Origin of the sequence: Kushneria aurantia DSM 21353 (assembly GCF_000382245.1) — a bacterium.
Lineage (GTDB): Bacteria > Pseudomonadota > Gammaproteobacteria > Pseudomonadales > Halomonadaceae > Kushneria > Kushneria aurantia.
This window is the reverse complement of record NZ_KB907864.1, coordinates 8424-123766: the sequence shown is the minus strand read 5'-3', so window position 1 is coordinate 123766 and position 115343 is coordinate 8424. Positions and strand designations below refer to the sequence as shown.

The 115343-nt window shown below is 64.5% G+C and carries 104 protein-coding genes and 1 other RNA gene (1 of these 105 only partly in view); 44 read left to right on the top strand and 61 right to left on the bottom strand.

From position 1 onward, the window contains the following. From nuoG to H146_RS18335, 6 genes are all read right to left on the bottom strand, one after another. On the bottom strand, positions 1 to 2546 hold the 5' portion of the coding sequence (nuoG, locus tag H146_RS0103545; protein ID WP_019950475.1) for an NADH-quinone oxidoreductase subunit NuoG. The gene continues 199 nt to the left of window position 1, outside the view; 2546 of the gene's 2745 nt are visible here — the first part of the coding sequence; it begins with the start codon at positions 2544 to 2546; its stop codon lies off the left edge, out of view. A 68-nt stretch (positions 2547 to 2614) separates the two neighbouring features. Then, the gene (nuoF, locus tag H146_RS0103540; RefSeq protein WP_019950474.1) at positions 2615 to 3952 is read right to left on the bottom strand and encodes an NADH-quinone oxidoreductase subunit NuoF; all 1338 of its coding nucleotides are present in this window, start codon (positions 3950 to 3952) and stop codon (positions 2615 to 2617) included. Continuing rightward, complete coding sequence (nuoE, locus tag H146_RS0103535) at positions 3949 to 4509, bottom strand: NADH-quinone oxidoreductase subunit NuoE (protein ID WP_019950473.1); 561 nt, start codon at positions 4507 to 4509, stop codon at positions 3949 to 3951. The genes nuoF and nuoE overlap by 4 nt, the downstream gene beginning before the upstream one ends. 2 nt (positions 4510 to 4511) lie before the next feature. Further along, the gene (gene nuoC, locus H146_RS0103530) at positions 4512 to 6281 is read right to left on the bottom strand and encodes an NADH-quinone oxidoreductase subunit C/D (RefSeq protein WP_019950472.1); all 1770 of its coding nucleotides are present in this window, start codon (positions 6279 to 6281) and stop codon (positions 4512 to 4514) included. Positions 6282 to 6338: 57 nt separating this feature from the next. Further along, positions 6339 to 7016, bottom strand: coding sequence for a NuoB/complex I 20 kDa subunit family protein (locus tag H146_RS0103525; protein WP_019950471.1), 678 nt, complete (start codon positions 7014 to 7016; stop codon positions 6339 to 6341). A 93-nt stretch (positions 7017 to 7109) separates the two neighbouring features. After that, on the bottom strand, positions 7110 to 7583 hold the full coding sequence (locus H146_RS18335) for an NADH-quinone oxidoreductase subunit A (RefSeq protein ID WP_019950470.1): 474 nt from the start codon (positions 7581 to 7583) through the stop codon (positions 7110 to 7112). 347 nt (positions 7584 to 7930) lie between these two features. On the opposite strand from H146_RS18335, the gene thiD reads away from it, so the two are divergent. From thiD to H146_RS0103500, 4 genes are all read left to right on the top strand, one after another. Continuing rightward, positions 7931 to 8734, top strand: coding sequence for a bifunctional hydroxymethylpyrimidine kinase/phosphomethylpyrimidine kinase (thiD, locus tag H146_RS0103515; protein ID WP_019950469.1), 804 nt, complete (start codon positions 7931 to 7933; stop codon positions 8732 to 8734). Between the two features lie 67 nt (positions 8735 to 8801). Further along, complete coding sequence (locus tag H146_RS0103510) at positions 8802 to 9656, top strand: universal stress protein (RefSeq protein ID WP_019950468.1); 855 nt, start codon at positions 8802 to 8804, stop codon at positions 9654 to 9656. 46 nt (positions 9657 to 9702) lie between these two features. Further along, complete coding sequence (gene dtd, locus H146_RS0103505; protein ID WP_019950467.1) at positions 9703 to 10140, top strand: D-aminoacyl-tRNA deacylase; 438 nt, start codon at positions 9703 to 9705, stop codon at positions 10138 to 10140. Between the two features lie 185 nt (positions 10141 to 10325). Next, positions 10326 to 10727, top strand: a complete 402-nt coding sequence (locus tag H146_RS0103500; RefSeq protein WP_019950466.1) for a hypothetical protein — start codon at positions 10326 to 10328, stop codon at positions 10725 to 10727. Positions 10728 to 10761: 34 nt separating this feature from the next. On the opposite strand, the gene H146_RS0103495 is transcribed toward H146_RS0103500, so the two are convergent. The 3 genes from H146_RS0103495 to H146_RS0103485 all read right to left on the bottom strand — a co-directional run bounded on the left by H146_RS0103495 (position 10762) and on the right by H146_RS0103485 (position 13458). Beyond that, positions 10762 to 11094, bottom strand: a complete 333-nt coding sequence (locus H146_RS0103495) for a type II toxin-antitoxin system PemK/MazF family toxin (protein WP_019950465.1) — start codon at positions 11092 to 11094, stop codon at positions 10762 to 10764. Continuing rightward, positions 11094 to 11345: an AbrB/MazE/SpoVT family DNA-binding domain-containing protein gene (locus H146_RS0103490; RefSeq protein ID WP_019950464.1), complete on the bottom strand. Its 252-nt coding sequence runs from the start codon at positions 11343 to 11345 to the stop codon at positions 11094 to 11096. Before H146_RS0103490 ends, H146_RS0103495 begins: the two co-directional genes overlap by 1 nt. 184 nt (positions 11346 to 11529) lie before the next feature. Then, complete coding sequence (locus H146_RS0103485) at positions 11530 to 13458, bottom strand: ABC-F family ATP-binding cassette domain-containing protein (RefSeq protein WP_019950463.1); 1929 nt, start codon at positions 13456 to 13458, stop codon at positions 11530 to 11532. Positions 13459 to 13483: 25 nt separating this feature from the next. On the opposite strand from H146_RS0103485, the gene H146_RS18330 reads away from it, so the two are divergent. After that, positions 13484 to 13966, top strand: a complete 483-nt coding sequence (locus H146_RS18330) for a TIGR02444 family protein (RefSeq protein ID WP_019950462.1) — start codon at positions 13484 to 13486, stop codon at positions 13964 to 13966. 42 nt (positions 13967 to 14008) lie between these two features. On the opposite strand, the gene H146_RS18325 is transcribed toward H146_RS18330, so the two are convergent. Beyond that, positions 14009 to 15688, bottom strand: a complete 1680-nt coding sequence (locus tag H146_RS18325) for a methyl-accepting chemotaxis protein (protein WP_019950461.1) — start codon at positions 15686 to 15688, stop codon at positions 14009 to 14011. Positions 15689 to 15963: 275 nt separating this feature from the next. Here H146_RS18325 and bamJ point away from each other — a divergent pair, with 275 nt between their 5' ends. Further along, the gene (gene bamJ / locus H146_RS20160) at positions 15964 to 16995 is read left to right on the top strand and encodes a BamJ family beta-barrel-assembly machinery protein (RefSeq protein ID WP_019950460.1); all 1032 of its coding nucleotides are present in this window, start codon (positions 15964 to 15966) and stop codon (positions 16993 to 16995) included. A 358-nt stretch (positions 16996 to 17353) separates the two neighbouring features. Here bamJ and H146_RS0103465 read toward each other — a convergent pair whose 3' ends face one another. The 5 genes from H146_RS0103465 to H146_RS0103445 form a co-directional block, all read right to left on the bottom strand. Next, positions 17354 to 17863 carry a hypothetical protein gene (locus H146_RS0103465; RefSeq protein WP_019950459.1) on the bottom strand — a complete coding sequence of 170 codons (510 nt, stop codon included), beginning with the start codon at positions 17861 to 17863 and terminating at the stop codon, positions 17354 to 17356. 246 nt (positions 17864 to 18109) lie between these two features. After that, entirely contained in the window at positions 18110 to 18829 is a 720-nt protein-coding gene (gene trmB, locus H146_RS0103460; protein WP_026351721.1) for a tRNA (guanosine(46)-N7)-methyltransferase TrmB, read from the bottom strand. A 49-nt stretch (positions 18830 to 18878) separates the two neighbouring features. After that, complete coding sequence (locus H146_RS0103455; protein ID WP_019950457.1) at positions 18879 to 19697, bottom strand: thiazole synthase; 819 nt, start codon at positions 19695 to 19697, stop codon at positions 18879 to 18881. Positions 19698 to 19777: 80 nt separating this feature from the next. Continuing rightward, on the bottom strand, positions 19778 to 19978 hold the full coding sequence (thiS, locus tag H146_RS0103450; RefSeq protein WP_019950456.1) for a sulfur carrier protein ThiS: 201 nt from the start codon (positions 19976 to 19978) through the stop codon (positions 19778 to 19780). A 103-nt stretch (positions 19979 to 20081) separates the two neighbouring features. After that, on the bottom strand, positions 20082 to 21566 hold the full coding sequence (locus tag H146_RS0103445; RefSeq protein ID WP_019950455.1) for an alanine/glycine:cation symporter family protein: 1485 nt from the start codon (positions 21564 to 21566) through the stop codon (positions 20082 to 20084). 179 nt (positions 21567 to 21745) lie between these two features. Between H146_RS0103445 and H146_RS0103440 the strand changes: the two genes are divergently transcribed. Genes H146_RS0103440 through H146_RS0103420 form a run of 5 tightly spaced genes read left to right on the top strand, consistent with a single transcriptional unit; the run spans position 21746 to position 25690 of the window. Then, positions 21746 to 22129, top strand: coding sequence for a DUF423 domain-containing protein (locus tag H146_RS0103440; RefSeq protein WP_019950454.1), 384 nt, complete (start codon positions 21746 to 21748; stop codon positions 22127 to 22129). A 31-nt stretch (positions 22130 to 22160) separates the two neighbouring features. After that, entirely contained in the window at positions 22161 to 23156 is a 996-nt protein-coding gene (locus H146_RS0103435) for an alpha/beta hydrolase (protein ID WP_019950453.1), read from the top strand. Continuing rightward, positions 23132 to 23662: a hypothetical protein gene (locus H146_RS18310; protein ID WP_019950452.1), complete on the top strand. Its 531-nt coding sequence runs from the start codon at positions 23132 to 23134 to the stop codon at positions 23660 to 23662. Before H146_RS0103435 ends, H146_RS18310 begins: the two co-directional genes overlap by 25 nt. A 10-nt stretch (positions 23663 to 23672) precedes the next feature. Continuing rightward, the gene (locus H146_RS0103425; protein WP_019950451.1) at positions 23673 to 24797 is read left to right on the top strand and encodes a pyridoxal phosphate-dependent aminotransferase; all 1125 of its coding nucleotides are present in this window, start codon (positions 23673 to 23675) and stop codon (positions 24795 to 24797) included. A gap of 2 nt (positions 24798 to 24799) precedes the next feature. Next, on the top strand, positions 24800 to 25690 hold the full coding sequence (locus tag H146_RS0103420) for a LysR substrate-binding domain-containing protein (protein WP_019950450.1): 891 nt from the start codon (positions 24800 to 24802) through the stop codon (positions 25688 to 25690). Positions 25691 to 25754: 64 nt separating this feature from the next. Here the strand turns inward: H146_RS0103420 and H146_RS0103415 are convergent, their stop codons facing one another. From H146_RS0103415 to H146_RS0103400, 4 genes are all read right to left on the bottom strand, one after another. Then, entirely contained in the window at positions 25755 to 26348 is a 594-nt protein-coding gene (locus H146_RS0103415) for a hypothetical protein (protein WP_019950449.1), read from the bottom strand. Positions 26349 to 26605: 257 nt separating this feature from the next. After that, positions 26606 to 27640 (bottom strand): sodium:calcium antiporter, encoded by a 1035-nt coding sequence (locus tag H146_RS0103410; RefSeq protein WP_019950448.1) that lies wholly within the window; start codon positions 27638 to 27640, stop codon positions 26606 to 26608. An 80-nt stretch (positions 27641 to 27720) separates the two neighbouring features. Then, complete coding sequence (locus tag H146_RS0103405; protein ID WP_019950447.1) at positions 27721 to 28614, bottom strand: carbon-nitrogen hydrolase family protein; 894 nt, start codon at positions 28612 to 28614, stop codon at positions 27721 to 27723. A gap of 45 nt (positions 28615 to 28659) precedes the next feature. Further along, positions 28660 to 29247, bottom strand: coding sequence for a GNAT family N-acetyltransferase (locus tag H146_RS0103400; RefSeq protein WP_019950446.1), 588 nt, complete (start codon positions 29245 to 29247; stop codon positions 28660 to 28662). Positions 29248 to 29375: 128 nt separating this feature from the next. On the opposite strand from H146_RS0103400, the gene H146_RS0103395 reads away from it, so the two are divergent. Further along, the gene (locus tag H146_RS0103395; RefSeq protein WP_019950445.1) at positions 29376 to 32543 is read left to right on the top strand and encodes a bifunctional cytochrome P450/NADPH--P450 reductase; all 3168 of its coding nucleotides are present in this window, start codon (positions 29376 to 29378) and stop codon (positions 32541 to 32543) included. A gap of 20 nt (positions 32544 to 32563) precedes the next feature. Here the strand turns inward: H146_RS0103395 and H146_RS0103390 are convergent, their stop codons facing one another. Both H146_RS0103390 and H146_RS20155 read right to left on the bottom strand, forming a co-directional pair. Beyond that, positions 32564 to 34072 carry a YifB family Mg chelatase-like AAA ATPase gene (locus tag H146_RS0103390; RefSeq protein ID WP_019950444.1) on the bottom strand — a complete coding sequence of 503 codons (1509 nt, stop codon included), beginning with the start codon at positions 34070 to 34072 and terminating at the stop codon, positions 32564 to 32566. A 402-nt stretch (positions 34073 to 34474) separates the two neighbouring features. Next, positions 34475 to 34876 carry an accessory factor UbiK family protein gene (locus tag H146_RS20155; protein ID WP_019950443.1) on the bottom strand — a complete coding sequence of 134 codons (402 nt, stop codon included), beginning with the start codon at positions 34874 to 34876 and terminating at the stop codon, positions 34475 to 34477. 524 nt (positions 34877 to 35400) lie between these two features. On the opposite strand from H146_RS20155, the gene H146_RS0103380 reads away from it, so the two are divergent. From H146_RS0103380 to H146_RS0103370, 3 genes are all read left to right on the top strand, one after another. Continuing rightward, positions 35401 to 35739 carry a P-II family nitrogen regulator gene (locus H146_RS0103380; protein WP_019950442.1) on the top strand — a complete coding sequence of 113 codons (339 nt, stop codon included), beginning with the start codon at positions 35401 to 35403 and terminating at the stop codon, positions 35737 to 35739. 27 nt (positions 35740 to 35766) lie between these two features. Beyond that, positions 35767 to 37011, top strand: coding sequence for an ammonium transporter (locus tag H146_RS0103375; RefSeq protein WP_019950441.1), 1245 nt, complete (start codon positions 35767 to 35769; stop codon positions 37009 to 37011). Between the two features lie 400 nt (positions 37012 to 37411). Beyond that, positions 37412 to 37750 carry a P-II family nitrogen regulator gene (locus tag H146_RS0103370; protein ID WP_019950440.1) on the top strand — a complete coding sequence of 113 codons (339 nt, stop codon included), beginning with the start codon at positions 37412 to 37414 and terminating at the stop codon, positions 37748 to 37750. Between the two features lie 93 nt (positions 37751 to 37843). Here H146_RS0103370 and H146_RS0103365 read toward each other — a convergent pair whose 3' ends face one another. From H146_RS0103365 to hemE, 8 genes are all read right to left on the bottom strand, one after another. After that, complete coding sequence (locus tag H146_RS0103365) at positions 37844 to 38623, bottom strand: ferredoxin--NADP reductase (protein WP_019950439.1); 780 nt, start codon at positions 38621 to 38623, stop codon at positions 37844 to 37846. A gap of 142 nt (positions 38624 to 38765) precedes the next feature. Then, positions 38766 to 40862 carry a methyl-accepting chemotaxis protein gene (locus tag H146_RS0103360; RefSeq protein ID WP_033195404.1) on the bottom strand — a complete coding sequence of 699 codons (2097 nt, stop codon included), beginning with the start codon at positions 40860 to 40862 and terminating at the stop codon, positions 38766 to 38768. Positions 40863 to 41019: 157 nt separating this feature from the next. After that, entirely contained in the window at positions 41020 to 41409 is a 390-nt protein-coding gene (locus H146_RS0103355; protein WP_019950437.1) for a RidA family protein, read from the bottom strand. A gap of 63 nt (positions 41410 to 41472) precedes the next feature. Then, positions 41473 to 42234, bottom strand: a complete 762-nt coding sequence (locus tag H146_RS0103350) for an amino acid ABC transporter ATP-binding protein (RefSeq protein ID WP_019950436.1) — start codon at positions 42232 to 42234, stop codon at positions 41473 to 41475. Between the two features lie 84 nt (positions 42235 to 42318). After that, positions 42319 to 43422, bottom strand: coding sequence for an amino acid ABC transporter permease (locus tag H146_RS0103345; RefSeq protein ID WP_019950435.1), 1104 nt, complete (start codon positions 43420 to 43422; stop codon positions 42319 to 42321). Between the two features lies 1 nt (position 43423). Continuing rightward, positions 43424 to 44614: an amino acid ABC transporter permease gene (locus tag H146_RS0103340; RefSeq protein WP_019950434.1), complete on the bottom strand. Its 1191-nt coding sequence runs from the start codon at positions 44612 to 44614 to the stop codon at positions 43424 to 43426. A gap of 98 nt (positions 44615 to 44712) precedes the next feature. After that, positions 44713 to 45747 (bottom strand): amino acid ABC transporter substrate-binding protein, encoded by a 1035-nt coding sequence (locus H146_RS0103335; RefSeq protein WP_019950433.1) that lies wholly within the window; start codon positions 45745 to 45747, stop codon positions 44713 to 44715. 489 nt (positions 45748 to 46236) lie between these two features. Next, the gene (gene hemE, locus H146_RS0103330) at positions 46237 to 47298 is read right to left on the bottom strand and encodes a uroporphyrinogen decarboxylase (protein ID WP_019950432.1); all 1062 of its coding nucleotides are present in this window, start codon (positions 47296 to 47298) and stop codon (positions 46237 to 46239) included. 229 nt (positions 47299 to 47527) lie between these two features. Between hemE and ribA the strand changes: the two genes are divergently transcribed. Beyond that, positions 47528 to 48166, top strand: a complete 639-nt coding sequence (gene ribA, locus H146_RS0103325; protein ID WP_019950431.1) for a GTP cyclohydrolase II — start codon at positions 47528 to 47530, stop codon at positions 48164 to 48166. A gap of 6 nt (positions 48167 to 48172) precedes the next feature. Here the strand turns inward: ribA and H146_RS0103320 are convergent, their stop codons facing one another. Further along, complete coding sequence (locus H146_RS0103320; protein WP_026351719.1) at positions 48173 to 49183, bottom strand: sodium:calcium antiporter; 1011 nt, start codon at positions 49181 to 49183, stop codon at positions 48173 to 48175. A gap of 304 nt (positions 49184 to 49487) precedes the next feature. Here H146_RS0103320 and H146_RS0103315 point away from each other — a divergent pair, with 304 nt between their 5' ends. Both H146_RS0103315 and H146_RS0103310 read left to right on the top strand, forming a co-directional pair. Beyond that, positions 49488 to 50006 carry an acyl-CoA thioesterase gene (locus tag H146_RS0103315; protein ID WP_019950429.1) on the top strand — a complete coding sequence of 173 codons (519 nt, stop codon included), beginning with the start codon at positions 49488 to 49490 and terminating at the stop codon, positions 50004 to 50006. Between the two features lie 253 nt (positions 50007 to 50259). Beyond that, a complete protein-coding gene (locus tag H146_RS0103310) occupies positions 50260 to 51546 on the top strand; it encodes a GGDEF domain-containing protein (protein WP_019950428.1) in 1287 nt (428 codons plus the stop codon). Positions 51547 to 51553: 7 nt separating this feature from the next. Here the strand turns inward: H146_RS0103310 and H146_RS18300 are convergent, their stop codons facing one another. The 5 genes from H146_RS18300 to H146_RS0103285 form a co-directional block, all read right to left on the bottom strand. After that, entirely contained in the window at positions 51554 to 52195 is a 642-nt protein-coding gene (locus tag H146_RS18300; RefSeq protein WP_019950427.1) for a class I SAM-dependent DNA methyltransferase, read from the bottom strand. Beyond that, on the bottom strand, positions 52182 to 52949 hold the full coding sequence (djlA, locus tag H146_RS0103300; protein WP_019950426.1) for a co-chaperone DjlA: 768 nt from the start codon (positions 52947 to 52949) through the stop codon (positions 52182 to 52184). Before djlA ends, H146_RS18300 begins: the two co-directional genes overlap by 14 nt. Positions 52950 to 53009: 60 nt before the next feature. Further along, positions 53010 to 54902 (bottom strand): 1-deoxy-D-xylulose-5-phosphate synthase, encoded by a 1893-nt coding sequence (dxs, locus tag H146_RS0103295; protein ID WP_019950425.1) that lies wholly within the window; start codon positions 54900 to 54902, stop codon positions 53010 to 53012. Positions 54903 to 54973: 71 nt separating this feature from the next. Next, complete coding sequence (gene ispA / locus H146_RS0103290; RefSeq protein WP_019950424.1) at positions 54974 to 55867, bottom strand: (2E,6E)-farnesyl diphosphate synthase; 894 nt, start codon at positions 55865 to 55867, stop codon at positions 54974 to 54976. Next, positions 55864 to 56154, bottom strand: a complete 291-nt coding sequence (locus H146_RS0103285) for an exodeoxyribonuclease VII small subunit (RefSeq protein ID WP_019950423.1) — start codon at positions 56152 to 56154, stop codon at positions 55864 to 55866. The genes ispA and H146_RS0103285 overlap by 4 nt, the downstream gene beginning before the upstream one ends. Positions 56155 to 56468: 314 nt before the next feature. Between H146_RS0103285 and serA the strand changes: the two genes are divergently transcribed. Beyond that, on the top strand, positions 56469 to 57716 hold the full coding sequence (gene serA / locus H146_RS0103280; RefSeq protein WP_019950422.1) for a phosphoglycerate dehydrogenase: 1248 nt from the start codon (positions 56469 to 56471) through the stop codon (positions 57714 to 57716). An 82-nt stretch (positions 57717 to 57798) separates the two neighbouring features. Here the strand turns inward: serA and H146_RS0103275 are convergent, their stop codons facing one another. Further along, positions 57799 to 59571, bottom strand: a complete 1773-nt coding sequence (locus tag H146_RS0103275; protein ID WP_169433457.1) for a putative bifunctional diguanylate cyclase/phosphodiesterase — start codon at positions 59569 to 59571, stop codon at positions 57799 to 57801. A 260-nt stretch (positions 59572 to 59831) separates the two neighbouring features. On the opposite strand from H146_RS0103275, the gene H146_RS0103270 reads away from it, so the two are divergent. Continuing rightward, positions 59832 to 60713 carry an NAD(P)-dependent oxidoreductase gene (locus H146_RS0103270; protein WP_019950420.1) on the top strand — a complete coding sequence of 294 codons (882 nt, stop codon included), beginning with the start codon at positions 59832 to 59834 and terminating at the stop codon, positions 60711 to 60713. 736 nt (positions 60714 to 61449) lie between these two features. Continuing rightward, positions 61450 to 62484: an aspartate carbamoyltransferase gene (gene pyrB, locus H146_RS0103265; RefSeq protein ID WP_019950419.1), complete on the top strand. Its 1035-nt coding sequence runs from the start codon at positions 61450 to 61452 to the stop codon at positions 62482 to 62484. Between the two features lie 18 nt (positions 62485 to 62502). Here pyrB and H146_RS0103260 read toward each other — a convergent pair whose 3' ends face one another. From H146_RS0103260 to poxB, 5 genes are all read right to left on the bottom strand, one after another. Then, positions 62503 to 63630, bottom strand: a complete 1128-nt coding sequence (locus H146_RS0103260) for an ATP-dependent 6-phosphofructokinase (protein ID WP_019950418.1) — start codon at positions 63628 to 63630, stop codon at positions 62503 to 62505. A gap of 155 nt (positions 63631 to 63785) precedes the next feature. Then, complete coding sequence (gene ruvX / locus H146_RS0103255) at positions 63786 to 64250, bottom strand: Holliday junction resolvase RuvX (protein ID WP_019950417.1); 465 nt, start codon at positions 64248 to 64250, stop codon at positions 63786 to 63788. Then, a complete protein-coding gene (locus H146_RS0103250) occupies positions 64243 to 64800 on the bottom strand; it encodes a YqgE/AlgH family protein (RefSeq protein WP_019950416.1) in 558 nt (185 codons plus the stop codon). The genes ruvX and H146_RS0103250 overlap by 8 nt, the downstream gene beginning before the upstream one ends. A gap of 184 nt (positions 64801 to 64984) precedes the next feature. Further along, a complete protein-coding gene (gene gshB / locus H146_RS0103245) occupies positions 64985 to 65941 on the bottom strand; it encodes a glutathione synthase (protein ID WP_019950415.1) in 957 nt (318 codons plus the stop codon). A gap of 204 nt (positions 65942 to 66145) precedes the next feature. Then, the gene (poxB, locus tag H146_RS0103240; RefSeq protein WP_019950414.1) at positions 66146 to 67885 is read right to left on the bottom strand and encodes a ubiquinone-dependent pyruvate dehydrogenase; all 1740 of its coding nucleotides are present in this window, start codon (positions 67883 to 67885) and stop codon (positions 66146 to 66148) included. 194 nt (positions 67886 to 68079) lie between these two features. On the opposite strand from poxB, the gene H146_RS0103235 reads away from it, so the two are divergent. Then, positions 68080 to 70587: an EAL domain-containing protein gene (locus H146_RS0103235; protein WP_019950413.1), complete on the top strand. Its 2508-nt coding sequence runs from the start codon at positions 68080 to 68082 to the stop codon at positions 70585 to 70587. A 20-nt stretch (positions 70588 to 70607) separates the two neighbouring features. Here the strand turns inward: H146_RS0103235 and H146_RS0103230 are convergent, their stop codons facing one another. The 3 genes from H146_RS0103230 to H146_RS0103220 all read right to left on the bottom strand — a co-directional run bounded on the left by H146_RS0103230 (position 70608) and on the right by H146_RS0103220 (position 72362). Further along, positions 70608 to 71324 (bottom strand): 16S rRNA (uracil(1498)-N(3))-methyltransferase, encoded by a 717-nt coding sequence (locus H146_RS0103230; protein ID WP_019950412.1) that lies wholly within the window; start codon positions 71322 to 71324, stop codon positions 70608 to 70610. Between the two features lie 28 nt (positions 71325 to 71352). Further along, the gene (gene secB, locus H146_RS0103225) at positions 71353 to 71877 is read right to left on the bottom strand and encodes a protein-export chaperone SecB (protein ID WP_019950411.1); all 525 of its coding nucleotides are present in this window, start codon (positions 71875 to 71877) and stop codon (positions 71353 to 71355) included. A gap of 62 nt (positions 71878 to 71939) precedes the next feature. Beyond that, the gene (locus H146_RS0103220) at positions 71940 to 72362 is read right to left on the bottom strand and encodes a rhodanese-like domain-containing protein (RefSeq protein ID WP_019950410.1); all 423 of its coding nucleotides are present in this window, start codon (positions 72360 to 72362) and stop codon (positions 71940 to 71942) included. Between the two features lie 237 nt (positions 72363 to 72599). Here H146_RS0103220 and gpmI point away from each other — a divergent pair, with 237 nt between their 5' ends. Genes gpmI through H146_RS18290 form a run of 3 tightly spaced genes read left to right on the top strand, consistent with a single transcriptional unit; the run spans position 72600 to position 76963 of the window. Continuing rightward, positions 72600 to 74147 (top strand): 2,3-bisphosphoglycerate-independent phosphoglycerate mutase, encoded by a 1548-nt coding sequence (gene gpmI, locus H146_RS0103215; RefSeq protein ID WP_019950409.1) that lies wholly within the window; start codon positions 72600 to 72602, stop codon positions 74145 to 74147. A gap of 12 nt (positions 74148 to 74159) precedes the next feature. Further along, positions 74160 to 75530, top strand: coding sequence for a murein hydrolase activator EnvC family protein (locus H146_RS20150; protein WP_019950408.1), 1371 nt, complete (start codon positions 74160 to 74162; stop codon positions 75528 to 75530). A 38-nt stretch (positions 75531 to 75568) separates the two neighbouring features. Beyond that, a complete protein-coding gene (locus tag H146_RS18290) occupies positions 75569 to 76963 on the top strand; it encodes a S41 family peptidase (RefSeq protein WP_019950407.1) in 1395 nt (464 codons plus the stop codon). A gap of 49 nt (positions 76964 to 77012) precedes the next feature. On the opposite strand, the gene H146_RS0103200 is transcribed toward H146_RS18290, so the two are convergent. From H146_RS0103200 to H146_RS0103185, 4 genes are read right to left on the bottom strand one after another with little or no spacing between them, the layout of a single operon-like run. After that, complete coding sequence (locus H146_RS0103200; RefSeq protein WP_019950406.1) at positions 77013 to 78239, bottom strand: UbiH/UbiF/VisC/COQ6 family ubiquinone biosynthesis hydroxylase; 1227 nt, start codon at positions 78237 to 78239, stop codon at positions 77013 to 77015. A gap of 18 nt (positions 78240 to 78257) precedes the next feature. After that, positions 78258 to 79484: a 2-octaprenyl-6-methoxyphenyl hydroxylase gene (gene ubiH, locus H146_RS0103195; RefSeq protein WP_019950405.1), complete on the bottom strand. Its 1227-nt coding sequence runs from the start codon at positions 79482 to 79484 to the stop codon at positions 78258 to 78260. Next, entirely contained in the window at positions 79481 to 80827 is a 1347-nt protein-coding gene (gene pepP, locus H146_RS0103190) for a Xaa-Pro aminopeptidase (protein WP_019950404.1), read from the bottom strand. The genes ubiH and pepP overlap by 4 nt, the downstream gene beginning before the upstream one ends. Positions 80828 to 80876: 49 nt before the next feature. Then, complete coding sequence (locus H146_RS0103185; RefSeq protein ID WP_019950403.1) at positions 80877 to 81497, bottom strand: UPF0149 family protein; 621 nt, start codon at positions 81495 to 81497, stop codon at positions 80877 to 80879. 250 nt (positions 81498 to 81747) lie between these two features. Here H146_RS0103185 and H146_RS0103180 point away from each other — a divergent pair, with 250 nt between their 5' ends. The 3 genes from H146_RS0103180 (at position 81748) to H146_RS0103175 (ending at position 83192) form a co-directional block, all read left to right on the top strand. Beyond that, the gene (locus H146_RS0103180; RefSeq protein WP_019950402.1) at positions 81748 to 82053 is read left to right on the top strand and encodes a cell division protein ZapA; all 306 of its coding nucleotides are present in this window, start codon (positions 81748 to 81750) and stop codon (positions 82051 to 82053) included. Positions 82054 to 82257: 204 nt separating this feature from the next. Next, positions 82258 to 82440: non-coding RNA, 6S RNA (gene ssrS / locus H146_RS20545), on the top strand. A gap of 2 nt (positions 82441 to 82442) precedes the next feature. Further along, positions 82443 to 83192, top strand: a complete 750-nt coding sequence (locus H146_RS0103175) for a 5-formyltetrahydrofolate cyclo-ligase (RefSeq protein WP_019950401.1) — start codon at positions 82443 to 82445, stop codon at positions 83190 to 83192. Between the two features lie 412 nt (positions 83193 to 83604). Here the strand turns inward: H146_RS0103175 and ilvA are convergent, their stop codons facing one another. Next, positions 83605 to 85137 (bottom strand): threonine ammonia-lyase, biosynthetic, encoded by a 1533-nt coding sequence (gene ilvA, locus H146_RS0103165; protein ID WP_211213283.1) that lies wholly within the window; start codon positions 85135 to 85137, stop codon positions 83605 to 83607. Positions 85138 to 85339: 202 nt separating this feature from the next. On the opposite strand from ilvA, the gene rpiA reads away from it, so the two are divergent. Continuing rightward, entirely contained in the window at positions 85340 to 86029 is a 690-nt protein-coding gene (gene rpiA, locus H146_RS0103160; protein ID WP_019950398.1) for a ribose-5-phosphate isomerase RpiA, read from the top strand. 18 nt (positions 86030 to 86047) lie between these two features. Here rpiA and waaA read toward each other — a convergent pair whose 3' ends face one another. From waaA to H146_RS18280, 3 genes are read right to left on the bottom strand one after another with little or no spacing between them, the layout of a single operon-like run. Next, the gene (gene waaA / locus H146_RS18285; protein ID WP_033195403.1) at positions 86048 to 87331 is read right to left on the bottom strand and encodes a lipid IV(A) 3-deoxy-D-manno-octulosonic acid transferase; all 1284 of its coding nucleotides are present in this window, start codon (positions 87329 to 87331) and stop codon (positions 86048 to 86050) included. 8 nt (positions 87332 to 87339) lie between these two features. Continuing rightward, complete coding sequence (hldE, locus tag H146_RS0103150) at positions 87340 to 88791, bottom strand: bifunctional D-glycero-beta-D-manno-heptose-7-phosphate kinase/D-glycero-beta-D-manno-heptose 1-phosphate adenylyltransferase HldE (RefSeq protein WP_019950396.1); 1452 nt, start codon at positions 88789 to 88791, stop codon at positions 87340 to 87342. Beyond that, the gene (locus tag H146_RS18280) at positions 88784 to 89914 is read right to left on the bottom strand and encodes a glycosyltransferase family 9 protein (protein WP_019950395.1); all 1131 of its coding nucleotides are present in this window, start codon (positions 89912 to 89914) and stop codon (positions 88784 to 88786) included. The genes hldE and H146_RS18280 overlap by 8 nt, the downstream gene beginning before the upstream one ends. A 52-nt stretch (positions 89915 to 89966) precedes the next feature. On the opposite strand from H146_RS18280, the gene H146_RS0103140 reads away from it, so the two are divergent. The 5 genes from H146_RS0103140 to ddlA all read left to right on the top strand — a co-directional run bounded on the left by H146_RS0103140 (position 89967) and on the right by ddlA (position 94591). After that, positions 89967 to 90668 (top strand): 3-deoxy-D-manno-octulosonic acid kinase, encoded by a 702-nt coding sequence (locus tag H146_RS0103140; protein WP_019950394.1) that lies wholly within the window; start codon positions 89967 to 89969, stop codon positions 90666 to 90668. 3 nt (positions 90669 to 90671) lie between these two features. Then, a complete protein-coding gene (locus tag H146_RS0103135) occupies positions 90672 to 91496 on the top strand; it encodes a DUF3413 domain-containing protein (RefSeq protein WP_020647658.1) in 825 nt (274 codons plus the stop codon). Then, positions 91493 to 92302, top strand: a complete 810-nt coding sequence (locus tag H146_RS0103130) for a glycosyltransferase family 2 protein (protein WP_019950393.1) — start codon at positions 91493 to 91495, stop codon at positions 92300 to 92302. Before H146_RS0103135 ends, H146_RS0103130 begins: the two co-directional genes overlap by 4 nt. Positions 92303 to 92368: 66 nt before the next feature. Further along, positions 92369 to 93406 carry a glycosyltransferase family 4 protein gene (locus H146_RS0103125; protein ID WP_019950392.1) on the top strand — a complete coding sequence of 346 codons (1038 nt, stop codon included), beginning with the start codon at positions 92369 to 92371 and terminating at the stop codon, positions 93404 to 93406. Positions 93407 to 93484: 78 nt separating this feature from the next. After that, positions 93485 to 94591, top strand: a complete 1107-nt coding sequence (ddlA, locus tag H146_RS0103120; protein WP_019950391.1) for a D-alanine--D-alanine ligase — start codon at positions 93485 to 93487, stop codon at positions 94589 to 94591. A gap of 76 nt (positions 94592 to 94667) precedes the next feature. Here ddlA and H146_RS18275 read toward each other — a convergent pair whose 3' ends face one another. The 3 genes from H146_RS18275 to rfaD all read right to left on the bottom strand — a co-directional run bounded on the left by H146_RS18275 (position 94668) and on the right by rfaD (position 97810). After that, the gene (locus H146_RS18275; protein WP_019950390.1) at positions 94668 to 95768 is read right to left on the bottom strand and encodes a glycosyl transferase family 90; all 1101 of its coding nucleotides are present in this window, start codon (positions 95766 to 95768) and stop codon (positions 94668 to 94670) included. Between the two features lie 93 nt (positions 95769 to 95861). Continuing rightward, positions 95862 to 96866 (bottom strand): lipopolysaccharide heptosyltransferase II, encoded by a 1005-nt coding sequence (gene waaF, locus H146_RS0103110; RefSeq protein ID WP_019950389.1) that lies wholly within the window; start codon positions 96864 to 96866, stop codon positions 95862 to 95864. Further along, positions 96863 to 97810 (bottom strand): ADP-glyceromanno-heptose 6-epimerase, encoded by a 948-nt coding sequence (gene rfaD, locus H146_RS0103105; RefSeq protein WP_019950388.1) that lies wholly within the window; start codon positions 97808 to 97810, stop codon positions 96863 to 96865. The genes waaF and rfaD overlap by 4 nt, the downstream gene beginning before the upstream one ends. 128 nt (positions 97811 to 97938) lie before the next feature. Here rfaD and glyQ point away from each other — a divergent pair, with 128 nt between their 5' ends. From glyQ to H146_RS0103090, 3 genes are read left to right on the top strand one after another with little or no spacing between them, the layout of a single operon-like run. Next, complete coding sequence (glyQ, locus tag H146_RS0103100; RefSeq protein WP_019950387.1) at positions 97939 to 98901, top strand: glycine--tRNA ligase subunit alpha; 963 nt, start codon at positions 97939 to 97941, stop codon at positions 98899 to 98901. Then, entirely contained in the window at positions 98901 to 100994 is a 2094-nt protein-coding gene (glyS, locus tag H146_RS0103095) for a glycine--tRNA ligase subunit beta (RefSeq protein WP_019950386.1), read from the top strand. The genes glyQ and glyS overlap by 1 nt, the downstream gene beginning before the upstream one ends. Continuing rightward, positions 100991 to 101536, top strand: coding sequence for a GNAT family N-acetyltransferase (locus H146_RS0103090; protein WP_019950385.1), 546 nt, complete (start codon positions 100991 to 100993; stop codon positions 101534 to 101536). The genes glyS and H146_RS0103090 overlap by 4 nt, the downstream gene beginning before the upstream one ends. Positions 101537 to 101593: 57 nt before the next feature. Here the strand turns inward: H146_RS0103090 and H146_RS21825 are convergent, their stop codons facing one another. Next, positions 101594 to 102040 (bottom strand): EamA family transporter, encoded by a 447-nt coding sequence (locus tag H146_RS21825; RefSeq protein ID WP_211213280.1) that lies wholly within the window; start codon positions 102038 to 102040, stop codon positions 101594 to 101596. A 412-nt stretch (positions 102041 to 102452) separates the two neighbouring features. After that, entirely contained in the window at positions 102453 to 103340 is an 888-nt protein-coding gene (locus H146_RS0103080; RefSeq protein WP_019950384.1) for a LysR substrate-binding domain-containing protein, read from the bottom strand. A gap of 103 nt (positions 103341 to 103443) precedes the next feature. On the opposite strand from H146_RS0103080, the gene H146_RS0103075 reads away from it, so the two are divergent. Next, entirely contained in the window at positions 103444 to 104019 is a 576-nt protein-coding gene (locus H146_RS0103075; RefSeq protein ID WP_019950383.1) for a nuclear transport factor 2 family protein, read from the top strand. Positions 104020 to 104713: 694 nt separating this feature from the next. On the opposite strand, the gene H146_RS0103070 is transcribed toward H146_RS0103075, so the two are convergent. From H146_RS0103070 to H146_RS0103060, 3 genes are all read right to left on the bottom strand, one after another. Continuing rightward, complete coding sequence (locus H146_RS0103070; protein ID WP_019950382.1) at positions 104714 to 106231, bottom strand: sodium:solute symporter family protein; 1518 nt, start codon at positions 106229 to 106231, stop codon at positions 104714 to 104716. A 3-nt stretch (positions 106232 to 106234) separates the two neighbouring features. Further along, positions 106235 to 106501 carry a hypothetical protein gene (locus H146_RS0103065; RefSeq protein WP_019950381.1) on the bottom strand — a complete coding sequence of 89 codons (267 nt, stop codon included), beginning with the start codon at positions 106499 to 106501 and terminating at the stop codon, positions 106235 to 106237. 174 nt (positions 106502 to 106675) lie between these two features. Then, on the bottom strand, positions 106676 to 107587 hold the full coding sequence (locus H146_RS0103060) for a LysR family transcriptional regulator (RefSeq protein ID WP_019950380.1): 912 nt from the start codon (positions 107585 to 107587) through the stop codon (positions 106676 to 106678). Positions 107588 to 107760: 173 nt separating this feature from the next. Between H146_RS0103060 and H146_RS0103055 the strand changes: the two genes are divergently transcribed. From H146_RS0103055 to H146_RS0103045, 3 genes are all read left to right on the top strand, one after another. Continuing rightward, complete coding sequence (locus tag H146_RS0103055; protein ID WP_019950379.1) at positions 107761 to 108990, top strand: CaiB/BaiF CoA transferase family protein; 1230 nt, start codon at positions 107761 to 107763, stop codon at positions 108988 to 108990. After that, a complete protein-coding gene (locus H146_RS0103050; protein ID WP_019950378.1) occupies positions 108987 to 109913 on the top strand; it encodes a hydroxymethylglutaryl-CoA lyase in 927 nt (308 codons plus the stop codon). Before H146_RS0103055 ends, H146_RS0103050 begins: the two co-directional genes overlap by 4 nt. 300 nt (positions 109914 to 110213) lie before the next feature. Then, entirely contained in the window at positions 110214 to 112217 is a 2004-nt protein-coding gene (locus H146_RS0103045) for a ligand-gated channel protein (protein ID WP_019950377.1), read from the top strand. A 136-nt stretch (positions 112218 to 112353) separates the two neighbouring features. On the opposite strand, the gene H146_RS0103040 is transcribed toward H146_RS0103045, so the two are convergent. Further along, positions 112354 to 112815, bottom strand: coding sequence for a DUF4168 domain-containing protein (locus tag H146_RS0103040; RefSeq protein WP_019950376.1), 462 nt, complete (start codon positions 112813 to 112815; stop codon positions 112354 to 112356). Positions 112816 to 112927: 112 nt separating this feature from the next. Here H146_RS0103040 and gmhB point away from each other — a divergent pair, with 112 nt between their 5' ends. Genes gmhB through H146_RS0103025 form a run of 3 tightly spaced genes read left to right on the top strand, consistent with a single transcriptional unit; the run spans position 112928 to position 115282 of the window. Next, positions 112928 to 113515 (top strand): D-glycero-beta-D-manno-heptose 1,7-bisphosphate 7-phosphatase, encoded by a 588-nt coding sequence (gmhB, locus tag H146_RS0103035; RefSeq protein WP_019950375.1) that lies wholly within the window; start codon positions 112928 to 112930, stop codon positions 113513 to 113515. A 34-nt stretch (positions 113516 to 113549) separates the two neighbouring features. Beyond that, positions 113550 to 114740: an FAD-dependent monooxygenase gene (locus H146_RS0103030; protein ID WP_019950374.1), complete on the top strand. Its 1191-nt coding sequence runs from the start codon at positions 113550 to 113552 to the stop codon at positions 114738 to 114740. Then, positions 114737 to 115282: a DUF924 family protein gene (locus tag H146_RS0103025; RefSeq protein ID WP_019950373.1), complete on the top strand. Its 546-nt coding sequence runs from the start codon at positions 114737 to 114739 to the stop codon at positions 115280 to 115282. Before H146_RS0103030 ends, H146_RS0103025 begins: the two co-directional genes overlap by 4 nt. Positions 115283 to 115343: the final 61 nt, after the last annotated feature.

Here is a 115343-nt window from a genome sequence, read left to right as displayed (position 1 = left end):
AGCACCACGAAGGGCTCGCTCATGCGCTCGCGAATCGGCTCGGCACGCGCCGACATCTCCTCACCGCCAAACAGCTGCGGCAGGCGCACTACCTGCCAGCTCTCGGAACGCGGTGCGAAGGCCTCCGGCACGCTGTCGAAATAGCCATCGCCACGCGCCTCGCCGCGCTGCTGGTCGAACAGCCGCACGCCCGGGTCGCCGGCACGCAGGTGACCGCCCACCTCGTCCTGGAACTTGTTCCACGCCTGCGGCGAGTTCCAGCCCGGCGCCCAGGCGAAGGCCACCTGCGAGCGCGGCTCGCTGTAGCCGCTGTAGCCTTCCATCGAGAAGGCGAACGCCGTATCGCCGTCCTGCGGCGCACGCGGTTCGCTGACGCTGAGGTTGGCGCGCATGGCGGTACGGCCGCTGTAGCGGTGCGGCGAACGCGCCAGCTTCTGGCCGTGAATACGAAAGGAGGCGCTGGGCGCGGCGTCGCGGATGCCGGCCATCTCCGGATGCGCGCGGGCGCAGTCGGCGGTAACGTCATCGAGCTGCGTCCAGTCGATGCCGCGTTTTTCCATGGTGGTGTGCAGGGCGTGCAGCCAGCGCCAACTCTCGTGGGTCAGATCGTTGGGACGGTAGTAGCTCGGGTCGTAGACCTGGAAGAAACGCTGCGCCCGCCCCTCGTGGCTTACCAGGGTGCCATCGCCCTCGGCGAAGGTTGCCGCCGGCAGCGCCAGATGAGCACGCTCCAGCGTCGGCGTGCGCTGATGATCGATCACCACCAGGGTGTCGAGCGCCGCCAGCGCCGGGTCGACGACGTTCGCGCCGAGACGCTGATAGAGATCGTTTTCCAGCACCACGGCGGCATCGGCGCGCTCACTGTCGGCCTGCATCCTCTCCAGTGCCCACTCCAGCGAGTGACCACCCAGCATGGTCAGGCCGGTACTGTTGGCTTCGCCGCTTATCAGCGACAGCGAAGGCGTGACGCCGCCGGCACTCAGGGCGCGGGCGATGTTGGCGGCAGCCTGCAGCACCGCGGTGCTGGCGAGACTGGTGCCGGAGATGATCAGCGGCCGTTTGGCGTCCTTGAGCGCCGCTGCGATCGCCGTCACCAGATCGGTTGTCGCCTCATCCAGACCGCTGACCGCCGGCGCGCTGTCGTCCAGCTTATGGGCCAGCGCAAAGCCCAGCCGGGCAATGTCTTCAGGGGCACCGTGCCAACTATCGCGAGCAATGTCATCGAGGCGGGTTTCGGTCAACGAGGCGATGAATACCGGCCGGGTGCGCTCCTGGCGCAGGGTATTGACGGCATTGGCGTTCCACGCCGGAATGCCGTTGGCCTCGGCCATCTCCTCGCCGCGACCATTGGCTGCCTGGCGCACCGCCAGCGCCACCCGTGCAGCGCTCTGGATCAGGTCCTCGCCCAGCACGATCACCGCGTCGTGCTCCTCGATCTCGCGCATCGAGGGAATGTGCCAGCTGTTTTCGCGCTGTAGCTGCTGGATCAGTTCGAGGCACTCGAGTTCGCGTGCGGCAATGCCGGTAGAGAAGTTGTCGGCTCCCACCAGCTCGCGCAGCAGGTGATTGCTCTCGAGACTCGCCCGCGGCGAGCCGATGCCGATCACTCGGCGGCTGGCATTAAGCCGCTCGGCGCTGCGATCCAGTGCGCTGTCGACATCGAGCAGCTCGGGTTCGGCGTTGTCATTTGGCCGCGAGGTGGGCTGCGTGGGGCGGTCATCGCGATTGACGTAGCCGTAGCCGAAGCGACCGCGGTCGCACAGGAAGTAGTGGTTCACATCGCCGTTAAAGCGGTTCTCGATGCGACGTACTTCGCCATAGCGCTCGCCCGGGCTGGTATTACAGCCGCTGGAGCACTGGTGGCAGATGCTGGGGGCGAACTGCATGTCCCACTTGCGCGTGTAGTGCTCCGAGTGGGTGCGGTCGGTGAACACGCCGGTGGGACATACCTCGGTGAGGTTGCCGGAAAATTCGTTCTCCAGCGTGCCGTCGACGGTGCGGCCGAAATAGATATTCTCGTGCGCGCCAAAAGCCCCCAGGTCCTCGCCGCCGGCATAGTCCTTGTAAAAGCGCACGCAGCGGTAGCAGGTGATGCAGCGGTTCATTTCGTGGCCGATGAAGGGGCCAAGATACTGATTTTTGTGAGTACGCTTGCGGAAACGATAGCGCCGGCGGTCGTGGCCGGTCATCACCGTCATGTCCTGCAGATGACAGTGGCCGCCCTCCTCGCACACCGGGCAGTCGTGCGGGTGATTGGTCATCAGCCACTCGATGACGCTGGCGCGAAAGGCCTTCGCCTCCTCGTCGTCGATAGAGATGTACGCATCGTCCTTCACCGGCGCCATGCAGGACATCACCAGCATGCCGCGCTCGTCGTCGGCATCCTTGTACTGCTTGACGGCGCACTGCCGGCACGCCCCCACGCTGCCCAGCGCCGGATGCCAGCAGAAGTAGGGGATATCGAGGCCCAGCGACAGGCAGGCGTGCAGCAGGTTATCGCTGCCGTCGACCTCGTAATCGTTGCCATCTACATGAATCGTTGCCATGAGGCTCGCCTTTCATCTGTCACGGCCCGAACGCTGCCGGGCGCTTGGAAACTGCCTGCGCCGCAGCGCTATACCGATCCCACCGGAATCGGCTCGGCGTGCGCTTCACGCTGTCTGTGGCGAATGCCCGCCTCGAATTCGTGGCGGAAGTGCTTGATCGCGGTCTCCAGCGGCATTGCCGCGCCCGGCGCATGGGCGCAGAAGGTCTTGCCGGGACCGATGTTGCTGGCCAGCGATTCGAGCAGCTCGATATCGCCCTCTTCGCCTTCGCCATTCTCCAGCGCGTGCAGGATACGCGCCGCCCAGGGCAGGCCATCGCGGCAGGGGGTGCACCAGCCGCAGGACTCGCGGGCGAAAAAATCTTCCAGGTTGCGGGTCAGCGACACCACGCTCTGATTGTGTGCCACCACTGCCAGCAGCCCGGTGCCCAGCCGGCTTCCGGCGCCGCCGATAGTGTCGAAATCGAGCGCCAGGTCGAGGTGCTCGGGGAGCAGAAAGCCGGTACTGCCGCCGCCCGGCAGCCATGTCTTGAGCTCTAGACCATCGCGCATGCCACCGGCCAGCTCCAACAGCTCACCGGCCGTGGTCCCCATCGGCATCTCCACCAGCCCGGGCCGTTTGACCCGCCCGGAGACGCCGTAGAGCTTGGTGCCACCGTCATCGCTGCGTCCGCCGGAGAGCGACTGATACCAGTCGCCGCCACGCAGGGCGATAGCGGGCACATTACACAGCGTCTCGACGTTGTTGACTACCGTGGGCCTGCCCCAGGCGCCGCTCTGGCCCGGGAAGGGCGGTTTGGAACGCGGATTGGCGCGTCGCCCCTCGAGGGAGTTGATCAGCGCCGTCTCCTCGCCACAGATGTAGCGTCCGGCGCCGGTGTGCAGAAAGATGTCGAAGTCGAAGTCGCTGTCGCACACCCGGCTGCCGAGAATGCCCGCCTTGCGCGCCTCGGCCAGCGCCCGCTCGATGCGCTGCGCCGCCAGCACGTACTCGCTGCGCAAAAAGATGTAGCCCCTGTAGGCATTGTTGGCGTAGCCGGCGAGGATCATGCCCTCGATCAGCAGATGGGGCGTCTCCTCCAGCAGCAGGCGATCCTTGAAGGTGCCCGGCTCCATCTCGTCGGCATTGCAGGCGATATAGCCGCGCGGATGGTCGTCGCCACGCGCCGTCAGGCTCCACTTGACGCCGGCGGAGAAGCCGGCGCCGCCGCGACCGCGCAGATTGGCGGTCTTCATGTTGTCGATCAGCTCATCCGGCGAGAGCTCGCGCAGGGTGGTACGCAGCGCCTCGTAGCCGTCCTTTTGCTCGAATTCGTCGAGGTCGACGTAGCCGCGATCCTCGCGCAGGCGATAGGTCAGCGGATGCGTCTCGCCGTTGGTGCTGGTAGAAAAAAGATGGCTGCTCATGAGTAGCGCTCCAGCAGTGCCGCAACTTCATTGGGTTCGACCGGGCCGTGCAGGTCGTCGTCGATCATCAGTGCCGGCCCGCGATCGCAGGCGCCCAGGCAGCAGACCGGCAGCAAGGTGAAACGGTCGTCCTCGGTGGTCTGGCCAGGGCCGATGCCCAGCTCGCCGCTGATGGCATCGCGCAGTTCGTCATGGCCGGTCAGGTGGCATGAACTGCTGTCGCATACCAGCACCACATGGCGCCCCACCGGCTGGCGGAAGATAAGGCTGTAGAAGGTTGCCACTCCCTCGACATCGCTGGCGGGAATGCCCAGCACGTCGCTGATGGCGATCACCGCACCGTCGCTGACCCAACCGCGGCGGCGCTGCACAGTCTTGAGCGCACCGATGGAAGCGGCGCGGGGATTTTCGTAGTGCGTCATCTCGTGCTCGATCTCGTGACGCTCCTCGTCGGAGAGCACGAAGTCATGCATACGGTTGTCGCTGGAGGCGATCAGGTTGCTCTGACTCGCCTTGCTGACGCGGGTATTACCGGTTGCGGGAGTATTCATATCCATGGTCAGCGGTCCACGTCGGCCATCACGAAGTCGATACTGCCCAGGTGGGCGATCAGATCGGGGACGAAGCCACCGTTGATGACCGCCGGAATCTGCTGCAGATGCGCGAAGCTGGGCGTGCGAATACGGGTGCGATAGCTCATGGTGTTGCCATCGCTGGTCAGGTAGTAACTGTTGAGCCCCTTGGTCGCCTCGATCATCTGGAATGATTCGTTGGGCTTGAGCACCGGCCCCCAGGAGACCTGCAGGAAGTGGGTAATCAGGGTCTCGATGTGCTGCAGCATCTTCTCGCGGGGCGGCGGCGTGGTGAGCGGATGATCCGCCTTGTAGTCGCCGTCGGGCATGTGCTTCAGGCACTGCTCGATGATGCGCAGGCTCTGACGCATCTCCTCGATACGCAGCATGCCGCGATCGAAGACGTCGCCGTTGGTGCCGACCGGAATATCGAAATCGAAGCGCTCGTAGCCCGAATAGGGGCGCGCCTTGCGGCGATCGTACTTGAGTCCGGTGGCGCGCAGGTTGGGGCCGGTGATCCCCCAGGTGAGCGCCTCGGCGGTGGTGTGGGTGGCGATATGACGGGTACGCTCGCGCACCAGGCTGTTATCCATCATGGCGCGCTCGTACTCGTCGAGGCGCGGCGGCATCCAGTCGAGGAAGTCACGCACCAGCTGCTCCCAGCCGCGCGGCAGATCGTGCGCCGTGCCGCCGATGCGGAACCAGGCCGGGTGCATGCGAAAGCCGGTGATCGCCTCGATGACATGATAGGCGCGCTGGCGGTCGCTGAAGGTGTAGAACACCGGCGACATCGCCCCCAGATCCTGCAAAAAGGTGCCCAGAAACAGCAGGTGGGAGTTGATGCGGAACATCTCCGCCATCATCACCCGGATCGTTTCGGCGCGTTCGGGCACCGTGATACCGGCCAGCTTCTCGACCGCCAGTACATAGGGCAGGTTGTTCATCACCCCGCCGGTATAGTCGATGCGGTCGGTGTAGGGGATGTAGCTGTGCCACGACTGGCGCTCGGCCATCTTCTCGGCGCCGCGGTGGTGGTAACCGATATCCGGCACGCAGTCGACCACTTCCTCACCGTCGAGCTGCAGCGCGATACGGAAGGCGCCGTGTGCCGAAGGGTGGTTGGGACCGAGGTTGAGGAACATATAGTCGGTATCCCGCGACTGACGCTTCATTCCCCAGGACTCGGGATCGAAGCGCAGCGCCGCCTGCTCGCGATCCTGCCCCTCCATGGTCAGGGTGTAGGGGTCGAACTCGGTGGCACGCGCGGGATAGTCCTTGCGCAGCGGGTGGCCGTTCCAGGTGGGCGGCATCAACAGGCGCGACAGGTGCGGATGACCAACGAAGTCGATGCCGAACATGTCGAAGGTTTCACGCTCGTACCAGTTGGCATTGAGATAGACATTGCACAGCGTCGGGATGCGCAGGTCATCCTCGTGCAGCGCTACCTTGATCATCAGCTCGACGTTACGCTCCAGCGACATCAGCTGATAGAAGACGGTGAAATCGGCAGGCGGCAAACCACGGCGGTGCATACGCAGGCGTTCGTCAACACCGTGCAGGTCATAGAGCAGCGCATAGGGCTTATCCACCTGCTGCACGAACTGCATAACCTCGACGAGTCGCTCACGCGCGACCCAGAGTACCGGCATGTCGGTCAGGGTAGGCTGCTGCGTCAACACCTCGCTGCCGAAGCGATCCATCAGCTCATCGACAATGGCGTGGGCGATATCGGTCGATCGTGAAGTTTCGGTCGTCATGCGCGCTGATCCATGGCCGATTGCAGAACGAGCCTGCCGAAAACTGTCATCAGAAGGTTATACCTCATCCGGGGAGCGCAGCTCGGTTACCGCAATACGCTCGGCGCGCTTTTTTTCGCGCTGCGAGGGCATCTCGGCGCGATAAACGCCCTGATCGCCCACCACCCAGCTCAGCGGCCGGCGCTCTTCCTGAATGGAGTCCTGCAGTAGCTGCAACCCCTGTAGAAAAGCCTCGGGACGCGGCGGGCAGCCGGGCACGTAGACATCGACCGGCAGGAACTTGTCGACGCCCTGGACTACCGAGTAGATATCGTACATACCGCCTGAGTTGGCGCAGGAGCCCATCGAGATCACCCATTTGGGCTCCAGCATCTGATCGTAGAGCTGCTGAATGACCGGCGCCATCTTGATAAAGCAGGTGCCCGCAATCACCATCAGGTCGGCCTGGCGCGGCGAGGCGCGTAGCACCTCGGAGCCGAAACGGGCGATATCATGGGGAGCGGTAAAGGCGGTGGTCATCTCCACATAGCAGCAGGAGAGGCCGAAGTTGTAGGGCCAGATGGAGTTCTTGCGACCCCAGTTGACCATGCTGTGCATGATATTTTCGAGCCTGCCGGTGAAGACGCTGCGGTGCACCTGCTCGTTCATGGGTTCATCGACCACGCGCCGCTCACCGACCGGATAGGGCACATCGGTAGGGGTTTGTGGATCGATGCGAGTAAGCTTCCAGGACATCAACGGTCCTCCTGAAAAGACATCCGGGGCCGGCTTGACCGGCCAGAATCCTGCTGATGCCCGCCATAACGGGCACCCATCCGAGGCGCAGTATCAGCCGACGCGCTCTGTGGCCTCCCCGGCACCGGGCTGCCCGCTCCGATCATCGTCGCGCAGAGCAGGCTGGTGGATACGTTCCGGCTGACGGCGTCGACGCGGCACCCAGTCGAGGGCGCCGACGCGACTGTCATAAACGAGACCGGCAAGCAGAATGAGAATAAAGATGGTGGCGCCGATAAAACCCGCCCAGCCGGTTTCGCGTATCGCCACAGCCCAGCCGAACAGATAAAGCGCTTCGACATCGAAGATGACGAACAGCATCGCCACCATATAGAACTTGACCGAGAAGCGCTGCTGCGCACTGCCCACAGGGACGATACCGGACTCGTAGGGGGTATCCTTGCGATGCCCCCAGGCGCGACCGCCAAGTAGCGAGGAGGCCACCACCATGAAGGTGCAAAGCCCCAGTGATGCCACGATGAAAACGCCAACGGCCCAGTTCTGAGCCAGCTGCTCTGCCAGATTCATGAGTTCTCGCTCATCATTATCGGGCAACGGTCATTGCGCCACCCTGTATTTCGTACGCTTTCCCTGTCAGGTCAGGCGGTTGATAACAGCCCAAAATGATACACCCTGTTGCGAGCAGAGCGCAGGGTAACGATCAGGCGCTTTCAAAAACCTGAAGGTCGCTGCCACGAATGCATTAGTCACCTTCAAATCCTGGCAGTCGCCAGCGGAGTTCGCCAGGATGTTATCGAGCTGCTTCACTGTCCGGCAGCTTCTGCTATATGCCCAATGATGGGGCAAGATAATATGTAGTCAAGCTACAAAACGCACTACCCGTGCTCCTGCACCCCCGACCTTCGGATAATGATATGCCTGCACCCGCGCGTTTTCTGTCTATTGCCGGTACGGATCCCAGCGGTGGCGCCGGGCAATCTGCAGACATCAAGACAGCCAGTGCGCTGGGCGCCTTCGCCACCAGCGTGGTGACCGCCGTGGTGGCCCAGAACACCTGCGGGGTGCGCGACATTATGCCGCTCCCGCACAGTATCCTGCGTGCCCAGCTCGACGCCGTGTTCGAGGACATTGCACCCGACAGCGTCAAGATCGGCATGGTGGCGGACTCCGCCACGGCGCGTCTTGTCCGCGAATACCTGGAACGCTATCGGCCAAAGCACGTGGTACTTGACCCGGTCATGGTCGCCAAGAGCGGCGATCGACTGGTCGACGACGACGGTTTTCATGCCGTGCGCGACATTCTAATCCCGGTCGCCGATATCATCACCCCCAACCTGCCGGAAGCCGCCATGCTGCTGGACCGGCCAGTGCCCGCCGACCGCGCCGCCATGCAGGCACTGGCGTCCGGCCTGTCCACCCTGGGCGCGACCATGGTAGTGCTCAAGGGCGGCTATCTGAGCGGCGCCCATAGCGACGATCTGGTCATCATGCCGAACCAGCAGCAGTGGCTCGAAGCGCCGCGTATCGACACGCGCTCGCTGCACGGTTCGGGCTGCACCCTCTCCTCGGCGATTGCCGCCCTGCTGCCGGTCAGCGATTCGCCGCTGACTGCCATGCGCGAGGCAAAGGCGTACATGAGCGGCGCCCTGAAGAGGGCCGACAGCCTGAAGGTGGGCCACGGTCAGGGGCCGGCGCATCACTTTTTCCGCTGGTGGTAGCCGCCGGGTAGTCCAGCCACTATGCTTTGACTCAGGCCCTCAAACTTCATCGCCCAGAGACTTCGACATGACCTCGACGCTGCTTCTGGCCACCGATCTTTCCGGAGAATGTCACGCCGCCCTCGTCAGGGCACTGCACCTGACCCAGCATGACGCCGTACAGCTGGATATTCTGTACGTCGTCGACCCCTGGCTACCGGAGAGCATTCTGCCGCAGTTGGTACACGCGGTGCGCGACAGCATCGATCAACAGCTCGAGCAGGCCTGCCATCATCACGAACTCGAACGCCCCGAGACCGAGATTCACGTGGTCAGCGGCGTGCCCTATGCCGAAATTATTCGCGAGGCCTACGAGCGCAGCGCCTCGATGATCCTGATGGGCACGCACCGCAAGCTGGGCCAGCCGGATCTGATCGGCGGCACGACACTGTCGCGGGTCATGCGCCGTGCCCCCTGTCCGGTGGTCAGCGTTCCTCACGATGGTGAACCGGACTGGCAGGACGTTCTGGTGCCGGTCGACTTCTCGCTCGCCTCGCGCCACACTCTCAAGGAAGTGCTCACCCGCTTTCCCCATGTCCGTCTGACGCTGCTGCATGCCTGGGATATGCCGGTCGCTCAGGAACTGGCCGAAGGTACCGACTACCGACGCTGGCGTGACGGTGAGCGTCAGCGACTGCGCCAACAGCTCGAGCGCGAAACCGAGCGGCTGATGAGTGAGCTGGGCGCCCATCCGGATCTTGAACTGGTGCTGCAGCAGGGCGACCCCGGCGAGGTACTGCTCAGCCGACTGCGCCAGCAGCCACCCGACCTGCTGGCACTGGGCAGTCACATTCGGGTGGGTATCGGTCGTACCACCGAGAGCCTGCTGGAGCGGCTATTGAGCGACGTGCGTGGCGATCTGATGCTGTGTCGCACCTGGTGATGCTCGCTTGCAATCGACTCGACCGGAAAGCTGCCCGGGAGGATTTGTGCGCGCCCTGATACAACGCGTCAGCCGTGCCAGCGTCGCTGTTGAAGGAGAGTGCGTTGGCGCTATCGACGCCGGCCTGCTGGCCCTGATCGGCGTCGAACGTGACGACAGCCGCGAGCGCGCTGACAAACTGCTGCGCAAGCTGCTGGGGTACCGCATCTTCGCCGATACCGAGGGGCGTATGAACCTCGGCCTTGGCGACAGCGGCGGCGGCCTGCTGCTGGTGTCGCAGTTCACCCTGGTGGCCGATACCCGCAAGGGCATGCGCCCCGGCTTTTCCAGCGCCGCGCCGCCGCAGCTCGGTCGTGAACTGTTCGATTATCTGGTGGCGGCGGCGCACGACGCCCACGCGCCAGTGGCAACCGGTCGCTTCGGCGCGGATATGCAGGTGTCGCTGGTCAACGACGGACCGGTGACCTTCATGCTCGAAAGCTGACGCCACCCCACCTGCGAACGTTATGGCAACAAGACGCGAAGCTGGCACTCGACAAGGACGGCGCGCTTGACCCGAATCGCTCGATATCCTTTAATCAACGCCCGAATCAACCCGAGTTAAACTATGCCCCCGGGGTATAAAAAATCGGGCTGAAGCCAGCTTTGCCGCTAACGAGAGGGTGAGCCATGAACGACCGCGTTCTCTTTATCCGCCATCACTGCTCGCGCTCCGAGCAGCGCCTGATGCGTGCTCTGCGCGTGCTGGGTCAGCAGCACAGCGACGCTGCTTCGCTGAGCAACGAACGGCTCGAGATCAGCATGGCCGAGCGCTGCTCGCTGCTTCTGATGATTCGCCGGGCCTACGCCGACAAGCCCGAATTCGAGCTGCTGGGCCCCAACTCACCCTGTGTTTCCCGCGATGAGCTGCGGCTGCTGGCCACACTGCGCCACTTCGGCATGGAGCACGACGCAGCGCAAGCGGACGACAGCACCGCCCCGTTGATGCAACGCCTGTTTCGCGAAAACGGTCGCACCGTGCAACGCGCCGGCTTTGCCCTGCGCTCACGGCCGGACGTGGGGCGCATGTAGGGGCCGCCAGCAGGACAAATGGAGACGCCCGATATCAGGTGATGAGGGTGGACAGCCTGGCGAGGACGTCATCCATGACGTCCTCGGGGATCCGTTCCAGGTACTGTCCCTGGCGCGCAGCGATATCCAGCGTTCTGAGCTGACTGCACAGCACGAAGCCCCGGGTGCGGGTTGCTGCCGCTTCAAGTGAAACAGCAAAGCCTCGCGAGCGAGCAAAACCACCGCCGGTCGTGATCGGCATGACCAGCGCCGTGTTCATGGCGCTATTAAAGGCTTCGGGCGACACGATCAACACCGGTCGCCTGCCACGCTGTTCGTGCCCATGGGTCGGATCCAGCGACACCAGGTAGATGTCACCACGACGCATCAGAGCTCCTCGCGACCGACAGGTTGATCGTCCAGCCACTGCTGTTCGTCGTCAGCGCGCGCGCTGGCGCCGCACTCAGCCAGCAGTTCTTCGAGACTATATCTCGGTCGGGCCGGCTCGACGATCAGGCGCCCCTGATCAACCGTCATCTCGACGCTGCCACCCGCGTCGAGATTCATCTGTCGAAGCAATGCGGGCGACACTGAAAGCATCACGGAGCCGCCGACGCGGCGAAGTCTGGTCATACTCATGGCATGCCTCCAGGGCCACTGAAACTAAAAGTTATACTTCAATATAACTTGCCACCCCTGTTGCGACAACTACCAACATGGGTGGCGCAGCCCCTCGGGTGACCCGCAGCGGGCTACGACGCCTCTCTACAACCGGCGCGCGCATCCGGTCGGGAAAGCGGCGGGCGCCGGCCTTCCATGCCGCTCAGCCGGCAAGCTGCGCTTCCATCTCCTCCAGCGCCTCCTCGGCCTCCATCCACGCCTGCTCCTGCTGCGCCTGCTGTGCCTTCAATTCACCCTGACGGCGCAGCAGTTCGGTCAACCTCTCCTTGTGGGCATCGTCGTAGAGCTCGGCGTCACCGAGCTGCTGCTCGACGTCAGCGAGCGTTTGCTGGGTTTTCTCCAGCGCCTTTTCGGCGGCATCGCGGCGTTTTTTCAGCGGCTTGAGCTGCTCGCGCAGTTCGGCGGCGGCGCGGCGTTCGGCGCGACGGTCGCGCTGGCTGTCGCCACCGGCCGCGGCGGCTGACGCCTTCTGATCGCCTTCGGACTCGCGCCGCCCAGCCTGCTGGCGGTTTTTCAACCAGGCACGGTAGTCATCGAGGGTGCCGTCGAAGGGGGACACCCGGCCGTCGGCCACGCACCAGAACTCGTCGACGCTCGAACGGAGCAGATGGCGGTCGTGAGAGACGATCATCACAGCCCCCTCGAAGTTGCCCAGCGCCTCGCTGAGGGCGTCGCGCATATCCAGATCGAGGTGGTTGGTGGGCTCGTCGAGCAGCAGCAGGTTGGGCTTTTGCCAGGCGATCAACGCCAGCGCCAGACGCGCCTTCTCGCCACCGGAGAAACGCGCGATCACCTCGAAGGCATCATCACCGCGAAAACCGAAACCGCCCAGAAAGTCGCGTATGCGCTGATCGGCGGCCTGCGGCGAGAGGCGCTGCACGTGCGTAAACGGACTGGCGTCGAGATCCAGCGCATCGAGCTGATGCTGGGCGAAATAGCCCACCGCCAGGTGCTCGCCCTCGGTGCGACTGCCCGCCAGCAGTGGCAGCGCGCCGGTCAGCGCCTTGATCAGGGTCGACTTGCCGGCGCCGTTGGGGCCCAGCAGGCCAATGCGACTGCCCGGCGCCAGCGACAGACGCACGCCCTGCAAAAGTGGCGTACCACCGTGACCGATGTCGGCGCGTTCGAGTGCCAGCAGCGGATGGGAGATCTTCTCCGCGCAGGGCAGTGCGAAACGAAACGGTGACTCGGCGCGCAGCGGCGCGATCTCCTCCATGCGCTCGAGCATTTTCAGCCGGCTCTGGGCCTGTTTGGCCTTGGTCGCCTTGGCCCGGAAACGGTCGACGAATGACTGAATCTCGGCGCGCCGCGCCTCCTGCTTCTCGCGCTCGGCCTCACGCTGGGCCAGCCGCTCGGCACGGGTGCGCTCGAAGGTGGTGAAGTTACCGCGGTAGAGCACCACCTGGCGCTGATCGAAGTGCACCACGTGATCGCACACCGCATCGAGAAAATCGCGATCATGCGAGATCAGCAGCAGCGTGCCCGGGTAGCGCACCAGCCACTGCTCGAGCCAGATCAGGGCATCCAGATCGAGGTGGTTGGTGGGCTCGTCGAGCAGCATCAGATCGGAGGGCTTGAACAGCGTGCGCGCGAGGCTGGCGCGCATTCGCCAGCCGCCGGAGAAAGCCGACAGCGGGACGTCGAGATCGCCCTGGGCAAAGCCCAGCCCCACCAGCAGCTGTTCGGCGCGAGCCCGGGCGCTGTAGCCATCGAGCGCCTCGATGGCGCCATGCAGCTCCGCCTCGCGGTGGTGCTCGCCGGCCTCATGGGCACGCGCCAGCGCCGCTTCGGTATCGCGCAGCTGATGGTCACCATCGAGCACGAAGTCGGTGATGCCCTGCGACAGCGCGGTGATCTCCTGATCCATGTGGGCGATGCGCACGCCGCCGTTGAGCGCTACCTCGCCGCTGTCCGGCGTAATATGGCCCAGAATCAGTTCGAACAGGCTCGACTTGCCGGCGCCGTTGGCGCCCACGATGCCGGCGTGATGACCCATCGACAGCGTAAAATCGGCGGACTCGATCAGCGGCGCGCCGCCGCGTTGCAGCGCAAGTTGGCGCAGTGCAATCATGCCTTTCTCTACCCCCGGAGGCACCATGACAAATGCCGAGCATTGTAACCGATACAGCGCCGATCTTTGGCGCTTTGCGCTCGATCTTTACGCCGCCGAGGGAGTAGCAGCGGCCTGTCTGCGGCTGCAGGACGATGCCGGCATCGACGTTTGCGAACTGCTGTGGCGCTGCTGGCTGGCCCATGGCGGTCTGCAACCGGCGGCCGCAGCGCAGTCGGCGCTCGATGAGGTGCGACGCTGGCAGCAGCAGATGACCGCGCCCCTTCGCGACCGGCGCCGTCGGCTGAAGCCGCTGGCCGCCGACAATCCGCAGCTTGAACCGCTGCGCGAGCATCTCAAACGGGCCGAGCTGGAAAGCGAAAAACAGGCGCTGACGATGCTGCAGGCGCTGGCCGGCGCGCCGGTGGCGGGCGCGGCGTTCGACATCGTGCGACACCACTACGGCCTGACAGACAACGCGCCGCGCCAGGCGCTCGATACTCTGATCGCCCGCGCCACGGCGCTCTGACTCAGCAGTCACAAACGTAGCGCCAAAGCAGCGGTATAGGTTTCAGGACGGCATCGCCAACTCGCGCGGCGACGGCTCGGTGTCCCGCCACTCATCCTCTTCGACAAACACATCGTTACCCTGCCGGTCGAGGGCGGGCTGCACGGGCGCTTCGAGACGATCGCCCTCGGCCATGGTGAAGCTTGCCACGCCTTCGCGCAGGCGCTGCGCCTCGGTACTGAGCCACTCGGCCACGTCGCTCGCCTCGCGGGCGCGCTCACGATTGTGTGTGGTGACCTGCGCCATCTCGCCCATCGCCGTACCGACCTGGTCGATGCCCTCGCGCTGCTCGCCGGAGGCCGAGGCGATATCGCTCATGAACACGTTGATCTCACCGATCGAGGTGGCGATATGGGTCATGCTCGCCTCGGCCTGCGATACCAGTTGCACTCCCTCGGCGACCTGCGCATCGCAGCTTTCGATCAGCTTGCGAACGTCATCGGCGGCACCGGCACTGCGCTCGGCCAGCGAACGCACCTCACTGGCCACCACCGAGAAGCCGCGACCGTGCTGACCGGCCCGGGCCGCCTCGACCGAGGCGTTGAGGGCGAGAATATTGGTCTGGAAGGCGATATGGTCGATCATGCCGATCACTTCCGCCACCTGGCGGCTGCTGCTTTCGATACCGCCCATATTGGCGGTCATGCGCTGCATGACATCGCCGCCGCGCTGCGCCTGGTGGCTCGCGTCGTCGGTCAGTTCGCTGGCGCGCCGGGCATGATCGGCGTTGGCGCTGACCGTACGGCTCAGCTCCTCGAGGCTCGCCGAGGTCTGCTCCAGCGCGCTCGACTGCCGATCGGTATCGAAGGCCAGCTCGCGGTTGCCGGCGGACATGCGGTCGACGTGCGCGACAACGCTGTCGCTGCTGCCGCGAACGCGCAGCACGGTGTCGGCAAGACTCTGGCGCAGCTCGCCAAGGCCTTCGAAGAGCCGGCCGATTTCATTGCGTCCGCGTGTCTCGACGGGGGTCGAGAGATCGCCATCGCCCATGCTGCGAAAGCGCCTGAGCAGTCCGTGAATGGGCCGGGTCAAATAGCGCGTCACCCACCACAGCATAAAGCCGACCAGCAGCAGACAGGCCAGGATGGCACCGCCAATCGCGATATCGAAGGCACGGCTGAGCGCATTGGAGCGGTCGGTCAGGGCCTCGCCCTGAGCGCGCGAAGTCACGAAAAACTGATCGGCACTCTGCATGAAGGTCTCGCTCATCTCGCTCACCCGCGAGCGGAAAGCGCGCCAGCCTTCGACGTCCTCATCGCGCAGTGAGGTCAGCTGCAGCTGTAATCCCGTATTGAAAAGCGACTGGAAACTGCGCGACAGCGCCTCGATGGCTTCCTGCTGCTCGGGCAGAGCATTGATCGCGCGAAACTCCTCGAATGACTCGGCGGCGCTGGCCATCAGCGCCTCGGCACTGTCGATCACCGGACCGGGGCGGTCGAAGGAGGGGCGTTCGATCAGCTGCGCGGCGCGGCTCATCTCCACCCGAGCGCGCAGCATATCGACATAGGCACGGTTGAGGGCGCTGGACTGCTGGACGTGAATACGATCGAAGATATCGAAACTTTGTCGGCTGCTATGGTTGCCATACACGCCCAGCGCCCCCACTCCCATAACCAGCAGGGTAAAAATGGCAAGAATTGCCATCCAGGTGGTGCGTATGGAGATATCGGCAAGGCCCTTCATGTACAACTCCTGCAAGCCCTTTGGTGGACGATGTTGGCGAACACCCACAGTCGGCGGCGATGAGCGCACCGGAGCGGCGTCGGGCTTTTATTCAACAGGCTTAATGTTTCAGTTTGTGTTCATGCCATCGCCCTGCCTGCTACAGGTTCACGCCATCCATGCCGCCGAACCGACAGGGATGACACCGACTCACCGGTTTTCACAGCGAAATGCCGTGAGCGTTTTCACTTTGACGCTGTCAAAGTGACCCGACCATCAAGCAACCAGGAGCTTTCATGAACAAAGTGTTGAGCGCCGTTACGCTGAGTACCCTGATCATCCTGACGGGCTGCTCCGGCGGCTCCGATGACGACAGCCAGAACAGTGCGAATGAGCAGAACAGCCAGTCGCAGCAGAGCGAGCAGTCGCAGCAGAGCGAGCAGTCGCAGAGCAACGCTCAGAGCGAGCAGCAGAGTGCCGATAGTGGTAACACGGCGCAGCAGGATGACTTCGAATCCGACCAGGCACGGCTGGCCTACGCCGTGGGCGTGACGCTGGCGCGCAATCTGCAAACGGATATGCCCGATCTCGACGTCAATGCCTTCACCGGCGCAATACAGGATGTGTACGGCGACGGCGAAATGCGTCTCAACGATCAACAGATCAGCCAGGTGCTGCAGAACTATCAGCAGCAGATGATCGCCGAACAGCAACAGCAGCAGGAACAGACCGCCGAGGATAACGCCACTGCCGGTCAGAACTTCCTTGAAGAGAATGCCGCACGCGACGGTGTTCAGACGACCGATTCCGGGCTGCAGTACCGGATAGTCGAAGAGGGCGATCAGAGCGTGGCATCGCCTTCGGCCAATGATCGGGTCAGGGTCAACTACGAAGGTCGCACCATCGATGGTGAGGTATTCGACAGCTCCTACGAGCGCGGCGAGCCGGTCACCTTCCGCGTCAGTCAGGTGATCCCGGGCTGGCAGGAAGCACTGGAAATGATGCACCCCGGCGCCGAATGGGAGATTTTTGTTCCCTCCGATCTCGCCTATGGTGAAGCAGGAACCGGCCCCATCGGCCCCAACCAGACACTGATCTTTACCGTCGAACTGCTGGGCGTGCTGGACGACAACGCTCAGGCCAGCGACGGCAGCCAAAGCGGCGGCGGCAGCCAAAGCGGCAGCGGCAGCCAAAGCGGCAGCGGCAGCGGCAGCGGCAGCCAAAGCGGCAGCGGCAGCGGCAGCCAGAGCGGCGCTAGTGGTCAGGCCAGCGGCAGTGATCAGAGCAGCAGCCAGAGCGGCGCCAGCGGTCAGGCCAGCGGCAGCTGATTCGGGCCACACCACCCGCGGATAAAGCCACCGGCAGACCGCCGGTGGCTTTATTTGTGCCGGCCTCCAGGCCGTCACCAGCCTGTGGACAGTTTTGTGGGAAAGCTTTTGGCACGCCTCCAGCGGGCTGTGGAAAAACATGGCAAAGCGCTATTCACGCCCCTTCAGGCGCAAGCAGGCACTTACTTCATAATACTCTCTTAAAGCCCAACCCACTGTTTCTATAGCGTTTTTATAAAACGAGCGATGGACCGACTGCCGCGACAGCTGAAAAGCGCCCTTGTGGTAATGTCAAGCGGATAATATAAAAGCGTTGTGGATAATTAATTGAGAGAATTATATTTACACTGCCCAATCTTTAACGCATCGCTGAGCAGGCCAGCGAAAAATCGTACCAGCTTCCCAATCGACCTCTGTCGGTATTCAGCATTATTCGACCTCGTAGCGGCATGCTCTCTCCTCGGCAGCGTGCCAGCGGCACCTCGCCGCGATAGCTACCGTCAGCCAGAGGCGTCAGCGCGGCACTGCGCACGCGATCATTTTCGAGAGTATGAGAGACCGTCAGCACACCGCTTTGCACCGCCAGTCCGCTGACGTTCACCCGCACCTCGATACCGTCGCGCCCGATCGCTCGCCGCCAGGTGGCCTTCATGTGCCCCGACCGTCCCAAAAAGGTTTCACAGGGCGCCAGCAGCGGCCGACACAGCAATCCGGGTGCAAACCATGTCGCCGTACGCTGATTGGCGGCCCCCACGTAGTAGTAGCCCAGATAGGCCAGCGCCAGGGTCACCGTCACCAGGGTCAATACCACCAGAGCATTGAGCGTTCGCACGGGACCGCGCTGCTGGCGACGTCGTCCGGTTGTCATGGGCCTCCCCGGCTGTATGCGCTCATTCAGAACAGCGCAATTAAAAAATATTCTCATTTGCCTTGACCAGCCAAATGAGAATCGTTATCTTTAAACCGTGGTGATCGCCAGTCACCACATGAACAACTCGATATGTCAGGTGTCGAGTGGTTCATCTCCTCATCAAGCTAGTCACGGTCCTTTAGCCGCCCTCCCGGGCGGCTTTTTTCATTATCTGCCCCGCGTGACGTCAGTCCCGCGCAAGCTTCAAGCTTCCGGCACCCGCCGATAGATCAGATCATAAACGCCATGTCCCAGCCGCTCGCCGCGGGTTTCGAACCGGGTCTGTGGACGAAAATCGGGGCGCGGCACATAGTCACCCTGCACGGAGAGATTTTCAAAGCCACGGGCCTCGCTCATCACCTCGCGCATATGTTCGGCGTAGGGCTGCCAGTCGGTCGCCATGTGGAACTGCCCGCCGGGACGCAGCAGCCGATATACCCGCTCGATAAAGGCGGGCTGCACGATCCGCCGCTTGTGGTGACGCTTCTTGGGCCAGGGGTCGGGAAAGAACAGCTGCAGGGTGTCGATCGAAGCCGCCGGCAGGGCCTCGTCCATGACCTTCAGGGCATCTTCGTGAAAAACACGCAGGTTGGTCAAACCGGCCTTGTCGGCCTCATCGAGCAGCTTGCCCACTCCCGGCGGATGCACCTCGATGCCGATGAAATCGACCTCGGGGTGATGAGTCGCCTGGGCCAGCAGCGAACCGCCCATGCCGAAACCGATCTCCAGCACGCTATGGGCGCGGCGGCCAAAAATCGCCTCGGGGGAGCGACAGCCCTCCTCCAGTCGCAGCCCCAGCCGCGGCAGCACCTCGTCGAGGCCGCGCTGCTGCGCGCGCGTCATACGACCGCCGCGTACGACATAGCTCTTGATGCCGCGCTGCGGAGGGGTCACGTCTGACGGCGTCGAAGCGTTCTGATTCATGAAAATGAGCCACTATCGAGGGTGTTGAAGGTCATCAAGGTCCTGAAGATCAGCTGCCAATGATGCCCTCGGCAGGCGACGACGGACTGGCAGCGTAGGTTTTGCGTGGCATGCGTTCGGCAAGCCAGGCCTCGCGCCCGGCCTCCACCGCCTTGCGCATGGCGCGGGCCATCAGCGCCGGCTGACGCGCATGGGCGATAGCCGAGTTGATCAGTACCCCATCGCAGCCCAGTTCCATCGCGGTGGCGGCATCGGAGGGCGTGCCGATGCCGGCGTCGACCAGAATCGGTACCTGCGCCGCTTCGATAATCAGCGACAGCGCGTGAGGATTGAGCAGGCCGTGGCCGGAGCCGATCAGCGAGCCCAGCGGCATCACCGCACAGCAGCCCATCGACGCCAGCTCGGCGGCGACGATGGGATCGTCGCTGGTATAGACCATCACATCGAAGCCGTCGTCGATCAGCGTGCGGGCCGCGGCGAGGGTCTCCACCACATTGGGATAGAGCGTCTGCGCATTGCCCAGCACCTCCAGCTTGACCAGATTATGGCCGTCGAGCAGCTCGCGGGCGAGCTGGCAGGTACGCGCCGCATCGCGGGCGCTGTAGCAGCCGGCGGTGTTGGGCAAAATGGTGTAGCGCTCGGGTGAGATAACATCGAGCAGATTGGGCTCATCGGGGTTCTGCCCCAGGTTGGAGCGGCGCACCGCCACCGTGACGATCTCGGCAGCGCTGGCCTCGGTGGCAGCGCGGGTCTCGTCGAAGTCGCGATACTTGCCGGTGCCCACCAGCAAACGCGAGGTAAAACTGCGACCGGCAATGACAAGCGGCTTGTCAAAGCGCGGGGTACTCTCGGTGGCACTTCCCGTCATGACACTCTCCTGTTCTCATGCACTACCGGAATCGGCAGCGCTCGGCTGAACGATGCGTATCGGCAGGGCCATAAGCGGGATCAGCCGCCGCCGATGGCGTGCACGATCTCGATACGGTCGCCGTCGCTCAGCGGCGTCTCGGCATGGCGCGTGCGCGGCACGATATGGTCATTGAGCTCCACGGCAATGCGCCGGCCGCCCAGGCCCAGCCGATCGATCAGCTCGCTTATCGTGTTGACACGCTCCAGGGCGCGCGTTTCGCCGTTGATGACAAGCTTCATGGCGGCCTCGCAAAAGCCGGTTCGACAATCAAACGAGCATTATAACGTCACGCAGCGGGAGAGGTTGAACCACCCGCGGTGGCCTTACCACCGCGGGCGAACGTCACGACGCATCCTGCGATGACGCCTTCCCGGGCCATACCGAACTATCGACCTGGTCGGGACGTTTGAGTATCGACGGATTGAAGATCGGCTCACGGGTCCCTTCGCGGCGCTGGCGCTCATAGTCCCCGAGCACCCGTTGAGCTATGGGGAAGAGCAGTACGATGGCGATCAGGTTGACGGTCGCCATCAGCCCCATGGCGAGATCGGCAAAGTGCCAGATAAAGTTCAGCGATGCCACCGAGCCGATCATCACCATCGCCAGCACCGCGAGGCGTACCACCTGGTCGGCCACTCTGGCATGGCGCGGAAAAAGATATTCGGCGTTGATCGACGAGTAGGCGTAGTCGGCCAGAATCGAGGTGAAGGCGAACAGCAGGATGGACAGGGCGATGAACCAGCTGCCGAAGGTGCCCAGATGGTCGCTCATGGCATCCTGAGTGAGCTGAATGCCGACGATATCGGCGCCCGGCGAGCTGCTCATCAACTGCTGATAGACCCCGGAGAGCAGAATCACCACCGCCGTGCAGGTGCAGATGATCAGCGTATCGCACACCACCCCGAAGGACTGCACCAGCCCCTGGGCCGCGGGATGTTTGACCGTGGCGGTGGCGGCAGCGTTGGGCGCCGAGCCCATGCCGGCCTCGTTGGAGAAGAGCCCGCGCTTCACACCGTTTTCCAGCGCCACCATGATGGCGTAGCCGGCCGCGCCGCCCGCCGCCGGGCCAAAGCCGAAAGCACTCTGCACGATCAGTGACAGCATCGACGGCACTTCACCGATATGGGTCACCAGGATATAGATCGCCACCAGAAAGTAGGCGATCGCCATGAAGGGCACGATTTTCTCGGCCGCCCGTGCCACCGACTTGACCCCGCCGTAAATAATCAGCGCCGTCAGGATTACCAGCACGACGCCGGTCAGCCAGGCGGGAATGCTGAAGGCGTTATCCAGCGCCTGTGAAATGGTATTGGCCTGGGCCCCGGCAAAGGCCAACCCGAAGGCGATGATCAGAAAAACGGCAAACACACAGCCCAGCCAGCGCTGGCCGAGGGCACGTTCGATGTAGTAGGCCGGTCCGCCGCGGAAGGCGCCGTCCTCATGGCGCGACTTGTAGACCTGCGCCAGGGTCGACTCGACGAAGGCGGTCGCCAGCCCTACCAGCGCCGTCATCCACATCCAGAAGATGGCCCCGGGACCGCCGATCCACAGCGCCAGCGCCACCCCGGCCAGATTGCCGGTCCCCACGCGGCCGGCCAGTGAAGTAGCAAAGGCCTGAAAGGCGCTGACGCCCTCGCCACTACCGCGACTGGTCACGGTGATGCGCGCCATGTGGCCCAGCAGACGAAACTGCATGAACTTCGTCATGATGGTGAAGATCAGCCCCACGCCGAGCAGCAGGTAGACCAGCACGAAAGACCAGATAAAATTGCTGATGGGATCGGTAACGGCATTGACCGCGCCCTGAATCGCTTGCAGCCACTCCATGTGACGCCTCCTTGCTCCCTGCCGGGCAATGCTGGCCGCGGCGGGGAGAAACATTGTTATCGTCGGTGTGATACGCCCCTGGCGCGTTGGCCGCAAACCCCTGATCCACCAGCGGGATCGGCGGGCGCTTTTGCCAGGCCGATTCAAATATCGTTCAGCGGAGGGAAGTTTACATCATCATGACACAACGTCACGGTTGGCTTTTGGTCGCGCTGTCGGGCATTACGCTGGTCATCATGGGCGCCCTTGGCGCTCATGCGCTGGCGGATCGCCTCGACCCCGAGCGCCTCAATGGCTGGCATACCGCGGTGCGCTACCAGGCCTGGCATACGCTGGCCGCCATGGTCGTGCTGGTATGGCGCGAACGCACGCCGCTGCCCGGCCAGCGCGCCGTACTGTGGCTGTGGGGGCTGGGCACACTGGCCTTTTGCGGCTCGATCTATGCGCTGTCGCTGGGCGCGCCGGCGCTGTTCGGACCGGTGACGCCGCTGGGCGGTCTGGCGCTGATCGCCGGCTGGGCGGCGCTGGCCGTCATGGCACTGCGCAGGCCAGGCGCTCAATGAGCGCTGGCCGCCTTTACCCGGCGCGATTAGCATGAGTCTCATGACACTACCGCTCCCCGATTTTTCAAGGCTGGCCGACGGCGAGGCCCTGGCGAGTATCGAACTGCCGCCCGGCGAGCCGCTGGGAGCGTATTTTCGCCATTACGGGCTGGACGCTCATGTGGTCCACGCCGGGGCGATTCACAGCGGCCACATCGAAGCCGGCGGCTTTCTCCTGTGGGTCCAGGTGTGGACGCCGCAGTGCCCTCCGCGCGGCACCGTGGTGGTGGTACATGGCTACTTCGACCATCTCGGCCTTTACGGCCACCTGCTCGAACGGCTGCTGCTACAGGGGTTTCGCGTCGTGCTGTGGGACCTGCCCGGCCATGGGCTGTCCAGCGGCGAGCGCGCCTCGATCGACAGTTTCGACACCTATGTCGGCTGCCTGCGCGACCTGCTGAGCACTCTTGATGACCGCCAGCTCCTGGCCGCACCGCTGATCGGTATCGGCCAGAGCACCGGCGCAGCAATACTGGCCACCGACGCCCTCGAGCGCCGGCAGGACGCCCCCTGGCAGTCGCTGGTACTGCTGGCGCCGCTGGTGCGCCCCTGCCACTGGCCGCGCTCGCGGCTCATTCACGGCGCAACCGCGCCCTTTTTGCATCACATACCGCGCTACTACTCGTCCAACACCACCGACCAGGCCTTCAGCACTTTCCTGCGCTGGCGCGACCCGCTACAGGCGCGCACCCTGCCGCTGGCCTGGGTGAGTGCGATGCGCCGCTGGATGGCACGGTTGCGTCATTTGTCGCCCGCTTCGCTGCCGGTACTGATCCTGCAGGGCGAGCAGGACGCTACCGTCGACTGGCGCTGGAACCTGCCGGTGCTGACTCGCCTGCTACCGACAGCGCAGGTGGTCTATCATCCTCAGGCGCGCCACCATCTGGTCAACGAAGCGGCGGCGGTTCGTCAGCCGCTGTTCGACGCGCTGGAACACTTTCTTGACGAGCAGATCGATTCGCCATGCGACGTTCCCCGCACACCCTGATGCCACTGATCGCGATAATGTTGCTGGCAGCGTTGCTGAGCGGCTGCGCCGGCATGTCCGGCAGCAGCGACAGCCAGCGCCCGCCGCTGGAGCGGTTGGGCGCCCGCGCCGCCCGGGCCGTGATCGAGGGCGCCGGCAGCGAACAGCCGATGACCCTGCAAATGGCGCCGCTCGAAGCCGACGCGGCGTTCGGCGCCGACGCCGCCCGACGCCTGGATAATGCCCTGACCCGCGCCCTGCTGGCTCTACCCAACGGCCCTCAACTGATTCCCGCTTTCGTTGGACCCGACGACCTGGCGCAGCTGCCCGCCGATCAGTGGTTGCTCACTTCAACACTGCGGGCGCCCTCGCAAGCGCTACAGCTTACAGACCGGCAGCTACAGCCCTACCGGCTGCTGCTGTCACTCTATCGCGGCGGCAGCGCAACGCCCTTCTGGCAGCGAACGCTCGAGGGCGTGCTGGAGCACCGCGATCTGCCACCCTCGAACGCCGACACCTCCCCATGACGGAGAGCCCATGACCGCTTCCCATCTACACCGCGACGGCCCCGACAACCCCTTCCCCGGCCACAGGGCGCTGGAGCGGCGCCTTGGCCGCACACTGCCCCATCAGTTGGGCTCCAACGAGGGGCTCGACATGCCGCATCGAGCGCTGGCCGCCCATCTCGGCGAGCCGCTGGCGGCCCTGGCAAGGCGCTACGGCGACGCCGAGAGTCATGAACTGCGTCGTCTGCTGGCCGCGCGGCTCGGCGTCGACATGGCCGAGTTGACCGTCGATGCCGGCGCCGACAGCCTTATCGCACTGGCGCTGCGCGCCTTCTGCGACAGCGGCAGCACCGTCATTACCAGCGCCGGCACCTACCCCACCTTCCGCTATTTCGCCGAAGGCCACGGCTGCCGGCTGGTCAAAATCGGCTACCGTCGCGACAATCATCAGTTGGCGCCCGATCTCGACGCCCTGCGCGACGCCGCCCACCAGCACCACGCGCGGCTGGTCTATCTCGCCAACCCCGACAACCCCGGTGGCCACCTGCACGATGACGCGGCAATCGCACAGCTGCGCCAAGAACTGCCCGCCGACTGTCGGCTGCTGCTCGACGAGGCCTACCACGAGTTCCGCCCCGATAGCGGCGACAGCCAACAACCGCTGCCCGGCGTGCTGCGACTGCGCACCTTCTCCAAGGCGTATGGGCTGGCCGGGCTGCGGGTCGGCTACGCCATCGCCCCCGCCGACGACATCGCCCTGCTGCAGAAAGTGCGTATTCACTACGCCGTCTCCTCGGTAGCGCTGGAGGCGGCGCGCATCGTGCTCGAACACGACGACGAGATGGCCGAACACGTGCGCGCCGTCATCGAGCGCCGCGAACGGCTGGCGCAGCAGCTCGGCGAGGCCGGCGGGCGGGTCTACCCCTCGGCCACCAACTTCGTGACGGTGGCGCTGGGCAGCGCCGAGCGCGCCGCCCGGGTGCAGCGGGCGCTGTTGACGGACGGCGTGATCGTGCATCGCCCGGCGAACTCCGAGCTGGACGATGTATTGCGCATCACCGCGGTCGAGGAGGCACTGGTGCCGGGACGCCTCAGGGCGCTGGAGGAGGCGCTGGAGGAGGACAGGGCGGGCGATAATACGCTCGGTGAGCGCTGAACGTGGCGATCACCCTGCGCCAGCTGCGCGTGCTGACCAGCATCGTTCACGCCGGTACCCTGACCGCCGCCGCCGAGCGCCTGCACCTGACCAAGCCGGCGGTCAGCCTGGCGCTGGCCGAGCTGGAGAAGCAGTGCGGCCGGCAGCTGTTCGATCGCTACCACAACCGGCTCTACCTCAACGATGAGGGGCGCCGCCTGCTGCCGTTGGCCGACGAGCTGCTGAGCCGCAGCGACGAGCTGGAGACCCTGTTCGAACGCCACGACCGCCTTGCCGGCCAGCTGCGGCTGGGGGCCAGCTACACTATCGGCCACCAGCTGCTGCCCTGGCTGCTGCGCGACTTTCGCGACGCCACCGGCCATCGCGACCAGCGCGTGTCGATTGCCAACAGCAGTAATGTGCAGAGCCGTGTGGCCGCCTTCGAGCTGGACCTTGCGATGGTGGAGGGCGACATCTACCGCCCCGAGCTGACCGTGCTGGCGTGGCGTCGCGACCGTATGCTGATCGCCGCCGGCGTCGACCATCCGCTGGCCGGTCAGCGTCTGGCGGGGTTGTCACAGCTCGATGGCGAGGAGTGGATACTGCGCGAGCCGGGCTCCGGCACCCGCGAGCAGTTCATGCGCCAGGTGGCGCCGCAGCTGGCGCGCTGGCGGCCGGGACTGGAGCTCAACTCGGCGGAGGCGATCGTCAACGCCACCGCCGCCGGGCTGGGCATCACCTGCCTCTCAGAACTGGAAGCGCGCCACGCCCTCGACGACGGCCGGCTGGTGGAGATCACCCTGCCGCTACGGCTGGAGCGCCGGCTGCGGCTGGTGCTGCACCGCGACAAGTACCGCAGCCCGCTGATTCGCCACTTTCTGGCGTTTTGCCGCGAGTGGCGGCGAACCAACTGAGGCAGCTGCGAAAATGCAACGCGGATCTGCCGACCATTTTCCACAAGGTACCAGGCGACAGCCTTCAATCGGACATCACGGCATCAAGATAAAATGGCAGTATCAAAATAATGCCAGCCGTCGTCATCACGGCATCCGCGGCGACCGTCGCGGGAGTCGCCATGACCTTTCCTGCCGACATCAGATAGGAGTCCGGCACGGCAACCCTGACAGGATATTCACGGTCGAGTCGCGCCATCGGGAATTCACCCTTGATCGTATAGCGCCAGCCCTGCAGCGGCTGTTCGAAACGCCATCCTCCTCTGACGTTTCGAAAACCGTTCTCTTCAAGTCTTTGCAGCATGTCGGCGGAGAGATCGTCACGGCGAGGGGAGAGGTGCAGAGTGCCGGAAATTCGATTTGTCCTGTCGATCGCAAAGCCTTGAAACTGTGGATCGAGGGCAATGTCGTAAGTCATCTCCAGCACTCTGGCGAAGGAGGCATCCATATCGAATACGAAAGCGTCGTCGCGGGCCGTAACATAGAGCTGCCCGCTCTCCCGGTTGATATAGAAGCCGTCGACCCAGAAAATTTTGTGCTGTTGATGAGACCACATCATCGATGTACAGCCGGACAGTGCCAGTAAAGCGATAATTGCCACCCGGATCGAACGCCACATTGCACACCCCTTGATTATCATTCTTGTCAGGCGCGGGTCGGATGTCAGGCTTCTGTATGGCCTTCCGCCCCCCTGTCAACCACTGCCGCCTGCCGGCAGGTTTGGCCACGACCCTACATTCCCGCTTCTCGAAGCGCAAATCGCGGGAGCTCCCGGGTCGAGGACCAGAACGACGAGCATGCCTGGCACCGTCCGGTATCGAGGGTAGGGAAGCTGTCCGGTCCCGAGCCGGGCTATCCGGCATCAGATAGCAGCAATCAGGTCATCACGGTCAATACCCCGCCCAGCACATAAAGCAGCAGTATGCTGACGCTTTCGAAGCCGATACCGCCCCAGTTCTGACGCTCGCGGCGAATCAGGCCCATCAGCAGAACGCCCGTCATCAGCAGGGTAATGGCGATCCACAGCAGCACCTGCTGAGGAATGGCGTGATAGATCGAGCCATCGCGATAGGCGATATCGGAGGCGGCGGCAAAGAGAGTGTCGAAGGCGTTGCCACCGATGATACCGGCCACCGCCAGCGTCAGCGCACCGCGCCGTACCGCAGCGATCGAGGTCACCAGCTCCGGCAGCGAGGTCGCCACTGCGGTCAACAGCGCCCCCACGGCGGTGGCCGAAAGGCCGGTCTGGGTGGCGATGGCGGTGGCGGAACGCTCCAGCACCAGCCCGGTCAGACCCAGCGCCGCCGCCAGCAGAAAAAACTGTAGCCACATGACGCTCAGACTGCGCCGGCCGCTGTCCTCGTCCGGCGCGTCCTCGAAGGTCTCGCGGGTACGTTTGGGCTGCCACATGGGATCCTGCTGCGCCTCGCGTACCTTGAGCAGGCCATAGAAGTAGCCACAGAACATCAGCACGGTGACCGGGTGGACGCCGAAAACAGTGAAAGGCGGCGTCCAGGTACCGAGCAGCAGCAGTGACAGCAGGCAGATCAGCAGGGTGGCCTGCATCAGGTTGCCGATCGAGGGGGCGGCATGTTCGAGGTTGGCACGTCGGTAGACCAGATCGGCCACCGCCAGAAAGGCCGTCTGCACCGCAATACCACCAAGGGCATTACTCATCGACAGCTCGGCGTTGCCGGAGGCGGCCGCAGCGATCGACACCGTAATGCCGGAGAGCGAGGTGGCCGCCCCCAGCATCACCGAACCGGCGATCGCCTCGCCCAGCCCGGTACGATCAGCCAGCCGGTCGACGACGCCGGTCAGATAAGTGCCCACGGTGGCGATAATCAGCGCACAGAGGACAAAAACCCCTATCGCGACCGGTAGCGACAGCGACCCCAGAAAAGACAGCACCTTGAACTCCCCTGCCAGAGGACGCCTCCGGCGTCCGAAGCCACAAGGTTAGTCATCGATACAGTAGCGCGCCAATGGCACTATTCGCTGTCGTCAAGAATCTTTAGCCGCCCGGCGTCGAACTGCTCCGGCCAGTCGCGGCGCAGCAGCACCTGGCCGTCATCGCGCAGCCGCGCCACCTCGGCAAGGTTCAACTCGACGTGCAGCCAGCTGCTGTGGGGCGCGCTGATCTGCTCGCTCTGGGCCAGAATGCCGCTGGCCGGCATACCGAGATCGGCCGGCACATAGACGCCGGCGCGGCCGTAGTTATAGTCCAGCGCCGGCGACCAGGGCGCCTCGCCCACGGTGGGCGATACCGCCACCACCAGCTGGTTTTCGAGCGCCCGGGCACGGGCGCCGGTGCGCACCCGATAAAAACCCGACTCGGTATCGGTACAGCTGGGCGAAAGAATCAGATCGACGCCCTGCTCCGCCAGTGCGCGGGCCGCCATGGGAAATTCGTTGTCGTAACAGATCAGAATACCCAGCCGCCCCAGGTGGGTATCGAACACCCTGAGCCCGCGGCCACCGCTGATGCCCCAGTGCTCGCGCTCGAAGCGGGTCATGATCAGCTTGTCCTGGCTGCCGATCAGCCCCTCGGGGCCGAAAAGCCAGGCGCGGTTGCGGTAGTGGCCGTCGTCGTCCAGTACCGGCGCGGTGCCGGGCAGCAGATGGATGCCCAGCCGCCGCGCCAGCGCCTCGCACTGCGCCAGCCAACCGGGCAGGCGCGGCTGCAACGCCTCGATCGAGGCGTGCAGATCGCCGCGCACTCCGGGTGCCATCTGGCCGGTCATCACCAGCGCGGCGTACTCCGGCAGCACCAGCAGTTCGGCGCCGCGATGGGCCGCCTGCTCGATCAGCCACGCCAGGTGCTCACGGTATTCCGATTCGCCGTCGAACAGCTCGATGGCGTACTGACACAGTGCCAGATGCATGGGCGATCCTCGTCGGGGAAGGGAAAAGGCGTTACCGCAGCGCCCTCAGTCGAGCGCCTTGAGCCAGAAGCTCAGCGTCTTGTGGGTGGGCTGCGAGGCGTCGATGTCCTGCCACGCAAAGCGGGCGCGCAGCTCCGGGCGGGCATGATAGCCGCGCCGCTGCCAGAACGCATCCAGTGGCCGATAGTCGGCCGGACGCAAGGGGTGATCCGGTGGGCGCTCCACCGCACAGAAGGCGGCGAGACGCACGTTGGGCAGCGCTCGGGCGTGGGCCTCGCGCTCGTCGAAAAAGCGCACACCCAGGCCGCGACCGCGATAGTCGGGCAGTAGAATCGACTCACCGAAGTAGCAGACAGTATCGATATCCAGGCCCTGCGCCCTGAAGGGGGCGATAAAGGCCTCATCCTCGTGGGCCAGCGGCAGTGCAGTACTCATGCCCACCGCCCGCTTGCCGTCGCGCACCAGCACGCAGAGACTGTTATCGCTTGTTGCGTAGGACTCAAGATAATCGTGCTCGTAGCCGATTGAACCATCGTAAAGATAGGGAAATTCGCGAAAGATACGGATACGCAACTCGGCCAGCTCGTCGAGCCGGGAACGGATCTGTGCGCCGTAAAGATGTACAAGCTCCATTGGACTCTCCTGCGGCATGGGAAAAAGTTACCATGTGCCGGCTTTGGCAAGGACTGCAGGCGGCCGGCGGCGTTTTTATATCAGCTCGCTCCCGTGCAGGTCGCGCGCCACGAACGGAACGCCTTTTAATGTCGTCAGCACCCCCAACCATTCCGCAACCCCGGCCGCTCCCTCTGCTCGGTAACCTGCGCGATATCGACCCCGTCGCGCCACTACAGGGTTTGATGCGTCTCGCCGAGCGTTTCGGGCCGATCTTCGCCATCGAGATCAACGGCGAACGCATCGTCGTGCTTGGCTCGCAGGCACTGGTGGACGAGGTGACGAACGAGCAGCGCTTTGTCAAAAAACTGAGCCGCCCACTGGAGATGCTGCGCGATCTGTCGGGCGACGGTCTTTTTACCGCCTATAACGACGAACCCAACTGGGCATTGGCACACCGGCTGCTGATGCCGGCCTTCGGCCCGCTGGGCGTGCGCGACATGTTCGACGGCATGCTCGACGTCGCCGAGCAGATGCTGCTGCGCTGGGAGCGCTTCGGCCCCGGGGCGACCATCGATGTCGCCGACGACATGACCCGGCTGACGCTGGATACCATCGCCCTGTGCGCCTTCGATTACCGCTTCAACAGCTTCTACCGTGATCGCCTGCACCCTTTCGTCGGTGCCATGGTGCGCACCCTGGCAGAGAGCGACGACCGCGCCCGGCGCCCGCCGTTCGTATCCAGAATGATGCTGCGCACGCGCAGGCGACACAGCGCCGACCTGCAGCTGCTGCACGACACCGCCGACGCCATTATTGCCGGGCGCCGCCGGCAGCCGCGCCGCGACGGGCGCGACGACCTGCTCGACCATATGCTCAACGGCCGCGACCCGGACAGCGGCGAGGGGCTCTGCGACGACAATATCCGCTATCAGATGGTCACCTTTCTGATCGCCGGCCACGAAACCACCAGCGGCCTGCTCTCCTTCGCACTCCACTTTCTGCTCAAGCATCCGGCGATAATGACCCGCGCTCGCGAACGGGTCGATGCGGTACTCGGCGATGAACGTCCGCGCGTCGATCATCTCGCCAGGCTCGACTATATCGACTGGATTCTCAAGGAGGCACTGCGCCTGTGGCCCACTGCCCCCGCCTTCGCGCTGGCGCCGCATGTCGCCACCACGCTCGGCGAGGGCTACCGAATCAATCCGCAGGACACCCTGGTGGTATTGCTGCCCACCCTGCATCGCGACCCGACAGTGTGGGATGAGCCCGAAGCGTTTCGTCCCGAGCGCTTCGCGCCGCAGGCCGAAGCCGCGCTGCCGCCCAATGCCTGGAAGCCCTTCGGCAACGGCGCCCGCGCCTGCATCGGCCGCACCTTTGCGCTGCAGGAGGCGACGCTGGTGCTGGCGGCCATTTTGCAGCGCTTCGAGCTGAGCGCCGTCGATCCCGACTACACCCTGAAGGTTGTCGAGACCCTGACCCTCAAGCCCGAGGGACTGCGTATCCGGGTCAAGCGGCGCGAGGCGGGCCGCCGGCCATCGCGTCACGACACGCCGACCGCAGCTGCGGCGCAGCACTCACCGCCAACGGCCGACGGCGCGGGCACCCCACTGCTGGTACTCTACGGCAGCCAGACCGGCAGCGCCCGCGCCTTTGCCGAGCGCATCGCCGAACAGGGCGCAACGCGGGGCTACCGGAGCGAAGCGGCGGCGCTCGACGAGCGCGCCGGAGGTCTGCCCTGCGAAGGCCCGGTCGTGATTGTCAGCGCCTCCTACGAGGGGGAGCCACCGGACAACGCGCGGCGCTTTATCGCCTGGCTCGAGGCGCTGGCACCGGAGGCACTGGCGGGGGTGCGCTTTACCGTCTTCGGCGTCGGCGACCGCCAGTGGAGCCGCACCTGGCAGGCGATACCACGCCGGCTCGACGCTGCCATGGCACAGGCCGGCGCCCACCGCCTGAAAACGCGCGGCGAGACCGATGCCTCGGGAGACTTTGTCGGCGGCTTCGAGCGCTGGTACGCCGATCTGTGGCAGGCCCTGGAGCGCGGCGACAGTGACCGGGGCGATAACGGCACGCCGATCACCGAGGTAAATCGGCTCAGCGTGGAGGTACTGACCCCGGAGCGCGAGGCAATCCTCGGGATCGGCGAACTGCACCGGGCAAGGGTGGTCGATAACCGCGAGCTGGTCGATCTTTCCGCCGCCGGGGCGCGCTCCCGACGCCATATCGAGATCGCTCTGCCCACGCCGCTCGACTGGCAGGCCGGCGACTACCTGGCAGTGCTGCCACACAACCCCGGGCGCGACGTGCAGCGCGCCCTGCGCCGCTTCGCGCTGGCCGCCGACAGCCGGCTGGCGATCCGCGCCAGCGACGCACCGCTGCCCGCCGGCGAGCACAGCGCCGAGGAGGTACTGGCCAGCTATGTGGAGCTGGGGCAGTCGGCGAGTATCGAGCAGATCGAACAGCTGGCCGCCGCGACCGCCTGCCCGCCGGAGCGTGCGGCACTACAGGCGCTGACAGTCCCGGCAACGCACGAGACCGAGGTGCTCGGCAGACGACTCAGCCTGCTCGATCTGCTGGAGCGCTTCCCGGCCTGCGCGCTGTCGCTGGCAGATTTTCTCGCTGCCCTGCCGCCGCTGCGCATGCGCCAGTACTCGATCGCCTCCTCACCGCGGCACGATCCGCAGCGCTGTGCGCTGACCGTCAGTGTGGTCAACGACGAGGCGCTGGCCGGCGGGCGACGCCACCACGGCGTTGCCTCCAGCTGGCTGGCCGGGCTGGAGACGGGCATGCCGCTATCGGTAGCGCTGCGTCACGCGCCGCCGGCCTTCCACCTGCCGCAGGAGCGCAGCACACCGCTGATCATGATCGCCGCCGGCAGCGGCATTGCGCCCTTTCGCGGCTTTATTCAGGAGCGCGCCCTGCAGTTGGCGGCCGGTGAGACGCCGGGCCCGGCGCTGCTCTTTTTCGGCGCCCGTCATCCCGATGCCGACGATCTCTATCGCGACGAACTCAGCGTCTGGCAGGCACAGGGCGCCGTCGAGGTGCAGCGCGCCTTTTCGCAGGCGCCGGCGGGAGAGATTCGCTATGTACAGCAGCGCCTGTGGCAGGAGCGTCGGCGAGTGATCGAACTGCTCGAGCGCGGCGCCATTGTCTATGTATGCGGCGACGGCCAGCGCATGGCGCCCGCCGTACGCACCACTTTCGTGACGATACTCGCCGAGGCGGAGGCGCTCGATACGGCAGACGCCGAAGCGCGCATGATGCAGTTCGAAGACGAGGAAAAACGCTATCGGGTAGAGATTTTTGGCTGACCGGCCCCCGCGGCGCCCTCTTACGCGCCGCCGCGCCCCATCATACGATCAAGCTGGCGATAGCCGATCGCCTCCATCAGGGCGGCGCGCTCCACTTTCGACTCGCCGTTGAGATCCGCCACGGTGCGCGCCACCTTCAGCACCCGGTGCCAGGCGCGCGCCGACAGGTTAAGACGCTCGAGCACGCCGGAGAGCCAGTCGCGCTCGGCACTTCCCAGCGCACAGACCGCCTCCAGTTCGGTGGTACCCAGCTCGGCATTGAGGCCGCCGCGGGCGTACTGAATCTCGCGGGCAGCCATCACCCGGGCGCGTACGCTGGCGGAATCTTCGCCGCGGGTATCGGCCACCAGCTCACCGGCGGGCAGCGCCGGCACCTCGATCTGCAGGTCGATGCGATCGAGCAGCGGCCCCGAAATACGTGCCTGATAACGCTGAATCTGGTTGGGTGTGCAGCTGCACTGCTGACGCGGGTCGCCCAGGTGACCGCAGGGGCAGGGATTGAGCGCCGCCACCAGTTGGAAGCGACTGGGGTATTCGCGCCGGTGGTTGGCACGCGAGATATGCGCCCGCCCCGACTCCAGCGGCTCGCGCAGCGCCTCCAGCACGCGGCGGTCGAACTCCGGCAGCTCATCGAGAAAGAGCACGCCGCGGTGCGCCAGCGAGATCTCACCCGGTCGCGGCTTCGAGCCGCCGCCCACCAGCGCCGCGGCGCTGGCGCCATGGTGTGGCGCCCGAAAGGGGCGCTGCCCCCAGCGCTCGAGAATATCCATGCCACACACCGAGCGGATCGCCGCCACTTCAAGGCATTCGGCCTCGGTCAGCGGCGGCAGAATCCCCGCCAGCCGGCTCGCCAGCATGGTCTTGCCGGTGCCGGGCGGACCGGCGAACAGCAGGTTATGACCGCCGCTGGCGGCAACCTCCAGCGCCCGCCGCGCCTGATGCTGGCCGCGCACCTCGGCGAGGTCGGCCACTGCAGCCGCCGCCAGCGGGGGTGAGTCGAGACGGTGCGCGTCGATATGCTCACGACCGGTGAGATGCGCCACCACCTCGAGCAGATGGGTAGCCGGCAGCACCGCCAGCTCGCCGGCCAGTGCCGCCTCGTCGGCGTTGGCCGCGGGCAAAAGCAGCGAGCGTTCACTGCTGCACGCCGCCAGCGCCGCCGGCAGCACGCCAGTTACCGCGCGCAGGCCACCGTCGAGGGCCAGCTCTCCCAGGCATTCGAGCTTCTCCACCGCCTGCTGTGGAATCTGCCCGGAGGCGACCAGAATGCCCAGCGCGATCGGCAGGTCGAAGCGTCCGCCCTCCTTGGGTAGATCCGCGGGTGCCAGATTGAGAGTGATGCGTTTGGCGGGAAACTCGAAACCCGAGTTGATCAACGCGCTGCGCACTCTTTCGCGGCTCTCCTTCACCGCCGCCTCGGGCAGCCCCACGATCGCCAGCCCCGGCAGGCCGTTGGAGAGATGCACCTCCACCACTACCTCGGGTGCCGCCAGGCCAACGCTGGCACGGGTGGGAATGATGGCAAGCATGACGGGCTCCTGTGCAGAGACAACCCCCTGCCACAGGCAGGCCGATGATGACCTATCGGCAACCGCGATAATGGCTTGAGCTTACGCCGGGGAAGCTTGAGCCCATCAACACACTGGATTCGGAAAATACAGCACCGCCGGACGGCGGTGCTGAAAGAGGGGCGGCGCCGAGCAGGGGCATGACAGCGGTGAGCCGAACATGCACAGGCATGCCAGATTGATGACAAAGCCCGTAAAAGCCTTGTGAAGACTTTGCGGAGAGAGTCGGAAGCAGCCTGCAACGAGGGTTATTCGCCAGGGATGGCGAATTTAGCGTCCATGGAAGGATTTATAACGCCCTCGTGAAAGGCTTTTCCGATCCGATAGCAACTTTGTCAGTAGCCTCACATGCACAGGCATGCTTTACTTCGTGGCGCCGCGTCCCTTGCCGGTGCTGGCTCCCCCACCGGAGGCGCGCTTGCCGGTAGCGGATTCAGAGCTTTCACCACTGCTCTCGGCCTTTTTCTCGGCAGCGGCGGTGGTCGTCGCCGCCTTGCCTGCAGTGCTACTGCTGCCATCGCGATGGCCCAGTTCAGCCTCCAACTGCTCGACCCGCTTCTCCAGCGTTTCGACGCGCGAGCGGGTGCGCTGCAGCACCTCCATCATGACATCGAAATCTTCCCGCGAGACCAGCTCCATTCGATCAAAAGCGCTGCGCATGGCGCTGTGCACCGCACGCTGCACCTCTTCCGGGCCGCGTGAGGCGTTCTGCAATCGCTCTCCCACCTGCTGCGCCAGTCGTCCGAACATATCCTGTTTTGCCATGGTCTTTTTTCCTTTTGCGCTCGATCCCTGAAAGTTGCCACGCCGAGTTCTGCGGGCGCAATCCGAAGCTCTCAAGGGAAACGCTGCATAAATGCCTGCGCTAGCGAATCGCTGCGTTGCGTGGTACTGGCGCGCCAGCCCGGTCGAACACTCGCCTAACCCCATGTTATGTCTCGTGTTCTGCGTTCCATGCGCCTTGCGCTTCATCTCGCTCGTCGATTTATTCAGCGTTTCCCAAGCTCTCATGATAAGTCACCAGTGACGATAACGCCCGGATCGACTCACTCTGCTGCCCCGGGCATCAATGGAACGAAATGTAATGCATCAAAAAGGTGCATAATTGCTCTCTAAGCGTCTCTAAATAGTGCAGCTAGGCGTCGCAAGCGCTCTAAGTTGGTGCTTACAAAAAGAAACCTGTGCCGCGCCATTAACACAAATCACTGTTTTTGGGGAAAAAGCGAACCGATGGCACGCTCTCTGCCCTGTAATGGACCAGGCGACAGCCTCATCAAGGGAGACAGCATATGAAACTCATTACCGCAGTCATCAAGCCTTTCAAGCTTGATGATGTTCGTGAAGCCCTGGCCGACAACGGCGTGCAGGGCATCACGGTGACCGAGGTCAAGGGATTCGGTCGCCAGAAGGGCCATACCGAGCTTTATCGTGGTGCAGAGTACGTCGTGGATTTTCTGCCCAAGGTGAAGCTCGAGGTCGCCGTTGATGACAGCCGGCTCGATGGCGTACTGGATGCCATCCGCACGGCCGCCAACAGCAACAAGATCGGCGACGGCAAGCTCTTCGTCACGCCGCTCGAGGACGTCATTCGTATCCGCACCGGTGAACGCGGCGCGGACGCGGTTTAACCTTCCCGAGGTCAAGGACATCAGAACATGAACGAACTTGTCGAAGTTCAGTACGCGATAGACACTTTCTACTTTCTGGTCTGCGGCGCGCTGGTGCTGTGGATGGCGGCCGGCTTCTCGATGCTGGAAGCGGGGCTGGTGCGCGCCAAGAACACCACCGAGATTCTGACCAAGAACGTCGCGCTTTACGCCATCGCCTGCACCATGTACATGCTGATCGGCTACAACATCATGTACCTGGGCGGCGGCAACGGCTTCTTCCCCAGCCTGGGCTTCATGATCGGCGCCGAGCACACCCTCGACGAAGTGCTCTCGAGCGGTGGCGATATCTACTATTCCGCCCGCTCCGACTTCTTCTTCCAGGTTGTGTTTGTCGCCACTGCCATGTCGATCGTCTCCGGCGCAGTGGCCGAGCGCATGAAACTGTGGTCGTTCCTGCTGTTCGCGGTGATCATGACCGCCTTCATCTACCCCATTCAGGCCTACTGGTCGTGGGGCGGCGGCTTCCTCGATGCGGCCGGCTTCAGCGATTACGCCGGCTCCGGCATCGTCCACCTGTGCGGCGCATCCGCAGCGCTGGCCGGTGTGCTGGTATTGGGTCCTCGCAAGGGCAAGTACGGCAAGAACGGCGCCATCAACGCCATTCCCGGCGCCAACATGCCGCTGGCCACCCTGGGTACCTTTATCCTGTGGCTGGGCTGGATGGGATTCAATGGCGGCTCCGAGCTCAAGCTCTCCGATCTGGGTAGCGCCAACGCCGTCGCTCAGGTGTTTGCCAATACCAACGCAGCAGCCAGCGGTGGCGTTATCGCCGCCCTCATTCTGGCCAAGCTGTGGTTCCGCAAGGCCGACCTGACTATGGGCCTCAACGGCGCTATTGCCGGCCTGGTCGCCATCACTGCCGGCCCCTCGGCGCCGAGCATTCTCGCCGCTACGCTGGTGGGCGCCGTTGGCGGTGTCATCGTGGTGTTCGGTATCGTGGCGCTCGACAAGCTGCGCATCGACGACCCGGTGGGCGCCATTTCGGCACACGGCATCGTCGGTATATGGGGTCTGCTGGCCGTGCCGCTGACCAACGGCGACGCCAGCTTCGGCGCTCAGCTGCTGGGCATGTTCGCCATCTTCATCTGGACCTTCGTGGCCAGCCTGGTAGTGTGGCTGATCATCAAGGCGATCATGGGCGTTCGCGTCTCCGAAGAAGAAGAGTACGAGGGCGTGGATATCGCCGAGTGCGGTCTGGAAGCCTATCCGGAGTTCACCAGCGGTCGCTGAGCAGACATGCGGTGAGCTTCACACGGGGCGCCTTCGGGCGCCCTTTTTTGTGCCCTGCCATCCCTGGCGGGCACCCTTCGGGCCGCCTGCGGCGTCAAAAATCGCTCCCGGCGATTCTTTGTGCCCCGCCATCCCTGGCGGGCACCCCGAGGGCCGCCTGCGGCGTCAAAAATCGCTCCCGGCGATTCTTTGTGCCCCGCCATCCCTGGCGGGCACCCCGAGGGCCGCCTGCGGCGTCAAAAATCGCTCCCGGCGATTTTTTGTGGCCACCGGATAATTAACGCTTTCTTCTGCGGCCCGGTTTGTGCCATTTTTTTCAAAGCGCACGCCGGCACGGTATGCTGATACGCATCGGGGCCGGAAGCCCCACCCATCCCGACGACAAGATGAGGACACAACGATGAAACTGGTTTCCGCCATCATCAAACCCTTCAAGCTCGATGACGTGCGTGAGTCTCTCTCCGAGGTGGGGGTGCAGGGCATCACCGTCACCGAGGTCAAGGGCTTCGGTCGTCAGCGCGGGCATACCGAACTCTATCGTGGCGCCGAATACGTGGTCGATTTCCTGCCCAAGGTGAAGCTGGAAGCCGCCGTCGATGACGCGATGGTGGATCAGGTGATCGAAGCGATCACCTCGGTCGCCAATACCGGCAAGATCGGCGACGGCAAGATCTTCGTTTCACCGCTGGAACAGGTAATGCGCATTCGTACCGGCGAAACCGGCAAGGATGCGGTCTGACGCGCAGACTTCTATCGCGCTCGAAAGAAGCCCCCATCGGCTGACACCGATGGGGGCTTCTTTTATTCGCAGCGCCATCTCGGCTGCCCGGCGCTATTTTTCCACAAAAGCGCGCTCGATCACGTAGTCACCCGGCTCGCCCATACGTGGCGAAATGGTAAAGCCCAGCTCATCGAGCAGCTGGCTGCTCTCCTCGAGCATCGCCGGGCTACCGCAGATCATGGCGCGGTCCTGCTCGGGATCAAGCGGCGGCAGACCCAGGTCCTCGACGAGCTTGCCGGAACGGATGTGATCGGTCAGACGCCCACTGGTGTGGAACGCCTCGCGGGTCACGGTAGGATAGTAAAGCAGCTTGTCGCTGACCTCCTCGCCCAGCAGCTCGTGGGCCGGCAACTCCTCGGTAATGAAGCGCCGGTAGGCCAGTTCACTGACGGTGCGCACGCCATGCACCAGCACGATTTTTTCAAAGCGCTCGTAGGCCTCCGGGTCCTGAATCAGGCTCAGAAAGGGTGCCAGGCCGGTGCCGGTAGAAAGCAGATAGAGGTTGCGCCCCGCCTTGAGATCGTCAAGTACCAGGGTGCCGGTCGGCTTGCGGCTGACCAGCAGGCTATCGCCCACCTCGAGATGCTGCAGGCGTGAGGTGAGCGGCCCGTCCTGCACCTTGATGGAGAAGAACTCGAGGTGCTCCTCCCAGTTGGGGCTGGCGACCGAGTAGGCGCGTGTCAGCGGCTTGCCGTCGACTTCGAGGCCGATCATCACAAACTGGCCGTTGCGAAAGCGCAGGCTCTCCTCGCGGGTGGTGCGAAAACTGAACAGCGAGTCGTTCCAGTGGTGGACGCTGAGCACTTCGGTGGTAGCAAACTTGCTGGACACGTGGGGAAACTCCTGACAATGAATCGCATTGGCATCGACTTTTACGCCATTCTAGCCACTGCGCCACCATCGATAAACGCACTACCGAAAAAAGGCGGCGCGCCGCTGCCTGTTACGGCGAGCGCGCGCACCGCCTCATCGCTCAGCGTTCGGGATGCCGCTGCTGCGGCGCGCCCAGTACCGGCTGCTCGTCCCGACCAAGGCGGAAGGCGCCGACGGCCTCTGCCAGCCGCTGTGCCTGATGGTCGAGCGACTCGGCCGCCGCCGCCGACTGTTCCACCAGAGCGGCGTTCTGCTGGGTGGTGTTATCCAGATCGGTGATCGCCCGATTGACCTGACCAAGGCCGGTAGACTGCTCGCCCGCCGCATGGCTCAGTTCGTCGATCACGCCACTGACACGCCCGACCCGCTCGACGATGTCGCTCATGGTACGGCTGGCGCTCTCCACCAGCTCGACGCCGCCGGCGGTCTCGCTGTTGGCGCTGTCGATCAGGGTACGAATCTCCCTGGCCGCCTCGGCACTGCGGTTGGCGAGGCTGCGCACCTCTTCGGCGACTACTGCAAAGCCGCGGCCATGTTCACCGGCGCGGGCCGCCTCTACCGAGGCGTTGAGCGCCAGCAGATTGGTGCGCGCGGCGAGCGAGTCGATCATGTCGATGATGCCGGTAATCTGCCCTGAAGTGTCACGAATGCGGCCCATGGTAGCCACGACCTCGTTCATGCGCACACCGCCGTCGCGTGCCGTCGCGCTCGCCTCTCCGGCCAGACTGCTGGCCTGGCGCGAAGCGTGCGCCGAGTGCTCGACGGTGCTGCTGAGCTGCTCCATCGCCGCCGCCGACTGTTCGAGACTGGCGGCCGCGCGCTCGCTGCGCCGCGAAAGATCCTGACCGCCAGCGGCGATTTCGCCGGAGGCGCTTCTAACCTGCTCGGCGCTATCCCGAATTTCCAGCAGCACCCCGTTCATGCGACTGACGAAGCGGTTGAAGGCATCCGCCAGTTGCGCCGGTTCGGCACGCCCTTCGACCGGCAGACGCTGGGTCATGTCGCCGTCGCCATCGGCGATGTCACGCATGCGCTCGGTCAATCGCGCCAGCGGTCGGGCGATGCGTCGCCCTACCAACCAGAGCACCAAAAGGCCCAGCGCGCTGACCGCCAGGCCGACCAGCGCCATGTTCCACAGCGCACCGCGCTGCTGCGCCGCAAGCGTCTGCTGCAGGGCGTTGAAGTTGGCAAAGATGGCCTGCTCGGGCATGGTCACCAGCAGTTGCCAGCGGTTGTCGGCATCGATCTGCACCGGCACCTGGACGATCAACCGGGCGTCCTGCTGCGTGACCTGCGGCGACTCGGCACCGGCACGCAGTCTGCTGACGGTCCGGGCGTCAAAAATGCTGTCGGCAGTCTGGCCGGGGCTTTCGGCGTTACCCGAATAGCCAACGATGGTGCCGCCGGAGGAGACCAGCGTCAGCTCGCCGGCGCCGTCGAAAAGCCCCTGGTCGGCCTGCTCCAGCAGGCCCTGAATGAAGTCGAGGGAGAGGTCAACGCCGGCACTGCCGCGAAACTCGCCGTTGACCATGATGGGCGCGTTAAAGGAAGTCACCAGCAAGGTTTCACCGCCGTAGTCGTACGGCGCCGGATCGATCACACAGGCGCGACCGGTCTCACGCGGGCAGAGGTAGAATTCGCCGCGGCGGGTGCCGTTGCCGATCAGCGTTTCACTCTCCGGCGCACGCAGATAGAGCACTTTGATATCGCCCTGCTCAGTGCGATACCACCAGGGAACAAAGCGCCCCTCCTCGTTATAGCCCCAGGAGGTCATGCCGGCGTAGCGGCTGTCGTCGTCGAAGGCGTTGGGCTCCCAGCCGATAAAGGCGTCCAGCAGGTCAGGGTTGTCGATCACTCGCTGCCGCACGATCATCGACATGGTGTGACGGCTGATCGGCAGCAGCGGCGGCTCGCCCTCGGCGGGGGGCGCCATCATGGCATTGGTGTCGGCCAGCTCGTGAGCCGTTTGCAGAGCGCCGTCCAGACGCGCCCTGATGGCCTCGGCCTGCTGCTCGGCACGCGCCTGCAGGCGCGCCTCGACGGCCTCTTGCAGCTCGGCGCGGGTGCGCGCCGCCGACTCTTCCTGCAGTCGATCCATGGCTGTCAGGGCATAGACCAGTATGGCCGCGACCACCAGCAGCAGGCAGGTACCCGCGGCCAGCACAACGAAGGTACGAATGGATCTGAATCCTGGCATGGTGAGCGTATCCGGCAGGCCACAAGGAAGGCGTTGAACCACAAATCATCGAGCACGCAAAGGCGGACGATACCGCCTTTGCCATGCCCCGTATTATCGTCATCGGATAGACAGACTTGAGCGCTGCCGGGAGGCCGGAAAAAGGCAAGCGGCGAGGTTATGCCCGGGGTGGAATCCAGGCAATCATGTCGACCTCGACATCGGCGCCGCCGGCCAATCCGGTAACGCCGATGCAGGTGCGGGTAGGTAGCGGTTCGTTGAAATAGCTGCGATAGATCGCGTTGACTTCTTCGAAGTGGCCCATGTTGGTGATAAACACCCTTGCCTGCACAACATAGTCGAAGTGACTGCCCACTTCATCGAGCACCAGAGCGAGATTCTGCATCACGCGGTGTGTCTGCTCGGTAAAGGTGCCCAGCAGCATCTCGTTGGTCTCCGGCACGGTGGGCATCTGCCCAGTAATAAATACCAGGTTATCTACCCGACAAGCGTGGGAGAAAGGGGCGATCGGCTGCGGCGCGCCCTGACACATCATCTTTTCAATCACGCCATGCGCTCCTCTGGCCATGCCATGGCGTGCCGTTACCCGGCACACCAGGGGCAGCCACTATCAATGACCCAGAATCTGACTCAGGAATTCCTGGGTGCGCGGTGACTGTGGATCGTTGAACAGCGTTTCCGGCGGCGCCTCCTCGACGATCTGACCCTCGTCCATGAAGATCACCCGGTCGGCCACGGTGCGGGCAAAACCCATCTCGTGAGTGACGCAGAGCATCGTCATGCCTTCCTGGGCCAGCTCTATCATGACGTCGAGCACCTCCTTGATCATCTCCGGGTCGAGGGCCGAGGTCGGCTCATCGAACAGCATCACCTCCGGGCGCATGCACAGCGCCCGGGCGATCGCCACACGCTGCTGCTGACCGCCGGAGAGCTGGCCCGGATACTTGTGCGCCTGGTTGGCGATGCGCACCCGCTCCAGATACTCCATGGCGCTTTTCTCGGCGTCGCGACGCGGCTTTTTCTGCACCCACACCTGAGACAGGCAGCAGTTCTCCAGCACCGTCAGGTGCGGAAAAAGGTTGAAGTGCTGAAACACCATGCCGACATTGCGTCGAATCTGCTCGATACGCTTGATGTCCTGGGTCATGGTGATGCCGTTGACAGTAATCTCCCCCTGCTGGTGCTCCTCGAGGTGATTGATACAGCGAATCAGGGTCGACTTGCCGGAGCCCGAGGGGCCGCAGACGACGATACGCTCGCCCTTTGCCACCTCGAGGTCGATATCGCGCAGTACGTGAAAGTCGCCGTACCACTTGTTGAGCCGCTTCATGCTGACCATCGGCTGTTCGGATTGGGCACTGGCTTCGCTCATGCCTCGACTCTCCTGTCATTGTTCGAAAAGGGCTCAGAGGGTGTTTACAAAAGGACTACGCTCGCCTGATTTGTAAGCCCCCTCTCAGTGCCCGGTATGCAGACGCCGTTCGATGTACTGACTGTAGCGCGACATGCTGGAACAGAAGATCCAGTAGACCAGCGCCGCGAACACATAGCCCTCGATCGCATAGCCCAGCCACTCCGGGTCGTTGAGACCGGAACGGATGACAGCGAGGAAGTCGAACAGGCCGATGATCAGCACCAGCGAAGTGTCCATGAACAGCACGATGAAGGTGTTGACGATGCCGGGAATCACCAGCTTCAGCGCCTGCGGCAGCACAACCAGAATCATGCGGTGCCAGTAGCCCAGCCCCAGCGCCGAAGCCGCCTCGCTCTGGCCGCTCGGAATCGCCTGCAGGCCACTGCGCACCGCTTCGGCCATGTAGGCGCTCCAGAACAGCATGATGCCAATCAGTGCGCGCAGCAGCTTGTCGAGATCGAAACCGGATGGCGTGAACAGCGGCAGCATGACGGAGGCCATGAACAGCACCGTAATCAGCGGCACACCGCGCCAGAACTCGATGAAAAGAACGCACACGCCGCGCACAAAAGGCATGGTGGAGCGTCGGCCCAGCGCCAGCATGATCCCCAGCGGCAGCGACCCCACCATCGCCAGCAGCGCAATGGTGATCGTCAGCATCAACCCGCCCCAGTCGCGGGTCGGCACCGTGGTGATGCCGAAGTAGCCGCCGTGAAGCAGCAGAAAGGCCGCGATCGGGAAAGGGATCAGCGCACAGAGCGCGCCCCACTTCTTGAACGGCATTCTCGGGATCGCCAGCCAGGCAATCACAAGCGCCAGCAGTACGAAGACGATATTCACCCGCCAGCGCAGTTCCGGCGGGTAAAAACCGTAAATGATGGTTTCAAAACGGGCGCTGATATAGACCCAGCAGGCGCCCCCCGAGCTGCACGCCTCGCGTGACTCGCCAAGGAAGTTGGCGTTGAACAACGCCCACTCCAGGAAGGGCCAGATCAGCCGCACCAGCAGCGCCGCCAGCGCCAGCGTCACCAGGCTATTGAGCGGCGAGCTGAACAGATTGGCCCTCAGCCAGCCGACCAGGCCGGTACGCCGGTCGGGCGCCTTGCGCGGCGCCAGCATTTCGCTACGAACCTGTGTCGCTGCCATCTCAGCGCTCCTTCAACTGTATGCGGGAGTTGTAGAGGTTCATCAGCAGCGAGACGATCAGGCTGATGGTCAGATAGACCCCCATGGTCATGGCGATGATCTCGATCGCCTGGCCGGTCTGATTGAGGGTGGTGCCGGCGAATACCGCCACCAGATCGGGATAGCCGATGGCGGTAGCCAGCGAGGAGTTCTTGGTCAGATTGAGGTACTCGCTGGTGAGCTGCGGCACGATCACCCGCATCGCCTGGGGAATGACGATCTTGCGCATGGTGATATTACCGCGCAGCCCCAGCGACTGAGCCGCTTCGGTCTGTCCCTTCGGTACCGACATGATGCCCGAGCGCACGATCTCGGCGATAAAGGCTGCGGTGTAGATCGACAGCGCCACCCACAGCGCCGCCAGCTCCGGGATCAGCGTAATGCCACCGCTGAAATTGAAACCGCTCAGTTCGGGGACGCTCCAGTCAAGCGGTGAGCCGCTGACCAGAAACACCAGCAGCGGCAGGCCCACGATGATCGCCGCGCCGATACGGTACATGGGCAGCGCCCTGCCGGTACGAATCTGACGGCGGCGCGCGAAGACCGCCAGCCCCAGGGTTGCCGCGACCGCTACCGCCAGGGCGATCAGGGTGAGATCGAAACCGGGCAGGGGCTGCGGAGAGGGCGCCTCCACGCCGCGGGCGTTGAAAAAGAACAGGTCGAACAGCGAAAGGCTCTGGCGCGGCGAGGGTAGCGCCTGCAATACGGCGTAATACCAGAACAGGATCTGCACCAGTAGCGGGATATTACGAAAGGTCTCGACGTAGGCTGCCGCCAGTTTGGCGACCAGCCAGTTGGAGGAGAGGCGCGAGATACCTACCACAAAGCCGATAATGGTGGCCGCCACGATGCCCAGCACCGACACCAGCAGCGTATTGAGCAACCCGATAATAAAGGTACGACCATAGCTCGAGTTGCTGGTGTACTCGACCAGCGTTTGTGAAATGCCGAAGCCGGCACGCTGATCGAGGAAATCAAAACCGGTATTGATACCACGCTGCGCAAGATTGCTCAGGGTGTTGTCGACGATAAAAACAATGAACAGCGCCAGCGCCGCGAACAGCACGATCTGTACGATCAGCGCGCGCAACGCGGGATCGCGCCATAGCGGACCGCGACCGCGACGCGGAATAGAGGTGGAAGGACGCAGCATCGGCGCTTCTCCGTTCTACAACAATCAGGCGCCCGGAAACGGGCGCGGATCAACGAAGCCGCCCCGGAGGGCGGCTTTTAAAGGTGCTTCAAACGGGATCAGCGGATCGGCGGTGCGTACATGATGCCGCCATCGGTCCACAGCGCGTTGATGCCGCGCTCGATCTCCAGCGGCGAGTTCATGCCCACGGTGTTGGCATACACCTCACCGTAGTTACCTACCTGCTTGATGATGTTGTAGGCCCAGTCGTTGGACAGACCCAGCTGCTCGCCGTAGCTGCCATCCTGCCCCAGTAGACGTGCCACATCCGGATTGGGCGGATTGTCGCGCATCTGGTCGACGTTTTCGCTGGTCACGCCCATCTCCTCGGCGTTGATCATGGCGAACAGAGTCCATTTGACGATATCGAACCACTCGTCGTCACCCTGACGCACCACCGGACCCAGCGGCTCCTTGGAGATACGCTCGGGCAACACCTTGACGCTGGCGGGGTCGGAGAGCTGCAGGCGCAGCGCTGCGAGCTGCGAGGAGTCGGAGGTCAGCACATCACAACGGCCGCTTTCAAAGCCCTGAGCGGACTGCGCCGAAGTATCAAAAGCGACCTGCTGATACTGCATATCGTTGGCGCTGAAATAGTCGGCAAGGTTCAGCTCGGTGGTGGTACCGGACTGTACACAGACCGCCGCGCCGTCGAGCTGGGTGGCACTGTCAACGCCAAGGTCGTTGCGTACCAGAAAACCCTGGCCGTCATAGAAGTTGACGCCGGTGAAGTTGAGACCCAGCGAGTTATCGCGAGTCGCCGTCCAGGTGGTGTTACGCGACAGCACGTCGATCTCGCCGGACTGCAGCGCGGTGAAGCGCTCGGCGGCGGTCAACGGCGTAAACACCACGGCTTCCGGGTCGTTGAACACGGCGGCGGCGACAGCACGACATACTTCGACGTCGATACCGGTCCAGCGCCCCTGGTCGTTGGGCGCCGAGAAGCCCGGCAGGCCGGTACTGACACCGCAGGTAAACTCACCGCTGCTGTTGACATCTTCCAGCGTAGTCGCATTGGCACTGCTGACACCCAGCATCGCCGCGACAGCGGCACCTGTTACTGCACTCAGCTTCACTGCGCTTTTGCTTGTCATTATCACTGCATCCTGTGGCTTGCGATGAATGGATTGACGTAACCTGGTTACCGGCGACGCCTGCCATAGTCACTGCAAGGAGTGTTCCAGAACGTCACCATGACAATGCAAGATATTGTTATTGAAAGTAAAAATTTAATCCTGGAGCAAAGATTGTCATCTTTTACGGACGCCAGCGCGCACCAGCCCGATCATCACCGACACGATAATGCACCGAAACAGTGCATTTTAAATAACGCTTATACTTCACTCGATTCATTCCGCGAGTAGAAATCGCGACGGCCATGTAATACCCGGTCTATCTGCGCCAAAAAAGGGCGCATTGCACGAGTGCAGCGAGCCCGAAAAGTGCGAGACTCGTTGCAGACAGCGACGCCAAACCGTCCGAGCACAGCTCTGGTGCAATCAGGTGAGGGTATCGGGCAGCCCAACCGGCGGCAAAGCGGGCATTCGCCGTCGAACACCACCAGTTGCCGCAGCGCGCCTGACTCAGCGGTGATAGCGCGGACTGAGCTCATGCAGGCAGTCGATAAAGGCGGTGACGTTATCGATCGGCGTAAACTGCGAAATACCGTGGCCGAGGTTAAAGACATGGCCGTTGCCGTGACCAAAGCTTGCCAGCAGGCGCGCCACTTCTTCACGGATTACCTGCGGCGAACCGAACAGCGCCGACGGATCGAGATTGCCCTGCAGGGCGACCCGATCGCCGATACGCGCACGGGCATCGCCCAGTTCGGTGGTCCAGTCGAGCCCCACGCCGTCGGCGCCGATATCGGCGATCTGCTCGAGCCACTGACCACCGTTCTTGGTAAAGACGATCACCGGCACGCGGCGCCCTTCGCGCTCGCGGATCAGACCACTGACGATCCTCTCCATATAGGCCAACGAAAAGGCACGATAGGCCGGCGTGGAGAGTGAACCGCCCCAGGTATCGAAAATCTGGACGGCCTGGGCACCGGCGCGAATCTGGGCATTGAGATAATCGGTCACCGACTGCGCCAGTTTGTCGAGCAGCTGGTGCAGCACCTGCGGCTGACCGTAGAGCAACCCCTTCACATGACGGAAATCCTTGCTGGGACCGCCCTCGACCATATAGGTTGCCAGCGTCCAGGGACTGCCCGAGAAACCGATCAGCGGCACGCGACCGTTGAGCTCGGCACGGATGGTCGAGACAGCGTTCATCACATAATCGAGATCGCGCTCGGCGTCCGGCACTTTCAGCGCATCGATCGACGCGGCGTCGCGTACCGGCTTGCGAAAGCGCGGCCCCTCCCCGGGTTCGAACCACAGGCCCAGATCCATCGCATCGGGGATGGTGAGGATATCGGAGAACAGGATGGCGGCGTCGAGATCGAAGCGCTCCAGCGGCTGCAGCGTCACCTCGCAGGCCATATCGCGATCGCGGCACAGCGACATGAAACTGCCGGCGCGCTCGCGCACGGCGAGGTATTCGGGCAGGTAGCGACCTGCCTGGCGCATCATCCAGACCGGTGTTCGGTCGACCTCCTGACGCGCCAGGGCACGCAGGAGGCGGTCGTTATCAAGCGTCATGAATCCGGTACCAGCAAAAAATGGATTGGCCGTTATTGTAACCGCCATGGCGAATTGTCGCCTGACTCAAGATCAGGCAGCGATAGTCTCCCACACGTCATTCAAGAGTCAGATATCATCTGAATGACACAGGCTATTCATCTATCCTTTAAAGTGTTCGGTTACGCCCGGCCACAGGGATGGGGTCAGGAAGCGACCGGCTTCGGCCCAGGCCACTATTGAGGTTAATGTGACAATCAGATTCATCGCCAGCTCGCGCCTGCCCACCCCCTGGGCGACCTTCAACATGCACGGTTTCGAGGACGATGAAACCGGCAAGGATCATATCGCGCTCACCCTGGGTGAGGTCGATGACGGTGAACCGGTACTGGGCCGCGTGCACTCCGAATGCCTGACCGGCGACGCTCTCTTCTCGATGCGCTGCGACTGCGGCTATCAGCTGCAGAATGCCCTGCGCCGCATCGCTGAAGAAGGCCGTGGCGTGCTGCTCTACCTGCGCCAGGAGGGGCGCGGCATCGGGCTTTTGAACAAGATTCGCGCCTATCATCTGCAGGACGAGGGGGCCGATACGGTGGAGGCCAACGAGGCGCTGGGCTTCGACGCCGACATGCGCCGCTACGACCTTTGCATCCCGATGCTGGCACACCTTGGCATCGCCCGCCTGCGGCTGATGACCAACAATCCGCGCAAGGTGATCGCGCTGCAGGAGGCCGGCATCGAGATCAGCGAGCGGGTACCGCTGACCACCGGACTCAATGCCCATAACGAGCAGTATCTGGCCACCAAGGCGGACAAGCTCGGCCACATGATGGCACTGGCACAGTTCGTGCCGGCAGCCGATACCGACTGCGAGCGTATTAGCCGCTGAGCAGCATCAGTGCGCCACGCTGATGGCGATGTAGGCGACGTAGAGCAGCCCGTTGACGCCCAGAAGCCACAGCGGGATGCGCCCGCGACGAATTGCAACACGCAGCACGACGGCGGCCAGCAGCGTCACCACCAGCCCCTGCATGATCTCCGGTCGCGGCGTCCAGGGGGTCAGCAGAATGCCGATCGCCGGCAGCAGTGTGCCCTGAAACACCATCGCCCCGGAAATATTGCCAAAAGCCAGCGTATCCCGCCCGCGCCGAACCCAGAGAATACTGTTGACCTTCTCCGGCAGCTCGGTGGCCAGCGGAATCACCAGCAGCGCGATCAGCAGCGGTGACACCCCCAGCAGATCCGACGCCGCGCTGACCCCATCGATGAACCAGCGCGCCCCGGCGATCAGCAGCCCCAACCCCACCAGCAGCTGTAGCACAATGGTGACCAGGTGGTTCGGTAGCCTCAGCAGGGTCAGGTGCAGGGGGGCATCGGCACTGGTCAGTTCACCCGCTTCGACCCGCGCGCCGGAAACATGAAGAGTGCGCGCCACGTAAAGACCGTAGAGCGCCATCAGTGCCAGGCAAATCGCCAACCGCAGGACATAGAGCGCGGGCGGAATGAACAGCGCCAGGGTGGAGAGCGAAAAGGCGATCAAATAGAAGTTGAGGTCGCGCTTGATACCGCGCGGCTCCGGCGTCAGGACGCCCTGCAGCCCTCGCCGGCGCAGCACCGAAAGCCCCATCAGAAAGACCGACAGCGTCGACAGCATCAGCGGTGAACCCAGAATCGACCCCACTCCGATCTCGGCGCCCAGCTCGGGGTCCTGACTGCCGGCCAGAATCGCCAGCAGAGGCACCATGGTTTCCGGCAGCGCGGTGCCTACCGAGGCGAACACGGAACCGGTCGCGCCCTCGGAGAGACGCGCCCGCTCGCCGAAGTGCTCCAGCGCATTGGTAAAAAGCTCCGAGGCGGCCAGAATCACGGCCAGCGACACCAGCATTAAAAGTGTAACGGCGATCATCGAAGTGACTCGTGAGATAACAAAAGAGCGCGGATCGCTTATCCTGACGCCGCCGCGATGTAATGTAAAATATTAATTTTCAGGCATTTTTTAAACCCGTGGCGATCAGCTTGAGGGCGCCTCGGTTATCAGGTGGCGGTTGACAAATCATACCCCGGAAGAATGCTGAAACCGGCGTTTAAAACCATAGTGAAGCCCTTTTGTTGCCACGCAGCGGCAGCGAAATGCGCTATTCTCGTGGACGCGAATCAATAACAAGGCGAACTCACCGGCACTACCGTGAAGCTCGCATCAGGAGACCGTGATGGAAACCCATAACCTCAGCAGCCACGAGCTGACGCTCACCGTGCTGATGACCCCCGACATGTCGAATTTCTCCGGCAAGGTGCACGGCGGCGCAATTCTTAAAAAGCTCGACGAAGTGGCCTACGCCTGTGCCAGCCGCTATGCGGGCTCCTATGTGGTAACGCTGTCGGTCGATCAGGTGATCTTCAAACAGCCGATCAACGTCGGCGAGCTGGTCACCTTTCTCGCCTCGATCAACTACGCCGGCACCTCCTCGATGGAGGTAGGTATCAAGGTAGTCGCCGAAAACATCCAGCAGCGCTCGGTGCGCCACACCAACAGCTGCTACTTCACCATGGTAGCGGTCAACGGCGAGGGCAGGCCGCAGAAGGTGCCCGAACTGGACATCACCACGCCGCTGCAGCAACTGCGCTTCGAGAAGGCGCAGTTGCGCCGCAAGTTACGCAAACAGGCGATGGAGGAAGAGGATTCGGCCACCCGGGAATATCTGCGCCAGAATCCGGAGTCGACTCGTTAGAAGGCGCAATGACCCGCCGCTGTCCGTCGCCGCTACCGGACCCGGATAACTTCTGCCATGAGGCTGCGCAGAGACGCCCGGCCTGCGTCCCCATCGATCGGTTTGTGGTAAACAGCCGATACCTCTCAATGATTCGCAGCTTTTGCCGATAGACAGTGGTATTCCGCAAAGGGCGATGTGGGTCGGTATCCTCCGGCACCACTCTGGCAGGAGATCGCCATCGCCAGGTTCCCAGCACGCATCGGACAGGCACGTGAGGCAAGCCGTTCATCGATCGATCCCCTTTTTACTGCCACTGGCACTCGCCGGCATCGCCCTGCTGCTGATTCGCAGCCAGTGGCTACCTCACTCGCTGGTCGATGTCGTGGGTCTGTTGCCGTGGCTGATCGGCGCGCTCGGCAGCGTACTGAGCCTCGTCTATGATCGCATCAGAACCCTGTTTCTGATCATCATCCTGCTACTGGCCTACCAGTTGCTGATGCCGCACCTTCACTTCATGCTCCGCCACGGCGAAGTCCGTGCCGATACTCAACTTACCTTCCTGCTGACGGCCCTGCTGCTGCCGCCGATCTTTACCCTGTTTGCGCTCTGGCGTGAGCGCGCTCACCCCTTCAAGGACATTCTGCTGCGTCTGATCGCACTCGGTGTGCTGCTGCTGGGGGCGCGGATTGTGCAGCAATACTTCTCCGGGCAACTCTCGAACTGGCTGCTGGACAACTGGCTGCCGCTGCCGTCATTCGTCCTGCTGCCGCTGCCACAGCCGATCATGCTGACCTTCGCTATCTCCTTCGGGGCCCTGACGCTGCCGTCGATACTCGACAACCGACCTGCTCATGCGGCACAACTGGTCGCGATGAGCGCCTTTTTCTGGACGCTGCCCTATATTTTCCGACATCCCGAGGCGCTGACGCTGGTCACGACGGCAGCCCTGATCATGCTGAGTGCCGCCCTGGTACACGAATCCTTTCACATGGCTTTCGTCGATGAGTTGACCGGTCTGCCCGGGCGTCGCGCCCTCAACGAAAAACTTCAGCGACTGGGACGCCGCTATACCCTGGCAATGACCGACGTCGACCATTTCAAGAAATTCAACGATACCCACGGTCATGATGTCGGCGACCAGGTATTGAAAATGGTGGCCGCACAGCTTCGCGGCGTCACCGGCGGCGGCAAGGCCTATCGATATGGCGGTGAAGAGTTCACTATTGTCTTCCCCGGCAAGTCGATCGCACAGTGTCTGCCGCATATCGAGGCCGTACGGGAGTCGATCGAAAACTATGTGATGCAGCCCCGGGACCGCAACACCCGCCCCGGCGACGACAGAAAGGGAGCAGGTCGGCGCACTGGTTCGGCCCGAGCCGCCGGCGGCCTCTCGGTCACCATCAGCATCGGCGTAGCGGAACGCACGGCACAGCTCGCCACCCCCGAGGAAGTGATCAAGGCGGCCGACAAGAGTCTTTACAAGGCCAAAAATGCCGGACGCAACTGCGTCATGGCACACGGCAGCCGCGCACCAGCAAAACGCAAGAGGGCCGGTTGAGCTGTCTTCACCCCACCCGCAGCGCCCAGTAATCAGCGTTCGCCGCGCCCAGCCAGGGGGCGCTTTCGAGCCGCCTTTCCAGGGCGCAATCACCCGCCGCGACCCTGCGCGCCAGGTAGTGCTGAAAAGCGTAACGCTCACGCTCTTCGGCAGAGGTAGTGAGCACCACCACGCCCCCGGGGCGCACCAGTCGCAGCAGCGCATTGAGCGCCTCGGGAGCCACCTGGCCGGGGCCGAAGACGCCGGCGCTGACGACCGCATCGACGCTTGCGTCGGCAAAACCGGCAAGACCGCGGTTAAGATCGACGCCGCCGGCCAGGTGGCGGTAGACGTCGGTGCCGGCGGCCAGTGCCACCATCGCATCGCACAGATCGACACCGTCGAGGCACTCGAAACCCCGCTCGACCAACGCCACGCCGACCAGCCCGGTGCCGCAGCCCGCGTCGAGCAGGTCCGCCCGGCGGTCGGTGACGCCGCACTCGATGAGCAGTTCGACCACCAGCGCCGGGGCGCGGTAGCCGCCGCGCAGCATGTCGCGGTTGTAGTGCGGCGCCCAGCGCTCGTACAGCGTACGCAAACCCCCGGCGTCGCCAGCGCAGGCGTGCGCCTGCCGCAGCCACCCCTCTATCGAGGCATCATCCGCCGTCACGGGCCTGACGAATCCGGTCATAGGCGTTACCGATCTCGCTGGTGCGCTGCTCGGCCATGCGCCGCATGCTCTCCGGCATGCCCTTGCCGGCCAGCTTGTCGGGGTGGTTTTCACTCATCAGACGGCGATAGGCGCGCTTGAGTTCGGCATCGCTGGCCTGCGAGGAGACGCCCAGGGTGCGGTAGGCTTCCTCCAGCGGCTGAGCGCTCTCGTGAGTGCCGCCGCCCGCTGCCGCGCCGGACAGCATCGCCTCCAGTCGATCCAGCTCCTCCTGCGAGCAGCCCAGCCCTCGGGCGATGCGCAACAGCATGTCGCGCTCGGCATCGTCGACGCGGCCATCGGCAGCCAGCGCCGCCAGCTGCACCTGAAAGAAGACCTGCAGAAGGCCGCGCTGCACGCCCACCACCTGCCTGAGCCGCGCCAGTTCGGCATCGAGGTCGAAGTCGCTGCGCTGGCCGCGCTGGAAATCGCTGCGCGCCTTGTCGCGCTGCTCGCCGGCCAGGTTAAGGCGATCAAAGACGGCCTCGGCGCTCTTGCGCTCGCTCTCCGAGACCTCGCCGTCGGCGCGGCTCATCGCCCCCATCACCGCGAATGTAGAAGAGAGAAACTGGCGCTGGCGCTCGGCCAGCTTGCCGATCAGTTTGGTACGCATCCAGCGCAACAGCGCATAGCCCAGCAGGCCACCGATCAAAAGGCCCGGCAGGCGGGCGATGGCGTAGCCCACAAGGGCAGCAATCAGGGTAACGATCAACATGATGTGCTCTTTTCCCGTTTTGGCGAATGGTCGTTACAGCGTGTAGAGAGTCGTCAAGCGTCAGGTCGCCAGCCGCTTCCGAATGGCGGCCTCGATACCCGGGGCGTCGAGGCCGCAGTCGGCGCGCAGCTCCTGCGGCGTGCCGTGCTCGATGAACTGATCGGGAATGCCCAGTTGCAAAAGCCCTACCGACACCCCGGCGGCCGCCAGCAGTTCGCCCACGCCGCTGCCGGCACCGCCGGCGACCACGTTCTCCTCGACGGTCACCAGCAGTGCGTGATCGGCGGCGGCGGCCAGTACGGCCTCGCTGTCGAGCGGCTTGACGAAGCGCATGTCGTACAGCGTGGCATCCAGCGCATCGGCAACCGTCATGGCATCCGTCAGCAGGCTGCCGAACACCAGCAGCGCCACGCCGCCCTTCTGCCCCTCGCGCCGCAGCTCGGCGCGGCCGATCTCCAGCGGTTCAAGCCCCGCCTCGAAGGCGGCGCCGGGCCCGCTGCCGCGCGGATAGCGCACCGCCGCCGGCCCGTCGTACTGATAGGCGGTGGTCAGCATGCGATAGCACTCGCGCTCATCCGACGGCGCCATGATCACCATGCCCGGAATGCAGCGCAGATAGGAGAGATCCAGCGCACCGTGGTGGGTGGCGCCATCCTCGCCAACCAGGCCGGCCCGGTCGATGGCGAAGGTGACATCCAGCCCCTGTACCGCCACGTCGTGCACCAGTTGATCGTAGCCGCGCTGCAGGAAGGTGGAGTAGATCGCCACCACCGGCTTGACGTTCTCGCAGGCCATGCCGGCCGCCAGGGTCACCGCGTGCTGCTCGGCGATGGCCACGTCGTAGTAGCGCTCGGGGTACTCCTTCGAGAAGCGAATCAGATCGGAGCCCTCGCGCATCGCCGGGGTAATGCCGATCAGGCGCGAGTCGCGCGCCGCGGTGTCGCAGATCCAGTGGCTGAAGACGTTGCAGAACTTGAGCGGTTTGGGCGCCGGCGCGGGCGTCCTGTCGGTCTTGCCCTTCTCCAGCTTGGTGATGGCATGATAGCCGATCGGGTCGCCCTCGGCGGGCTCGAAGCCCTTGCCCTTGCGGGTCACGATGTGCAGAAACTGCGGCCCGCTGCGGTTTTTCAGATCGCGCAGGGTGCGAATCAAAAGCCCCAGATCGTGGCCATCGATGGGCCCCACATAGTTGAAGCCCATCTCCTCGAACAGCGTGGCCGGGCTCAGCATGCCTTTTACATGCTCCTCGGTGCGCCGGGCGATATCCAGCGCGCCGGGCAGGTGCGACAGCACCCGCTTGCCGCCCTCGCGCGCCGCCACATAGGGGCCACTGGTCAGGATGCGCGACAGATAGGTGGCCATGCCGCCGACGTTTTCCGAGATCGACATCTCGTTGTCGTTGAGCACCACCAGCATGTTGGCCTCGACGTGGCCGGCGTGCGCCAGCGCCTCGAACGCCATGCCGGCAGTCAACGCCCCGTCGCCGATCACCGCGCATACCCGGCGGTTGTCGCCCAGCGTGCGGGCCGCCAGCGCCATACCCAGCGCCGCCGAGATCGAGGTGCTGGAGTGGCCCACGCCGAAGGTGTCGAAGGGTGACTCCTCGCGGCGCGGAAAGGCCGCCAGGCCGCCGTGACGACGCATCGAATCCATCGCCTCGCGACGGCCGGTGAGTATCTTGTGCGGGTAGGTCTGGTGGCCCACGTCCCATACCAGCCGGTCATGGGGCGTGTTGTACTGCTGGTGCAGCGCCACGGTCAGTTCGATCACTCCCAGCCCGGCACCGAAGTGGCCGCCGGTGCAGCCAACGCTGTAGAGCAGATAGGCACGCAGCTCGTCGGCCAGACTGTCGAGCTGCCGGGCATTGAGGCTGCGCAGGTCCGAGGGCTGCTCGATACGGTCAAGCAGCGGCGTGGCGGGCCTGGTCTCGGGAATATTGTTGAAAAGCTTCATATCACATCATCGGCCTGTCAGGATCCTCTCCCTGGTCCTGCAACCACGGGAACAGTGTGGCAGTCGGGCGCTCAATGCCTGCGCTCTATGACGTAGCGCGCCAGCGCCGCCAGCAGCGTACCGCGCTCGCCCAGCACGGCCAGCGCCGCCAGGGCGTCGTCGAGCAGTCCACGAGCGCGACGCTGCGCTTCATCAAGGCCCAGCAGCGCCGGGTAGGTGGGCTTGTCGCGCAGCGCGTCGGCCCCCTGGGTCTTGCCCAATACCTCGGTAGAGGCGGTCACGTCCAGGATATCATCCTGTATCTGGAAGGCCAGCCCGACGGCGCGGCCGTAGCGCGCCAGCGCCGTCAGTTGCGCCTCGCTCACCTCGGGGGCGGCCAGCGCGCCGAGCGACAGCGACGCCTCGATCAGCGCGCCGGTCTTGTGGTGGTGAATCTGCATCAGCGCTTCGACGTCGAGCTGCTGACCCACGGCGGCCAGATCCAGCGCCTGGCCACCGGCCATGCCGGCATGGCCGGCACCGCCGGCGAGCCGCGCCACCATGGCGGCGGCGCGCGGCTGACCGCTGGCGGCCAGCGCCTCGAAGGCGAGCGTCTGCAGGGCATCGCCGGCCAGTAGCGCGGTCGCTTCGTCAAAAGCGCGGTGGCAGGTAGGCCGGCCGCGGCGCAGATCGTCGTCGTCCATGCCGGGCAGGTCGTCGTGGACCAGCGAGTAGGCGTGAATCAGCTCGACCGCCGCCGCCGGCGTGTCGAGATCGCGCCTGCTGGCACCCAGCGCCTCGCCGGCGGCATAGACCAGAATCGGTCGCAGCCGTTTGCCACCGCCCAGTACGCTGTAGCGCATCGCCTCCAGAAGGCGCGGCGCCGGTTCGCTGCCGGGCGCCAGCAGGGTGTCAAGACGCTGCGCCACTCGCTCCCGCAGCACGCTCATCAGGGTGTCGAGCTGCTCGCTGTCAGACGCACTCATGGGGTCGACTCATCGCCTGCGGGGGCGTCGCCGAGCGGCGCCTCTTCAAGCGTGCCATCGCTGCGCTCGACGAGCTGCTGCACCCGCAACTCGGCCTGCTCCAGCCGCGTGCGGGCATCGCGCACCAGGGCGATGCCGCGCTCGAAGCTCGACAGCGAGGCTTCAAGGCTCAGGTCACCGGATTCGAGGTGTCGGACCAGCGCCTCCAGCTCGGCAAGGGTGGTTGCAAAATCGTTCGGCGTCTGTTCGCCCGTCGGGGCCCGGCCGGGATCAGGGCTCTGTGTCATGCGATGTCCTGTCAACGCCTGTGCATGGCAGATACGGGGGTGGCCGTATTCGCGCGGCCGATGGTGAATCAGTATACACATCCATGGTGGTTTTGACGCCGCCGCCGGCTGAAGGTCGAAAGCGCCGCCACATGCACAGGCCTCATCGCCGGCATGGAAGCATTTCAGGTCGCGGCGCGGCATGCAGCAACGCCGCTGTCATGCTAGGATAACCGCCCCGTCGGGCGCCCCTTCTATGGCCTCCTGCACAAGCGCTCGGCGCTCCCGACACACCGCCTCGAACCCGGATCCGCAAGGTTGGCACACTTATGGCTATGGCTAGAACATCTCTGGACAAGAGCAAGATCAGGATTCTGCTGCTTGAGGGCGTCCACACCTCCGCGGTTGAGAATCTTCGCAACGCCGGTTACAGCAACATCGAACGGCTGACCACCTCGCTGGGCGAAGAGGCGCTGATCGAAAAGATTCGCGATGTTCACTTTATCGGCATCCGTTCGCGGACGCAGCTCAACGAGCGCGTGCTGGAGGCCGCCGAGCGGCTGGTCGCCATCGGCTGTTTCTGCATCGGCACCAATCAGGTGGACCTGCCGGCGGCCCTCAAGCGCGGCATTCCGGTGTTCAACGCGCCCTACTCGAACACTCGCTCGGTGGCCGAGCTGGTGCTGGCCGAAAGCATCATGATGCTGCGCGGCATTCCCGAAAAGAACGCCCGCGCCCACCAGGGCGGCTGGCTCAAGTCGGCCAACGGCGCCTACGAGGCGCGCGGCAAGACGCTCGGCATCGTCGGCTACGGCAGCATCGGCGCCCAGCTGTCGGTGCTGGCGGAGTCGGTGGGGCTCAACGTCATCTACTACGACACCGTCACCAAACTGGGCATGGGCAATGCCCGCCAGGTGGGCAGTCTCGGCGAGCTGCTGTCGCGCGCCGATATCGTCACCCTGCACGTACCGGAAACCCCCGCCACCACCTGGATGATCGGCCGCGACGAACTGGCCCTGATGAAGCAGGGCAGCTATCTGATCAACGCCTCGCGCGGCAAGGTGGTAGACATCGAGGCGCTGACCGAGGTGCTCGAATCCGGCAAGCTGCTGGGCGCGGCAGTGGATGTCTTCCCGGTCGAACCCAGGGGCAATGACGAAGAGTTTGTATCGCCGCTGCGGGCGTTCGATAACGTCATTCTCACTCCGCACATCGGCGGCTCCACCGTCGAGGCGCAGGAGAATATCGGCGTCGAGGTCTCCGAAAAACTGATCACCTTTTCCGACAACGGCACTACCATCACCTCGGTCAATTTCCCCGAGGTGGCGCTGCCCTCGCACCCGGAAAAGCATCGCCTGCTGCATATTCACAAAAACGTCCCCGGCGTGCTCTCCGAGATCAACCGCGTGCTGGGCGATGAGGGCATCAACATCTCGGCGCAGTACCTGCAGACCAACGAGGAGGTCGGCTACGTGGTGGTCGACGTCGACAAGGCCTACGGCGAGCAGGCGCTGCGCGCCCTGCGTGAGGTCAAACACACCCTGCGCACCCGGGTGCTCTACTCCGCCGCCGAGCAGAGTTGAGTGGCACAGGCATGGAAAGGGGCCAGGCGGCCCCTTTCGCGTCAGTCACAGCGCCCTCGAAAGCAGGCACGCCCCGGCTTCTTCAGGCTCCCGGCAGGGGCGGAAACACGAAGTCGCCGGCAGCCACCGGCCTGCCAAACAGAAACCCCTGCACCAGATCACATTTCAGCGACGCCAGTTCGTTCCACTGCTCCGGGGTTTCCACCCCTTCCGCGATGACCGTCAGCCCCAGCGCCCGGGCGATCCAGATAATGCCATCGACCAGCTTGTAGGTGGTTTCATTGTCCGTCATCGCGCTGGTGAAACTGCGGTCGATCTTGAGGACATCCAGCGGCAGCTGCTGCAGATAGCGCAGCGATGAGTAGCCGGTACCAAAGTCATCGATCGCCAGTCGAACACCCATGTCGCGCAGCTGCTCCATATTCTGAATGGCCACCGGCAGGTCGGTGATCAGGCTCGCCTCGGTCAGCTCCAGCATCAGATCGCGCCCCTGCACGCCCTGCTCGGCCAGTACAGTGCTGACCAGAGCGACGAAATCGGCGCGGTAGAGCTCACCGGCGGGCACGTTGACCGACACATAATCGATCGGTTTTTTCTCGCGGCGCCACCACGCCATCTGCCGGCAGGCAACCTTCAGGCTGGAGGCCGTGAATGCCTGGCGCAGTCCAACGTCTGACTCAATCAGTGGAATGAACTCTTCGGGACTGACCTCTCCGAGCAGGGGGTCGCGCCAGCGTGCCAGCGCCTCGGCGCCTACCAGCCGGCGGTCACGCACAGTCAGTATGGGCTGGTAGACCTGATGCAGCGCATCGCTCCTGACAGCCGCCCTCAACCGATCAAGACGATCCTGTCGGCGCAGAAATGCCGCATGCATCTCCGATGAGTAGCAGCGCACGCCGGGCTGGTCACCGCTGTCGGTATCCAGCGCCGCCCGGGCGCGATCCAGCAACAATGAAGCACTGCCGGCATCCTCCGGGTAGCGACTGATGCCGGCCGAGAGCCGGGCAGAATGCAGCGGGTCATCCAACACCGCCGGCGTTACCGCACTCTCCAACAGCTGCGTAACATGCTCGACCACGCTGCTTACCTCACCGGGATCGGCCAACACGATGCAGAGCCGATCCGACGCCATACGCCCGATCAGATCGTTCGAGGTCAGCGACGCCTTCAGCCGCTGCGATATATCGGCCAGCGCCGAATCGAGGCTGCGCCGGCCATCCTGGCTGGTCAGGGCTTGCGCATTCAGCAGGGAGACCATGACAACTGCCAGCGACGCCCCCTCCTTGTCGAGCAAACGCACCAACCGCTTTTCCAGAAGATCGCCGGCCGGCAGTCCGGTCGCCATATCGTGCTGACTCTCGGCGTGAAAACGGCTCGCCAGGCTTCTGAAGCGCCACGCCTGGCGCAGCTCGCGCTGTACCATCCGGGCAATCAACAGCAGGCTCTCGCGCTCGGCGTCAGTGAGCCGGCGGGGCTCCTGCCCGAGCACACAGAGCGCGCCGAAAGCGCGGCCGGTGGGGGAGAGAATGGTGGCTCCGGCGTAGAAGCGAATCCAGGGTTCGCCGGTTACCAGCGGATTGTCCTGTACGCGCGCATCCAGCTGCGCATCTTCTATCTCCAGCAGCGAACTACTCAACCCGAAGCGGCAAAAAGAGCTCTCAAGCGGCGTATCCGCCATCTTCAACCCCATTCTCGAGGTGAACGTCTGGCGGTTGCGGCCGAGCACCGTAATCGATGCCATGGCAGCGCCGAGCACGCTGGAAGCGAGCCGGGTATACGCCTCGAAGTCGGGCTCTTCAAGCACATCCAGCAGGCCGACCGTCTCCATATCAGCCAGCGCAATGGGCGTCGTCATGTCCATGGTCATGTCGCTTGGCTCGCTCCGGGAAGTTGGAAAGCTCGATCATGCCGGGTCGCCCTCCGGCACGGGCTCTGGCGCGACGCTTATGGCACGCCGGAAGCGGGATAATGCATTCGGCAAAATCAAACCGTGCAGAGACTTTATATTGGTTCTTATGCCGTATTTCGGCATCTATCTCAAATGATTGAGACAAACTGGCGCACCGGTGCAATGCCGACCAGACTTTCCCATAGCCATGATGACTGGAGTCGAACATGCAAAAAACGCCAACCGTTGCCATACTGGGCCTTGGCGCCATGGGCCACGCCTTCGCCACCAACCTGCTTAAAGCGGGGTTCCCGCTACGGGTATGGAACCGTACCCCCTCACGCGGTGATGATCTTGCCCACGATGGCGCCCACAACGCCGCAACCCCGTCGGAGGCGGCCAGTGAAGCGCGTTTCGTGATTACCATGGTGCCCGATTTCGACACCACCCATGAGGTGCTGCTGGGCGATGAAGGCGCCCTTGCCAGCCTGCCCGAGCGCGGCGTGGTGGTGCAGATGGGGACTATCGGCGATGCGCAGACGCAGCGCTTGATCAGCGAAGTGCGCAACCGCCGCCCGGATGTCACCTTTATTGATGCCCCCGTATCGGGCACCAAAGCGCCCGCCGAGCAGGCGAAAATTACCGTGCTGGCCAGCGGCGATCGCGAGGCGGCCGAAGGCATTGATGCGCTGTTTGACGCCATCTCGGCGCGGGTCGAGTGGCTCGGCGAGGCGGGTGCCGGCTCGCGTATGAAGCTGGTGGTCAACGCCTGGCTGATTCATATGATGCAGGGCATCGCCGAGAGCGCCGGGCTGGCGCAGCAATTCGGCTTCAGCATTGATGAATTCTGGCAGATACTCGACGGCGGGCCACTGGCGGCGCCCTATGCCAAAGCCAAGCTGGGGATGATCGAGTCCGGCGACTACAGCGCCCAAATGGCGCTTTCGTGGGGACTCAAGGATGCCCGGCTGGCGCTCGAAGCCGGCGGCGAGAACAGCATGCCGGCACTCAAGCACACCAGCGAGCTGTGGGCCGAAGCCGAAAAGGCCGGGCTGGGCGATGCGGATATCGCGGTCATTCACGACTACCTGAAGCGCCTTGCCGACTGATCCTTTTCTGTCAGCCGCCAGCTCCCGGCGCTTACTCCCCGGCCGGATAGTGCCGGCCACTCCCCTCGCCTGCCGTAAACCGCCGCCCGGCAGGCGACACCCTTCACAGCCATACCCTTTCCTTCCGACTACTGCTAATGCTCCTTGAGCAGTCGTGCGACGCGCTGCACCACGTCTCAAAAAGCCCTATCAGCGGCACGAGCGCTCTGCCGTGCCGGAATAACGTGCGCCGTGACAGTGCCACTTTTGTATTTTACGTAATGAATAATAAATAAGATAAAAATAGTATTGGTTGAAAATTGACCTGATTAAAATTTAAGCAAACCTCCCATCAATAAGCGAGCTAAAAAGAAGCTATAAATGGCAAATGGTCATGCCGACAAGAAAGCAAAAGCCAACACCGGAACCGGTAAAAAACGGCATTATTGGCGACTTTAGAGGCAAGAAAGACGAACAACAGGCACACAAAGGCGGAAAAGGCCGATATGGACATTTATCGCAAGATGCTGGATACCACCACGCTGTCATTGCCTGTCGCTGCCACTTCCACTATAACCCATCGACAACACCCGGATGTCAATCGTAGGAAAAGATGTATTGGCGTAAATTTTTTACGTAAAACGGCATCGCAGGCATGCCTATCGACCGATGTGTCAGCGATGGGTATCGAGAAGGTAAACTGATCGGCGTGCCATTCAGGCCGCCGCTGCGGTGGCCCAGCCCGGAGACAAAGTGCATGAACGCCCACCTGCTATCCGTCGATACCCTCTCCCGCGACTATGTCGAGCGCCTTTTCGATGTTGCCCACCGCATGGAACCCATCGCCCAGCGCCGCGCTATTACGCGAGTGCTGGAAGGCGCGGTACTGGGCAATCTTTTTTTCGAGGCCAGTACGCGCACCCGCATGAGCTTTCACGCCGCCTTCAGCCGGCTGGGCGGCAGTGTCTGCGACACGACAGGCTTCACTTTTTCGTCGATGGCCAAGGGGGAGTCGCTCTACGACACCAGCCGGGTGATCAGCGGCTATGTCGACGCCATCGTGATGCGCCACCCTGATGCCGGCTCGGTGACAGAGTTCGCTGCCGCGACCCATGTGCCGGTAATCAACGGTGGTGACGGGCCCGGCGAGCACCCCAGCCAGGCACTGCTCGATCTCTACACCATACGCAAGGAGTTCGAGCGCCTCGGCAAGGCGTTCGCCGGCGCTCACCTGCTGCTGACCGGCGATCTGCGCTACGGCCGCACGGTGCACTCACTGATCAAGCTACTGTCGCTTTATGAGCCGCTACGGCTGACGCTGGTGTCACCGCCGGGCCTGGAGATGCCGGCAGAGTTGATCGACCACGCCGAAAATGCCGGCCACCGAGTGGCCCAGCGCGATTCACTCAATGCCGACTACGGCGATGTCGACGTGGTCTACGCCACCCGTATTCAGAAGGAGCGCTTCACCCAGGAGATGGAGGAGGGGTTTTCACTGTCGCAGGATTTCAGCGTCGATCGCGCCTTTCTCGACCGCCACTGCTCACCGCATACGGTGGTGATGCATCCGTTGCCGCGTGACAGCCGGCCGGGCGCCAATGACCTCAATGTCGACCTCAACGGCGATCCGAGACTGGCGATCTTCCGCCAGACCGACAACGGTATTCCGGTGCGCATGGCGATATTCGCCACCCTGATGGGGGTCGATCATCTCTTCGAGCGCGACCTGCGCAGGGTGGGCTGGCAGCCGCCCCATCAGGTCGGCGTCGATGACGCGCTGCCAACACCGTGATGTAAGTACTCGCTTCGGCTATAGCCCCTTTGCATCATCGGTGGCGAGGCGATCAAAGTTGCCGCAGTAGATGCCCAGCCCGCGCGCGGTATGCATCAGCGTGCCGGCGGGGTCCAGCGCGCGCGGGCCAATGGTGACGTTATCCAGCGGTACCGCCACCACGCTGCGGTGCTGCCATGCCACCATTTTGCCGAACTCACCGCGCGCGACCAGGTCCACGGCGTTGACGCCGAAGGCGGAGGCCAGCAGGCGGTCGTGCATCGAGGGCGTACCGCCTCGCTGTACGTGGCCCAGAATGGTGACGCGCGTCTCGGCGCCGGTCATGTCACTGATGCGATCCATCAGGTAGTGGCCGATGCCGCCGTAGCGCTGCTGTTCGCCGGAGTAGGAGATGGTGGGCGTCTCGCCGCCGGCGGTGTGACAGCCCTCGGCGACCACCACCAGCGCGTGGCTGCGGCCTTCATCCTGCAGCACGCTTCTGATTTTCTCCGCCACGCCCTCCAGCGAGTAGGGCACCTCGGGCATCAGAATAACGTCGGCACCGCCGGAAATACCGGCGTTGAGGGCGATATGGCCGGCGTCGCGGCCCATCACCTCGAGGATCATCACCCGATGGTGGCTGGCGGCAGTGGGCTGCAGGCGGTCGAGCGCCTCGGTCACCACATTGGAGGCGGTCGAGAAGCCCACCGAGGTGTCGGTACCGTGGACATCGTTGTCGATCGTCTTGGGCACCCCCACCATGCCGATATTGCCCGCCGCACAGAGGCGACTGACGATTTTCATGCTGCCGTCGCCGCCGATCACCACCAGCGCATCCAGACCCAGTTCCCTGACGCCTTCAACAAAGTCGGCACTGCGATCGCGGTGGCTACCGTCAGGCATGGGAAAGGCGAAGGGATCGCCCTTGTTGGTGGTCCCCAGCAGGGTGCCGCCTTCGCGCAGATGGCTGTTGGTAAAAAACTGCAGATCCAGCCGGCGATAGCGCAATGGCCGCTCGATGAGCCCCAGGGTGCCGTCAACGATACCGAACACTTCCCAGCCGTAGGTGCCAATGGCGCGGTAGGCGACCGCACGAATCACCGCATTGAGGCCGGCGCAGTCCCCGCCGCTGGTCAGCACGCCGATACGTTGGATCGGTTGTGTCATCTTCCCTTCATCCCTGTGTGGCTGTTGTTATTTCGAGTCTAGCGCCATTGCGCTCGGCTGTGCGAGCATCAGCCACGCGACCGGCGGTCGCAAGGCAGTGGAGCGGGGAGAAATCAAAGCGGCGAGGTGGGCGCTTACTTCGGAAGAGAGTCGCGTCAAGGACGAGGCATATGAAGGCGCTGGCCGTGAGACTGGTATTCGAACCAGCCGGTGAGAATCAGCTCAGCAGCGATACCGTCGACACTGTCGCGGCGGTAATTACCGCTATGGCCGGCCTGATGGGCGATGCGCTTGGCTTCGCGGGTTGAGCCACGCTCGTCGAACATCTCGAGCGGCCGACCGTAACGGCCATGCAGCCGCCTGCCGAACTTGCGCGCGCGCAGGCTCATCTCCGACTCGCTGCCGTCCATGTTGAGCGGCAGGCCCACCACGAAAAGGTCGGGCTGCCACTCCTCGACAAGCGCCGCTACGCATGACCAGTCGGGAATACCGTCCCGGGCGACAAGCGGCTCGAGCTGCGTGGCACTGCCGAGCAGTTCGTTGCCCACCGCCACGCCGATGCGACGGGTGCCGAAATCGAAGGCCAGCACCAGCCGCCGCTCCGAGGCGCTGTCAGCCATGACCCGCTTCCCGCGACAGCAGGCGCAGGTCCACCCCCAGGCGGCCGGCAGCGGCGTCCAGTCTGGCAGCGGCAGGGGTATGAAAGAGCACCTCGTCGCTGGCCTCCACCGTCAACCAGGTGTTGTCCTTCATTTCACGCGCCAGCTGATCCGGCTCCCAGCCCACACAGCCGAGGCAGACCAGAAAGCTCGAAGGCCCGCGCCCGGCGGCAATGGCGTGCAGAATATCCATCGAGGTGGTCAGCGCCCGATTGTCGCCGGTGCGGATACTGGAGTCCCACTGCTCAGGGCTGCCGCTGTGCAGAATAAAGCCGCGTTCACGGTGCACCGGCCCGCCGCTGAGCACCGCTGTGCTGAGCTCATCACAGCCCGAGGCGTCGATTTCGAGCTGCTCGAACAGTCCCTCCAGGGTCAGCTCCATGGGCTGGTTGAGCATTAGCCCGAGGGTGCCGTTATCGTCATGATCGCAAATGTAGGTGAGCGAGCCCGCGAAGTTGTCATCCTCGAGATGGGGCATCGCCATGAGAAAATGATCGCGTAAACCTTGCATGAGCCTCCCGGGTCGCGACGCAGGAACGCACGGCTGCGCCCGGGCAGCCGTGCCGATCAGAACAGGGGAGCCACCGGGCGCAGCACCCGGTAGCAATATATGGGCGTCAGGGGTGTAATAACATTCAGTATAACATCCTGACGCAAGAGGGCCGACTGCGGCAGCGCAGCGCACCAGCCGCGGTTCAGAAACGCCGTTCGATCGCCGTCAGTAGCATACCGCCAATATCGGTCCCCTTCTGGCTGTCGATCTCGCGCGCACAGGTAGGGCTGGTGACGTTGATCTCGGTGATGTAATCGCCGATCACATCGAGGCCGACGAACACAAGGCCCATCTCCCGAATCGAAGGCTGCACCTGAGCGACCAGCCAGCGGTCACGCTCGGTCAGCTCGCGCGCCTCACCGCGGCCACCGGCGGCCAGGTTGCCGCGCACCTCACCAGCGCTGGGGATGCGGGCGAGGCCATAGGGCACCGGCTCGCCGTCGATCAGCAGAATGCGGGTATCGCCACGGCTGATCTCGGGAATATAGCGCTGCGCCATGATCTGCTGGGCACCCCGGCGCGTCAGCTGCTCGATCACCGAGCCGATATTGCGACCATCCGGGGCGATATGAAAAATACCGCTGCCGCCCATGCCATCGAGGGGTTTGAAGATGGTATCGCCCTGCTCGGCGTGGAACTCGCGCAGCACGGCGTCGTTGCTGGAGACCACCGTCGGCACCAGGCACTGCGGAAACTGCTGGGCGTAAAGCTTTTCGTTGCAGGTCAAAAGCGCCCGGGTCGGATTGACCACCAGCACCCCTTCGCGCTCGGCAAACCCCAGCAGATGCACGGCGTTATTGAAGTCGACATCCACCGGCGGGTCCTGACGCATCAGAATCACGTCCATATCCGCCAGCGGACCGGCTTCTACATCTCCCAGCGCGTAATAGTGCTGCGGATCGTTTTCGAACACCTCGAGCGAGCGTAGCCGCCCCATGGCACGGCCGTTTTTCAGGTAGAGATCGTCCGGCTCCAGGTAGTAGAGGCGGTGGCCGTGGCGCTTCGCCGCCCATAGAAGCGCCAGGGTGGTGTCCTTTTTCCACGCCACCCGGTCGATGGGGTCCATCACCACGGCGATTTTCAACGAGGTGTCGCTCATGCGCTACTCCAGCGTTCAGGCCGGTAGGCGACCGGCAGCAAATGGCCTCCAGTATGACGCAGGGGGGCGATGTCGGCCAGGGCGATACCGCCCTGTGCTTTACATCCTCTCTGCGGATAAAACGCACAAGACCCCGGCAGCTCGACTGTCGGGGTCTTTTTTATGAGGCTCTCAAGATATGCAAGCGCTTACCAACAAAGCAATCTATTTCCTGAACCAGCGACTCACCCAGTTGGTTTTGGCCAGGTCGATCACCTCGTCGCCGCGGCCACTCATCACCGCCCGCATCATGTAGAGACTGAAACCCTTCGCCTGCTGTGCCTCGATGGCCGGCGGCATCGACAGCTCCTGTTTGGCAGTGGCCACGTCGACGATGACCGGGCCGTCATGAGCAAAGGCCTCGCGCAGGGCATCGTCAAGCTGCTCCGAGCTGCGCACTCGAATGCCCTTGATGCCCAGCGACTCGGCCAGTCCGGCGTAGTCGGTACGGGGCAGATCGGTGGTTTCATCGACGTAGCCGGCGGCCTTCATCTCCATCGCCACGAAGCCCAGCGTCTCGTTGTTGTAGACCACCACCTTGACCGGCAGCTGCTGCTCGGCCAGCGTGATCAGATCGCCCATCAGCATGTTGATGCCACCATCGCCGGAGAGCGACACCACCTGACGCTCGCGATGGGCCAGCTGTACCCCCATCGCCTGCGGCATCGCCACCGCCATCGAGCCATGCATGAAAGAGCCCCCCAGCCGGCGCTTGCCGTTCATCTTCAGATAGCGCGCCGCCCAGATGGTAGGCGTGCCCACATCAGCGGTGAACCAGGCATCCTCGGCCGCCAGTTCGCTGATGCGAGCGGTCAAATACTGCGGATGCAGCGGCTCGCCGGTAGCAGCGGGTGTAGCCAGCTCATCCAGCCCCTCGCGCGCTTTTCGATAGTGCTCGAGAGCGTGATCGAGAAACTCGCTGTCGCTTTTCTCCGCAAGCTTTGGCAGCAGCGCCGTGAGAGTGGCCTTCACATCGCCCGTCAGCCCCTTGAGCAGCGTACTGCGACGACCCAGGTGGCCGGAACGCAGATCGATCTGCACGATGCGGCCGTGGTCGGGGAAGAAGTCACGGTAAGGGAAGTTGGTTCCCAGCATGATCAGGAAATCGCACTCCTTGAGCGTGTGATAGCCGGAGCTGAAGCCAATCAGGCCGGTCATGCCGACATCATAAGGATTGTCGTATTCAAGCCACGCCTTGCCGCGCAGCGCATGCACGATCGGTGCCCTGAGCCGCTCGGCCAGCGCCACCACCTCATCGTGGGCGCCGGCGCAACCCGCGCCACACAGCATGGCGACCTTTTGGCCGTCGTTGATCAGCGCTGCCAGCTCATCCAGTTCCGCCTCGGCGGGCACCGGCACCGCCGGCACCGGGGCACTCCACTGCATCTTCTGCTCGACAGCAGGCTGCAGCGCCACGTCACCGGAGATGACGACGACCGCCACGCTCTTTTCCAGAATGGCGGTGCGCATGGCGGTCTCGAGCACACGCTGCGCCTGCTCCGGATGGCTGATCAGTTCGCAGTAGTCGCTGCACTCCTTGAAGAGATTTTCCGGGTGGGTCTCCTGAAAATAGCCCAGCCCCACCTCGCTGGAGGGGATCTGCGCGGCGATCGCCAGCATTGGCAGGCGGGCGCGTTTGGCCTCATAGAGGCCGTTGATCAGATGCAGATTGCCCGGCCCGCAGGAGCCGGCACATACCGCCAGCCCTTCGCGCGCCTCGGCTTCGCCGCCGGCCGCCAGTGCGGCGACCTCTTCATGGCGCACGCCGCGCCATGTCATCTGCTGCTGGCGCCGCAGGCTCTCGGTCAACCCGTTGAGCGAGTCTCCCGGCAGCCCCCAGATGTTCTCGACACCAGCCCGCGACAGCGTGCGGACCATCATGTCGGCAACGGTATAATCACTCATCCGATACTCCCTGTAATCGATCGTGGCGCCTTCGAAAAGGTCTACTACAAAGGTCGCGCCCTGATTACACTTTAGTAGAAAGATTGGGCGCCGATATAACCGGGCGGACAACCTTCGCAGGCGCTTCAGCGCTATAACTTCCCAAACCCCATTTAGCCGTCGAAACAGGCCGCTTCTGTAGCCCGGGCACTACCATGACCGAACCCGCATACGTTGCAAGCATCATGAAAACCGCACTGCTGCGCTGCCCGGCGGGAACGCGCTTGAGTGACGCCGCCGTGCGCATGAGTGAGCGTTACTGTAGCTCGATGCTGATCACCCGGGGAGACGAGGTGCTGGGCATCTGGACCGAGCAGGATGCGCTGATGGTGGATTTCGCCGACCCTGGCGCAGCCCAGTGCCCTGTCGAGCAGGTCATGAGCAGCCCGATCACCAGCATCAAGCCGCACGCCACGATCGATACCGCCGCTCGGATATTTGATGAAAAGGGAATCCGACACCTGCTGGTGGTCGATGACGACGAGACGCCACTGGGTATCGTCTCGCGCAACGATATTGCGCTCGAAAAGGGGCTGGAGAGCTATCTTCGCCTGCGCAAGGTGGAAAATGCGATGCGCAGCGCACCATTGACCCTGGCAGCCTCCCTGCCGTTGAGCGAGGCGGTGCAACGCATGCGCACCTCTCCTGCCTGTGATGCCGTTATCGTTCGCTACGACGACCATCTGGGCATCCTGACCACGCGCGACCTGGTACGCTTCGTGGCAAGTTACCCGGGCAACATGGCAATAGGCCGGTTGGCCAGCCGGCCGCTGCTGAGCATCAACCGGGACGAGGCACTGATCAACGCTCGTGACCGGCTGATTCACCACCGGCTGCGCCACCTTGCGGTACTCGACGACAGCGAAGAGGTGATCGGCATCCTGGGGTTCGCCGACATTATCTCCACCGAAGAGTACCGCCATCTTGACACGCTGCGCGATACGCTCGAACAACACGACTCGGCCATCAGGCAGTCGCGGCAGAGCCTGCGACTGGCGGAGCAGGTCATCGAGTCGACGCTGGAGGGCATCATGATCACCGATGCCGGGGGGCGCATCGAGTTCGTCAATCCGGCTTTCACCCATCTCACCGGCTATGAACTCGACGAGGCCGTGGGCCACACCCCGGGCAGCCTGCTCTCCTCGGGGCGCCAGAACGCCGACTTCTATCAGAATATGTGGCACGCCATGCACCAGCACGGCTACTGGCGCGGCGAAATCTGGAACCGACGCAAGGGCGGTGAGCTCTACCTGGAGATGCTGACCGTCACCGCCATTTACGACGAGGCGGGCGAGACGAGCCACTTCGCCGCCATGTTCAGCGATATCACCCAGGTGCGCGAAAACGAACAGCGAGTCCACCACCTGGCCTGGTATGACGCCCTGACCGGGCTGCCCAACCGGCGGCTGATCGAGGACCGTCTGTCGCTGGCGACCCGCCACGCCAGGCGCCATTCGCAGCAGCTGGCAGTGGTCTTCATCGATCTCGATCACTTCAAACAGATCAACGACTCCCTCGACCACGCCGCCGGCGACGAGCTGCTGACGCTGGTTGCGCGGCGGCTGGAAAACTGCCTGCGCGACGACGACAGCCTGGGACGGCTGGGCGGCGACGAGTTCATCGCCCTGCTGCCCAACGTCGGCGGCGTCGACGAGGCGGTGAGCGTGGTGCGCCGCATGATCGACGCCATCAGCGCCCCCTTCGATCTGCGCCGCCGCCAGGTGCGGGTGGGCTGCAGCCTCGGCGTCAGCTTCTACCCCTCGGACGCCAACAGTGCCGAAACGCTGATCCAGCACGCCGACGCCGCCATGTATCGCGCCAAGCGCGAGGGGCGCAACACCTGGCGCCTTTACAGCAGCGACATGGAGTTTCACAACAACCGGCGCATGACACTGGAGACCGCACTGCGCGAAAGCCTGGCGCAGGGCGAGGGAATCGAGGCTTACTATCAGCCGCTGTTCGAGCGCGACAGCGGCCGGCTGTACAGTGCCGAGGCGCTGATGCGCTGGCATCATCCGCAGCTGGGCCAGGTATCGCCGGGCGAATTCATTCCGCTGGCCGAGAGCGCCGGGCTGATTCTGCAACTCGGCCAGCGGCTGCTGGACCAGGTCCTGCAGCAGCTCCACGACTGGCTTGCGGCAGGCCTCGAGCCGGTACCGATCGCGATCAACCTCTCCCCCCGGCAGTTCTGGCAGCACGATCTGATCGACGACATCCGCACCCGCCTCGAAGCGTTCGCCATCCCCGCCGAACTGATCAGCTTCGAGCTGACCGAGAGCACTCTGCTCGACAGGCATCAGCAGGCCATCACGGCACTGGAAGCACTGCGCGATCTGGGCCATAGGGTGGCGATCGACGACTTCGGTACCGGCTACTCGTCGCTCAGCTATCTGCAGGATCTGCCGATCACCACCCTCAAGATCGACCGCACCTTCATTCAGGCGCTGACCGAAGGCAACCGCCGCGGCAGCGAAGCCATTCTGGCGGCGGTCACCGGTCTGGCCGAGGGGCTCGATCTGCAGGTGGTGGCGGAGGGGGTCGAAACCCATGAACAGCTCGACGCCCTGGCACGTTTCCCGGTGCAGCTTATTCAGGGCTTTCTGTTCGGACGACCGGCCAATGCCGCGACGTTTACCACCAACTGGCTGATCCGGCGCGCTTGAAAGAAGAGACCCGGAAGCGTTCAGAGATCGCCGTAGCGCACCTGTAAAAGCGACAGTGCCACCACCGGCGCCGTCTCCATGCGCAGTATACGCGGCCCCAGAATCCAGCCGGCAAAGCCCTGTTGGTGAGCGCTTGCCAACTCTGTATCGCTCAGCCCGCCTTCGGGGCCGATCAGTACGGCAGCATTTTCCGGAGCCCGGCCAGGCAGGGCATCACCGCTCCCATGAGGATGCAGCACCAGCCGCAGCGCCTCGCGACGCGCGCCCAGCCAATCGGCCAGCGGCGTGGCAGGATGAATCTGCGGCAGGGTTGCGCGGCCGCACTGCTCGCAGGCGCTGACCGCCACGCCACGCCAGTGGTCCAGCTTCTTCTGCGCCCGCTCGCCCTTCAGACGCACGTCGCCGAAATCGGTGTAGAGCGGCGTTATCGCAGTGACGCCCAGCTCGGTGGACTTCTGAATGGCGAAGTCCATGCGATCGCCCTTGCCCACTGCCAGCCCCAGGTGGACCGCCAGCGGCGACTCCGGTAGCGCCTCGCGCTGTTCATCGAGCTGCACAATAACTTCGCGACGGGCGATCGACACGATGTGAGCACCCACTTCCGTTCCAAAGCCGTCAAAAAGGACGAGCTGATCACCCTCGCGCCGGCGCATGACGCGCGCCACATGATGTGCTGCCGCCTCCGGCAGTGTCAGGCGCTCGCCAACGGCCAGCGCAGCGGGAACGTGAATACGCATGCGGCGGCCTCGTCGCGGCGGTCAACGCTCAGGCGTCGGCCTTCTGCTGCTGACCCTGCTTCTTCTGGGCGTAGAGCGCCTCGAAGTTGACCGGTGACAGCATCAGCGCCGGGAAGGTGCCGCGACCCACCAGGTTGTCGATGCACTCGCGCGCGTAGGGGAACAGCACGTTGGGGCAGAAGGCGCCCAGGGTGTGGTCGAGCTGCGCCTCGTTCAGCCCGGCAATGGCAAACAGGCCGGCCTGATGCACTTCGGCGAGAAAAGCGGTGGTCTCTTCGTCGCCGTTGTAGACGTGAGCGGTCACTTTCACGCTCACCTCGTAGACGCCGTCGCCAATGCTGGTGTGATCGTTATCGACGTCGAGCTTGACCCGGGGGCGAAACTTCTGCTGGAAGATGGCCGGCGAGTTGGGCGCCTCGAAGGAGATATCCTTGACGTAGATACGCTGCAGGGCGAACTGGACGTTGCCGGCGTTGCTGCCCTGTTCGCCGTTGGCACTATTCTGGCTGGCATCGTTGCCGGTGTTGTTTCCGGTAGCGTTGTTTTCCGACATGCGGCTCTATCCTGTTGGGTGTGCAAATCGTAATGTACGGATGCGGACGGCAGAAGGCGCTGTCAGCGCGTGACCACCGGCAGACCGTCGGCCTGCCACTGCGAGTGGCCGCCCTTGAGACGCCGCGCGCCGTCGAAACCGGCCTTGTGCAGCTTCGTGACCACGCCACCACTGTGCTGGCCCATTTTGTCCACCACAATGATCGGCTTGTCGCGATGCTTTTCCAGCCGGTTCATACTGCTGTCGAGCTTGTCGGCCGGAATATTGACCGCCCCGGCGATGTGACCGGCCTTGAACTCCTTTGCCTCGCGCACGTCGAGCACCACGGCGTCATCGCGATTGATCAGGCCGGTCGCCTCGCCGCAGCTGACGCCGCCGGAGGCGCTGCGCCGCGCTTCAAAGGAGAGCCAGGCGAGCAGCACCACAACAAAGGCGCCCACCAGAAAAAGGTGGTTCTGGGCAAACTCCAGCAGCTGGTCGATCATGAAAATCTCTCGTCCCGGTCGTATCGATGGTGTCACGCCCGCGCGGCCTCGCCCGCAAGGCGCGCCCAGTATACACGAGCGTCGGGGCAACGTCCGTCCCGTCGCAGATCCACCCGGTATCGGCATGATGACAGGGCGCTGCCAGGCTATCATGACGGCACTATCCATCCCGGCCGCCCGCCTTTCGAACCATGCGGCCATGGCGCCGGGCTTCATTCGCACTGAGAGGGACCCATCATGTCCGATGCACAACCTCGCCCGGTCGCCCTGCTGATTCTCGATGGCTACGGCGACAACCCCGAAAAGCGCAACAACGCCGTTGCTGCCGCCGATACCCCGGTAATGGACCGCCTGAAGACCGAGCACCCGCACAGCCTGATCCATACCGACGGCGAAAACGTCGGCCTGCCCGAGGGGCAGATGGGCAACTCCGAAGTCGGCCACATGAACATCGGCGCCGGCCGTGTGGTATTCCAGAGCCTGACCCGTATCACCAAAGCCATCCGTGACGATGAGCTGGGCCGCAACGAGGCCCTGACCGGCGCTATCGATGCCGCAGTCGGCGACGACCGGGCGGTTCACATCATGGGGCTGCTGTCACCCGGCGGCGTGCACAGCCACGAGGACCATCTGCTGGCGCTGGCCGAACTGGCGCAGGCGCGTGGCGCGCGGAGAATCTATATCCACGCCTTCCTCGACGGCCGCGACACGGCGCCGCAGAGCGCTCATGACTCGCTGCTGCGCGCCGACGGCCTGCTGCGCCAGCAAGGGGTGGGATACGTGGCCTCGATGGTTGGCCGCTTCTACGCCATGGACCGCGATAACCGCTGGGAGCGGGTAAAAGAGGCCTGGCGACTGGTGGTCAACGGCGACGCCGAACACGTCGAGCACAATGTCGCAAAGGCATTGCAAGCGGCTTACGCCCGCGACGAAAGTGACGAGTTCGTCACCGCCACCAGCCTGCGCGACGGCGACGCGCCGGTGCGTCTCGAGGATGGCGACGCGGTGCTGTTCGCCAACTTCCGCGCCGACCGCGCCCGCGAACTGGCGAAAGCCATTGCCGCGCCCGATTTCGACGGCTTCGAGCGCGACCGCACGCCCGATGTGCACTTTGTCGCCATGACGCAGTATGCCGACGACCTCGATGTGCCGGTCGCCTTTCCCCCGGCGGAGCTGCCCAACACCCTGGGCGAATTCGTCGCCTCGCAGGGGCTGACCCAGCTGCGTATCGCCGAAACCGAGAAGTACGCCCACGTCACCTTCTTTCTCTCCGGCGGCCGCGAAGAGACCTTCGACGGCGAGGAGCGCATTCTCGTCGACTCGCCGCGCGACGTTAAAACCTACGACGAAAAACCCGAAATGAGCGCCTTCGAGGTCACCGACCGGCTTGTCGAAGCGATCGACTCGGGGCGCTTCGACATGGTGATCTGCAACTACGCCAATGGCGATATGGTCGGCCACACCGGCGACCTGGCGGCGGCCACCAAAGCGATCGAGGCGGTCGATGTGTGCCTGGGTCGGGTTATCGAGGCGATCGAGCGGGCCGGCGGCGCCTGTCTGGTGACTGCCGACCACGGCAACGCCGAACAGATGGTCGACCCCGAGACCGGCAAACCGCAGACCGCCCACACCACCTTTCAGGTACCGCTGGTCTATGTCGGCAGCCGCGACGCACGGCTGGCCGAAGGCGGCCGGCTGTGCGATCTTGCCCCCACCCTGCTGGCCATGATGGGGCAGACGCCGCCGGAAGAGATGACCGGCCGGGTGCTGCTCGACTTCAGCTGAGCGATACAAGGCGTGCCGCCCTTCAAATCCTTCGTCTCTCGCCGGCTACGGCGCTGGCCGGGCGTTCTGCTGTCCGGCCTTCTGCTGTCACTGCCGGTGGCGGCCAGCGAACTCAATGCCTCCCGCGCGGAGCTCGAGGAGATTCGCGACAGCGTCGAACAGGCGCAGCGGCAGCTGGCGCAGACCGATACCCGGCGCAGCGAGGCCCGCCAGCAGCTGGAGGAGGCCGAACGAGCGCTGGCCGACACGCATCAGCGACTACAGGAGCTCAACACCCAACGTGACGAGCTCAACGACGCGCTGGCGCAGCTCGAAACGCGCCAGCAGTCGTTGAACACGCAGTTCGAGGCGCAGCGCGCTGCGCTCGCCGAGCAGATTCGCGCGCTCTACAAGCTGGGCGAACAGCCGCGCCTCAAGCTGCTGCTGAGTGATCAGGACCCCGCCGCCATCGACCGCTACCAGCGCTATCTCAATCGCCTCAACGAGGCACGCACCCAACAACTGCAGCGGCTGCGCGAACTGGCAGCAGCGCTTCAGCAGAACCGCCGCGATATCGCCACCCGCCAGGCGCGGCTGGAAGAGGTCGGCACCGAACTCAACGAGCGCCAGAGCCGGCTGGCCGAGCAGCGCCGGACGCGCGAACAGGCGCTGACGGCACTCGATCAGCGTTACAGCGAAGGGCAGTCACGTCTTGACGGCCTGCAGAGCGACCGCGCCGAAGCGCAGCAGCTGGTCGAACGCCTCGAGCGTGAGCTGGCAGCGCGACGTGAACGGGAAAGACGCGAACGTGAACGCCGTGAGCAGGCGCGCCTCGAGCAGCAGCGACAGGAACAGGCCCGTCGCGAGGCCGAAGCGCAACGTCAGGCACAGAACCAGCTCAGCGATGAAGAGATGAACATCAGCGCCAGCGACAGCGACGAACGCATTGCGGTGAGCGAGCCGCCCGCGTCATCGTCCACCGCCTCGCCACCCCCCGCCAGTGCGCCGCCGGTAACCCACCGCGCCAGCGGCAGCGGCAGTTCGCGCTGGCCAGTGGCGGGGCGCATGATCTCCGCCTACGGTCAGGGAGAAGGACTCAACCGCAATGGCGTGATGATCGCCGCCAGCGCCGGTACGCCGGTTCACGCCGCTGCTGCCGGCCAGGTGGTGTTCGCCGACTGGATGCGCGGCTTTGGTTATCTGGTGATCATCGATCACGGCGGCGTGCTGTCGCTCTACGCTCACCAGCAGCGGCTGACAGTCGCCGAGGGCGACCGCGTCGAACGCGGCGCCGTGCTGGGCTATGTCGGTGATAGCGGCGGACTGTCGCGACCGGCGCTCTATTTTGAAGTGCGTCGCGCCGGCAATACGATCAACCCGGACGGCTGGCTGGCCGCGAGATAGCGGCCGCACCCTGTCCACACGCTTCACAGGGAGTTTCCATGTCGCGCTACCTCACCTCGACGCTGCTGCTCGCCACGGCGCTGACGCTCGCTCCCGCAGCCGGCGCCGAGTCACAGCCCGCTCCGACGACAACCGCCCCCGAACCCGGCAGCACTGCACCGGCGGCGAGCGCCGACGCGGCGCTGCCGCTGGAAGATATCCGCACTCTGGGGCGGGTCTTTGAACAGATCAAACGTGCCTGGGTAGAGGAGATCGACGACCGCACCCTGCTGCGCGACGCCATGCGCGGCATGCTGCACGGGCTCGACCCGCACTCGGACTATCTCGACGAGGACGCCTTCGGCAACCTTCAGGAGATGACCGAGGGGGCCTTCGGCGGCATCGGCATCGAAGTGGGCATGGAGGATGGCCGACTGACGGTCATTTCGCCGATCGACGATACCCCCGCTGCCCGCGCCGGCCTGCAGCCCCAGGATGTGATTGTCGCCATCGACGGCCAGCCCACCGACGGGATGTCGCTGGAGGAAGCCGTCAGACTGATGCGCGGCGAGCCGGGCAGCGAGATCGGCCTCACCCTGCTGCGCGACAGCACCGAGGAGCCTGTCGAGGTGACGCTGGAGCGCGCCAACATCGAGTCCGACAGCGTCAGCTCGCGCGTGCTGCGCCCCGGCTACGGCTACCTGCGCATCAGCCAGTTCCAGAGCGATACCGCCGAGGAGGCGCAGGCGGCGATCGAGGGGCTCCAGGCAGAGGGAGAGCTGCAGGGCCTGGTGCTGGACCTGCGCAATAATCCCGGCGGCCTGCTCGATGCCGCGGTGGGCGTCTCCGACCTGTTCCTCGACGGCGGTCTGGTGGTCTATACCGAAGGGCGGCTGGCCGATGCCAGCCTCGAATTCGAGGCGAAGGCGCAGACCGCACTGCCCGACACGCCAATAGTAGTGCTGATCAACGGCGGCAGCGCCTCGGCCGCCGAGATCGTCGCCGGCGCCCTGCAGGATCACCATCGCGCCGTGGTGCTGGGCACCGAGAGCTTCGGCAAGGGCTCGGTACAGTCGGTGATGCCGCTGGGTGATGGCACCGGCATCAAGCTCACTACGGCCCTTTACTACACCCCCGGCGGACGCTCCATTCAGGCCGAGGGCATCGCCCCGGATGTCGTGGTGCAGTCGGGACGGCTGGAACTCGAACAGGGCGGCCCGGGGATTCGCGAGGCCGACCTGCGCGGCCATCTGGAGAACGCCGAACAAAGCGATGACGCGCCAGCGTTACCGGAGTCCCCCATCGCCACCGAGGACTACCAGTTGGGCGAGGCGCTCAACCTGCTGCGCGGCATCAACGTTTTCCGCCAGAGCGGGTTGCGCCAGCATGATAACTCGGAAGAGAGCGACGCAGCCGCCGGTACGGCGGCCGAATCCGGCGGCGACAGTCGCTGAGACACCGCCACCCTGCAGCGCCGATGTTTCACGTGAAACATCGGCGCGATCAGACCGGTTCGAAAGGCCGCATCAATGCCGGCAGCTCGCCGCGATCGCCCATCGCCTGCTGCATCAGAAAGCGCCGCGCCAACGCCGAGCGGCCGGTTATCGAGAGCCCCGCATTGCGCACCACCTGCACCAGCGGCGCAGTGGTGCCAAAGCCGAGCCGAAAGGCGTCCATCAGCGTCAGCATCAAAGCGTTGTCGCCGCGCCGACGGCGCGAATAGCGCGACAGCACGCGCAGATCGCCCAGCGCCGCGCCCCGCTGCGCCGCCCTCTCCAGCTCTTCGGTGAGCACGGCGATGTCGTGAAAGCCAAGGTTGACCCCCTGCCCGGCCAGCGGATGCAGGCTGTGCGCCGCATCCCCTACCAGCACCACGCCTTCGTCGGCATAGCGCTGCGCATGGCGCTGGGTCAGCGGAAAAACGTGGCGCGCTTCGATACCCTCGATATCGTCCGCAGGCAGCTCGAAATCCCGCGCCAGCTCGCGACTGAACGCCTCGTCATCGAGCATGGACAATGTCTCGGCGCGCGCGTTATCCAGCGACCAGACGATCGACGACACCTGGCGGCGGCCCGCGACAGCCAGCGGCAGAAAGGCGAGCGGCCCACTGCGCATGAAGCGCTGACGCGCGCAGCCCTGGTGATCGTGGCGGTGGTGAACCGTGGTCACGATGGCACTCTGCCCCGTGTCGTATTCGTGACAGCCCAGCCCGGTCAGCTCACGCAGCCTGGAGCGGGCACCATCGGCACCGACGACCAGCGCGGCGTGAAGGAGTCGGCCGTCGGCCAGCTCGAGGCAGCGACCGCCCGCTGCCGGTGTGCATGCGGTCACCCGCGCCGGCGCCAGCAGGGTGACGCCGTCACAGGCTTCGAGACGGCCCAGCAGCGCATCGCGCAGCGCGCTGTTCTCGACGATATGCCCCAGCGCCGGCGCATCGATTTCGGCGGCGTCGAAGGCGATCTCGCCGCTGCCCTCGCCGTCCCATACCCGCATCCGGGTATAGGGCGACAGGCGCCGATCCAACACGCCGGACCAGACGCCCAGCCGTTCGAGCAGCCGCTGCGAAGCGGGCGTGATGGCGCTGACCCGCGCATCAATGCGCTCGGCCTGCCAGCCCGGTGCCATACTGCCGGCATCGAGCAGCGCCACGTCGAAACCCCGCTCACCCAGCGCCAGCGCCAGCGCCGCTCCCACCGGACCGGCACCGACGATCGCCATATCGAACGTCATCAAGCCCTCCTTGCGATATCAGTCGACGCCGGCGCGCCGTTCCAGTCCCATGGCGCGACGCACCAGCGATCGTTTGAGCGGCGTGGCGAGGTTGAAAAGCCCCAGCGCGGCGCCGCGCGCGCCGGCGGCGCCGGGCAGGCGCAGGTCGAAAAGCCGCACCAGAGCGTCGCTGGCCTGCACAATCAGGTCACGATCGTCGCCGCGGCGGCGCTCGAAGTCCGCCAGGGTGGCCGCCTCGCCGGGCGTGCGACCGGCCTGTAGTGCCGTCTCGACGGCGGCGGCGAGATCCATCACGCCGCGCAGCGCAAGATTGAAGCCCTGGCCGGCGACGGGATGGATAGCGTGGGCGGCGTTGCCCAGCACCGCCAGATGCGGGCGGCTCTGTTCGCGGGCGCGGGAGAGCGCCAGCGGGTAGACATGGCGACTGCCGACGCGCAAAAAGCGCCCCAGGCGCGTGCCGAATTCGCGCTGCAGGGCGTCGAGGAAGGCGTCGTCGTCGAGACCACGCACGACCTCCAGGCGCTGCGGCGCACGGCTCCAGACCAGCGCCATGCGCCGCTCGGCCTGCGGCAGCAGCGCCAGCGCGCCATCGGCGGTGAAACGCTCGAAGGCACATCCCTGATGGTCGCGGGCGGTCTCGACATTGGCGATCAGCGCATGCTGCCGATAGTCGTGATGCCGAGTCTCGATTCCCAGCAGGCGCTTGAGCGGCGAGCGACCGCCATCGGCCAACACCGTCAGATCCGCCTCCAGCCGACTGCCGTCATCGAGCTGCAGGCGATAGCCCCGGGCCTGCGGCGCGATGGCCTCGACCCGCGCCGGGCAGCGCCAGTCGAGCGGCAGTTCGGCAAGGCGGCGGTGCAGCACCTCGCCCAGCAGGGCGTTGGGCAGCACATGGCCGAGTGCCTCGGTACCGACATCGCGATGCGACAGCCGGGCGCGGCCCAGCGCGCCGCGCTGGCTGACATCGATGTCACGGATCGCCGCCGCCCGCGGCGCCAGCGCCGACCACAGCCCCAGCGTCTCGAAGTGGCGGCGCGAGCCCAGCGCGATGGCGCTGGAGCGCTCATCGAAGCTCGGCTGAGCGCCACCGATAGCGAGGCGATTGGCCTCGATCACCGCCACCCTCAGCCCATGCGACGCGATCAGCGGCGCCAGTGCCGCAGCGAAGCTGGCGCCTACCAGACCGCCCCCGACGATCGCCACATCGACCCGGTCCATATCGACCTGCGCCGCTTCGCTCATGGGGTCCGCTCCCGGCCGATGGCCATCAGTGCCTCGATCTCGGCGACGCTTTTGGGTACGTCGGCGGTCAGCACCCTGCTGCCCTCTGCGGTGACCACCACGTCATCCTCGATGCGGATACCAATGCCCTGCCAGGGCGTGGGAATGTCCGGGTCGTCGGGAATATAGAGACCGGGCTCGACGGTCAGCACCATGCCCGGCGCCAGCGCCCGGGACTCGCCATCCACCCGATAGGCGCCGGCGTCGTGCACGTCGAGCCCCAGCCAGTGGCTGGTGCCATGGGGAAAAAAGCGCTTGTAGTGGCCCTCGGCGATGACCCGTTCGACCGGCCCTTCGAGCAGCCCCAGCGCCACCAGGCCAGCGCTCAGGTCGGCCACGACACCATCGTGAATGTCGCGCAACCGCACCCCCGGGCGCACCGCGCGCAGCGCCCGCTGCTGAGCCCCCAGTACGATCTCGTAGAGTTGGCGCTGGGGCTCGCGAAAGCGCCCCCCGACCGGCAGGGTGCGGGTGATATCGCCGGCATAAAGGGCGTACTCGGCGCCGGCGTCGATCAGCACCAGTTCGCCGTCGCGCAGCACCGCCGCGTTGTCGCAGTAGTGCAGCACGCAGGCGTTGGCGCCACCGCCGACGATGGTGTCATAGGCCGGCGAGCGCGCGCCGTGCAACAGAAACTCGTGTTCGATGTGGGCCTGCAGTTGATACTCGAACATGCCCGGCCGCAGTTCGGCCATCGCCCGCCGATGGGCGCGGGCGCTTATCGCGCCGGCGTGGGCCATGATCGCGATCTCGGCATCGGACTTGATCAACCGCTGGTCGTGAATCAGTTCGGTCACGTCGACCAGTCGGGAAGGCGCCACCGCGCCGTCGCGCTCGCGCGCCACGAGCCGCCGGCGTGTTGCCAGCGCCAGCGTCCGCGAACGCTCGTCGTCGAGCGGCAGGTAAAGGCTGCGGCGGCCGTCAAGCAACTCATCAAGAGCGGCGTCGCACTCATCGAGCTCCCGCGCCTCGTCGAGGCCATAGTCGCTCACCGCCCGGCGCGGGCCGAGCCGTCGCCCGGTCCATGTCTCGGCATCCGGGTCGCGCCCTCGGCACAGCAGCACCGCGGCGCCCGCTTGACGACCGGGCAGCAGTACCAGCCACGCCTGCGGCTCGGGAAAACCGCATAGATAGTGGAAATCGCTGTGCTGGCGGAAGGGATAGTCGGCATCGCCGCTGCGCGGCTGCAGCTGTCCGGCCGGGATCAGCACGGCACTGTCGGCCGGCAGGCTGCGCATCAGCCTGTCGCGGCGCGCGCGATACGTCTCGACGCCGATCGACGCCGGCGCGCTCAGCTCCTCCATGAACGACTCCCATCGCTTGTCACAGGGTTTGCAGGGTTGCAGGAACGGCTCAGTGCGGTCCCCTGCCATCGCTGTCGTGACTATCCGGCAGCTGTTGAGCGGTTCCCTCCGGCGGCTGCTCGACGTCCGGTCGGCCGGGATGCTCCTCGATATAGAGCAGCAGCGCCGTCATACGGGCGTGCTCGGTCAGCGCCAGCAGGTCGTCCTCATTGTCGCCGTCCTCCTCCAGTTCGGTATCGATGCGGCTCAGGCGTTCGATGTCCTCTACCCCTTCGCGCAGCTGGGCCGACCAGTTGTCGCGTCGATCGCTGTCCGTTTCGCTGACCACCTCGTGAAAGCCCTGGCACCACAGCGCCAGCGACTGAGCGCGCTCGGCGAGGGTAAAAAGCTCATCGGGCAGCAGCGGTTCGAAGCTCATCTCCTGGGCATCGAGGCGCTCGCGGGTGCGCTTGCGCCACGCCAGCAGCATCTCGCCATCCTCGCGGGTGGCGGGCTCCTCGACGCCCAGACTGGCGCATACCTGCAAAAGCCAGTTCTCGGCATCGACATCGTCCAGCGCCAGCCGGGCACACAGATAGCCGTCGAGAAAGGCCGGCGACTGCAGGCTGCCATGCGCCAGAAAGATATCGCTGATAGTGGAAAAATCGGGTTGGGACTCGGCGCTCGCCATGCGGGCTCCCGGATGCAAGTGAGGTCGTTCGCGGGAGATGCATTGCCCTCCCCGACGCCCCCTCGAAGTGGATGTATACCGCCCCGCCGGCCGGCGTGCGGGCGCGTTGACCGCTTCCGACCGGCTCTCTATAGTGGGCAACGGGTGCCGGAACCAGGGCCGTTACGCGCGTAACGGCGGTCGGCGTCCCTGTCAGTGCCCACCATTTTAGCGTAAACGGTCGGCCGTTGGCCCGCCTGGAAGTCATCACATGTCGCAAGGTCCTCGTCAGACCGCTGAAATCACCCTGATGGGTCAGAAGTTCGTCGTCAGCTGCGCCCCCGGTGAGGAGGAGGAGCTGCACCAGGCGGCGCGCTATCTGGACAAGGCAATGAACGGCATTCAGACCCGCGGGCGGACCATCAGCGTCGACAAGGTCGCCATGATGGCCGGCCTCAACATCAGCCATGAGCTGCTGCGCGAAACCCTGCGGCGTCGCGAACTCGAGTCGCGCCTGGAACGTCTCGACCAGCGTTTGCAGCAGGCGCTGGAGGGCAGCAACACGCCGCGTGACTGAAGCGCTGTTAAGGAACCACTGCATAAATGCCTGCACGAGCGAATGGCTACGTTGCGCGGCACTCGCGAGCTCGCCTAACCCCATGTTATGTCTCGCTTTCTGCGTTCCGTGCGCCTTGCCCTTCATCTCGTTCGGCGATTTATTCAGCGCTTCCTTAAAGGTCAGGAGGTGCGCGCAAGCGGCATATCTCTGTTAGAATAATGACGTTCTCTGGGGTGTTCGCCAGTTGTTGTAGTCCCTCGAGCCTATGCGCAGTACCTAGGGGGCCAGATAAGCGAACCCGTGTGCATGTCCGCGCGACGGAAAGCCTGACGGTTCGCTTGCGGCCACCCGCCTTGAACCTATAGGTTCAAGGGCCCAAACAACAGCGGCACTTCCGGAGAACTTTCATGTCCGTGCGCTGTGCACTCCCTGCCGGCCACTCGCGCCTGCGTCGCCGACGCCCACGCGCTACCCGCTATACACCGCCCCTGCAACGCTTTCCCCTGAGCACCACGAACGCCACCGCAGCCGAGCCGCTGCAACCCGACCCGCATGCCGTCGATGCACGTCAGCAGTTGCGCCGCCAGCTGCGCCGCCGTCGCCGCGAGCTTGACGTCCGTGCACAGCGGCGTGCCGCACTGATGCTTGCCCGCCGGCTGATGCGCCTGGCCGAGCTCCGACGCGCTCGTCGGGTGGCGCTCTATCTGCCCGAGGGCGGCGAGATCGACCCCCGGCCGCTGATCGACTGGCTGCACCAGCGCGGCGCCGAGATCTATCTGCCGGTGCTGCGGCCGCTGGTCGAGAATCGCCTGTGGTTCGTACGCCTGATGGCGGACACGCAGATGACCCTCAACCGTTTTCAGATCGCCGAGCCATCGCTGCGCCAGAGCGCCGCACGCCACCGACGCGTGCGCCCCGAGATGCTGGATGTGGTACTGATGCCGCTGGTCGGTTTCGACCGCCAGGGCCATCGGTTGGGCATGGGGGGCGGCTTTTATGACCGCACCTTCGCCTTCAAGCGTTACCGCAGCACTCGCCCCGTACTGATCGGCGTGGCACACGCCTGCCAGCAGGTCAGCGCGCTGCCGGCACAGCCCTGGGATGTCGGTCTCGACCTGATCGCCAGCGACCGTGAAGTGCTGCGCGTTGACGATTAACGACAGCGATTGGTTATAGAGCACTGTTCGATAAAAAAGGAGCGCAACGCCTGTCGCGTTGCGCTCCTTTTCAGCGGGTAACCACGCGGCCGTAACCCGCCCGCGCTCATCCCTTGAAACCTCTACATCCCCATCACGTTCTGGGCATAACCGGTGACCACCACGCCAAGTCCCACAATAACCACCAGTGCCGTCACCAGATCGGGTTTACGTCTCATTGCCGCTCCGAAAATATCGCTGTCTCACCCCACGCCGGGCGCCATGACGCCGGCGGCATTATCATAGGAGCGCCGCCGCCACTGGCACAATATTCTGAACGCACAAAAGCGACCCCATGCGCGGATTAGACGCAGCTCGTGCAGGCATTTCCAACTACAGGCGCTGGCGCGGAGTGAAGGCCACGGCCTCTGATCTATCCCGAGACGAACAGCCGATAAGCGGGATTATCGGTTTCGTGCCAGTAGCGGTAGCCGATCTCGTCGAGGCGCTGCTCGAGCGTGGCGCCATCGGAGGCCGGCACCTGCATGCCGATCAGCACCCGGCCGTAGGCGGCGCCGTGGTTACGGTAGTGAAACAGCGAGATGTTCCAGCCCTCCGGCAGCTGGTTGAGAAAGTTCATCAACGCCCCGGGACGCTCGGGGAACTCGAAGCGGTAGAGGCGTTCATGGAGTGGCGCCTGCGGCCGGCCGCCGCCGAGATGGCGAATATGCAGCTTGGCCAGCTCATTGTCGGTGAGATCCTCCACCGCATAGTGCTGACCCAGGCGCGCGACCAGTTCGTGGCGATCGTCGCCACCCGGATTGACCTGCACGCCCACGAAGATGTGCGCCTCGCGGTCATCGGCGTAGCGATAGTTGAATTCGGTCACCATGCGACGGCCGAGGGTGCGGCAGAACGCCTTGAAGCTGCCCGGCCGCTCGGGAATAGTCACGGCCAGGATCGCTTCGCGCTGCTCGCCCAGCTGCGTGCGCTCGGCGATGTGCTGCAGGCGGTCGAAGTTGAGATTGGCGCCGGTGTTGACAGCGATCAGGGTGCGATCGCTGACCTCGGGGCGCTGCGCGTACTTCTTGAGCCCGGCCAGCGACAGCGCGCCGGAGGTCTCCGACACCGCGCGGGTGTCCTCGAAGATATCCTTGACCGCCGCACACATCTCGTCGGTGTTGACGGTGATTACCTCATCGACGTGATCGCGCAGAATCTCAAACGGCGCCTCACCGATCTGCGCCACCGCAACACCCTCGGCGAACAGGCCGACCTGATCGAGGGTGACCCGGTCGCGCGCCTCCAGCGCCGCCTTGAGGCTGGCGGCGTCCTCCGGCTCGACGCCGATGACCCGAATCTCGGGCCGCAGATACTTGATATAGGCCGTCATGCCGGCCAGCAGGCCACCGCCACCGACGGGAACGAAGACGGCATCGATCGGCCCGGGGTTCTGGCGCAGCACCTCCATGGCTACCGTGCCCTGACCGGCGATCACGTCCGGGTCATCGAAGGGTGGAATCCAGCTGTAGCCGTGCGCCTCCATCAGCGCCATGGCGTGAGTCAACGCCTCGCTGAAGGCGTCACCCTTGAGCACCACTCGGGCACCCCGGGCGCGCGCTGCGGCAATCTTGATCTCGGGGGTGATACGCGGCATGACAATGGTGGCCTGGATACCCATGCGCTGCGCCGCCAGCGATACCCCCTGGGCGTGGTTGCCCGCCGAGGCGGTAATCACACCGCAGGCGCGCTGCGCTTCGGTGAGCTGCGCCATGCGGTTGTAGGCACCGCGAATCTTGAAGGAGTAGACCGGCTGCAGGTCCTCACGCTTGAGCAGAATGCGGTTATCGAAACGCTGCGACAGCAGCGGCATCGCCGACAGCGGCGTCTCGACCGCCGCCTCGTAGACGCGGGCCTTGAGAATTCTCTTGGCGTAGGCTTCCAGCATTGTCGTATCCAGAGTGATAATCCGGTCTGTGGCAGGGAGTGTCGTGTCGCCGATGTTTCACGTGAAACACTGCCGACGAAGTAGAGAAGGCGCTGGCGGTTGCCCGATCAATACCCCGGCGAGCGATACTGCCCGTCGAGGCATCCATGATACGCTTCATCGCCCGCTCGCGAACATCACCATTATCGAGCGCCGCGCCAGCCAAAGCCCCGGAGACATCATGACAGCTCAGGACCCGACAGCGCTCAAGCAAGCGGTCGCCGCCGCCGCGATCGAAGAGATTCGCCCGCATCTCGATCGACGTACCATTCTGGGCGTCGGCAGCGGCTCGACCGTCAACTGCTTCATTGCCGCACTGGCACCGCTCGTGGGTGAATTCGCCGGCGCGGTGGCCAGCTCCGAGGAGAGCGCACAGCAGCTTCGCGCATTGGGCATCGAGGTCATCGACCTCAACAGCGCCGGAACGCTGCCGCTCTACATCGACGGTGCCGACGAGATCGATCACGACTTCGCCATGATCAAGGGCGGCGGTGCAGCGCTGACGCGCGAGAAGATCGTCGCCGCCTGCTCGGCGCGCTTTATCTGTATCGCCGACAGTTCCAAGTACGTCGCACAGCTGGGCGGTTTTCCGCTGCCGGTCGAGGTCATCCCCATGGCCCGTTCCTGGGTATCGCGGGAGATGGTACGCATGGGCTTCAGCCCGGTCTATCGCCAGGGGGTGGTGACCGACAACGGCAACCAGCTGATCGACCTTCACGATCGCATGCTCGACAACCCGCGCGAGCTGGAAACCGCCATCAACCAGATTCCCGGCGTGGTCACCAACGGCATCTTCGCCCATCGCGGTGCCGATCTGCTGCTGCTGGGCGGCGACAACAGGGTCGAGCGACTGTCGCCCCGAGCCCGTTGACGACCGGTCATCGTGGCGTCACTCCTCGGGCAGCGGCCGATCAAGCTCCTGGGCCAGAATCAGCTTCGCCAGGTAACTTCGAGTATGGCCCAGCGCGCCGCGATTGGCCGCCACCACCGCCCGCGCCTGCTCGCCCAGCTCGGTGCGGCGGTCGTCGTCGCCGATCAGTGCCACCAGCGTCCGGCCCAGTTCGTCGGCATCGCGCGCTTCGAGCCGCGCTCTGCCCTTTTCGAGCATGTCGAGTACGTCGCCCAGGCTTGAAAGCGACGGCCCGCTGATGACCGCTCGCCCCAGCGCCGCCGGCTCCAGCAGGTTGTGGCCGCCGATATCCACCAGGCTGCCGCCGACGAAGGCGATGTCGCCGGCGCCGTAAAGCGCCATCAGCTCGCCCAGTGTATCGCCCAGATAAACCGCCGTAGTGGCGCCGACGGTGTCGCCGGCGCTGCGCCTTGCCACCTCCAGGCCCTGCCTGCGACACAGGGCGTCGACCTCGTCAAAGCGCTGCGGATGGCGCGGCACCAGCACCAGCAGCGCGTCGGGGAAGCGCTGACGCAGCGTGGCGTGTGCACGCAACAGCTGACTCTCCTCGCCCTCGTGGGTGGAGCCCGCCACCCATACCGGGCGGTCGCCGAAAGCCTCGCGCAGCTGCCTGCCCGCCGCAACGCTTTGGGCGTCGAGCTGCAGATCGAACTTGAGCGCGCCGGTCACATTGATGCGTCGCGCCGGCACGCCCAGCGCCCGAAAACGCTGAGCATCCTCGCCGGACTTGGCCCCCACCCAGCTCAGCTGGCGAATAACGGGCACCATCAGGCCGGCGAAACGGCGATAGCGCCGGAAACCGCGCTCGGTGATACGGGCATTGACTACCGTAACCGGCACGCCCTGCAGCGAACAGGCATGGATCAGATTGGGCCACAGCTCGGTTTCGACGATGATGGCAATCTCCGGTGCCAGCCGTTCCACAAAGCGTCTCGTGGCACCGGGAAAATCGAGCGGTATGAAGAAGTGGGTCACCAGATCGCCGAACAGCGCGTTGACCCGCTCGGCGCCGGTGACGGTCATGGTCGTGATCACGACCCGGTGCTCGGGATAGTCATCGATCAGCGCGCGGATCAGCGGGCGGGCGGTCATCACCTCGCCCAATGAGGCGGCATGCAGCCACAGCACCCGTTCGCCGGCCATATCGGCAATATGGCCCAGCCGCTCGCCGCGCGGCCGGCCGGTCATGCGCTCGCGGCGCACGCGGCGCCAGATCAGCGGCGCCAGCAGATAGAGCAACGCACTGTAGAGTTTTCTCGACACGCCGGCGCCTATTCGTCGTGGTGTCGCGGCGGCGACCGCCCGACGATGGAAGCGATGGTGGCACTGGTCGACAGTCCCGCCTCGAAACCCAGAATACGCACCTCGCCACCAGCGGCGAGCACCGCCTCGTGACCGGCGATCTGCTCGACGCGATAGTCACCGCCCTTGACCAGGATGTCGGGCAACAGTGTCTCGATCAGGGCCGCCGGGGTCTCCTCGGCAAAGGGCACCACCCAGTCCACCGCGCGCAGCCCGGACAGCACCGCCATGCGCTGCGCAAGCGGCGTAATGGGGCGCCCCTCGCCCTTGAGGCGGCGCACCGAGGCGTCGTCGTTGACCGCCACGATCAGCCGATCGCCCAGCGCGCGCGCCTGTTCAAGGTAGCTGACATGGCCGGCATGCAGCAGGTCGAAACAGCCGTTGGTCATGACCACCCGCTCGCCGTGGGCGCGCGCCAGTCGCACCGCCGAAGCCAGCGCTGCGGGAGCGATGACGCCGTGGTCGGGAGCTTCGCCGTGCTCGGCGTGCAGCGCCGCCTGCAACTCCTCGGCGCTGACCGTGGCGGTGCCCGGCTTGGCCACCACCAGCCCGGCGGCAAGATTGGCCAGCAGCATGGCATCGGGCAGTGTAGCACCGGCCGCCAGCGCCAGCCCCAGCACGCCGATCACGGTGTCGCCGGCACCGGTGACGTCGAACACCTCCTGCGCCCGGGTGGCCAGATGCAGCGGCGGCTGCCCCTCGCGGATCAGCGTCATGCCGCGCTCGCTGCGGGTCACCAGCAGCGCTTCGAGCGCCAGTTCGGCGCGCAGCGCCTCGCCACGCTCGGCCAGCGTCTCGTCGCTGTCGCAGCGCCCCATTACCGCCTCGAACTCGGCCAGGTTGGGGGTGATGATGCTGGCACCGCGATAGCGAGAGAAATCGTGGCCCTTGGGGTCGATCAAAACCCGCTTGCCGGCCGCCCGACCCGCGGCGATCAGTGCCTGCACCTGTGCCAGCGTGCCCTTGCCGTAGTCCGACAAAATCATCAGGTCACTGCCGACAAGCCGCTCGGTGACAACCGCCAGCAGTTCGTCAGTGCTCACTTCACCCAGCGGCGACTCGAAGTCGAGACGAATCAGCTGCTGGTTGCGACTCATCACCCGCAGCTTGGTGATGGTGGGCAGATCAAAGCTGCGCTGAAAGCAGCTGTCGATCCCCGCGGCAGCGAGCAGGCGGTCGAGAATGGCGGCATTGTCGTCGCGACCGATCAATCCGGCGAGCGTTACGCCGCCCTGCAGAGCGGCGATGTTGAGCGCCACGTTGGCGGCGCCCCCCGGGCGGTCCTCGGCGTCATCGACGCGCACCACCGGCACCGGTGCCTCCGGCGATATGCGCGAAGTGGGGCCGTGCCAGTAGCGGTCGAGCATGACATCGCCCACCACCAGCACGCGCGTGCCGGCGAAAGCGGCAGGATCAGGCATCAGGGCTCTCCTGGTAGAGACTACGGCCATCGATCGGGTCGCAGGCGTCGTCTTCGCCATCGCGGCCGAGCGCCAGCAGCGCATCAAGGCGTTCGGTGACATCATCCACGGTAATCAGCGACATCGCCGCCTCGTGGCGCACCCGCCTACCCCAGGCAATGTCATCGGGCGATTGGTGCAGGTAGTGACGCACCGCATCCGGGTAGCGGTTGACCACCTGCTCGCGCCAGCACCAGGGGGCGGCGCGCTGCGGGTTGGTGGTGGCGTAGAGCCCCACCACCGGAGTGTGCATGGCGTTGGCCATGTGCACCGGGCCGGAGTCCGGCGCAATCACCGCGCGGGCGCGGGCGATCAGCGCCAGCAGCCCCTTGAGCGAGGTGCGCCCCAGCAGTTCGACCGGCTCGGCCTCGCTGACACCGGCGCGGATCAGGCGACACATTTCCCGCTCCTGGTCGCTGTTGCCGCCGGTCAGAAAGGTGGTCAGGCCGTGGCGACGCCAGGCGTGGTCGATCACCGCCGCATAGCCCTGCGCCGTCCAGTTGCGATAGTTGCGCGGTCGCGGGCTGGCGCAGGGGCTGATCACCAGCGCCGGGCGGCCGTCGAGGAACTCCTGAGCTTCGCCAATGGCGGCGTCGGGCAGCGGAATGCCCCACTCGAGGCGGTCATCCTCGACCCCCAGCGCACGGGCGAAATCCATGAACGACTGCAGTACGTGAGCGCGCGGATGAGGAGCGAGCCGGCGGTGAGTAAAAAAGGTCTGCCAATCCTTGGCGCGCTCGCGGTCGTAGCCCAGCCGCACGCGCGCCTTGAGCCCCAGCGACAGCAGGCTGGCGCGTATCGACTGCTGCATGTGCAGCAGCACATCGAAGCGGGTATCGGCCAGCTCGCGCCACAGCGCGCGCATGCCGGCCACGCCGCTGTGCTTGTCATAGACCACGAACTCGACCCCTTCGAGCCCGGCCAGTAGACTGTGTTCGGCGCGGCCGACGATCCAGCTGATACGGGCGTCGGGCCAGCAGCGCTGAAGGGCGCGCACGGTTGGAACCAGGTTACAGACATCGCCCAGAGCGGAGAGCCGCAGCACGCAGATATGCGCAGGGCGCGCGGGCAGAGGATGCTTCATGCCAATGGTGACTTCCCGGAAAGCGAATGCACACATTCTATACGACCCCCGGATGGCGCCACAAACCGGCGCTCCGGCGCTCGAGCCGGCGCATTTCAGCGCCGCCTGGTGGCGCTCGCGCGATGCCGTCAGCGGCCACGCGCCGGGGCGCGGCGAAAGCCTTTTCGTACGCCCCGGCGCCGAATCCGGAGAGGAGTGGGTACTGCGCCACTACCGCCGCGGCGGCCTGATCGCCCATCTCAGCGAGAAACGCTACGTCTGGTGCGGCGAGCGTCGCAGCCGACCGTTCGCCGAATATCGGCTGCTCGCCGAGCTGGCCAAGCAGGGGCTGCCGGTGCCCGCGCCGGTGGGGGCCTGCCTGTGGCGCGAAGGACCGCTTGGGCTCTGCTATCAGGCCGCCCTGCTCACCCGTCGCATCGCGGGAGCACGCGCTCTGGCAGCCTGGCTGGAGCGCCGCGCCGGCGAGCAATCGGCAGCGCTGCTGAGCGCCTGCGGGGCGATGATCGCGCGCTTTCACCGCGCCGGTCTTGATCATATCGATCTCAACGCCCGTAATATTCTGGTCGATGCCGACGAGCAGCCCTGGCTGATCGATCTCGACCGCTGCCGCCTGCGCCCGCCCGGTCGCTGGCAGCAGCGCAATCTCGAGCGCCTGAAGCGCTCACTGGAAAAATTTGCACCGGAGCAGGCGGCAACGCTGATGCTCCATCTGGTTCACGGCTACCAATTCGGATCAGGCCATCAATCGGGTTAGACAATGCCTCGCATAAGTGAAGACTCACTTCGTTTTCGGCTTCGCGCCAGCGCCTTCTACACACTTTTCACGCTGCTGCTGGTGTGGCTGGTATCGCTGAGCTATCTGCCTACCGTCACACCGCGGGAGACGCCGCTGGGCATCGCCTGGCTGGTGAGCGTCTGGCTGGGCGGCTTCGGCACCCTGGCAGTCGCGGCATGGATCGTGCTGGCGCTGCTGGCGCTGTTCCTCAAACGCCGCTGGATGGTGTGGCCCGCCGCTGTGCTGGCTACCCTCGGGCTGGGCGCCATCATCCTCGACACGCGCCTCATGACCACCAGCGACCTGCATCTGCTCGAACTGGGCAGCCGCACGCCGGTCGTGCCGGGCACCGGCTGGTGGCTGCTGACCGGCAGCTTTGTGGTGCTGGCGGCGCTCTTTTCACTGTGGCTCGCCTGGCGGGTATTTGCCCGCGCGCGGCGCATCGCCTTCCCGGTGGGCAGCGCGCTGCTGCTGATGCCGCTGCTGCTGATCGCCAGTGTGGCCATCGATCTGACCACCGACGCCGACCAGACTGCTGCCCTCGGCGGCGCCGACAGTGCGGCCACCGGCGAAGAAGCCCTGGGCAGCCCCGCCACGCCCGTACCGGAAGCGCTGGAAGCGGCCAGCCAGCGCAACGCGAGCGACGCTCCGGTGATCGATGACAGCGTCGACCCTGTCACCACACGCGACGGCGACGCAGCCTCGCCGGGCGTCACCCCCGATGGCGCCGAGCCCGACGACGGCGCCACCAGTGACAGCACACCCGATGACAGCAGCGCCGATACCCGCGCCACGGCATCGCCATGAGCAGTGCCGATAACGCCCCGTTGCCGATCACCGGGGTTGTGATCGCCCAGAACGAAGCGGCCAACATCACCGCCTGTCTGGCCTCGCTGGCACGGCTGTGCAGCGAGCTGATCGTGGTCGACTCGGGCTCCGGCGACGCCACCCGCGAGCTGGCCCGTGCAGCGGGGGCGACGGTGATCGACCAGCCCTACCTGGGCGACGGCCCGCAAAAGAACGTTGGACCGAGCCACGCCCACCACCGCTGGGTGCTGTCGCTGGATGCCGATGAACGACTGAGCGACGAGGCCGTAGCGGCCATCGCGGCGCTCGATCTGGCCGCAACCGAGCATGACGGCTTCGCCCTGCGCCGACGCAACCACATCGGTTCACGCTGGATCACAAGCTGCGGCTGGTACCCCGACTACTGCCTGCGCCTTTATAACCGCGAGCGCACCGCCTTCGGCGACAGCCGCCAGCACGCCTCGGTTCAGGCCGCCCGCCCCTGTCGGCTGGAGGCCGATATCGACCACTACTCCTTTGCCAACCTGAGCGAACTCTTCACCAAGGCGGGCGGGCGTTTCTCTACCCGGGCGGCCAAGATCATGTATCTCAAGGGCAAGAAAGTGAACGCTTGCTCACCTTTCATCCACGGCGCTAACGCCTTTTTGCGCAAATACCTGTTCCAGCGCGGCTTTACTGCCGGCGTCGATGGCCTGTCGGTGGCGCTATCGGCGAGCCTCAACGCCTACCTTAAATATGCCAAACTGCTGGAGTATCAGCGCGACCCCAGGGTGCGCGAGCATGAGGATTTCGACCGGGTCTGGTAGCGCTCTGCGCGCCGCACGCTCGGCTGTTTAACCGCATTGCGCCCTCTGTTCTCACGGAGCCATATCTTGAAAATCTGCCACGTCAATCTGGCCCGCGGCTTTCGTGGCGGTGAGCGTCAGACCCAGCTGCTGATCGAACAACTGGCCGAGCGCGGCCTTGAGCAGAGTCTGGTATGCCGCGACGACTCGCCATTGCGACATGCACTGCATGGTGTGCAAGCGCTCACTTTTGTGGCCGCGGCGCAGATGTGGCAGGGACATCGTCGCACGCCCACCGCCGACCTGGTTCACGCCCACGAAGCGCGCGCAGCGCACTGGAGCTGGTGGCACACAAGACTGGCGCACAAGCCCTGGCTGCTCACCCGCCGGGTGCCGCAGGCGGTGAAGAACAAGCGCTTCAACCGCCTGGTGTACCAAAGCGCCGCTACCGCGGTGGCGATCTCCTCGCCCATCGAGGCGCACCTGCGCCAGCGCGACTGGTGTCCGGTCACGCGCATTCCCAGCGCGCTGGCCGGCTTCACCACCAACCAGACGGTGGTCGAGACGCTGCGCCACCGCTTCGCGGGCCATCGCGTCGTCGGCCATATCGGTGCCCTGGTCGACCGCCACAAGGGGCAGCGACTGATTATCGAGACCGCCCGCCGGCTGGCCGACAGCCATCCGGATATGCTCTTTCTGATGCTGGGCGAGGGCGAGGACGAGCAGACACTCAAGGCGGAGAGCGCGGGACTCGACAACATCGTCTGGGAGGGCTTTCACGACAACCTCGGCGACTACCTGGCGGTGATGGACCTGTTCGTCTTTCCGTCGCGCCACGAGGGGCTCGGCTCGACCCTGCTGGACGTGATGAACGCCGGCGTGCCGATCATCGCCAGCCGTGTCGACGGTATCCCGGATATCGTTCACGACGATGACAGCGGCGTTTTGATTGCGCCCGACAACGCCGATGCGCTGGTCGACGCCGTTACCGCGCTCGCCGCCGATCCCGAGCGCGCCGCACGGCTGGTCGCCGGCGCCCGCTCCAGGCTCGCCGACTACTCCCCCGCCGCCATGGCCGAGGCCTATCTGGCGCTCTATGAGCGAATCGTCGCCGAGAGTCGCTGAGCGGCGCCGACAGAACAGTGTGAACGTGGCATCATTGACCGCTGTAGACGGATGACGCAGCAATCGGGAGCCACCAGCATGGAAAAAATCAGAGTCGGCGTGATCTTCGGCGGGCGCTCCGCCGAGCACGAAGTATCGCTGCAGTCGGCCCGCAATATCGTCGATGCGCTCGATCGCGAGCGCTTCGAGGTGACCCTGATCGGCATCGACCGCCAGGGGCAGTGGCACATCAACGACGCCGCCGACTTTCTGGTCAACGCCGACGATCCCGAGCGCATCGCCCTGCACCACTCGGGCCGCGACCTGGCCCTCATTCCGGGCCGCGAGCAGGCGCAGCTGATCGAGTATCAGCAGAGCGCGGCGCTCGACCAGCTCGATGTCATCTTCCCCATCGTGCACGGCACTCTCGGCGAGGACGGCTCGCTGCAGGGGCTTTTGCGCACCCTCAACCTGCCGTTCGTGGGCAGCGGCGTGCTGGGCTCGGCGGTGGGCATGGACAAGGACATCACCAAGCGGCTGCTGCGCGATGCCGGCCTCGCCGTGGCGCCCTTTACCACCTTGACCCGCAGGAGTGCCGCTCATGCCGACTTCGCGGCACTGAGCGCCGAGCTGGGCACGCCGCTGTTCGTCAAGCCGGCCAACCAGGGCTCATCGGTGGGCGTCAGCCGCGTGTCGAGTGCCACAGAGCTGCACGAGGCGCTCGAACTGGCGCTGTCATTCGACCACAAGGTGCTGATTGAATCCGCTATCGTCGGTCGCGAGATCGAGTGCGCGATTCTCGGTAACGACGACGCGCCCGAGGCGAGTGTGTGCGGCGAGATCCTGGTCAACGACGGCGGCTTCTATTCCTACGACACCAAGTACATCAGCGACACCGGCGCCAGCGTCGCGGTGCCCGCCGCCATCGACGACGCCACCAGCGAGGAGATCCGCCGGGTGGCGCTGGCCGCCTTTCGAGCACTTGAATGTGCCGGGCTGGCGCGGGTGGACGTCTTTCTGACCGCCGATGGGCGGGTAATCATCAACGAGATCAACACCCTGCCCGGTTTTACCCGCATCAGCATGTATCCCAAGCTGTGGCAGGCCAGCGGGCTGGGCTATTCGGCGCTGGTCACGCGGCTGATCGAGCTGGCGCTGGAACGTCACCAACAGGATCAGCGGCTGTCGAACTCGATTCACGGCTGAAGCGAAGGCCTGCGCATCCGCAGATACACCGCCGGTGGCCCATCACCTGCCGGCGGTCATCCTCGGCGCCGCCCGGCTATCGGCCGGACTGCGCCGCCTGCCGCGGCTTGCGCGGGCGATGGATCGGCTTATGGGAGCGATCTTCATGGCGCTGGGCGCGCGCCTTCTGAGCGCCAGCCGCTGAACCGACACACTCCGGCATGAAGGGCGCCAGCCGCGCCGGTAGCTCCAACTGGTCCGCCAGCGCCAGATAGCGTGTCATCACCAAAAGCTCCAGCAGCCGTTCGCGACGCGCGTCGCGGAACTGCTCGACCCAGGCGTTGGCATTGCGCACGATCTCTTCGCCCAGTTCGGGACGGGCGAGACAGAGGTCCATTTTCTCCTCCAGATCGGCACCGCCCGGTGCCAGCGGCACATAGTGCACCCAGGGCTGCAGAGCGCCTTCCATGAACCAGGTCTCGAAGCGCGGTGGCGGCATCATGCAGATCGAGCTGGAGGAGAGAATCCACTTGAGGTTGGTGGCCACGTCCTTGCCTTCGAGGCTCAGCACGAAGCGATAGCGCAGCTGCTCGTCGATGGACAGCGGCGGTCGGTAGTCAACGCGCTCGCTGCGGTGGCGGTCGGTCTGACCGACATCCATGCGCGGGTGATCATGAAAGCGGCGCAGTATCTCGCGGCGATTGTCGTGGTGGCAGTGGCCGCGCCACACCAGGCCGGGATGTTTATCGGCGGTCGTCAGACGGTCGCGTACGAACTGGAAGTGGCGCACCCGGTTGAGCTTGAGCAGCACATTGTTGGCATTGCCGGCGGGGTCGTCGCTGATGGGTCGGCTCTTGACGATGGCAGGGCGCTCGGCCACCCGGGTGATGTCGCCAAAGCGCCAGGCGAAGCGCGCCTCAACGGGAAAATGGCGCACCACACGGCGCGCGTCGAGATAATAGGTGCCGCGTCGGGTATCGCGGAAATCACCCACCCGCGCCGACTCCTCGCCGGGGTCAAAGGGCGTGGCAAGGCGGTTGTAGTAGTTGACCCGCGGCATCAGCGCGGCGATCTCCTCATCATCGAGACCGTCCAGCAAGCGGTTCAGGCGCTGACGAAAGAGCGCATCGGGCAACAGCTCGGCAGCGATACCGGCGCTATAAAAGCGAAATTTACGACTGCGGGACCAGAGATCCATTGACGTTACCCATGCCCGGGCAGTGAAGGTGGCGCCTATAGAAACCCAAAATCGCTCCGCCTCAAAGCTCAGATTTTCTTAATAATCACGGGTTCAGAGCGCCGGCAGCCGCGCAATAACCTGCCCCGGTTCGATCTCCTTCAGGCAGTTGGTATGCCCCAGCGGGCAGGTGCGCTCGAAGCAGGGCGAGCAGGAGAGGTCGCGCCAGTGGATATCGGCACTGTGGGTCAGCGGCGGCGTGTAGTGCGGCGACGAGGAGCCGTAGATGGCCTGCAAGTGAGTGCCCACTGCGGCAGCAACATGCATTAAACCCGAGTCGTTGCTGACCGCCTGATCGCAGGCGGCGAGCAGGTCGACGGCGTCGGTGAGCGAGGTTCTGCCGCATAGATTGACCACTCCCGGAAGCCCCTCGCTGATGGTTTCTCCGGCCGGCGCGTCCTTCGGCCCGCCCAGCACGATCACCCGGGCGCCCCGCTCGCTCACGTGCTGCGCCAGGCGGCGAAAGTAGTCAAGTGGCCACTGTTTGGCGGGGCCGTACTCCGCCCCCGGCATCATGGCGATCAGCCGCTCCCCCAGTCCATGCTCGGCTTTCAGGGTGTGTTGGCGCTCACTATCGACCAATAGCCGGGGCTGCGGCAGCGGCTCGGACACCCCTTCGACCGGCAGCCCCAGCGACACAAAACGCTTGACGGTCTGATCCAGCACGCTTTTATCCAGTCGGCGGCGCTCGGTGAGCAGCCCATAGCGCTGCTCGCCGGTGAAGCCGACCCGCTTCGCCACGCCGGCGAAGAACGGCACCAGCGCCGATTTGAGCGAGCGCGGCAGCACAATGGCGCGGTCGTACTGCCCGCGCAGCGAGCGCCCCAGTTGCCAGCGCTTTTTAAAACCCGCCTCGCCGTGGCCCACCTGCAGCACTATGGGGTTTCGTACCTCGGGCATGCGGCTGAGCATGGGCGCCGACCAGGCCGGCCCCAGCACGTCGATCACGCACTCCGGGTCGCGCCGTTTGAGCGTCATGAAAAGGCTCTGCGCCATCACCATGTCGCCTACCCAGGAAGGACCGACCACCAGAACCCGTTCGCCGCTCGCCTCGCTCACGAACCGACGCCCAGCCAGCCGAGATAGTCGCGCACGCCGGTTGCCAGATCACGGAATTCACCCGCATAGCCCGCCTCGCGCAGCGCCGTGATATCGGCGCGGGTATAGCTCTGATAGCGCCCCTTGAGATGCTCGGGGAAATCGATGTATTCGACCTCACCGCGGCCGGTAACGTCGGTTACCGTCTCGGCGATCGTCCTGAAAGGCTCGGCGCGACCGGTGCCGAGGTTGAAAATGCCGGAACATTCGGGGTTGTCGAGAAACCACAGATTGACGGCCACCACGTCATCGACGTGGATGAAATCGCGGCTCTGCATACCCGCCTCATAGCCGTCATGGGCACCGAACAGCTTCGGGTTCTCGCCGCGCATCACCTGGTTGTAGTGGTGAAAGGCGACGCTTGCCATCGCCCCCTTGTGCTGCTCGCGAGGGCCGTAGACGTTGAAGTAGCGAAAGCCCGCCACCTGGGTGGTAAGGCTGTCGAAGCAGGCGCGCACGTACTGGTCGAACAGCAGTTTGGAGTAGCCGTAGACGTTGAGCGGCTTCTCGTGCTGTGGCGCCTCGCGGAACACCTCGCTGCCGCCATAAACTGCCGCCGAGGAGGCGTAGAGGAAGGGAATGCGGTGGGTCTGGCAGAACGCCAGCAGCACCTTCGAGTACTCGAAGTTATTGGCCAGCATGTACTTGCCATTCCACTCAGTGGTGTCCGAGCAGGCCCCCTCGTGAAAGACCGCCTCGATGCGCGGCAGACGGGCGTCGCGTCGCACCCGGTCGATAAAATCATCCTTGTCGAGATAGTCCTGGATGCGGCAGTCGGCGAGATTGATAAAACGCCGGCCATCGCTCAGATCGTCGACCACCAGGATATCCTCGCGGCCGCGCGCGTTGAGTGCCTTGACCAGATTGGCGCCGATAAAGCCGGCGCCGCCGGTAACAACGATCATGTCGCCCCCTCGAAAACGGTGTGTGGTGCACAGGAAGGCGGCTGCGTGCCGGGCCCGCCCTGTCACCCCCATGGCGCTGATTGTATACTCGTGACCCACTGAATTCATGGGCCACGGGATCTCTGCCGATGACGGTTTCCGCAACGAACGCGTCGACGCCGGACGTGAAAACCTTCCAGGGCCTGATACTGGCCCTGCAGCAGTACTGGGCGCAGCACGGCTGCGTGATCATGCAGCCGCTGGATATGGAGGTAGGCGCCGGTACCTTTCACCCCGCCACCTTCCTGCGCGCCATCGGGCCGGAGCGCTGGAGCTCGGCCTACGTACAGCCCTCGCGCCGCCCCACTGACGGCCGCTACGGCGAGAATCCCAATCGCCTGCAGCACTACTATCAGTTCCAGGTGGTGATGAAGCCCTCGCCGGAGAATTTTCAGGCGCTCTATCTGGGCTCGCTGGAATACCTCGGGCTCGACCCGTTGGTGCACGACATCCGCTTCGTCGAGGATAACTGGGAGTCCCCCACTCTTGGCGCCTGGGGGCTGGGCTGGGAGATCTGGCTCAACGGTATGGAGGTGACCCAGTTCACCTACTTCCAGCAGGCCGGCGGCATCGAGTGCTATCCGGTGATGGGCGAGCTGACCTACGGACTGGAGCGCATTGCCATGTACCTGCAGGATGTCGACAGCGTCTACGACCTGGTCTGGACCCGGGCGCCGGACGGCGCGACGGTCAGCTACGGCGATGTCTATCTGCAAAACGAGCGCGAGCAGTCGGCCTACAACTTCGAACACGCCGACGTGCCGACGCTGTTTGCCGACTTCGACCACTGCGAGCGCGACTGCAACGCCCTGCTGGCGGCCGGGCTGCCGCTGCCCGCCTATGAAAAGACCCTCAGAGCGTCGCATACCTTCAACCTGCTGGATGCGCGCCACGCCATCTCGGTCACCGAGCGCCAGCGCTATATTCTGCGCGTGCGTACGCTCGCCCGCGACGTGGCCCACGCCTACTACGCCTCGCGGGAGGCGGCCGGCTTTCCGCTGGCCGACCCCGAGCTGCGCGCCGAACTCACCGCTCAAAAGGAGGCGATCTAATGGCGTCCGACACATCCACCGCCAGTGCGCAGACGCTTTTGATCGAACTGGGCTGCGAAGAGCTGCCGCCGCTGGCGCTGGCCGGCCTCGTTGACGCCCTGGCGACCGGCATTCGCGGCGGGCTGGAGGAAGCCGGCCTGCACTTTGGCGAGGTGCTGCCCTGGGCCACGCCGCGGCGACTGGCGGTGCAGATCACCCGACTCGATCCGCGTCAGCCGGATCGCGACGTCGAACGCCTTGGCCCGGCGGTCGCGGCCGCCTTCGACAAGGCGGGCCATCCAACCAGGGCGGCCAGCGGTTTTGCCGGCTCATTGGGCATCGAGGTGAGCGAACTTTCGCGCATCGACACCGACAAGGGCGAACGCCTCGGCCACCGCTACACCCAGCCCGGCGAGACCACCGCGGCGCTGCTGCCGGAGATCCTGCGCCGCGCCGTGGATGCCCTGCCGGTACCCAAACGCATGCGCTGGGGCGCCTCGAGGGTCGAATTCTCGCGTCCGGTGCACTGGCTGGTGGCGCTTTACGGCAGTGAGGTGGTGCCCTGCGAGGTACTGGGGCTGAGCGCCGATCGCCTGACCCGCGGCCACCGTTTTCACTGTCCGCAGAGCATCACCCTCGACCACGCCGACGATTATCTCGCGCAGCTCGAGAGCCCCGGCTACGTGATCGCCGACATGTTCAGACGACGCGACATGATCATCGAGCAGGTGCGCGGCCAGGCGCGCGAACTGGGCGCTACGGCAGTGATCGAGGAAGAACTGCTCGATGAAGTGGTGGGTCTGGTGGAGTGGCCGGTGGCGCTGACCGGACGCTTCGACGAGCGCTTTCTGGCCGTGCCGCGGGAGTGTCTGATCTCGTCGATGCAGGCCAATCAGAAATACTTCCACCTGCTCGATGCAGACAACAACCTGATGCCGGCGTTCATCACCGTCAGCAACATCGAGAGCCGCGACCCGCAGCAGGTGATCGAGGGCAACGAGCGCGTCATTCGCCCGCGACTGGCCGACGCCGCCTTCTTCTATGATACCGACCGCAGCCGCCCCCTCGCCTCGCGCATCGAACAGCTGGCAAGCGTGGTGTTCCAGAAAGAGCTTGGCACCATGGCCGACAAGAGCGCGCGGGTCTCGGTGCTGGCGCGCGCCATCGCCGAACGTATCGGCGCTGACACGGCGAACACCGAGCGCGCCGCCGAGCTGTCGCGCTGCGACCTGGTCACCGAGATGGTGCTGGAGTTCCCCGAGCTGCAGGGCGTGATGGGCATGTACTATGCGCGCCTGGACGGCGAGGACGACGCCGTCGCCGATGCCCTCTACCAGCAGTATCTGCCGCGCTTCGCCGGCGACGACATTCCCGCTGCCGCTACCGGCCAGGCGCTGGCGATCGCTGATCGTCTCGACACCCTGATCGGCATCTTCGGCATCGGTCAGCGTCCCACCGGCACCCGCGACCCCTTCGCCCTGCGCCGCGCCGCCATCGGCGTGCTGGCCATCACGGTGGGCGCCGAGCTGGATCTCGACCTGCGCGAGCTGCTCGGGCTCGCAGCGCAGCAGCACGACCGCATCGACGCGGCCGCGCCGCTGGTCGACGAGGTGCTCGACTACATGCTCGACCGCTTCCGCAGCCGCGCTACCGACGCCGGCATGAGCGCCGAAACATTTCTCGCCGTGCGCGCGCGGCCGGTTAGCCATCCGTTCGACTTCGAGCGCCGCCTGCATGCGGTGCACGCCTTCAGCCACCGCGACGAGGCCCAGGCGCTGGCGGCGGCCAACAAGCGCGTTGCCAACATCCTTGCCAAACAGGATGAGGCGCCCGCCGATGTCGATCGCGCCCGCCTGGTGGAGCCGGCCGAACGCGCGCTTTTCGAGGCGATCGAGGGTAAACGTGCCGAAACCGCGCCGCTGATCGCCAACCGCGACTACGCCAGCGCGCTGGATGCCCTGGCCGAGCTGAAAGCGCCGGTGGATGCCTTTTTCGACGACGTCATGGTGATGAGCGACGACGACGCCCTGCGCCGCAACCGACTGGCGCTGCTGGCCGGCCTGCAGGGGCTCTTCCTTGAAGTCGCCGATATCGCCCAGCTGGGCCAGTCATGACAAGACTGCGCTTTCGCCGCGCCACGCCGGCCGATGTGCCGGCGCTGGTGGCGCTGGTCACCTCGGCCTATCGCGGCGAGCCCAGCCGCAGCGGCTGGACCACCGAAGCCGACCTGCTCGACGGCGGCCGCATTACCCCGGCGCTGGTGGAAGACGCGCTGGCGCAGGCCAATACGCGCATTGTGCTGGCCGAGAGCGCCGAGCCGGGCGACGGCGAGCTGCTCGCCTGTGCGCGCATCGACGTGACCGAGGGCGTGGGCGAATTCGGCCTTTTTGCCGTGCGCCCCTGGCAGCAGGGCCACGGCATCGGCCGCACTCTGCTGATGGAAGCCGAGCAAACCGCCCGTGACGAACTGGGCGCAACGCGCATGACGATGTGCGTGATCGATGCACGGCTTGAACTGATCGGCTGGTACGAGCGGCGTGGCTATCGCCGCAGCGGCGAGTACCGCCCCTTCCCCTACGGCGATGAACGCTTTGGCATTCCGAAGCGCGACGACCTGCGCTTCGCGGTGCTGGAGAAGCTGCTGAGCGAAGCGTGAACGGCGAATGTTTCACGTGAAACATGGCCAGGGCGCCATGGAGGGCGGCCCGCCGCCTCATGCGACGCGGGTCACGACCATGCCGACCACAATCAGCGCTGCCGCCACCGCACGCCAGCGCGTCAGAGGCTCGCGCAACACCAGCGCCGACATCAGTGCGGCGAACAGTACGCTCGTTTCCCGCAGCGCAGCGACCATCCCGATCGGCGCCACACTCATCGCCCAGATCACGATCCAGTAGGCGCCCAGCGACAAGGCGCCCGACAGCGCCGAACCCTTTGCCGACTGGCTGATAAAGAGACTGATGCCGTCGGAGGCGGCGGCACAGTCAACGTCTCGATAGCTACAGCAGCCCCGATACTCCGCCTTGCCCCTCTTGATCCCGAAGGGCAGAGCTTCGAGCTGGTGCTGACGCGATTTGCGCGGCGCGAGACACCAATTCCATTCGAACCGCCTGACGCACTCGGGCCGAAAATTGCAGCCGATGCACAGAAACAACGTCAATGGCGTATTTTTGTCGATACCGTTGCTATCGACCCGGGCTCACTTTCGCAGTTTGTTGAGCGACTCACCGAATTTCTGATGCCGCACGCCCATCTGGCAAGGGAGCTGTCCCCATGAAGCCCCGCGCAGGATATTTCATCTGCACCACCACCCCACCTCGATGACCCGCTTGCCGGGCACTTCCGATTCGGCGCCGAAAATAGCCTCTGGCGCCTCGTCGAGGCGTGACAAGCACAGTGGCAAGGGCCGACCAGCCGACCTGCTCAAGCCCAAAGAAGCCGCCGGAGACTTTGTTTTTAGCCGCATCCCGGGGCAGACCCGAGATAGTTAACGAAGATTGAGTTCTGATATGCGTCGATAATTTTTGCAACCGGATCAATCATCGGCTGGGCTTCGATACTTTCAACCCAACTCAATCCCGCAAAGCCTGGTGGGCGATCTCGAGAAACTCCCGCGCAGCGCCACCACTCTCAACTTTACGGCTAATCAGCAGCAGCTCAGCCTGCTGCGGCAAATCCTCAAGGAGACGATAGGCAAGGCCGGGAAGGCGCACCTGCGCCAGCGGCTCAGGCACAAGCGCCATGCCCATTCCCGAGGCCACCAGAGCCAGCACACTCAAGGTGCTGTGCATGCGGTGAACTCTGGGCTCATGCCCAAGGGCGCGACGAACACCCTCCAATAGCCGATCATCCGCTTCATGGGCGGCATAGATAATCAGCGCTTCGGTATTCAGCATCGACATCCGCAATGATGGCGTCGCCGCAAGGGGATGGTTTTCCGGCACTACCAGCAGAAAGGACCATGCGCCAATACGCTCGTAGCACAGGGCACCCTCATCCATCGCGCCTGCGTGGTTTGGGGCATAACCAATATCCAGACGCCCTGCCTGAATCTCCTCGACCTGCGCCCTGGGTGCAAGCTCACGCAGCTCCACGTCAGCATCGGGAAAGGCCGCATGAAAGGCCCGTACATCCGCCATCAAACGGCCACTGAATACGGCATTTCCGGCAAAGCCGATACGTACCGTACCGGTTTCCCCGCGCAGTAATCGCTCCACCGTTCGCTGGGTATGGGCCGCCTGAGCAAGAATGCGCTCTGCTTCACTGCGCAGCAATTTACCTGCGTCGGTGAGCTCTACTCGGCGACTGGTGCGGATAAAGAGCGGTCCGCCGAGCTTATCCTCGAATGCGCGTATCTGCATGCTGAGTGCCGATTGCACGATATGCAGGCGCTCGGCGGCGCGGCCAAAGTGCCCTTCTTCCGCCACGGCGAGGAAATAACGTAGATGGCGTAGCTCCATAACCTCAACCTTTCATTTTTAGTGATTAATCATTCAAATCAATCTATTTGAGTCAAGAGTAGCGCAACAGGATACTGATATGCCCCACACGAAAGAGCATGCCATGAACACTTATCTTGAAGACCGCCTGCAGATTACTGACCTGATAACCGGCTGGATTCACCGGGACATTGGGCAGTGGGAGAAATTAGCGGGGTTATTCCACCCCGACGGCATCATCGAAGTGACCTGGTATGAAGGCTCTTTCACCGGCTTTATTGAAGGCTCCAAACGCATGGGCGCCTCTGACCTTGCCACCAAACACCTGATCGGTACGCCTGTTGTCACCTTCAACGGGGAGCGAGCCATTGTGGAGACCAATGCCGTTATCATCGCCCAGAACAAACGCCTGAACCTTGGCTGCAGCGTGCATAACCGTTTTTATGATCTGGCCGAAAAACGCGATAGCCAGTGGAAGCTGCTCAAACGCCAGAGCATCTATGACATGGGCACCTTTAACTTTCCGGCCGGCCCGCAGGAGATCGACGCCGAGGTGGTCCAGAAGTACCCCTCTGAGTATGCCGCGCTGGCTTATCTGCTGGAGAAGAGTGGCTTCCCTCCAGACCGAGTCTTCGCTACCCGTGGTAGTGAGCTGGAAATGACCATGCGCAGCAGCGCTCTGGCATGGCTTCACGGCTAACGACGCCCCCGTTATAGCCATTGATGAGAAAAAGGCGCTGAGGCGACGAACGCCCTGGCATTCCCAGCCGCGGCAACCTGCGCTTCGCGGTGCTGGAGAAGCTGCTGAGCGAAGCGTGAACGGCGAATGTTTCACGTGAAACATGGCCAGGGCGCACGGCTGATGGTGAACCGCTGCTGCGCTATGCGCGACGCATCATGATGCTGCATGACGAAGCTGTCACAAGCCTGGGCATAAAACCGCCAGGTAGCGGCATCCGCCCGGGCATGACCGAGGATATAACCGGCCTTGATCTCCTGGGAACCACTGCATAAATGCCTACACGAGCGAATGGCTGCGTTGCGCGGCACTGGTGCGCCAGCCCGGTCGAAAGCTCGCCTGACCCCATGTTATGTCTCGGTCTCTGCGTGCCGTGCGCCTTGCCCTTCATCTCGTTCGGCGATTTATTCAGCGTTTCCCTTACGGATTCCGGGCGAGTTCGCGCGCCAGTACCCCGATGTCGGTCGCAGGAGAGATGAATCAGCGATCCGCAGGGTGATTCACACCGTCGTTGACACTGATCTCGCCCAGCGCAAACGGATTGACGCCCTCGAGGCAGCCGACATTTCCGTTGCCGTGTCGCGGCGCTACCCGGCAACGGGTCAGCTTCTGTCTGAACTCGGTAGCCGAACTGGTGCGGCCCCGTCCCTCTGATTCAGGGTGTGCCGCCCCTCATATAGCAAAAACCGATCACTTCCCGGGCGTGCTCGCGTTTCTCCTCGGAAGCCGCCGACAGCAGCGTGCCGCCCACGCAGATCGCCAGGTTGAGCAAAAGTCCCCACAGGCCGCTGTAGACGCCCAGCGGACGCAGGCCGATAAAGGTAAAGCCGGCCGCCAGCAGCGCGCCCACCAGCATGCCGGTGAACACCGCACGCTCGTTGAGACGTGTCCAGTAAAGCCCCAGCACCAGCGCCGGCGCGGTCTGAATCAAAAGCTCGAACTTGAGCACGAAAATCTGATACAGCGTGGCGGGCGGATACCAGGCGACCAGCACCAGGATGACCACCGCCACCAGCCCCACCAGCTTGCCCACCAGCACTTTCTGATACTCGCTGGCGTCGGGGCGGATATAACGGCCGTAGAGATCGTTGGAAACGATCGACGAGAAGGTCAGCAGCACCGAGTCGGCAGTGGAGACAATCGCCGCGATCACGCCGCCGAACAGCAGCACCATGGCCCAGTAGAAAAACGCATTCTGATTGGCCAGGGCGTTGGCCATGACACCCACCAGCTGCTCCGACTCGGCGGTGGTCAGCCCCGGAAAGGCAGCGATGCCGATGATGCCGACCATGAACACCACCCCGGCAGTGAAAAACGGCATATAGGCCATGCGGATGAAGGAGCGCTTGAGCGTCGCCTCGCTTTGGGCGGCGAAGATACGCTGCACCGCGTGGGGATAGATCGCCGCGCCGATACCCACCAGCACCAGCAGGCTGAACCAGCGCATCAGCGCCGGGCCCTCGGGCGGTGCCAGCTTGTCGGGGCTTACGGCCTGCATCTGCTCGGCGGCACTGCCGAGGCCGCCAAAATAGTAGAGCGAGCCGAACAGCAGCGTGAAAACACCGAACAGCAGCGCCAGCCCCTGGAGGGTATCCGTCCAGGCGACCGAGCGCATGCCGCCCAGCCAGCTGTAGGCGACCATGATAACGATGAAAAAGATCACCCCCACCTGGTAGGGAATGGTGCCGCCGGTCAGTCCGGCCACGCCCTGACCGATCGCCACGAACTGCTCCAGCAGATAGTTGGCCAGGCCATAGAGCATCAGCATTGCCGCCAGAATGGCGACCCGCCGCGAACCAAAGCGCAGCGCGATCCAGTCCACCGGAGTGAGCAGGCTGAAGCGCCGACCGAGGGCGTAAAGGCGTGGCGCGAAAAATAGATACACCATGATAATCATGATGAAAAAGGGCACTGACACAAGATAGTGATACCCCATGCGGTAGGCAGCGGGCGGATAGCCGACCACCGTGTTACCGCTGTACTGGGTGGCGAAGAAGGTGAAAAAGAGCACCATCACCCCCAGCCCGCGACCACCGAGGTAGTACTCATCAAGACTTTCGCGCATACCACGATTGCGCAGGAAGGCGTAGAGCCCCACGCCGAGCATCAGAGCACCGTAGAGCGCCAGTACCAGAATGCCCGACCAACCGCTGAATGCCAGTTCGACGTCCATGGCTTATCGCTCTCCCTCACGGTCGTGCGGACCGTTGGCACCGCCATAGCGCTCATCGCTGTCGGTGTGCCACTGGGTCATCACCACCCAGCTGATAAACACCGACAGCATCAGCGACGCCGCCAGCACGATCAGCGCCCACAGCGGAATGCCGAATATCAGCGACGTGGCCATGCCGGCGGGAAAATACCAGGGGTTGATCAGCACAAAAAGTAGTGTGAAACCGATCCACACCCGGCGCTTGCGCACTGGCTCGGACATTCCGGCCATATCGTTCTCCTTCCAGAGGCGGTGAAAGCGGCGCTTTACCGATTGGCGTTAATCTGCAGGGACTCTATCCAGCCGCATGGCACGCTGGATATTGATGATTGAGCAAGCGCCTCTTCGCCGGTCGCGAAGCGCCTGGACCTTGGTCGAAAATTTCACACGCTGATCGTGGAAGATTCAGGCGGCACTCCCCTCGCGGCTGGCACAGCGCATCAGATGGTCGACCAATTGACGCGCGATCACCGGCAGACGCTGGTAGTCACGCACCGCCAGATGCAGTTCGCGCCTGGCCCAGTCATCGGCCAGCGGCACGACGGCAAGCTGCAGGCCGTGGCGAACCGCCGCCACCGCGCGCTCGGGTAATATGCCGACCCCCATGCCACGGTCGATCATGCGGCATATGCCTTCGAAGCTGCGCACCTGAATACGCATCCGCAACGGACGATCGAGCGCCCTGGAGCCGCGCTGCAAAAGTCCCTGCAGTGAGGTGTCCTGTTCGAGACCGATAAAGTCGTTGTCCAGCGTATCGGCCAACGCGACTTCACCGTGCGCCGCCAGTGGATGCCCTGCCGGTGTCACCAGTACCAGCCGGTCGCAGCGCCAGCAGCGGGCATCGAGGCCTTCGGCGGGAACATGGCCGGCGTACAGACCGATGTCGGTTAGGCCGTCGCGTACCGCGCCCACGATCTCGTGGCTGACCCGCTCGCGCAGATCGACACGAATCTGCGGGAAACGGTCCATGAATTCACCGAGGTCGTCGGGTAGAAACTCGATAACCGAGGAGGTGTTGGCGTGCAGGCGTATATGACCCTTGATGCCAATGCTGTACTCGCTCATGTCGGCATCCAGCCGCGAGAGGTCATCAAGCATTTGGCGCGCATGGTGCAGAAAGGCATGCCCCGCCGCGGTCAGTTCGATGCCGCGTGGGCGGCGATAGAGCAGCGAAAAACCCAGCTGCCCCTCCAGATCACTGATTCGTTTGCTGACCGCCGCCAGCGCCAGGTGCTCGCGCTGTGCCGCACGGGTCAGGCTGCGCTCGTCGGCAATCGCCACAAACAGGCGCAGGGTGACGAAATCCAGACGTTTCACGGGAGCTCCAAAGTGGGCTACAACGCCCGCCCTGCACGGCGAGGGCGGATATCGGAAGCCGTTATTATGTCAGTGTCTTCGCATTCTGCGAACGCTGCCTTGGTCAAACTCCAATTGAAGCACCGTTGGCACCTCCGCCATGCTCGTCATAGACCATCTTCGGGAGAGCCATCGTGACCACTACCGATCAGACCCCGGCACTGGCCGGATTAAAAGTGCTGGAGATGGGCCAGCTGATCGCCGGCCCCTTCGCCACCAGACTGCTCGGCGAATTCGGAGCCGACGTGATCAAGATCGAGCCACCCGGCAGCGGCGATCCGCTGCGACGCTGGCGCATCCTCGAGGCGGGCACATCGCTGTGGTGGCATGTGCAGACCCGCAACAAGCGCTCGCTGTCGCTCGATCTGAAAAGTGAAGAGGGCCAACAGATCGTGCATCGGCTGGTCGCCGAGGCAGACATCGTGGTGGAGAACTTCCGCCCCGGCACGCTGGAGAAGTGGGGGCTGGGCTGGGAAGCGCTCAGCGCGCTCAATCCCGGCTTGATCATGGTACGCATCTCCGGCTACGGCCAGACCGGCCCCTACCGCGACCGACCCGGCTTCGGCGTTATCGGCGAGGCGATGGGCGGGCTGCGCTATCTCACCGGCCATCCCGGCGAGCGTTCGGTGCGGGTGGGCGTCAGCCTGGGCGATTCGCTGTCGGCACTTTATGGGGTGATCGGCGCCCTGCTGGCGCTGCAGGAGCGCCACCGCAGCGGCCTCGGCCAGTACATTGATGTGGCGCTTTATGAGTCGGTGTTCGCCATGATGGAGAGTCTGATTCCCGAGTACGACGGCGCCGACGTGGTGCGCCAGCCCAGCGGCAGCGCCCTGCCCGGCATCACGCCGTCGAATGCCTACCCCTGCCGCGACGGCGAGCATGTGCTGATCGCCGGCAACGGCGACAGCATCTACCGGCGTCTGATGCAGGCGATCGACCGCGACGATCTTGCCGAGGAGCCGGCACTGGCCCACAACGACGGCCGCTCGCAGCACGCCGAGCGCATCGATGCCGCCATCGCCGAGTGGACGGCGCAGCACGATCGCGACCGGGTGCTGGCAGTACTGGAAGCCGCCGGCGTCCCTTCGGGCTATCCCTACACCGCCCGCGACATCGTCGCCGACCCGCACTACCAGGCACGCCGGATAATCGAGACCATCACGACCGAGACCGGCCGCCGGCTGAAGGTGCCGGGCGTGATGCCCAGACTGAGCCGTACCCCCGGCCGGGTGGGCGGCGGCGGCCCGCGGCTGGGCCAGCATACCCGGGCGGTGCTCGACGAACTGGGCATCGATGCCGAGACCCAGCGCGCGCTGTTCGAGCGCGGCGTACTGCATGAAAGCGTCCCGGAGGCGCAAGCATGAGACGCGTTGATATCAACGAAGTGGCACCCCGCGACGGTCTGCAGATCGAGTCGCGGTTTGTACCCACCGCCGACAAGATCGCGCTCATCGATGCCCTCTCGGCCACCGGCGTGGCCGCCATCGAAGCGACCTCCTTCACCTCGCCGAAGGCGATTCCCCACCTGGCCGACGCCACCGAGGTGATGGCGGGTATTCACCGCCACGGCGGGGTACGTTATGTCGCCCTGGTACCCAACCAGCGCGGTGCCGAGCGCGCCCTGGCAAGCCATGCCGACGAACACAATCTGGTGCTGTCGGCCAGCGACAGCCACGGCCTGGCCAACCTGCGCATGACGCCCTGGCAGTCACTGGAACGCTTCGAGGCATTGATCAAACGGGTGCGTGAACGCGCCTTCGGGGTGCGCATCAACGCCTCCCTCTCCACCGCCTTCGGCTGCCCCTTCGAGGGGCCGGTGACGGCGGCAAAAGTGCTGGAGATCGTCGCCCGGCTCGACGCCCTGAACGTGGATGGCGTCAGCCTGTGCGATACCACCGGTATGGCCAACCCGCGCCAGCTTGGCGCGCTATGCGAGCAAGTGCTCACACACCACCCGAGGCTCGAATTGACGCTACATCTTCACAATACCCGCGGCATGGGACTGGCCAATGCGCTGGCCGGCTGGCAGGCCGGCGTGACCCGTTTCGATGCGGCACTGGGCGGCCTCGGCGGCTGCCCCTTTGCCCCCGGGGCCAGCGGCAATGTCTGTAGCGAGGATCTGGTGCATATGTTCGAGCAGATGGGCATCAATACCGGCGTCGATCTCGATGCGCTGATCAGGGTCTCCGAAACCCTGCCGGCGCTGGTAGGCCACGACACCCCCGGCCAGGTGGTCAGGGCCGGCCGCGCCGAGCGTCGCTACCCACTGCCGGCAGGCGTGACCTGAGCCCTCGATCACCGGTCCCGTAATATCCGGAAGCCGAAGTGCGCTCTACCCCTCCCCGATGGCCTCCACTTTTGACGGGCGCTGACCGCCCCTCCATACATCCATCACTCCCTCCCTCCCTCCCTCCCTCCATACATACATACATCGCGGTTCCTGCGCCGCCGCCGCCTTGCCGGATGGGTAATAACGACAACACTTAAATGAAATTTACACTCTATATCATATGCAAATAAAAATTATTATCATCACTGCCTTGAACGGCACACCTCATAGACGCCGTCCGTTATCCAGGGGAACCTCATGCCTACACTCGAGAACGCTGTGCAGCGTCGAAATCCGCAGCGTCTTTCGGCCCTCGCGCTGGGCCTGTCTGCCGCTTCATTGAGCGCCCTGACGGCTGCCAGCGAAGCCGTACCCGCCAGCGATACCATGGTGGTCACCGCCGCCGGCTATGCCCAGCAGGTCGTTACCGCACCGGCTTCGATCAGTGTCATTACCCGTGGTGAGCTGGAAGATCAGAACTATCGCGACGTCACCGATGCGCTGAGCCAGGTGCCCGGGGTTATCGTTAGCGGTGGCGGTGGCGGCGACCGCGGCGAGGACATCAGCATGCGCGGCATGCCTGCCGAGTACACTCTGATTCTGGTCGACGGTCGCCGTCAGTCGAGTCGAGAATCGCGCCCCAACGGCAGCGCCGGCTACGAGCAGGACTGGTTGCCGCCGCTGCAGGCAATCGAGCGCATCGAAGTTATTCGCGGGCCGATGTCGACCCTTTACGGCTCCGACGCCATCGGCGGCGTCATCAACATCATTACCCGCAGCGTACCCGATGACTGGCACGGTAACGTGCGTGTCGGCGCCACACTGCAGGAAGACAGCGACTCCGGCAACGCCCAGCAGAGTCAGTTCTACGTCGCCGGGCCGCTGCACGAGGCGCTGCTGGGACTGCAGGTGTGGGGCGAGTATCAGACCCGCGAAGAAGACCACATGATCGAAGAGGGCTACGAACAGAAAGCACTGCGCACCGGCACGGCACGGCTCAGCCTGACGCCCAACGAACACAACAATTTCAGCCTGGAAGCGGGAATAGAAAACCAGCACCGTGTTTCCACCGTAGGCAATACCGTGCCGCTCGAGGGCTGTCGCGGCGGCTGTAGCGATCGCACCGAGGACCATGAGCGGGTCCACTACAGTATCGGCCATAGCGGCAACTACAGCTTCGGCACCACCGACACCTACGTGCAGCGCGAAAGAACCCGCAATGAACGCCGCAGTATCGAGATCACCAACACCGTGGCCGACAGCCGCATGGTGGTACCGTTTTCCAATAATGTGCTCTCCTTCGGCGCCAACTTCGAGCAGCAGGAGCTTTACGACGGCGGCAACCAGAACCCCACCTCCGATCTCTCTGACATTGACCTTTATCAGTGGGCACTGTTTGCCGAAAACGAGTGGTTCGTCACCGACAGCTTCTCGCTCACCGCCGGGCTACGCATGGACGACAACGAGAACTTCGGTACGCACCTTAGCCCACGCCTCTACGGCGTGTGGGGCATGACGCCGCGCTGGACCCTGAAGGGCGGTGTTTCCACCGGCTATCGTGCGCCCACTCTGCGTAACCTCACCCCGCAATGGGTTCAGATCAGCCGCGGTGGCAATATCTACGGCAATCCCGATCTTGAACCCGAAACCTCGCTCAACAAGGAGCTGGGGCTCTACTACAGCGCTCCCAACGGCCTGCTCGGCAGCCTGACCCTGTTCCACAATGACTTCGACGACAAGATCACCCGCGTCGCCTGCCCGAGCGACATCTGTACCGATGGCGACAACCGGTTCGGCGCCAACCCCACCTATCGCATCAATGTCGATGAAGCGGTGACTCAGGGGGTCGAGGCGTCACTGGAGACGCCGCTGGCCGAAGAGCTCGACCTGACCACCAGCTATACCTTCACGGACTCCGAGCAGAAATCGGGAGAGTACGAGGGCCGGCCACTGACTCAGCTGCCGCGCCACCTCTTCAGCACCCGCCTCGACTGGGACTCGACCGAGACCCTCGAGCTGTGGTCACGACTGACCTTTACCGGCAAGGAGAGTCAGCCGGTCGGCGGGCGAGGGCCTACCGGGGGCCGTGAGCCGGCGCCCTCCTATGCCATGGTGGATACCGGCGGCAGCTGGGCCGTCAATGCCGCGACGGATTTGCTGTTCGGCGTCTACAACGTTTTCGATCGTGGTATCGACTACGCTACCTACGGCAGGGTACTGGATGGGCGGCGCTACTGGGTGGGGGTAGACCTCTCCTTCTGAGCGCCGGGCGTCACGGCGCGACAAAAGGCGACATGAAAGAGGCCGGCCCGTTTTTCGACGGGCCGGCCTCTTTTTTATACATCGCCTGGTTCATGAATCACCCTGACGCAGGCTTCTCCAGAGCCGTAGTGAGCCCTTACTGCGCCGGCTGCTGCTGCGACTGCAGGGCCTGCAGGCGCTGGTAGAGCTCGGGATCCATATCGATCAGGCGCTGCTCGAGGGCACTGTCGCGCGAGGCGTCGAGGCCGATCTGCTGATAGTTCTGCACCGACAGGCCGTGCTCCTGCAGCGACTGCTGGGTGCTGGTCTGGAACTCTTCCATCAGCGCCTGCGCCTGCTCACGGTTTTCGATGTTGCTGCTGCGCCGGGAGAGGTCCCTGACCACGGGGATCATGTCACGGTTGACCTCCAGAAAGGAGTGCAACTGGTCGTCGCTGTATTGGCTCGACAGCGTGCCCGGGTCCACCGGCTGCGGCGCCTGCTGCGCCGACGGGGCGCCCTGCTGCGGCTGGGATTGCGACGCCGCCATGGCCGGGCCGGCGGCCAGCACGCCGAGGCTCAGCAGGGCGGCGCCCAGCAGGGAATTGACCTTTCTCATCGCAAACTCCGAATAACAGTGATTTGGTGTCAATGTAATCCACCCCCGGCGGGGCGTCCAGGCGCGCACTGCGGATGCTAGACTTGAGGTCTGATTCCCGGGGGAAGCCGCCATGACACAGGGCCTGATCATTCTCGACCGCGACGGTGTTATCAACGAAGACTCGATTGCGTTCATTCGCAGCCCCGAACAGTGGATCGCCTTTCCCCAGGCGCTGGAGGCGATCGCCCGCCTCCATCAGGCCGGCTGGCAGCTGGCGGTGGCCACCAATCAATCGGGCATCGCCCGTGGCTACTTCGATGAGCCAACGCTTGACGCCATGCATGACAGGATGCACCGCGAGGTCGAGGCTGCCGGCGGCAGAATCGACCATGTCGTATGGTCGCCCCATGGCCCCGACGACGACAGCGAAATGCGCAAACCACGTCCCGGCATGCTGCTTAAGATTCGCGATCTGTGCGGGCTCAAAAACCTCGATAACGCCTGGATGGTAGGCGACAGTCTGCGTGACCTGCAGGCCGGCCAGAGTGCCGGCTGCCGCACCGCCCTGGTACTGACCGGCAAGGGCCGCATCACCCGGGGCGATCTCGACCAGCTCGAGCGCCCCGACGAGGTCATCATCGCCGACTCGCTGCTCGAGTTCGCCAACCGTCTGCTGGCCGCAGAGCCGGCTCTGCTGTTCCCCTCCGACCGCGCCTGAGCGGCCGTCACCCTCGCAACCCGGAGACAAGCGCATGGCCCACAGCGACACGCAAAGATTCGATATTGTGATCAACGGCGGCGGCATCGTTGGCCTGACGCTGGCCGCCCGACTGGCCGGTCGCACCGATTATCGCATCGCGGTGCTCGATGCCGATGCCGCGCCTTCCATGCCGGACGACGCGCTAACCCTGCGCACCACCTCGCTCAACGCCGCATCTTTGACGATGCTCGAGCAGGCAGGGGTGATGGATCATCTGCCGGCGCGCTTTATGACTGACTTCGACCATATCGAAGCGGGCAGTCGCGATAACCCGGCGGCGCTCGCCTTCAGCGCTGAAGAGATCGACCGCGAGCGCTTTGGCGTTTTCGTCGAGAACGACCGTCTGCGTACAGCGCTGTGGCAGCGACTGGCAGAATGCGAGCGCATCAGCCTGATCGAGGAGAGTGCCATCGCCGAGCTCGAGCGCGACGAGCAGCGCGTACGCGCCGAACTTGAAAACGGCCGGCAGCTGGAAGCGGCGCTGATCGTCGGCGCCGACGGCGCGCGCTCGAGGCTGCGCCACCTGGCCGGTATCGCCAGCCACCAGCGCGACTACGCCCAGGAGGCGCTGGCGGTCAACGTGCGCCTGAGCGAATCGCCCGGCCACACCAGTTGGCAGGTATTCACTTCCAGTGGCCCGCTGGCGCTGCTGCCGCTGCATGAGCGTCAGGCTTCGCTGATCTGGTACGACAGCCCCACGCAGACCCGGCGCCGCGCCGCGCTGGATGACGACGCCCTGATCCACGCCATCGAGGACGCCTTTCCCGAGCGCCTGGGTGGCGTCGAGGCGATCATCGGTCGCGGCCACTTCCCTATCCGCCGCCTGCATGCCTGTCGCTACGTCGACCAGCGGCTGGCGCTGATCGGCGACGCCGCCCACGTCATTCATCCGCTGGCCGGCCAGGGGGTCAACCTCGGCATGCAGGACGCCCGCGTACTGGCTGACGAAATAGAGAACGCCGACGCCCCCGGTGACAGCAACGCTCTGAACCGCTATCAGCGCCGCCAGCGACCGCGCAATGGCGCCATGCTACTGGCCGTCGAGCAGCTTCACTACCTCTACACCCGTGCGCCGGCACCGCTACGCGAACTCGCCGAGCGCGGTCTGGCCGGCGCCAACCACTTCACCCATGCCAAGCGCCTGCTGATGTCGATCGCCAGCGGCGAATCACCGCGACGATGAGTGTCACACCGGAGGAGGTGCTGGCGTTCTGGTTCGAAGCGCTCACGCCACAACAGTGGTTTCGCCACGATCCGGCGCTGGACAATGACATCGCTGCACGCTTCGCGCCCCTGACCGAGGCGGCGCGACGCTGCGAGCTTTCCACATGGCGCGACGACGACCGCGGCCGACTGGCGGAAATCATTGTCATCGATCAGTTCTCGCGCAATCTCTACCGCGATGATCCGCGCGCCTTCTCCCACGATCCGCTGGCGCTGGCGCTCGCTCAGCAGGCCGTCACCGAAGGTGTCGACGGCCGGCTGTCGATAACCGAGCGCCCCTTCCTTTATATGCCCTACATGCACAGCGAATCGCTGATCATCCACCAGCAGGCGCTGGCGCTTTTTGACCAGCCCGGGCTGGAACGCAACCTTGACGCCGAGCGGCGCCACCTCGGCGTGCTCGAACGTTTCGGCCGCTATCCGCAGCGCAACGCTGCCCTGGGCCGTGACAGCAGCGCCGCAGAACTCGCTTTTCTGGACACGCCGGGCAATCGCTTCTGATACGGGCACGCAGTGGCGGCCCGAAGGGTGCCCGCCAGGGATGGCAGGGCACAAAAAATCG

Coding starts and splice junctions, on each gene's coding strand:
- glyQ (WP_019950387.1), top strand. CDS start 97,939: ATGACGGTTTCCGCAACGAACGCGTCGACGCCGGACGTGAAAACCTTC.
- H146_RS0103175 (WP_019950401.1), top strand. CDS start 82,443: ATGTCCGTGCGCTGTGCACTCCCTGCCGGCCACTCGCGCCTGCGTCGC.
- H146_RS0103350 (WP_019950436.1), bottom strand. CDS start 42,234: ATGAGCGAAGCCAGTGCCCAATCCGAACAGCCGATGGTCAGCATGAAG.
- H146_RS18275 (WP_019950390.1), bottom strand. CDS start 95,768: ATGGATCTCTGGTCCCGCAGTCGTAAATTTCGCTTTTATAGCGCCGGT.
- H146_RS0103025 (WP_019950373.1), top strand. CDS start 114,737: ATGAGTGTCACACCGGAGGAGGTGCTGGCGTTCTGGTTCGAAGCGCTC.
- pepP (WP_019950404.1), bottom strand. CDS start 80,827: ATGGAGGAGCTGAGCGCGCCGGCGTCGATCGGCGTCGAGACGTATCGC.
- H146_RS0103050 (WP_019950378.1), top strand. CDS start 108,987: ATGAGACGCGTTGATATCAACGAAGTGGCACCCCGCGACGGTCTGCAG.
- H146_RS0103495 (WP_019950465.1), bottom strand. CDS start 11,094: ATGCGTCGTGGTGACATCTACCTGGTGTCGCTGGATCCGACCCATGGG.
- H146_RS0103510 (WP_019950468.1), top strand. CDS start 8,802: ATGACCTCGACGCTGCTTCTGGCCACCGATCTTTCCGGAGAATGTCAC.
- dxs (WP_019950425.1), bottom strand. CDS start 54,902: ATGAAGCTTTTCAACAATATTCCCGAGACCAGGCCCGCCACGCCGCTG.
- nuoC (WP_019950472.1), bottom strand. CDS start 6,281: ATGACGACCGAAACTTCACGATCGACCGATATCGCCCACGCCATTGTC.
- H146_RS0103375 (WP_019950441.1), top strand. CDS start 35,767: ATGAACGAACTTGTCGAAGTTCAGTACGCGATAGACACTTTCTACTTT.
- H146_RS18310 (WP_019950452.1), top strand. CDS start 23,132: ATGCGACGTTCCCCGCACACCCTGATGCCACTGATCGCGATAATGTTG.
- serA (WP_019950422.1), top strand. CDS start 56,469: ATGGCTAGAACATCTCTGGACAAGAGCAAGATCAGGATTCTGCTGCTT.
- bamJ (WP_019950460.1), top strand. CDS start 15,964: ATGAACAAAGTGTTGAGCGCCGTTACGCTGAGTACCCTGATCATCCTG.
- H146_RS0103130 (WP_019950393.1), top strand. CDS start 91,493: ATGAGCAGTGCCGATAACGCCCCGTTGCCGATCACCGGGGTTGTGATC.
- H146_RS0103445 (WP_019950455.1), bottom strand. CDS start 21,566: ATGGAGTGGCTGCAAGCGATTCAGGGCGCGGTCAATGCCGTTACCGAT.
- H146_RS0103435 (WP_019950453.1), top strand. CDS start 22,161: ATGAGTCTCATGACACTACCGCTCCCCGATTTTTCAAGGCTGGCCGAC.
- thiS (WP_019950456.1), bottom strand. CDS start 19,978: ATGAAGCTTGTCATCAACGGCGAAACGCGCGCCCTGGAGCGTGTCAAC.
- H146_RS0103065 (WP_019950381.1), bottom strand. CDS start 106,501: ATGGCCGGAATGTCCGAGCCAGTGCGCAAGCGCCGGGTGTGGATCGGT.
- H146_RS0103260 (WP_019950418.1), bottom strand. CDS start 63,630: ATGACACAACCGATCCAACGTATCGGCGTGCTGACCAGCGGCGGGGAC.
- poxB (WP_019950414.1), bottom strand. CDS start 67,885: ATGAGTGATTATACCGTTGCCGACATGATGGTCCGCACGCTGTCGCGG.
- H146_RS0103185 (WP_019950403.1), bottom strand. CDS start 81,497: ATGGCGAGCGCCGAGTCCCAACCCGATTTTTCCACTATCAGCGATATC.
- H146_RS0103335 (WP_019950433.1), bottom strand. CDS start 45,747: ATGACAAGCAAAAGCGCAGTGAAGCTGAGTGCAGTAACAGGTGCCGCT.
- H146_RS0103285 (WP_019950423.1), bottom strand. CDS start 56,154: ATGACACAGAGCCCTGATCCCGGCCGGGCCCCGACGGGCGAACAGACG.
- H146_RS0103270 (WP_019950420.1), top strand. CDS start 59,832: ATGCAAAAAACGCCAACCGTTGCCATACTGGGCCTTGGCGCCATGGGC.
- H146_RS0103390 (WP_019950444.1), bottom strand. CDS start 34,072: ATGCTTGCCATCATTCCCACCCGTGCCAGCGTTGGCCTGGCGGCACCC.
- H146_RS18280 (WP_019950395.1), bottom strand. CDS start 89,914: ATGAAGCATCCTCTGCCCGCGCGCCCTGCGCATATCTGCGTGCTGCGG.
- H146_RS0103500 (WP_019950466.1), top strand. CDS start 10,326: ATGAACGACCGCGTTCTCTTTATCCGCCATCACTGCTCGCGCTCCGAG.
- H146_RS0103415 (WP_019950449.1), bottom strand. CDS start 26,348: ATGTGGCGTTCGATCCGGGTGGCAATTATCGCTTTACTGGCACTGTCC.
- H146_RS0103360 (WP_033195404.1), bottom strand. CDS start 40,862: ATGCCAGGATTCAGATCCATTCGTACCTTCGTTGTGCTGGCCGCGGGT.
- H146_RS0103425 (WP_019950451.1), top strand. CDS start 23,673: ATGACCGCTTCCCATCTACACCGCGACGGCCCCGACAACCCCTTCCCC.
- nuoE (WP_019950473.1), bottom strand. CDS start 4,509: ATGGATATGAATACTCCCGCAACCGGTAATACCCGCGTCAGCAAGGCG.
- H146_RS0103440 (WP_019950454.1), top strand. CDS start 21,746: ATGACACAACGTCACGGTTGGCTTTTGGTCGCGCTGTCGGGCATTACG.
- H146_RS0103400 (WP_019950446.1), bottom strand. CDS start 29,247: ATGGAGCTTGTACATCTTTACGGCGCACAGATCCGTTCCCGGCTCGAC.
- H146_RS18325 (WP_019950461.1), bottom strand. CDS start 15,688: ATGAAGGGCCTTGCCGATATCTCCATACGCACCACCTGGATGGCAATT.
- gmhB (WP_019950375.1), top strand. CDS start 112,928: ATGACACAGGGCCTGATCATTCTCGACCGCGACGGTGTTATCAACGAA.
- H146_RS0103235 (WP_019950413.1), top strand. CDS start 68,080: ATGACCGAACCCGCATACGTTGCAAGCATCATGAAAACCGCACTGCTG.
- H146_RS0103030 (WP_019950374.1), top strand. CDS start 113,550: ATGGCCCACAGCGACACGCAAAGATTCGATATTGTGATCAACGGCGGC.
- H146_RS0103045 (WP_019950377.1), top strand. CDS start 110,214: ATGCCTACACTCGAGAACGCTGTGCAGCGTCGAAATCCGCAGCGTCTT.
- glyS (WP_019950386.1), top strand. CDS start 98,901: ATGGCGTCCGACACATCCACCGCCAGTGCGCAGACGCTTTTGATCGAA.
- H146_RS0103080 (WP_019950384.1), bottom strand. CDS start 103,340: ATGGAGCTACGCCATCTACGTTATTTCCTCGCCGTGGCGGAAGAAGGG.
- H146_RS0103380 (WP_019950442.1), top strand. CDS start 35,401: ATGAAACTCATTACCGCAGTCATCAAGCCTTTCAAGCTTGATGATGTT.
- H146_RS0103345 (WP_019950435.1), bottom strand. CDS start 43,422: ATGGCAGCGACACAGGTTCGTAGCGAAATGCTGGCGCCGCGCAAGGCG.
- H146_RS0103140 (WP_019950394.1), top strand. CDS start 89,967: ATGGCGCCACAAACCGGCGCTCCGGCGCTCGAGCCGGCGCATTTCAGC.
- ubiH (WP_019950405.1), bottom strand. CDS start 79,484: ATGAGCGAAGCGGCGCAGGTCGATATGGACCGGGTCGATGTGGCGATC.
- H146_RS0103340 (WP_019950434.1), bottom strand. CDS start 44,614: ATGCTGCGTCCTTCCACCTCTATTCCGCGTCGCGGTCGCGGTCCGCTA.
- H146_RS0103370 (WP_019950440.1), top strand. CDS start 37,412: ATGAAACTGGTTTCCGCCATCATCAAACCCTTCAAGCTCGATGACGTG.
- H146_RS0103465 (WP_019950459.1), bottom strand. CDS start 17,863: ATGACAACCGGACGACGTCGCCAGCAGCGCGGTCCCGTGCGAACGCTC.
- H146_RS0103490 (WP_019950464.1), bottom strand. CDS start 11,345: ATGAGTATGACCAGACTTCGCCGCGTCGGCGGCTCCGTGATGCTTTCA.
- pyrB (WP_019950419.1), top strand. CDS start 61,450: ATGAACGCCCACCTGCTATCCGTCGATACCCTCTCCCGCGACTATGTC.
- H146_RS18290 (WP_019950407.1), top strand. CDS start 75,569: ATGTCGCGCTACCTCACCTCGACGCTGCTGCTCGCCACGGCGCTGACG.
- hemE (WP_019950432.1), bottom strand. CDS start 47,298: ATGACGCTTGATAACGACCGCCTCCTGCGTGCCCTGGCGCGTCAGGAG.
- gpmI (WP_019950409.1), top strand. CDS start 72,600: ATGTCCGATGCACAACCTCGCCCGGTCGCCCTGCTGATTCTCGATGGC.
- ispA (WP_019950424.1), bottom strand. CDS start 55,867: ATGAGTGCGTCTGACAGCGAGCAGCTCGACACCCTGATGAGCGTGCTG.
- secB (WP_019950411.1), bottom strand. CDS start 71,877: ATGTCGGAAAACAACGCTACCGGAAACAACACCGGCAACGATGCCAGC.
- hldE (WP_019950396.1), bottom strand. CDS start 88,791: ATGCCTGATCCTGCCGCTTTCGCCGGCACGCGCGTGCTGGTGGTGGGC.
- H146_RS0103395 (WP_019950445.1), top strand. CDS start 29,376: ATGTCGTCAGCACCCCCAACCATTCCGCAACCCCGGCCGCTCCCTCTG.
- H146_RS0103320 (WP_026351719.1), bottom strand. CDS start 49,183: ATGATCGCCGTTACACTTTTAATGCTGGTGTCGCTGGCCGTGATTCTG.
- H146_RS0103070 (WP_019950382.1), bottom strand. CDS start 106,231: ATGGACGTCGAACTGGCATTCAGCGGTTGGTCGGGCATTCTGGTACTG.
- trmB (WP_026351721.1), bottom strand. CDS start 18,829: ATGAATCAGAACGCTTCGACGCCGTCAGACGTGACCCCTCCGCAGCGC.
- gshB (WP_019950415.1), bottom strand. CDS start 65,941: ATGAGCGACACCTCGTTGAAAATCGCCGTGGTGATGGACCCCATCGAC.
- H146_RS0103075 (WP_019950383.1), top strand. CDS start 103,444: ATGAACACTTATCTTGAAGACCGCCTGCAGATTACTGACCTGATAACC.
- H146_RS18330 (WP_019950462.1), top strand. CDS start 13,484: ATGACAAATGCCGAGCATTGTAACCGATACAGCGCCGATCTTTGGCGC.
- ddlA (WP_019950391.1), top strand. CDS start 93,485: ATGGAAAAAATCAGAGTCGGCGTGATCTTCGGCGGGCGCTCCGCCGAG.
- H146_RS0103220 (WP_019950410.1), bottom strand. CDS start 72,362: ATGATCGACCAGCTGCTGGAGTTTGCCCAGAACCACCTTTTTCTGGTG.
- H146_RS0103040 (WP_019950376.1), bottom strand. CDS start 112,815: ATGAGAAAGGTCAATTCCCTGCTGGGCGCCGCCCTGCTGAGCCTCGGC.
- H146_RS18335 (WP_019950470.1), bottom strand. CDS start 7,583: ATGAATCTGGCAGAGCAGCTGGCTCAGAACTGGGCCGTTGGCGTTTTC.
- H146_RS0103525 (WP_019950471.1), bottom strand. CDS start 7,016: ATGTCCTGGAAGCTTACTCGCATCGATCCACAAACCCCTACCGATGTG.
- thiD (WP_019950469.1), top strand. CDS start 7,931: ATGCCTGCACCCGCGCGTTTTCTGTCTATTGCCGGTACGGATCCCAGC.
- ruvX (WP_019950417.1), bottom strand. CDS start 64,250: ATGGCTGACAGCGCCTCGGAGCGGCGGCTGGTGCTGGCCTTCGATTTC.
- H146_RS0103135 (WP_020647658.1), top strand. CDS start 90,672: ATGCCTCGCATAAGTGAAGACTCACTTCGTTTTCGGCTTCGCGCCAGC.
- H146_RS0103200 (WP_019950406.1), bottom strand. CDS start 78,239: ATGACGTTCGATATGGCGATCGTCGGTGCCGGTCCGGTGGGAGCGGCG.
- H146_RS0103180 (WP_019950402.1), top strand. CDS start 81,748: ATGTCGCAAGGTCCTCGTCAGACCGCTGAAATCACCCTGATGGGTCAG.
- H146_RS0103275 (WP_169433457.1), bottom strand. CDS start 59,571: ATGACGACGCCCATTGCGCTGGCTGATATGGAGACGGTCGGCCTGCTG.
- H146_RS0103405 (WP_019950447.1), bottom strand. CDS start 28,614: ATGCATCTGGCACTGTGTCAGTACGCCATCGAGCTGTTCGACGGCGAA.
- H146_RS0103250 (WP_019950416.1), bottom strand. CDS start 64,800: ATGCAAGGTTTACGCGATCATTTTCTCATGGCGATGCCCCATCTCGAG.
- H146_RS0103455 (WP_019950457.1), bottom strand. CDS start 19,697: ATGACGGGAAGTGCCACCGAGAGTACCCCGCGCTTTGACAAGCCGCTT.
- H146_RS0103485 (WP_019950463.1), bottom strand. CDS start 13,458: ATGATTGCACTGCGCCAACTTGCGCTGCAACGCGGCGGCGCGCCGCTG.
- djlA (WP_019950426.1), bottom strand. CDS start 52,949: ATGTTGATCGTTACCCTGATTGCTGCCCTTGTGGGCTACGCCATCGCC.
- H146_RS0103090 (WP_019950385.1), top strand. CDS start 100,991: ATGACAAGACTGCGCTTTCGCCGCGCCACGCCGGCCGATGTGCCGGCG.
- nuoF (WP_019950474.1), bottom strand. CDS start 3,952: ATGAGCAGCCATCTTTTTTCTACCAGCACCAACGGCGAGACGCATCCG.
- rfaD (WP_019950388.1), bottom strand. CDS start 97,810: ATGATCGTTGTTACCGGCGGCGCCGGCTTTATCGGCGCCAATCTGGTC.
- H146_RS0103315 (WP_019950429.1), top strand. CDS start 49,488: ATGGAAACCCATAACCTCAGCAGCCACGAGCTGACGCTCACCGTGCTG.
- H146_RS0103230 (WP_019950412.1), bottom strand. CDS start 71,324: ATGCGTATTCACGTTCCCGCTGCGCTGGCCGTTGGCGAGCGCCTGACA.
- H146_RS20155 (WP_019950443.1), bottom strand. CDS start 34,876: ATGGCAAAACAGGATATGTTCGGACGACTGGCGCAGCAGGTGGGAGAG.
- rpiA (WP_019950398.1), top strand. CDS start 85,340: ATGACAGCTCAGGACCCGACAGCGCTCAAGCAAGCGGTCGCCGCCGCC.